Below are 84,439 nucleotides of genomic sequence, written 5' to 3'. Positions count from 1 at the left end.
TCTGCATCAGCATGATATCCGAATAGTCTATCTCGTTGAGGAATGTATATGCCTCAACAGGAGGTTCCTCTCCTTCCACTTTATAAAATTTTTTCACTGTCTCCTTATGTTGCAGAAGCCAACCTGAGCTGAAGAGCATCTTCATACTGTTAAGCACCCAAGGTTTTATATCACATGATTTGGAGGCAGCCTCAACCATCGACGACCACAAGGTATTCTGTTGATAATCCACCAAAGCATTCCAACCCGGATATTCTGTACCGGGGACAAGGGGGGTGGTCTGATACATCGGATGATTTGTATATAGAAACGGCTTTCCATCATTGATGTCAACTATATCCTCCTCATCAACTCCCTTATACTCAATAGGAAGCTCAGGATCATTCTTTGGAGACATCTTGAGATTCAAAGGCTTCCCTTGACGCAAGGCCAATCTTGCAGTTAAGAGATAGCCATTCTTGTCCACTACCACAACTCCAAACTTTGAAGTGACATCTGTGCGTATCTTTCCGGCATAAGATCCCGGTTTTCCTTCAACTTTCTTGAGATACTGTACATCATCATCACCAAAGTTGGAAAAAACCTGAGGCAACACTACATAAACAGAGGCATTCGCAAAATCATTCAAATATGCCGAATCTAACTCGACAGTAAGTTCAATCTCTCCTATCTTCACCCTGAGATTTTCAATGCCATAATCATTCATACAGAAGCATGAGACAGAGAACAGCATTGATATAACTATAGTTAGGATCAACACAGATAACATATTATTTTTCATGACTGAGAGTGTTAATAATTATTGAATGTACTGCCTGATTTTTTCTATTTTAATAGAGTTTTAAATAATTCAAATACGATGTAAGAATGTTAGCGGTTAGCTTTGTGCCGATGAAATTTGCTTCAGAAGAGCTTCGTAACGCTCAGCTCCGGGAAAGCCTACCATCTTATCTACAATTTTGTGGTCACTGTTGAAAAAGATGTAGAAGGGAACTCCTGTCTTTTCGTATTGGTCGTACAAATCTGCCCCTGTGGTCTTCCTGTCTATCTTCAGATGCTCTCCATGAATCATAGGGATATATTTCCTTAGAGCACGTTCTTCTGAGCTTGTTGAACACACATAGAGGAACACCACATCAGGATATTTCTCATGCAGCTTGCGCTCGCGCAATTCTAATATCGCTCTTAGGCATGGACCGCACCACGACTCCCAACAATCAACCACAACAGGTTTGCCAGAATACCTTTCGGCAATGTATTCCTCCAAGTTTATTCTTTCCCCACTTTTATTGTCATACAGATTCTGCATATCCGTCTTACGCATGGCACTGTCAGCTTCAAGTACAAGTTTGCCTATGTCGTCCTTATAGTATGATGCGATATTTCCACGTTGGACATCTGTCAGAGGTTTCCCGTCAATTTCTATTTGGCGGAAGTAAGAAATCGCTGCCATGAGATCGAGCATGAGCGGCGTAGGATTATCAATCACCTTTTTAAGCTGAGTCTGAGCCTTGTCCCTCCATTCCTCAATATCTGTATCACCAATCGCCGGGATACCAAACGATTCAAGGGCAAGGAAGCGGTTAAGGAATGAGCGGAGCATGTTGTAACTCGGCATCTGCATCAGCATGATATCCGAATAGTCTATCTCGTTGAGGAATGTATATGCCTCAACCGGAGGTTCCTCTCCTTCCTCGTTATAAAAATTTTTAACATTTTCCTTGTGTTTCAGAAGATTGGCAGAAGAAAACAGCATCTTCATGTCATTAAGCACCCAAGGTTTTATCTTACAGGATTGAGAGGATTTTTCAAGTACCTCTGGCCACAACGTATTTTGTTGATAGTCTAACAATTGTTTCCAACCTGGATATCCAGAACTGTATTCATTCCAAAAGTCTTGATAATCCACCAGATATGTATTAAGCAAAGGTATGCAGTCATGAAGATCGAAAGTGTCATTCTCATCGGTTCCTTTAAACTCAAATGGAATTTCTTTATCATCCTTGGGGGTAATCTTGATATTGAGGGGCTTTCCTTGTCTCAGAACAACACCACCCACAAAGCCTTTACCCTTATTCTCCACAACTGCTACTCCAAATTTTAAAGTAACGTCAGTACGTATTTTCCCCTTAAAAAATCCCGGTTTACCATCGATTTTCTTAAGATAATACACATTATCTTCGGCAAATATGGAAAAAATAGCGGGGATTTCCACTCGTACTGAAGCGTCCGCATAATCATTCCAATATGCGGAATCCAACTCAATGGTCAGGTCAACTTCTCCTATCTTTATTTTGAGGTCTTCCTTAGGGTACTCCTCCTTGGTCTTACACGAAGCGACGAATGAAATGACTATCAAAAGCACAAACGACAACAACTGTTTTTTCATGACTATAGGTTTTACAAATAAGACAATTTATATTTGTGCTAAATTTATACATATTTTCTTAGTTTCCAAAGAAAAATCCAAAATAATTTCAAGATATATTTCGGATTTATTAACTTTACATTGCAAAACCTGTCAGGCAATCTCCGGATCCGGATCGGAACCACCCCGAAGTTATGCCCTATCTGTCGGGATGCCGGACAGACAGGAATAATTTATAATTCACTACCTATGAAGAAAACAGAAACCATCGCCCTGTATCTCGATGACTATTTCAACGGAAAAAGCGACGAGGAGAAGCAATCTTTCTACGAGAAATCCATTGAGAAACAGTATTCTGCCATCATGGCTTGGAAAAGACGACGCGACATGTCGGGCGCAGCCTCCAACCCCTCATCAGTAGCAACGATACTTGAGGCTTTGAAAAAAGTGAAACGCGCCATACCTGCCCTCGACACCCTATCCCCCAAGGATGCCGACAAGATACGCACTGCCCTCAACGAGATCTACAACGACGTCGACAACTTCGACAAGATCAAAAAAGGTCAGCTACTGCGCGAACTGGAATCCGAAAAAGAGAAAATCGAACGCCAGACCGAAAATCTTCAGCGCAAGATAGAAGCTCTAAGACAAGAACTTAACTAAAAATCTCACTTTAACAAATGTTAAACTTTATCTTCCCTTAAACAAAACACCCAGCTCAATGGTTATAATTTGTGAAAAGAAAGAAGATAGATTTTTGTTCATTAAGTTTAAGTTATAACAGAAGAGAAATCTTCTGTTAACAAAAGGAGCCACTCGTGAGAGCGGCTCCTTTTATTTCCCGACCATATCCAGCCTATTTCTGCAGGATCTCCAGGATCTGACCCGAAACCTCCGCTACGCGCTGGAGCTCTTTCTTAAGGTTGCGCTGAGCGTTGATGCCGAGGAGATAGATGGGAAGCCCGATCGGGAAGAGGCACATGAAGATGCGTCCTACCCATTTGCTACGTGCCGGCTGGTAGAGCCAGAGCTTGCGTATCACGGGATAATCCATCAGTTTGTTGACTGCAAGCGGTTCGCGGCAGTCAGTCATATAGTCTACCGTCTCCTCAAGTTTGACGCTTATCACGTCAAGACGCTTCACGTCGAAACCTTTCATCCAGTATTGGCTATAATTCTCGACTCCGGGATATGACTCGCAATAGAGTCGGCACTCCTCCTGAAGTCCGGACAGACGGGCGACCGCCTCCGCTATCGAGATATCATTGATGATCACCTCCTTGTTGGTCACAGTGCGCTCCTGCTTCCTGCCTATCAGTCGGCGGAAGAATGCCTTATAACGGTCGCCGTCAAACACGGCGGAATCGTTCATAGCCTTATACGTCACGTAGATGCCCAACGGTGCGAGTATGAAAGTAGATAGCCAGATACCTTCCCATACCTCCCAACGTCCGTCGCGTGCCATCTTGTAGCCGGTATTGTCGATTATATAATATACAAGGAATAGGAGCACAGATATTACAAGCGGCGTGCCCAAGCCACCCTTACGGATAATCGCCCCCAAAGGCGCGCCAATGAAGAAGAAGATGAGGCATGCCACTGACAACGTGAATTTCTTCAGCAACTCTATCTTATGTCGGCGGATGGTGTATTTGTCATCATGCACAACCATCGATTTAAACTGATAGTCTGTCACCTGACGCTGCGATATGTTGAGGGCAGCATCAAACACCGACCCTCTCATCGACGGATTCAGCGAGAGCAGCAATGAGTCGACATCTACGGGCTGCACCAATGCCGTGTCAGCCTTCTCCTCCACCTTCTCCCTCTCTCCGGTTTCACGCATGACATTGCGGGAGAGCAACAGCGGGAATGCCGTATTCTGGAGTTCGCGTCCATACAGTTGACCTGTGGAATCAAGACGCAGACCTACGGAATCAATTGTGTGGCGAAGTTCCTTCATATCCTTACCGACATACTGGTTGCGCATACCCCCCTCATCCAGTCGGTTGAAATTGGCATCGAAGGGTATCAGCACCTCCTTATCGGCGAAATTCTCCCGACGGAACGGAACGTTCTTATCCAGACTCTTCTGCTCACGCAGATTCTCAAACTGCTCACCATGGAAAAGATGCAGATAAAGATAGCGCATATCGGCTGTGAATGCCAGGCGTCCCGAATCGGCAAGAAGTATGGTGGAGTTGTCGCCGCCGTGGCTAACGTCATAGATCATCATATTATAGAGCATACCGGTCTCCCGGTCCTTATGCTGCACGAAAAGGTTGTAGCCTGGGATCTGGTCATAAAATACCCCCTCCGGAATCTCCACCTCCGGAGATTTCTGACGCATGGAGAAGAGCAGCGTCCACATCTTCACCTGTGCCGTGGGCAATACGTTGTTCTGGAAAAAGAACGCCCCTATCGACACAAACGTGATAAGCACTATCAGCGGACGCATCGCATGAAGCAACGATACCCCCGACGCCTTCATCGCCGTCAGCTCAAACTTCTCACCGAAGTTGCCAAAAGTCATAAGACTCGCAAGCAATATGGCAAGTGGCAATGCCATCGGCACCATCGTAACCGCAGCATAGAAAAACAATTCGGCTATGACCGACATCTCAAGACCCTTTCCCACCAGATCATCGATATATCTCCAGAGAAACTGCATAAGCACTATGAAGAGCACTATGAAGAAGGTCATCGCGAAAAGCGGGAGGAAACTTTTCAATATAAAACCGTAGAGTCGCTTTATAATTCTCATTTTAGTCGTCGATTCGGCTGCATTACAGTGCCGCCGGATATGGTTGTTTCTGTTGTGGTCGCTGTCGTGCGACAAACGAATTGTAAAATTACAAAAAAAAGACGTTTCTCATCATATTATTTCCCGAAAAAAAATACCATGCTATTTTTTAACGTCGGAAAACCATATATTTTGAAAATGTTTTTATAACTTTGCAATGTATGTCACGATGTCACTTTGCAAGCGCATCATGACCATATCGACCCATTCTAAGGTAATATTACGGAATCATAATTATAAACTACATATCAGTCATGTCATTATTTGAAAGACTTACTAAAAAGGCGCAACTTCATCCCCAGCGTCTTGTGCTCCCTGAGTCAAAGGAACCACGCACTCTACAGGCAGCCGAAAGAATACTCGCTGACAAAATCGCGGAAATAATATTCCTCGGCAAGAAGGAGGAGGTCCTCGCCGAAGCTGAGAAACTCGGTCTGAAACATATAGCGGAAGCCCGGTTCCATAACCCGGACGACACTTCCTTCACTGAGAAGTATGCTGAGCTATTCTGCGAATTGAGAAAAAAGAAGGGCGTCACTCTCGAAGACGCACGCTACACCGTGAAGAATCCCCTTTATCTCGGATGCCTCCTAATCAAGGCAGGTGATGCCGATGCAATGGTGGCAGGCGCACTAAGCCCCACATCAAGCGTGCTGCGTGCTGCATTCCAGGTGCTCAAGACAAAACCTGGCATCTCCGTGGTGAGCGGTGCGTTCATCATGCTTCTACCGGAGGGTTGCCAGTATGGCGACAACGGTATGCTCGTATTCGCAGACTGCGCCGTAGTGCCTGACCCCACAAAAGAGGAACTCGCTGAAATCGCAATTGCCACAGCAAAGACCACAAAGGATATTGCAGGTCTTGATCCCGTCGTGGCTATGCTCAGCTTCTCCACACGCGGCTCCGCAAGCCATGAGCGCGTAGACAAGGTGCGTGAGGCAACTGAGATCGCACGCGTCAAGGATCCTTCTCTCGTGATTGACGGCGAGATGCAGAGCGACGCTGCAATCGTGCCCTCCGTAGGCGCACTGAAGGCTCCCGACAGCAAAGTGGCAGGTAGGGCAAACACCCTCATCTTCCCCTCGCTCGAGACAGGCAACATCGCGTACAAGCTCGTGCAGCGTCTTTCCGGTGCAGGCGCCGTAGGTCCTATCCTCCAAGGTCTTGCAGCTCCCGTCAACGACCTCTCCCGCGGTGCTACAGTAGACGATATCGTAAATACTATAATCGTAACCTGCAACCAGGCAATCGGCGACAAAAATCTTTAATCAACACTTAACTTCATTCTGAAATGAAAATACTTGTGCTCAACTGCGGCAGCAGCAGCGTGAAATACAAACTTATCGAATCAGACTCCAAGAAAGTTCTCGCCGAGGGTGGCGTGGAGAAAATCGGACTCCCCGACTCTTTCCTGAAGTTCAAACGTCCTGACGGCTCGAAGGAGATCATCACCGTCGATATGCCCACTGCAAAGGAGGCTGTCAAGAACGTGCTCAATATACTGACCGACCCGAAAGAGGGTGTGATCAAGAGCTTTGACGAAATCGAGGCAGTAGGTCATCGTGTGGTGCATGGCATGGAGTATTTCAATAAGTCAGTGCTCATCACTCCCGAAGTTATCGAGAGGGTGAAAGAGTGCTATCCTGTGGCTCCCCTCCACAACCCTGCAAACGTCACAGGCATCGAGGCTGTATCATCCCTTATGCCAAACGTGCCGCAGGTGGCAGTATTCGACACTGCATTCCATCAGACCATGCCGGCAGAGGCATACATGTATGCCCTTCCCTACGAGGCATACGAGAAATATGGAGTGCGCCGATATGGTTTCCACGGTACAAGCCACCGCTACGTGTCACGTCGCGCATGTGAGTTCCTGGGTCTCCCCTACGAGAAGCAGCGCATTATCACATGCCACATCGGCAACGGCGCAAGCATCACTGCAATACAGGATGGAAAGAGCGTTGACACCTCTATGGGTCTGACCCCGACAGAGGGTCTGATGATGGGCACCCGCGTAGGCGACGTCGATCCGGGCGCAATCGTCTACATGATGGAGTGTGAGGGTCTGGATGCCGCAGGCGTCAGCAAGCTCATCAACAAGCGTAGCGGCGTAGCCGGCGTGACAGAGATTTCAAGCGATATGCGCGACATTGAGGCTGCCGTGGAGAACGGCAATGAGAGAGCCAAACTCGCACTCGACATGTATGAATACCGTATCCTGAAATATATCGGCGCATACACAGCCGTGCTCGGTGGTGTCGACGTGATTGTATTCACAGGTGGTGTTGGCGAGAACCAGACAGGCACACGCGAACGTATCTGCAAGAAACTTGAATATATGGGCGTCACTTTCAATGCTGAGGCAAACAAGACCCGTGGCGAGGAGATCGAAATCTCCGGTGCGGATTCCAAGGTGCACGTAGTGGTCATCCCTACCGATGAGGAGATGATGATTGCGGAAGACACTGCCGCCATCGTGAAATAATGAAGTTTTGACAACTTCAATCCATCCACTACAATAAAGAGCCGCGTCCGGACGTTTATTCTCCGACGCGGCTTTTCATTTTTAATGCGTCTTTTCCATTATATGCTCGACTTTATTACTTGGAACGCTGATCCTATCCTGTTCAGTCTCGGACCGATATCCGTCAGATGGTATGGTCTCGCTTTTGCCGTTGGATTCATTCTCGGCTACAACATAATGGCAAAAATGTTTAGGCATGAGGGTGCTCCGGAGAAATGGCTGGGGATATTGCTCGCCTATATCGTGGTTGCCACTATCGTAGGCTCTCGTCTCGGACACGTATTCTTCTACGAATGGGGATACTATTCCCAACACCCTGCCGAAATCTTCAAGATCTGGAATGGAGGTCTTGCTTCTCACGGCGGCACTATCGCCAACATCATTGCCGTATTCCTGTTCTCTTTCTTCGTCTCGAAGAAACCGGCATCATGGACCTTTGACAAGCTTGTGATTCCGGTGGCATTGGTGGCGTCTCTGATTCGCTTCGGCAATCTGATGAACAGCGAGATATATGGCGGACCGACCGACTTGCCTTGGGGATTCATCTTCCTTCGCGACGGTGAGACCGTGCCTAAGCATCCCACTCAGATATATGAGGCTCTATGCTATCTGCTTCTGTTCTGCCTGCTCATGTGGATGTATTGGAAGAAGAATGCAGAGGAAAGACCATATCTCATCACGGGAATCTTCTTCATCGGAATCTTCCTTCCCCGCTTCCTTATCGAATATATAAAGAACGTGCAGGTGGCTTCCGAATATGAGATGATTGCCACCTACGGCATAAACATGGGACAATTGCTCAGCATCCCGTTCATACTGCTTGGCATCGGACTGGTCATCTGGGCGATGTCTCATCCACGCCAGCACTGGACCTTCCCCAACAAATTTGCCGAGGAAATCGAGGCAGAACGCCCTGCCTACGGAAGATACCGCAAGCAATAACCGACCTTAAACGAAAATGACGATAATGTAAGTACTTACATTATCGTCATTTTCGTTATTATTGTCATTACTGTCAATATTGTCAATAAAGTCATTATTGACAGTATTGACAGTATCGTCAAAATCGTTATTCCTGCCGGGTGCTCAGCCGAGGATTGCCGCCGCCCGTCTCAATGCCTTTAGGAAGGCATCCGCATCCTCTTTCGTGTTGTAGATGGCAAATGAGGCGCGTACCGTTCCCGGTATTCCGAGCCGATCCATAAGCGGCATAGCGCAATGGTGCCCGGTGCGCACCTCCACGCCCTGCTTGTCGAGAAGAAGTCCGAGGTCATACGGATGATCCGTGCCGATAAGGAACGATATCACCGCACTCTTATGCTCCGCCGTGCCGAATATCCTTATACCCGGAATCTTTGTCATCTCCTGCTGGGTATATTCCATAAGCTCATGCTCATGCGCGGCAATACGCTCCATGCCTATCTCCTCAATAAAGTCAATTGCCTTGGAGAATGCAGCTATACCCACAAAATCGGGAGTGCCTGCCTCAAATTTAAACGGAAGGTCAGCGTATGTGGTGTGGGCAAAAGTCACCTTACCTATCATCTCGCCGCCACCCTGATACGGAGGCATCTCCTCAAGCCATTTGCGCTTGCCATAAAGGACTCCCACACCTGTCGGTCCATACATCTTATGCGATGAGAACACGTAGAAATCGCAGTCGAGATCCGCCACATCAATGCGGAGATGAGGCGAAGCCTGCGCACCGTCGACAAGCACTGGCACACTCTTCGAATGAGCGAACGCAATCATATCCTTGACCGGATTGACAGTGCCGAGCACATTGCTCACATGACAGAACGACGCCATGACCGTACGCTCGTTGAAAAGACTACGATATTGTTCAAGGTCAAGTTCTCCCCTCTCATTTATATCTACCACGCGTATCACCACTCCAGTGCGGTCAGAAAGCAGCTGCCACGGGACGATATTCGCATGATGCTCCATGACGGTCAGGATGATCTCATCCCCCTTATGGAAACGGCTACCGAAAGATGACGCCACAAGATTTATCCCTTCCGTAGTGCCTCGGGTGAATATCACCTCCTCTATCGAATCAGCATTGATATACCTGCGTATCCTCTCGCGGGCAGACTCCTGAAGATCAGTCATCTCCTGCGACAACGTGTGGACGCCGCGATGCACGTTTGCCTTAGTCCTGGTGTAGATACGTGTTATCTCATCCACCACGCGCATCGGTGTCTGCGACGTGGCGGTATTGTCAAGATAGACCATCGGCTTCCCCGCCACCTCTCGCGAAAGTATCGGAAATTCCTCCCTTATCTTATTTACGTCGATATTCTCCATGATTCATTCTGTAGTTGTGCCACAGGCGGAATTGCAAGCCGCGCAACTCGAGGCGACTCCAGAGAAACGTCTCTCCACTAAAAGATGAAGACGTTCCTTTAGTCCGGGGAGGCTAACCCCTTCGATTATGTCTGACATAAATGCCTGTTTAAGCAGGAATTTGGCAGTCTGTTCCGACAAACCGCGTGTGCGCATATAGAACACCTGCATCTCGTCAAGCTGACCGATAGCCGTACCGTGGCTGCATTTCACGTCGTCGTCATAAATCTCCAGCTGAGGCTTGGAATACATCCTCGCGGTGTCGCTACCCACTATGTTGCGGTTGTTCTGGTAAGCCTCCGTCTTGTCAGCCCCCTGCTCCACCTTTATCAGACCCGTAAATGCTCCGACGGCATTATCGTCAAGCACATATTTGAAAAGCTCATCTGTTTTGCAATGACCCTTCTTGTGCTCCACACGCGAATACGTGTCGAGATGACGGTCGCGATCCTCAATGCCCATGCCGTAAAGACGCAGAGAGCAATGCTCACCCTCAAACGCACAATGGTATTCGTTGCGGGTGCTGCCGTTGTAAAGGGTCAATCCGTCGATCATCACCTCGCTCCCCTCCTCCTGACGGAGATAGAGCGACGACAGACGAGACGTGCGCTCTGTGCTCTCCTCAAGGTCATAATAATCTACCTTTGCACACTTTTCGGCAAATATCTCTATCGTCTGCAACGCGAGAAAATCCATATCCGGATTCTGGGTGTGGTCGCACGTCAGCACCTTCACCTCTGCATCCTCCTCGGCAATTATAAGCACCCTTCTCACAGCCATGAGCGGAGCACCGTTCTGCAGGATATTCACAATCTGTATAGGCTTCTCAACCTTCACTCCCTGCTTCACCCAGATCACAATGCCATCCTGGGCAAGAAGTGTGTCAAGAGCCACGATGGGATTCGACAGATCGGCACATTTGCCATAATAGCGTGCGGAAATCTCCGGATGCTCTATGGCAAAACGACGCAGGCTCCCGATATATGCACCCTCAGGCAGACCGTTTCTCGCACGCTCCGCCTCTCCATAAATATCGTTGACCATAAAGAACAACGACGTCGACAGATTGGGCACCCCGCAATGAAACGTCGCTCCGGGATTGACGTCTATACTTACGCGGGCTATATTCACGCCGTAGTCAGGCGCGAGAATCGTCTCCAGATCCGTGGTCTCGTAATTCTCACTCCCCTTTTTCGGCAACTGCATGTTTTCAAGTGATGCGAGTGCAGGATTACGCATCGCGTTCATCACGTGCGCACTGCCGGAATCCACCAGATCCCTGTGCTCCCGGAAAAGATCTATATATTGTTGAAGCGCACTCATAGTCTTAACCTTTCACCTCCTCATTGTCTACCTGCTGCTTAATCCAATCATATCCACGCTCCTCAAGCTCCAGGGCAAGTTCCGGACCGCCGGTCATGACGATACGCCCCTTATAGAGGATATGGATGAATTCCGGCTTTATATAGTCAAGGAGTCGCTGATAGTGGGTGATCACGATCGTGGCATTATTGTCGGATTTAAGTTTGTTGACGCCCTCTGCCACCACTCTGAGCGCATCTATGTCAAGACCGGAGTCTGTCTCATCGAGTATCGAGAGTTTAGGCTCAAGCACAGCCATCTGAAAAATCTCATTCCTTTTCTTCTCACCACCGGAAAAACCCTCGTTGACCGAGCGGGAGGCGAGTTTGTTGTCAAGTTCGACAATGGCACGTTTCTCGCGCATCATCTTCAGGAAGTCGGTCGCACTCATGGGCGGCTCTCCGAAATATTCCCTCTTAGCATTGACTGCCGCACGCATGAAGTTGACCATCGACACACCGGGAATCTCCACCGGATACTGGAATCCGAGAAACAGACCCTCATGACTCCTCACTTCAGGCGGCATAGCCAGAAGATCCTTGCCATAGAACTCTGCCGTGCCCCCAGTCACCTCATACGCCGGATTGCCGGCAAGCACCATTGAGAGCGTGGATTTACCCGACCCATTGGGTCCCATTATCGCGTGCACCTCTCCGGGACGCACCTCCAGGTTGATACCCTTCAATATTTCTTTGCCGTTGATTTCGGCTCGCAGATTGTTTACTTTAAGCATCGTCTTTATATATTTCGGCTTCGGAAACGTAAGTGCAATGACTCTTGAAGCCCTTATCTTCTATAACATCCGAAGCATTGTTTATGTTGCAGCTTATTTTCTTAGCTTCTCTCAGCTGGATGAGATGAGAGAGATCCTCATAGCTATGGCAGCCGAGGAGCCCCGGTGCCAACATCATGACCACTTCCACGATGTTGCCATCCCGGGCAGTGGCATATTTCATAAGGCGCGACGTCGGATCCACACATAGTATGAGGTTATAGACAATCGACAACCCAAGCATATACTTCATCAGGCAGAAACCCGCGCCAAGAAGTTTATCGAGCATTCCCACATAGAAAACCTGCATCGCGCTCCTCAACACTCTCGTAAAGCTGCGGAACAACGTGAAGACCACAGAGTATATGATTGCAGATGAAACCACGCTGTAGATAAATGCCCCGCCAACACTCCGGCGCAACCATGGCAACAACATACGCAGGATCTCTTCCACCTGTGAATCAAACACGTGTGCGCAGACGGTGCCGAATGCAAAACCCAGCACGCCTGAAACCTGTCTTGTAAACCCGCTGCTAAAGCCCTTTATTATGGCTACTGCGGCGACGGTTATCGCTATGATATGAAAGCTCGCATCACTCATCTAATCTTCTGCAAAATTATACCAATTCGCCGACAATTCAAAATCTTGAAGTTGTCTAAACCTCATTATTTTTTATCATCTATCATTTTATAGAGGCTTATTCAGTTTTAGTGGCTTATTACGACGATATTTTATGGTTTAAAAATGTTAACGAGGATTTCACCATTATTATTTTCTCTACTTCTTGTCATTTCTATCGACTTTTTTACTTAAATTTGTGTTATGAAAATGCCTTTTAGAAATCGTCCATGGAAAGATCGTTTGGTTGCCGCCGGCTTCCTGATGGTTTGCATGTTGCTCGTATTCGCTGCGATATGGGCATATCGGCAGTTCATGACATCCCCTCCATACGTCGATCCCGAGAGGTATCCCGTGAGAGGTATCGACGTGTCTGCCCATAACGGAGTGATCGATATGAACAAGGTGGCTAAGGAGGGTTTTGAATTCGTATTCATCAAGGCTACGGAGGGGGGCGACTTCAAGGACAAGAAATTCCGCGTGAATTATGACAAGGCTAAGAAAGCCGGATTGAAGACCGGAATATACCATTTCTTCCGTTTTGATAAGGATGGTGTGGAACAGGCGTTGAACCTCATGAGGACGGTTGGGAAAAGACAACCTGAACTCGGACTGGTCATCGACGTGGAGAAAGCGGGTAATCCGGACTCCATACCCACCGCCACTGTCGTGAGACGGCTTTCGGAGATGGTGGACTATCTGAATCTTCTCGGACATAGGGTAATGTTCTATACCAACCGAGACGGATATTACGAATATCTTGCCGAGACATTCCCGGGATACCCACTATGGATATGCGGATTCTCCGAAACACCGATCAACGCAGAATGGAGCTTCTGGCAATTCAACCATCGCGGAAGAGTAAACGGAATATCCGGAGATGTTGACCTAAACACTTTCTGCGGCAACAACGACGAATGGGAAAGATTCCTTCAGGGCGATCTTTGGCCCTACTCTCCTCCTAACAAGCAATCCTCTCATAAGCAATAACAGAGGCTAATTGACGTTATGAAGTTGTCTATGCTTCTCATGAAGTGATAAAACCGCATCATATCCTCAACTTTTATTATTTTGAAACGTTCAATTTTTTCCTATAATAATAATATTTTTTCCGTCGTCAGAATCCTGTCAGGGATTTACGCCGTCGTAGTCCTATTTATAGTCCTACTTATAATGACGGCTGAGAACGCCTATCCTCTCTCTCCCGACCATTATGCCGAAAACTCACGGCTGGCTTCCGGGAAGTGGGCTAAGATTGAGGTGAAGCAGACGGGGGTGCAACTCATCACTAATTCCACGCTCAGAAATCTCGGTTTTGCCAATCCGGAAAAGGTAAACGTATATGGCTACGGCGGACGGATGCTGCCGGAATATCTTGACGAAGACATGATCGACGACCTCCCACCGGTGCCGGCAATAAGGACTGCACAAGGGATAGTGTTCTTCGGTCATTCCACCATATCATGGAATTATGACCCCTCAAATTATACCCACACCCTCAACCCATATTCCGACCGTGCATTCTATTTCATCAGTGATTCCGACAATGAGACATTTGCTCCGGGCGATATGCCCGCTGTAGAGGCTACTGCCGATGCCGAGCCATATTTCACCGAACGCCTGGTGCATGAACGCGATATCCTCGCTCCCTACAACTCCGGAAGGCTCATGCTCGGTGAGGATTTCAAGGCGCAGAGAAACCAGAATTTCCAATTCTCCCTGCCCGGAATAAGCGGAGAAGCAATGATGACCGTGAGATTCGGGGCAAAAGTGACCAACGGATCATCATCCCTTATCTTCTCCGCCAACGGCAACACTCTCCCATCAACCACCGCCGACAAGATTTCGGGGGTAAATTCATCAGGGACTTTCCTTGCACTCGGCAACTCTACAAAACGGATTGAGGATTGCGGCGAAAAACTTAACCTTCAGATAAAATATTCAAATACGGGAGCTCTTTTCACTGCGGCACTCGACTATATCCGCATAACCTATCAACGAGAACTTAAACTTCATGAGAATGAGCTTTATTTCTATCTTGCGCCTGATAATAATGCTGTGGTCAACGTTGACGGGTGCGACAGCAATACCGTAATCTGGAACGTCACCGACCCCGCGAATCCCCTGAAGATTGCCTATACCCTCAATGGCTCTAAAGCCACATTCGCAATACCTGCCGGATATGGGGAGTACGTGGCTTTCAATCCGACGAAAGTGACACGTCAGGCCACGGCTGCCGGAAAAGTGAACAACCAGAATCTACATGCCCTCCCGGCTCCCGGACTCCTTATAATCACCCCCTCCGAATATCGTGCCGCCGCCGACAAGATAGCCGCAATTCATGAGAAATCAGACGGGTTGACCTCGCTTGTAGTCACTCCCGAGACAATATACAATGAGTTCTCATCCGGCACTCCCGACGTGACCGCCTTCAGAAAATTGCTGAAGATGTGGTTTGACAGAGCTGCGGTATCCGGTGAGAAGGCTACACGTTATTGTCTGATAATGAGTCGTCCGACATACGACAACAAGATGAACTCACCTGCCGTGAAGAATGCAGGCTACCCACGCGTGCCGATATGGCAGTCTCCAACAGGTGAGACAGAATCATCATCCTATTCCACTGATGACTATGTGGGGATGATGGAAGATTACTACCCCGGTCTTTCCATGATAAATGCAAAAATAGATGTGGCTGTTGGGAGAATGCCGGTGAAGAGTGCAACAGAAGCATTGTCGGCAGCCAACAAGCTGGAACGATACGTGCTTCAGCCCACTCTCGGAGCATGGCGCAACAACGTCATGGTGATTGCCGACGATCAGGACAAAGGCGTGCATCTCGACCAAGCAGAGATGGTATGCGATGCGATGCAGAGCAACGGCAACGGAAAGGATTATCTGTATGAACGTCTGTATCTCGATGCTTATAAACTCTCGTACTCCGCCACCGGTCCTGTCTATCCGGAAGCTAAACAACGGATGTTTGACAAACTCGCCGAGGGGGTAATGCTATGGAACTATATCGGTCATGCCAACCCCAAAAGCTGGGGACACGAGAACCTGCTGACATGGTCCGACATAACCGGGCTTAACCATACGAAACTGCCCTTCCTATATGCCGCCACATGCGAATTTATGAGATGGGATGCCGACGAGACGAGCGGTGGAGAAATGATGTGGCTCAATCCCGACTCCGGTGTAATCGGCATGATATGTCCGAGCCGAACCGTGCTCATATCCCGTAATGGTCCGCTTGACATCGCGACATCCGAGTTCGTATTCCAACGCGATGCCGACGGTATGCCTCTTAGAATAGGCGACATGATGATTAAAGGGAAAAATGCCATCCAGAATGAGGATAACAAACTTAAATATGGTTTAATGGGTGATCCTGCCATGCGTCTACCCTCACCCTCCTACAGAGTGGTGGTTGACCGTATAAATGACAACGACCTTTCCGACTCCGATAACCTTCCGACAATAGCGGCGCGTTCATCCGTCAGTCTGGCGGGACGCATAACCGACTTCGAGGGGAACACTATCGAGGATTTCAACGGACAGGTGCAGTTTATGGTGTATGACGCTGAGAAGGCTATTACCACCAACGGCAACGGGAAGGACGGCAAACCCATAACCTATAACGACCGCAAGACCCGCCTTATCACAAGTAAGGCAAAGGCTACGGGGGGAGTATGGGAAACGGTAATAAATATGCCGGCTGAAATTGAGAATAACTATAGCCCCGCCCTACTGTCGCTATATGCTCATGATGCCGCAGGGAGGGAGGCAAACGGCTCTACCGACAGATTCTTCATCTACGGTATGGATCCGAATGCTCCGGAAGACAACGACGGACCGCTTATCACCTCCCTATTCCTTAACTCCGAATCATTCTCCGACGGTATGACAACAGGACCGTCGCCGATAGTAAGGGCGTTCGTGTCTGACCCTTCAGGCATAAACGTATCGGACGCAGGTATCGGACATAAAATCACGATTGACATTGACAAGAAAACTTATCTCAACGACGTGTCGCTCTATTTCTCTCCCGATGAGTCTGATCCGACAGCCGGAGAGATTAGCTATCCTCTGAATGCCCTTGATCCGGGCGAACATACACTGACACTTACGGTGTGGGACAATGCCAACAACTCCTCATCCGCCTCCATATCTTTTAAAGTGGCGGCTGCATGGCTCCCCTCGATCACCGCACTATACACTGATGCTAATCCGGCATCCACGAATGTCAACTTCTTCGTAAAGACAGATGCCGCCGACGGCATCACGGAATGTCGGGTGGAGGTGTTTAATCTTGCCGGGAAACTGATATGGAGCGGGAAAGCCGGCTCTATGTCGGCGTCACAGTCCATCATCGGATGGAATCTATGCGACAGCAACGGCGTAAGGGTGGAACGTGGCATATATCCCTACCGGGCGATTATTACCACCAATAACGGTGCGGAGATCTCAAAATCCGGTAAACTGGCGGTAACAGCTAAATAATCTTGAATCGAATTTTTAAGAATATGGTGATCAACAATCTCATACTTCCGGAACCTACTCTCCGACGCCTTCCCTGGTATCTTGCATACGTCGAGATATTGAAGGCGCAGGACATCGAATACGTATCTTCCACTCAGATTTCAAGAGCTCTTAACGTGGATGCCTCACAGATTGCGAAAGATCTCTCCTTTCTTTCGCTCAAGGGTAAGACTCGCATCGGATATGAGGTGAACGCCCTCGTCTCGTCTCTTGCCGACTTCCTCGGATTCAGGATCTCTCACAAAGCCTACATTTTCGGTGCGGGAAGTCTTGGCAAAGCACTCATGCTTGATTCCGGACTTGCGAACTATGGTCTTGACATCGTGGCAGGGTTTGACATCGACAATAAAAAGGTGGGGAACATGGTCGGCGACGTGCCGATATACCATATTGATTCCCTTGCCACTGTGATGGAGAGCAATCCCGCCACAATAGGTATTCTCACCGTTCCGGCTGATTGCGCTCAAGACACTGCCGACATCGCTATCGGCGAAGGGATACGCGCAATATGGAATTTCACGCCATATAGAGTGAAGGTAGCCGAAGGGATCGTAATGTCAAACACTTCCATCTACGCCCACCTCGCCCTTATCTACAATCGTCTTAATGCCGAAATCTGATGAAAACTTTTGTAATTGAAAATAATCTTATCGCAGATGCATCCGACAATGCGCCTGACAATGCCAACAATGATGCCAATTGGTATTTCTTGGCTGACTCCGCCATCTGTAATGCCGGGAAACCATTCTTTATACCCGAATTGGAGGATTTTGCCGATGCCCGGCTCGTGATTGCATTGAAAGTGAACCGGCTCGGTAAATCCATATCCCCGCGTTTTGCAAAAAGATATTACTCTGAGGCGGCTCCCGCAATACATTTCCGGCTTCCGGCTCTCAGGGAGGAACTGATCCGCAGGAATCTTTCCACCGACAGGGCATATTCATTCGACAGGTCGCTGATAATCGGCGATTTCATGCCGGTGGAGAATTTCACCGACGACTCAGCGATAAATCTCCTAAAAAATGGAGAGTCCGCTGCATCCTGGTCGGTTGAGAAGCTGCGCATGCCTATCGATGAGATTGTGGCTGCCGTATCTGTGACCAACTCCCTGAAGATGGGCGACATCATAATACCCTCTCTCTCTGAAAGCGTCGAGGTGCGCATCGGAGATATGCTGGAAATCAAATCGGGAGAAACATCTCTTCTCTCTGTACCCGTAAAATGATCCTCTGATATGAACGCAAATAATAGACTCAGCTTCATTATCCTGTCGTTGGCTGCCATCTCTTCGATATCGGCATACGCTAAGAACGATATTAAGGATAATGACTTCAATCCGGTCAATACCGGAGTAACCACTCTGAGCATCACTCCTGATGCACGCGGATCCGGTATGGGTAATTTAGGAGCAGCCACTGATCCTGACATCAACTCCCAGTTCTGGAATCCGGCAAAATACGCATTCGCCTACAGCAACGGAGGTGCGGCTATATCCTACACCCCGTGGTTGCGCAAGATTGTCAATGATATATTCCTCGCCGACCTCACCGGCTATTGGAAACTCGGCAGTGGCGACAACCAGGCGTTGAGCGCATCTTTCAGATATTTCTCTTTGGGCGAGGTGACAGTCGGAGAAAGCACCACCGGAGCAACCGTACAGACCATAAATCCATACGAGTTCGCGCTCGACTTGGGATACTCGAGGAAGCTTTCGGAGAAATTCTCCATGGGCGTGGTGCTGCGCTACATCCTTTCCGACCTTGCTTACGACGACTCCTATTCCGGCGAGAGCAACACGGCGGCAAACGCCTTCTCCGTTGACCTTTCCGGATACTACGTCACATATCCCATGGTCGGCAGGAACGAATGTCAATTCTCTTGGGGCTTCGACATCTCCAATATCGGTACGAAGGTCAGCTATGACCACGGCACAAACTATGCGTTCCTGCCTACAAACCTACGACTCGGAACCCAGTTCATGTTCCCTCTCGCCGACTACAACACTCTCTCAATAGGTCTTGACCTCAACAAGCTCCTCGTGCCGACACGTCCGCGCGAACGTGACTACGACATGGATTCAATCGAAGGACAGACCGAATATGAGGAGGCTCTTGAGAAATGGGAAACCATGTCGCCCATCACCGGCATCTTCAAGAGTTTCTCCGATGCTCCCGGTGGCTTCAGTGAGGAATTGAAGGAGATAAACGTATCCTTCGGTGGAGAGTATGCCTACAACCAGCAATTCTTCGCCCGTATGGGTTACAACTACGAGAACCAATCGAAAGGTGGACGCAGCTACTTCACGTTCGGAGCCGGCTTCGCCCTCAACGTGGTGCGTCTTGACGCCTCATATATGCTCGCCACCGCCCAAAGTTCACCCCTCGACCAGACCCTGCGCTTCACCCTCTCCTTCGACATGGACGGCATTCAGGATCTCTTCGGGAAAAGAAAAAGATAAATAATTTAAGTTTCGCAAGTTTGCCAACTTGCTTCACTTAAATGGTTTAAGGTTTAAAGTTTATGGTTTATTATCATTACATTTTGTATAATGAAAAGATTCGTAGATTTCCGTGAATCTTAAACCTTAAACTATAAACTATCAACCACTGAAGTGTAGCTTGCGAAACTTCAGTAAATCAAATCATCATGTTTAGAATAGGACAAGGCTACGACGTACATAAATTAGTGGAAGACAGAGAACTCTGGATATGCGGCATAAAACTGCCCCATACCCACGGTCTGCTCGGACACAGCGATGCCGACGTGGCGATACACGCACTTTGCGATGCCCTTCTCGGGGCACTCGCTCTTAGAGATATAGGTTATCATTTCCCCGACACCGATCCCAAGTATAAGGGTGCGGACAGCAAACTGCTTCTGAAAGAGGTGTGCCGCATGATACGCGAACGCGGTTGGGAGATCGGGAATGTCGACGTGACAATCATGGCGGAGGCTCCAAAATTCAAGCCGCACATCGACGAGATGAGGCAATGCCTCGCCGACGTGATGAACGTGGCTGTCGATGCCGTGTCGGTGAAGGCTACGACAACAGAAAAACTTGGTTTCACCGGTAGGAAAGAGGGTATCGCCTCCACTGCCGTGGCTTTGATATATGAACCTTAACACGCGACAACAACAGGCCGTGGAGGCTACTGAAGGACGGGTGCGCGTCATTGCCGGAGCCGGCTCGGGCAAGACACGCGTACTTGCACATCGGTATGCCTTCCTTGCAAATGAGGTAGGCATCAGTCCGGGGAATATCCTTTGCCTGACGTTTACCAACAAGGCTGCGCAGGAGATGAAACGAAGGATATCCACGATGGTAGACCGTGGCAGCGTCAACGATTTCATCTGCACAATACATAGCTTCTGCGCAAAGTTCCTTCGTAAGGAGATCTACCGCATAGGCTATCCCCGCAACTTCACGATAATCGATGAGGAGGACGGGAAGGCTCTTGCAAGACAGGCGATGCAGGAATTTGGCATTGACCGACGCAAGACCACTGCCGAGAGATTTCTGAAAAGCGTGGCTGCCTACAAGGGTTATGAGCCGATGCAGTACATACAGAAGCATCTGCTCCCCTGCTCCTCATCCGAGGCTCCGGATGCCACGGTGAGATACCTACGCCTACAACTGAAGCAATTCGCCCTCGATTATGACGACCTGCTGTATTTCACTCTATACATCCTCCAGCATTTCGATGATGCTCGGAAATATTGGACGGAGAAGATAAACTATGTGATGGTCGATGAGGTGCAGGACTGCACCGGCGATGACTGGAAACTGCTGCACGCCATAACGGAGAATCACGGCAACCTCTTCGTGGTCGGTGACCCGGACCAGGCGATCTACGAATGGAGAGGCGCGAATCCAAAGATTTTCGTCGACTTCAAGGCTCACACAGACATCATCCTTAATGAGAACTACCGGTCAACACCGGATATCCTTGAAGTGGCTAACCATATAATAGAGCATAACCACAACCGCGTGAAGAAGGAGCTTTTCACTGTGAAGCTCAATGAGCGGCAGGTGGTGCATCTCCATGCCAAATCGGATAAGGAGGAGGCTGCGTTCATAGCCTCGCGCATTGACGATGCCGTGAAGGAGGGTATGGGATATGGTGATTTCGCCATTCTCTACCGCAGTTCGTTCCTCTCGCGACAGATTGAGCAATCTCTTCTGAAGCTGCATATCCCCTATTCCGTATGGGGTGGAGTCCGTTTCTTCGAACGTAAGGAGATAAAGGATGTGCTGTCATACCTCCGTATTGTCGCCACTGACAACGACGACCTCTCATTCCGCCGCATAATCAATCTTCCGGCAAGGAAATTCGGTGATGCCTCACTGAAGGCTCTCTCTGCAATCGCGGAGGAGGAGGACACTTCGCTTATGACTGCCCTACGTAATCATATCGACGACAAACGGTTTTCAAAACCAACCTTGCGGAACTTCCTGAAGCTGATTGATGATGCACGCGCAAGGGTTGGGATAATGCCGGTGTCTGAACTTACGGATTGGATTCTAAAGGAGAGCGGATTGGGCGACCTCTACCGCACGGATGAGGAGGAGGAACGGCTTGAGAATCTCACCGAACTCATCAATTCTATGAAGGAGTTTGAGGAGGGACGTATCGATGAGGGGGATGCCGACCTCACGTCATATCTTCAGGAGATTGCCCTATACACTAATGCCGACCGATCGAATGATTCCGAGCGTGTCAGGATGATGACGATACACCAGTCGAAAGGTCTGGAGTTTCCGGAAGTGTTTGTAATCGGACTGACGGAGGGTATCTTCCCCAATCACCGTGCGATACGCGAACGCCGTCAGGATGGTGAGGAGGAGGAACGTAGGCTGATGTACGTGGCAGTTACGCGTGCGGAGCGGATGCTGTGGCTCTGCGAATCGGAGGGCTACATGAATGAGAATGGTGCGCTGAAATTCCCATCACGCTTTCTGTCGGAAGTGCCGGAAGGCATGCTGAGAGTGGAGGGTAAACTTGACCCTGTATTGAAAGCCGGCACAGCCGGACTGGTCAGTATGCTGAATCAGGAGTTGTGTGAAGACGGGGAGAAACCATGGGATAACGGCACACGTGTGAGTCACAAGATTTTTGGGGAAGGTGTAATCGAAGGCTACGATGCCTCCGCCAAATCCTACAAAGTACGGTTCAACGCCTCCACCCGTAACCTGCTGCCGCACGTCCTCACGCGCCTATGACTACTAATTACTACCGTCCTTGTTTCTCAAGCACAAACTCATCAGCCAAATATTTCTCGCTGAAAAGATACAGACCGGTTGCCTTGTCATGTAGCTGTCGGCATGTCTTGCTCTCGTAAAACAACATCAGTGCAAAGATTGGATCCACATCCAATCTTTTTGATAATTCGTAGGCAATACAACCTATCTGATTCCCCAAGATAAGGTCTTGTACTTCCGGCAATTTCACAGGATCATCCATACTAATCTATTCCTTCAAATTTAAGATATTTCAAAAGTAGAATTTGATTTTTCAAACATATCTGATGATTCGGCTTATGATAAGACAATCTCCTCAAAGCTGTTTCCAAATCCATCAAACCTAACGCATACAAACGTACTGTATCAATGACATTATCATTGGCAACTCCACCATCGATATAATCATATTTATTCGCAATCGGATCTAAATTGCGACATCTTACAACAAAGTCAAGCCACTCTGTGTCGTAACATGGGAACGATTTATATTTTGCCTCTGATAAATAACCATCTTTATCAAATTCATAAATATTCACAACTGGATCCGCGTTTCTTTTTCTTGACACAGATTGTGCCCAAGACCTTGCTTGATCCAACAGTGGAGTAACATAAAATCCTTTTCCAAAATCCAGATTGTCTCTTCCGACATGACATAATGGAGAGGCTACCACCAATGATGTACCATGATATACTTTCATATACTTATATTTCTATTGTGGATAAATTCAAGGATTGAATCATCCACATATTCACGACTTTGTGTATGGAGTGGTTCATAGCAATCTACCATATATTGAAGTGCACCGGATTCCTTCATGGCAGCATACACCTCAATATATGGACGGTTGAGCCTACGGGATAATGTCTCTATACTCGTAGCCACAAAACCGAGGATACGTTCCTCTCTTGTCAATTCGACTAAATATGGCAACATATTTCTACATTTTCAAAACTTACATCTGCAAAAATAACGAAACATATCAGATTTCCCAACTTTTAGAACACAATTTTTTATCTCCCTCATCGTTAATAGTTTAATTTATTGTAGATAATCTTCCGCAATCTGCAATAAACCCGGTCTTTGGAAGAGTTATTTCCGCTGAAATGGCTTTACAAAGTCAAATACTGATATTGAATCTGCTGTATCGGTCTGTATCGGTTGTATCAGACCGATACAGGCGATACAGACCGATAAAGCTGAAACGTCTGAAACAGCTGAAACGTCTGAAACGACCGAAACAGCAATCATTCCGCTTGATGCTGCTTGATATAGATTGTTCCCAAATAATTTCCCCCCAAATAATTTTCCCTAATAATTTTCCCTATGAACGACTCCGACTTGATTAAAATGATTTCCAATGGCTTCGAATCCGCTAAGGCGGGGAATGCTGTCAAGGTGTATGAGCATGTGGCTCCTTTTCATGACAACGGCTCAATGCCCATCAAAAGCCATTACCCCTTCGGCTGGATAATATATTATGCCTTGCATCAATCGCATGACGGAAATATCGATACTCGGAAAAGGATGCTCGCCCGCTATCTGAAGTTGCAGATTAAGGTGCCTCACAAACTACACTCCATGATTCTGACAGAGGCGATACACCTCTACAAAGATTCAAAGGATGCCGTCTACAACAATAAGTCGGATAAATCCGTCAGATTCTCTATCGTCAATTTCTTCAAGCTATGGAATCAGGATAACCTGCGTCCCGGCGACTGGAACAGAAAATCGCTTGATGACAAACCGCTCAGTTCCACCGTGGAGAAACTGCTCACCCTCTGCGTTGATGAGTTGGAGGAGACCCGCACCCTACCCTCTCCCAATTTCATTGCCCTAATCGACAAGGCGGTAGACACGTATCCCGACAGCTTCAATCTTCTAAGCCAACGCGCTGCCCTGCATATCCTCGCCAATGAGACGGCAAAGGCTGCCGAACTGCTGCGCAAGGCTCTGCTACTCGCCCCGGGCAAGTTCTACCTCTGGAGCAAACTTGCCGCAACCGTATCACCTGCCGAGAACCCTCATCTGCACGTCGCAATCCTATACCGCGCACTCAACGCCCCAGGTCCGGAGCAATTCAAAGGGAAGATACGGTTATCCATTGCCGAGACTCTCGCGTCGAGAGGTGCTTTCCCTCAGTCACTATGGGAGCTTCAACAGGTGAAATCCATATATGAATCAAACGGCTGGCATCTACCGGCAAAATATAATGCCGTAATGCAGAGAATCCCGAATGATACGATTGCCGATAATCCGGAACACATATACCGGAAGGTGGCTCATCTTGCCGATGAGGAGGTCTACAGCGGTCTGCCGACAGTGGTGATGACCAAAACCTATCATAAAAAACCGGACCCGACAAAGACCGGATCCGGTTTCAATAAACCTGTAACCGCATGGAGACTAACCGACTCCAACGGTAATAATCTATGGATTCAACCTCATAGATTCAGAATAAATCCGGATCTCCCCACCGGCACACGCGTAAACGTAAGTATATTCAGCGGCAAGGTGGTAAAGGCTGAGATTTCCGATTAGTTATATGGCATCATTTCCTACGGCAATTCACTGTCTTCAGATTCTTCATATCCGACGATGAACCATAGAGGATACGGCAATCACCCTTTAGCGGCTGCATATCGCCGGTTGAGGGATTATACCAGTTGAACTGCTCCGGAGTAAGCGAGAATTTCACATCCGCAGATTCCCCCGGTTTAAGGGTGATGCGACGGAAATCCCTCAACTGCATCTTCGGACCCTCTGCGTCTGCCGGATTCGCAATATACACCTGCACCACCTCATCGCCAGCCATATCTCCGGTATTCTTTACCGGCACGGTCAGCTCATAGTTATCACCACGTTTTTTCACGCTACCCTTACCGTAGTCAAACGTGGTGTAGCTCAATCCGTGTCCGAACGCATACAACGGCTCACCCTTGAAATAGCGGTAAGTGCGGTTGGTCATGTTGTAATCCTCAAAATCGGGAAGGTCGGATGTTGACTTATAGAACGTCAAAGGAAGTTTTCCACCGGGGTTATACTCTCCCAACAGCACGTCTGCCACTGCCTCGCCACCTGCCTGACCGGGATACCATGCCTGAAGTACGGCTTCTGCCGGAACTGCCTCATCGGTAAGAGCCACTGCCGATCCGGAATAATTGACGTAGACCACCCTCTTTCCTGCCTTTGCAAGCGCATCAAGCACACGCTGCTGCGACTCAGGCAACTCTATGATCTCCCTGTCGCCACCACGGAAACCCTTAACCGCCACCTGCATCTCCTCGCCTTCAAGCATTGGGGAGAGACCTCCGGCAAAGATAACCACGTCGCAATCCTTTAGCTGCTCCGTCACCGATGCGAGATCGAGCGGCTTCTGACTGCCGAAATCGAAATTAAGCGATGCGCAGTCGCCCTCAGTGGCGTTGAACGTCACCTCTATGTCGTAGCTACGACCCTTCTCTGCCTTCAGCACGTAAGCACGTTTGCTCTTCATATTACCACCTCTAAAGACGCATTTCCCATCTATGCGCAATGTCATGTAGCCCTGTGTCTGCATCGAGAAGGCGATCTCCTCCGTGGCGGGTGCCGTGAACGTTGTCTTGAACAGACCGGAGAATCCTCCGAGGTTAACACCCGGTGCCCATACTATCGCGCCTGACGTGGTGAGATTTATCGGGGTGGTCTGACTGTATGTCACCTCCGGATTCTCCTTCAGATTGATATCGTTTGAATCTATCCAGCGGTTCCAGTAATAGGCATCGAAACCGGGTTTGCCATTTGAGGCGCAGGTATTGGCAAAATGGCTCTGAACGCTTATGTCGGCGGTATGATCGATACCGTCAACAAACACCAGATTCCCCTCCGGCAACTTATCACGCAATGCCGAGTAGAGGGTGGACGTGGATGTTGGGAATCCATTGTAGTTGCCCCATTGCATTATTGAATCGTTGGCGTTCGGTCCGACAAGACCTACCTTGATACCCTTCCTCAACGGGAGTATGCCGTCATTTTTCAGAAGCACTATTGATTCCCTTGCCACTTTCTCTGCCAGCTTACCATGCTCTGCCGAACCTACGACCGAATATGGTATTTTCGTCCATTCCACCAATGAATCATCATCCATCTCCCCAAGCTCATAGCGTGCCTCCATCAACCGGATTACAGATCGGTCAATCGTCTCCTCGCTTATCAATCCCTTCTCGACAGCCTCCACAAGGTTGCCGTAGGTCTGTCCGCATTCAAGATCCGTGCCCGTGCGCACTGCCGTCGCCACCGCATGAGCGGCATCCGGCTCCGTGCCGTGGCGTCCCGGTTCATAGAAATCATTTATCGCCCAGCAGTCAGAAAGGACGATACCCTTATATCCCCATTCATCGCGTAATATACCGTTGAGCAGACGGTTGCTTCCGCAGCATGGCTCACCCTCATAACGATTGTAGGCACACATCACCTCCTTCACGTCGGCATCCTCAACAAGAGCCTTGAAGGCGGGAAGATACGTCTCATAAAGGTCGCGGAGCGAGATATTCTCGGCATTATAGGAGTGACGGTTCCATTCCGGACCGCTATGCACCGCGAAATGCTTTGCACACGCATGAAGCTTATGATATTTAGGCGAATCACTGCCGGAATATCTTCCCCCCTCATAGCTGTCGCCCTGAAGTCCGCGCACCACGCTCGTACCCATCCTTGATGTGAGATATGGGTCCTCGCCGTAGGTCTCATGTCCGCGTCCCCAACGTGGGTCGCGGTAGATGTTGACGTTGGGAGTCCAGAACGTAAGACCCTGATAGATCTGCAACGGACCATTCTGCTTGGCAACCTGATTTTTGGCTCTCGCCTCATCCGATGTAGCAGTGAACACATCATATACCATACGGTCATCAAACGTGGCAGCCATACCGATGGGCTGAGGGAAGACGGTGGCAAGACCGGCACGTGCCACTCCATGAAGAGCCTCGTTCCACCAATTATATTGTTTTATTCCGAGACGGGGCACTGCCGCCGATTCATGTTTCATCAACGACACTTTCTCCGGAAGCGTCATCTCCTTGACTATGCTCACCGCCCGCTCATGGGGAGAAGCAGTGTGATCCTTATATATCTGTGCCGACATCGGCAATGTCGCTGCCAATGCACATAGTATTACGGAAATCTTTTTCATACGTAAATGGGTGTTAGGGGTTATAATTTTGAGGATGAAGGATTTAAAGGATTTAAGGGTTTTAAGGTCATTATTGTCATTATTGACTTTAAGGACTTTATTGACTTGGGGCCTTATATCCTTAATTTGAGATGAGTATTTATAGCGTGTATCCGCCGGATGAAATTGTCAAAGCGATTTGATAAAAAAATCCTGACGGATATGACACCTTATATATATCATAACCGCCAGGATATTTCTTTATTGCCTTATATAGCCGTCAGTTTGTTTATTCGCCGCGACTTTCTTTATTAAAGATGTGACGCAGACGCGAGAATATACGTTTTGCCGTTGATTCGGTCGGCACTACGTTGGGAGTGTTCTTCAGGCTCTCTATCGCAGCCTTCTCGGCATCCGTCAGCGATTCCGGCACGTAGACCATGACATTGACCAGAAGGTCGCCACGGTTGCTCGTGTTCATCTGAGGCAATCCCTTACCTCTCAGGCGTAGCACCTTACCGGGCTGTGTACCGGGGGCAATCTTCAGACGTGCACGCCCGCCGATGGTCGGAATCTCGGCAGTACCGCCGAGCGCCGCTGTCGGGAAGTCAAGCATAAGATTATATATCAAATCATTGCCATCCCTTATCAGATCAGGATCCTTCTCCTCCTGTATGACTATGAGCAGATCTCCATTGACTCCGCCGTGGCGTGGCGCGTTGCCTTGTCCGCGAAGTGTTAGAGTCATGCCGTCTTCCACTCCGGCAGGGATATGGAAGCTGACAACCTCCTCTTTCTTCTCAACTCCGGTGCCTCCGCAATATGAGCATGTCTCTGAGATGATCTTTCCCTCGCCATTGCAATCCGGACAAACTGCCTCGCTCTGCATGGCTCCGAACATTGTCTGCTGCACACGAGAGATATATCCCGTGCCATGGCAACGCTGGCAGGTATGGAACGCTGTGCCATCTTTAGCACCCGTGCCCTTACAATGCGAACATGCCACCATACGGGGTATCTTCAGCTTCTTGTCTACACCATCCATGACGTCTTTCAGGGTGACTTTCACTGTGATGCGCAGATCGGTGCCTTTGTTCACGTGCTTACGGGTGCGACCGCCGCCGGTAGCTCCTCCGAATCCACCACTGAATCCGCCGCCGAAACCATCACCGAATATGTCGCCGAAATGAGCAAAAATATCCTCCATCGACATGCCGCCACCACTGTAGAAACCGCCGCCACCGCCGGCACCGCCGAATCCTTGCGGACCCATCGAATGACCGAACTTGTCGTAACGGGCGCGTTTATCGGCATCACTCAACACATCGTATGCCTCGGCTGCCTCCTTGAATTTCTCCTCAGCCTCCTTGTCGCCCGGATTCTTGTCAGGGTGGTATTTAATCGCCATCTTGCGATATGCCTTCTTTATCTCATCGGCACTTGCCCCTTTCGAGACGCCAAGCACCTCATAATAATCTCTTTTCTCTGCCATGGCTTACCTCTCATTTTATGGTTTCATCATTCACAATCCTACCGGATCACTGTGCCACAACAACCTTGGCGTGGCGTAAAACCTTGTCATTGATCATGTAGCCTTTCTCCACAGTATCGAGAATCTTACCTTTCTTCGACTCATCAGGAACAGGCACTACCGATATCGCCTCATGACGGTCTGCATCAAACACATCGTCAGAGGGATCAAACTCCTTGACGCCATTTTGGGAAAGATATTTCTTCAATTTATTATATATCAATTTCATACCCTCCTTGATGGCATCACTGTCATCGCTGTTTTCCGAAGCCTTAATCCCGCGCTCGAAGTCATCCATGATCGGCAACAAACCTTTGAGAACGTTCTCGCCGGCATTCTTCATTATCTCGCTCTTCTCCTTCAGGGTGCGCTTACGGAAATTGTCGAACTCAGCCATGAGAAACAGATATTCCTTCTTCTCCTTCTCCACCTGTGTACGAAGAGATTCAACCTCCTTACGAAGTGAAGATTCCTCTGTCTCCTCTGCCGGGGCGGCATCTTTATCGCCGGAAGGATTCTCCTCTGCTATGGGAGACTCTTTCTCCATATTCTCATCCTTGACCGCTTCCTCCTGAGAGAAACGGGCATCTTTATCTTCTGTGTGTTTATTATTTCCCATAATGGATAGTTGTTTTTTAATTCTTGTTTACTCAAATATTGCGCCAATAAATGTTAAAATCCGCATCAGCCTACATAAATCGCATCATATCGATGGCATTCTTTATGAGCCTTAGCGATTTTATCCTCTTATCCTTGATAAGTATTTTTTACAAGCCTATAATTCAAACAACCAAACTCCACTATAAGTTGAGATAAATTTATCACGTGCCGCCTTAGCCGCCTCTCCGTCAGTATAGATTCCATAGATAGCGGAGCCGGATCCCGACATGGAGGCATACGTTGCCCCGCTTTCATAGAATGTATCCTTCAACTCTGCCAACTTAGGATAAAGTGGGAAAAGGGATGCCTCAAAATCGTTGACCACCATATCTTTCCAGCGTTCCAACGGCAGATCGGGCAGGAACCGCAGATCAAATTTCGGCTCCTTGGGCGAGATGCCGCTGAATGCCTCTTTGGTCGACACATGGATTGCCGGCTTGACTATCAACAGCCATCTGCCGCTGAGGTCAATCTCCACCGGAGTCAATATCTCGCCTATACCCTCTGCAAAGCAGGGGGTGTTGTAGATGAAGAACGGGCAATCTGCCCCAAGCTTCACCGCCATGTTACACAATTCGTTACGTCCGAATTTCTCACCCGTAATCTCGTTGAGCGTCATGAGCGTGAATGAGGCATCCGCACTTCCGCCGCCAAGTCCGGCTCCATCCGGCAGATGCTTGTCGAGTATGATGTTGAACATTCCCATATCCGACAGGTCGTCATACTTTTTCACATACGTCTGGATAAAAAGAGTGGCTGCCTTGACCACAAGATTCTTCTCAGGAGCACAATCTATGCGCCGCCCCATCAGCTGAAACCGGCAACCGCTGAGCTGGTTGCTGTCGGTGTTGACCTCAAGTATATCGTCGAATGCTTCCGGCTGCTGAGGCATGCCGCTTTCTATTCCGACCGGAAAAAATACTGTCTCAAGATCATGATAGCCGTCTTCCCTCTTACGCACTATATTCAATCCGAGATTTATCTTGGCGTTTACAAATTTTATCATAGTCTATTTCCTTGTTATTTCTACTGTTCGCTTCCATTCTGCTGCAAGTATGGCTCCACGGAGCATCAGATAACTCAGAAATGCACTCCAAAGATACCCGTTGCCCCTGACACCGATGCAGAAACCATCCACCCCATAATCTACAAACGCAATTATATAGAAAACAATTGTAGAAAAAAACGTGGCATACATCATTTTCTTTGTCGATGTTATGCCCACATAGAAGCCATCGTAGATAAATGCCCATGACGACAAGAGCGGTATCAATCCTATCCACACCCTTAGATCCACCACGCCTTCCAACACTCTACCACTATCAGTAAGCAATCCGGATATAAGTCCGCACCCTCCGGCATAGACCGCACTGAAGAGGAGCGACATCAGCAGAGTCCAACCCAGGAGAGCCTTTACCGTGGAGCGGAGTGTGGTCATGTCGTGCGAACCGAAGTAACGCCCGACGAGAGCCTCCGCACTGAATGCAAATCCATCCATGAAGAAGGAGAAGAATTGGAAGAGCTGCATGATTATAACGTTGACTGCAAGCGTCAACGCGCCGAGGCGCGCACCGGCTGACGTGACACCCAGACTGACGCATATTATACATGCCGACCGAAAGAAGAGATGGACGTTGACAGAAAAGAATTTGCCCACTCCCCCTCTCACAATATCCCTTACGCCACACCATAGGGGCTTACCTCTTCTGAATCGCACCGCACAGGCGTAGGCTATCGCAAGACCTATCCAATTGGCACACAAAGTGCCCCACGCAACCCCCTCGAATCCAAGCCCAAGTCCGAACACGAAGAGGAAACTGAATGCGATGTTGATCACATTCACCGATATAGATATTGCCATGGGATATGCCGTGGTCTGCATACCGACAAACCAGCCGCTTATCGACATGACCCCCAATAAGGCGGGTGCCCCGAATATACATATCCGGAAATATCGCCTCACGTAGTCCATCACTTCCTCCTCCGCTTGAATCACACGGAGGAGCAATTCCATTATCGGAAGCTGCAACAGGATTATGCACACTCCAGCCGTAAAAGCTATACCTAATGATCGGGAAAACACCTTCCTGATGCTGAGGTCGTCCCCTTTTCCGAATGCTGTGGCTGTGAGTCCCGTGGTGCCGGCACGCAAAAATCCGAAAAGCCAGAACACCACGTTGAGCATCACCGACCCCACGGCTATCGCCGCAAGATACAGTTCCGAGCCAAGATGCCCGGATATGGCTGTGTCGCAGAGACTGAGCAGAGGCACCGTGACGTTGCTGACAATCGCGGGCACACTAAGCCGTAATATTTCCTTATTGATATCTCTCATATATAGTTACTAAAAAATTCCGGTCGCCTTCGACAACCGGAATCTTAATCTCGCTTTGTGATATGTCTCGTTCAGTCCACCTTATGAAGGTCATGACCCATGCGTTCCTTCTTGGTATGCATGTAGAAGCGGTTGTATCTGTTGGGCTCCACCTCTATCGGCACGTTTTCAACCACCTCAAGTCCGTATCCCTCCAGACCGATTCTCTTCACCGGATTATTGCTCATCAGCCGCATCTTCCTGATTCCTAAGGCATGAAGTATATTGGCACCCACGCCATAGTCGCGCTCGTCTGCCTTATGACCGAGATGCAGGTTTGCATCAACCGTGTCGAGACCGTTCTCCTGTAGTTTATAAGCCTTTATCTTATCCATGAGCCCGATGCCTCTACCCTCCTGATTCAGATAGATCACCGCGCCTCGCCCCTCCTCCTCTATGCGTTGCAGGGCAAGGTGGAGCTGTTCGCCACATTCGCATCTCATCGAACCGAAGATATCGCCCGTAGCACATGACGAATGCACTCTCACGAGCACAGGCTCACCGTTGCTGATATCACCCTTGATAAGGGCAATATGCTCCAGACCGTTGTCTTTCTGGCGGAAAGGTATCAGTCGGAAATGCCCGTAGGCAGTGGGCATATCCACCTCTTCACCCTCCTCCACTATTGAATCATTCTTCAGCCGATAGGCTATCAGGTCGCGGATGCTGACCAGCTTCAAGCCCCATTCATCGGCACGCTTACGCAATTCGGGAAGACGGGCCATCGACCCGTCGTCGCTCATTATCTCCATGAGTGCAGCCGCAGGGTTCAGTCCGGCAAGACGGGCGAAATCCACAGCCGCCTCCGTGTGGCCGCATCTCTGGATCACGCCACGGTCCTGTGCGTAGAGTGGGTTGATATGCCCGGGGCGTCCGAACGTCGCCGGGGTTGATGCCGGATCTGCCAACGCACGTATGGTGGCGGCACGGTCTTCTGCCGAAACGCCCGTGCTGCATCCCTCAAGCTTGTCGACCGTCACGGTAAACGGTGTGCCGAGAACTGACGTATTGTCCTCAACCTGATGAGGCAGGTCAAGTTCCTTACAGCGTGCATTGGTGATTGGCGCACAAAGCACTCCGCGGGCATTCTTCAGCATGAAATTCACATCATCAGCCGTGATTTTCTCTGCCGCGATTATAAGGTCGCCCTCATTCTCCCGGTCCTCATCATCCACAACTATGATGAATTTCCCCTGACGGAAATCATCTATCGCCTCCTCTATCGAATCAAGTTTTATTTTATTATCCATTGGATTATACAGATTTTTCAATGTGCAGCCTACGGAAGACGGCACATCACGTTTGTCTGATTTTTGTTTTTATTCAACTACGAATATGGAAAAGTTGACACTGCCATACACCCTATGCTGCGAGAATCCCGGAAGCCTGGAAAAATCCCGCGTCTTTGAATGCTCTATTATCACTACAGTGCCGTGCTTGACCATGCCGGATGAGAGTATCATCTCCGGCACCTCCTCAAATCGCGGATGATCGTAGGGAGGGTCGGCGAAGATGAAGTCAAACTGCCGGTGGCACGTGGCTATAAACTTGAATACATCCCCCTTTATCACCCGCAATGACTCATCGCCAAGTTTCTCCTTCACGCTTCTTATAAACCCGGACTGTATGGGCGACAACTCCACGGCAGTCACTTCCGAACATCCACGCGAAAGAAACTCAAAACTGATCGCTCCCGTGCCGGCAAAAAGATCGAGAGCAGTCTTCCCCTCGAAATCATCAAGATTTTCAAGCACATTAAACAGATTCTCACGTGCGAAATCCGTTGTCGGACGTGCCGTAATGTTCTTAGGCACCTCGAAACGCCGACGTCCATATTTTCCTCTTATGATTCTCATGACTCTATTCTTTGTTTCCACAAAACTTACCCAAGGCTTCGGCAGTCTCTTCCGGCAGATGATCCCCCGTAAGCCTGCATGCCACCTCTGAATAGGCAACGCCGTAGACCTCCATTATGTTGAGTGCATGATACACAATATCATCTCCGGAAGTCCATCCGTGGGTAGATGCGGAGATCAGATCCCTTCCATTCAGGAATACGAAATCCGCCTCGCCTTCCCTCACTTCCACATACATCCGATAGCCCTCACCATCATTGCGGCATCGCTTCAGCATATCCATAAGGTTACATTCCACCCTGGCTCCGGGGAACGTGCGGCGTAGGAATCCCTTCAATCCGCGAGCGGGAGCATACGCCACCGTCACGTCGGCATCGCTGCCTGTGATGACGTCAGAGGGATCCGCCTCATATAATGCTGTATAATACGTCTCCTCCCCACCTTCAGATTCCTCAGCAAGCTCCGTAGGCAAGAAGACTGTGCGCGGGTCATAAATTATTATCTTTGCGGAGAAATCGTCAAGCACCCGGGGATGATCATACACTGCATTCTCTATATTGCGCAACAGATTGACCCCGTCTGCCTCCCATTGGGTGGAAAATAGCATTTGGGGTTCAAGATCCGTGTGAATCGTGTTTTCCAAATAGGCGACTATCCCTGTATTAAATATCTTCAGTATCAGCCGCCATTGACCTGTATCGGCAAAATCTGCCACGGTAAGTCCGTTCATATTTTACTCTTTATGGAGCGAAATTACAAAAATAATCCCACTTTTGCAATTTCTGTACAAGTCAAGCCTGCTCATACAGTCAAATTATATCCCAAATTCCCCATGTCTGGCAGCCTATCTCCCTGTCAGCACGACATCTCGCCCCTGAGACTACATTCCATAAAGACTTTCACCTCAGATGCACTCATCCCCCTACCAAGCAGATACATCAGTTTGGTGATCGCCGCCTCCGAAGTCATGTCATGCCCGGAGATAACCCCGGCATTCGCAAGATCAAGACCCGTGACGTAACGGTATGGCTCAACGCTTCCGTTGTAGCACTGCGTGATGTTGAGCACCACGATCCCTCGGTCAACCGTCTCCTTTATTGCATCGATAAACCATTGGCTGTTAGGTCCGTTACCTGCACCGAACGTCTTTAGCACGATACCCTTGATATCCGGCGTGGCAAGCATGTGGCGCACCACCTTCTCCTCTATGCCCGGAAACAGGTCGATAAACATTACGTTGCAATCCATGTCGTAATGCACCTTCAGCGGCTGGTCTGACCGTCCGCCGCGCCATAATGACTCGCGGTTGAACGTGATGCCAAGACCGATCTTCGCTAATTCCGGATAGTTGTTGCTCTTGAAGGCATTGAAGTTATCTGCACTACGCTTGGTGCTGCGATTCCCTCGCCAGAGATAGTTCTCAAACAATATAGCCACCTCTCTGACAGTATGTTCGCCGTTGGCATCGCGGGCTGCAGCTATCTGGAGCGAAGTGATCAGGTTCTCCTCTCCGTCGGTACGCACCTCCCCTATCGGCAATTGCGAACCTGTGATAATCACCGGCTTGTTGAGATTCTCAAACATGAAGCTGAGGGCAGATGCCGTGTAAGCCATTGTGTCGGTGCCGTGAAGCACAACAAAACCATCATATTTCTCATAATTATCCTCGATCACTTTCGCGATCTCACCCCAATGGCTCGGGGTCATGGCGGAAGAATCGATAGGCTGCTCAAATTGATGATGGGCTATCTCAAAATCAAGCATCTTCAGTTTTGGGACACTATCTATGAGATGGTCAAAATCAAACGGTTCAAGTGCCTTAGTGACCGGATTTTCTCGCATGCCGATAGTGCCTCCGGTGTATATCATCATGATTTTAGGATGAGAGTGGTTGTTGTGCATAGGCGGGAAAGTCTTTTTATTTGTCGCAAATTTAGCATTTTGTCAGTAATATTCCAAGAAATTTCATAAAAATCGGCATTCCGGATGTCGGATTGCTCCGAATCTCCCATTTTCTCCATTTCATTATGCAACTAATTACCCTTATTCTCCGCTCATATTTCAACAAAAAAGGATGTCTGTTTCCCATTAGGAAACAAACATCCACTGTATTGTAGGATAATATCTATTTCTATAAATATATCTCAGACAACGGTCACTCCGCCGGACGCAACCATCTGTAGCCGTAGAAATGCTGACCATCGATCTTGAACAACCTTGACAATGGATATGGATCTGCCGTCACGTTGCCGTTTTCATGAGAGATATGGATAAGATGCGGCTCACCGTCAACCATCTCTATGAATCCCACATCATAGATGTCGAAATCAATCTCCTGCGAGAGCATCATTATTATGTCGCCGTCCTTCATTATCTCATGAAGAGGTTTGTTGGCGGCACTCTGTTTCTTAAGATGTGGTATTCGGTGGCTACGGTAGCCCATCTCCATCATGCGCACCTTGTCATATACCTTAGGATCTTTAAGCGCAGGATACTCATCCTTGTGGCGGGTGATATAGTCAAGGGTCTTTGTCTTGAATCCGCCCCCGGTGACGTATTCGGTCATCTCCTTCAGATGTCCCCTGTAGACGTTATCCACAATCCAGTCCGCCCCATAGATAAGCTGTGCGCTGAAGCCATCATCTATACCCTTACGGCGACTGATGGATTCAAGCGATTTCTCAAATTCCTTTATCGTCGGCAATTTCCGCATGCTTGCGTCAGCAAGGGCATAGACTATGTTGACGAAGCCCATGCGGTCAAAGCTGTGAAGGTTGACCATGATGGTGCCGATGGAATCATTGTCGTGAGGTTCTGACCACGGCGTGCCTTCCAATTGTTTCGCCACAAAGACACAACGTTCGCCAATGGAGCCGCCATTCTGTGCTGCCATTGACAATATCTTATTGATTTTCACCGTATCCTCCTCGCAATGCAGACGGAAGGCTGATGCCGATAGGCTGACGAAAGCGAGCATCATCCCGAAAAGCATACCTCTGAAAACCCTCTCTTTTCGCATTCTTATAAATAGCTTCATTTAAATAGTGTCATTTAAATAGTGTCGTTGTTGATTTACCAAATTTTATGCAAAGGTAACAAAATTATTCCGATTACTTCCCCTTAATCCCTCTTTTTAACGAACTGTTTTTTATACTCCATATAAAGTCTGGGTTGGAACAATTGGTCTCCGCACACTTGAAACCTTACACCTCCAACACCGCATCCGGACGAAACGTATAATTTTCACCACGGGAAATATTACTATATCCTGAGGTCGCATACCGTTATGATTTTTAGCCATATCCAAAATAAATTTGCAATTCGCGAATTGCAAATTTATATATATTGTATCAAATTTGCAAATATTATTATGATTAACTGATGTTGTCTAAATGTTATACCAAACTTCATCATGCTTTTTGTGATTTTGATAAAAAATTATAAATTTGCAGAATCATGAATATTATCAGACTTCAATCGTTATCCGAGCCGGATGTGCAGGTCTATTCTTCGCTTACCGAAGCCCAGCTCAGAAACCGGCTCGATCCGGATAAGGGGATTTTCATCGCGGAAAGTCCGAAGGTGATAAAGGTCGCTCTCCAAGCCGGTTACGAACCGATCTCCTTGCTCTGCGAGGAGAAGCATATAAATGGTGACGCCAAGGAGATTATCGACGCCTGCCCTGACACGCCCGTATTCACCGGAAGCAGGGAGATGCTCGCCCAACTCACCGGATACACCCTCACCCGTGGGGTGCTATGCGCCATGCGCAGAAAGAGTACTGCCGATTTCCGCGATCTATGCCGCGACGCACGAAGAATCGCCGTAATCGACGGAGTGACCGACACCACCAATATCGGCGCAATCTTCCGTTCAGCCGCTGCCTTGGGTATCGACTGCGTGCTACTCACCCCCACATCGTGCGACCCGCTCAACAGGCGTGCCGTGCGCGTGTCGATGGGCACGATATTCCTTGTGCCGTGGACGTGGATTGACGCGCCGATCTCAGCTCTCAAAGAGATGGGATTCAAGACAGTCGCCTTAGCTCTCACCGATAAATCGGTAAGTATCGACGATGCCGCCCTTGCTGCGGAGCCTCGTCTCGCACTGATACTCGGCACGGAAGGGGACGGACTCGCTCTCAACGTGATTGAAAATGCCGACTACACCGCGAAGATACCGATGGCGTATGGAGTCGATTCCCTCAACGTGGCGGCTGCCTCTGCCGTGGCATTCTGGGAACTGCGCATACGAAATAAATAACTGAAGTTTCGCAAGCTGCACTTCAGTGGTTTATAGTTTATAGTTTAAGGTTTAAGATTCACGGAAATCCACGAATCTTTTCATTATACAAAATTTAATGATCATAAACCATAAACTTTAAACCTTAAACCATTTAAGTGAAGCAAGTTGAAAAACTTGCGAAACTTAAATAATACCGCCTATAATTATGACTGATACCAACAATCATCCTGACGTTGCAGACCACGGCAAGGGGATAATACTCGCCGGCGGTGGCGGACATGCCCTATCCGTGGCGGAAGCTGTAACCAACCCTAACTTCTTTGCCGGATACACCGCACTTTCCCCCTCCCCATTGATGGAGCTGGAATGGCGTGGCGACGACTCCGCCGTGGCGGCTCTCGCCGATGAAGACTATAAATTCCATGTCGCTTTCGTATATGCCGGTCTGCCGGTGATGGATAAGCGAAAGAGGCTTATACAGAAATATCGTGATGCCGGAGCTGAATTTGTAAGCGTCATTGCCCCCACAGCTATCGTCACCCGCCACTCCTCGGTAGGCAACGGATGTGCCATCCTCAACCGTGCAGTCGTCAACCGTGCCCGTCTCGGCGAGAACGTAATCGTCAACACAGGCGCAATCGTGGAACATGACTGCGTGATCGGCGACAACACTTTTATCGGTCCCGGCGCAACCATAGGCGGTGGAGTCACCATCGGAGAGGATTGCTTCATCGGATTGGGTGCAAACGTGATGAACGGGGTGACAATCGCATCCGGAGTGACCGTAGCAATGGGCGCGACCGTCAACAGAGACCTTACGGAACCGGGGATATACCACGGCTCCCCTCTAAAATTACATAGACTGAAAAAGCGTTGAAACCTCAGTCACTGAAGTTTCGCAAGCTACACTTCAGTGGTTTATGGTTTATAGTTTAAGGTTTAAGGTTTAAGATTCACGAAAATACACGAATCTTTTCATTATACAAAATTTAATGATCATAAACCATAAACTTTAAACCTTAAACCATTTAAACTTATCAATCAGAATCTTTTTATGAGACCGATAATCATAGCCGAAGCCGGCGTAAACCATAACGGATCGCTTGAAATGGCTCTTCAACTCGTGGATGCCGCCGCGGATGCCGGTGCCGACTTCGTGAAATTCCAGACTTTCTCCTCCGATAAACTTGTGACCTGTTCGGCTGATACCGCCGACTACCAGCGCAAGAACTGCAATGCCGACAACCAGAGGGAGATGCTCCGTCAGCTTGAGCTGTCGCACGATGATTTCAGGAAAATCGCGGCTCATGCCCGCGAGAAAGGGATAGGGTTCCTATCCACGCCCTTCGATATCGAGAGCATCGACTTCCTCGCATCGCTCGACATGAAGTATATGAAGATACCGTCAGGCGAAATCACCAACCTACCCTATCTGAGAGCTATTGCCGAAAAGCATATACCGGTGATAATGTCAACGGGGATGAGCACACTCGCCGACGTGGAGAACGCTTTGAAAGCACTTTACGACGGCGGATTATGCCGCAACGACATCACCCTGCTCCATTGCAACACCCAATACCCCACCCCTTATATTGACGTCAATCTGAAGGCTATGCTCACTCTGCATGAGGCTTTCGGGGTGAGCGTGGGATATTCCGACCATACGAAAGGTATCGAGGTGCCGATTGCCGCCACGGCTATGGGGGCAACCGTGATAGAGAAGCACTTCACCCTCGACAAGAATCTCCCCGGACCGGATCATACCGCATCCCTCGATCCCACCGAACTGCACGACATGGTGGAGACGATAAAGCATATCGCCATGGCTCTCGGCTCCCCGATAAAGAGTGTATCCCCGTCTGAAAGGAGAAACATGTCGGTGGCTCGCAAGAGCATCGTGGCAGCGAAGGAGATACGCGAGGGCGACACCTTCTCTCCGGAGAATCTCACGACGAAACGTCCGGGCACGGGAATATCCCCGATGATGTGGGACGACATAATCGGCAGGACCGCCACCCGCCATTACCATCCCGACGACTTGATTGAACTATGACCCACTATCACCACCTATAATGAGAAAGATCTGTTTCATCACCGGCACACGTGCCGACTACGGCATAATGGTGCCTCTTATGAGAGCCGTGAAGGAGTCTGACGACGCACAGCTGCAAGTGATAGCCACCAACATGCACCTCTCTCAGGAGTATGGCATGACGGTAAATGAGATTATCGCCGACGGGTTTGACGTGGATGCGAGGATAGACTCCCTTCTCTCCGGCGATTCCCCAGCTGCCACGGTCAAGTCGATGGGACTGACCCAGATCGGTATGGCAGATGCCTTTGAGCGACTGCGTCCCGACCTTGCCGTGATTCTCGGCGACAGGTATGAGATGCTTGCTGCCGCCTCAGCAGCCCTTATTTTCCGCATACCTGTGGCTCACCTATACGGTGGGGAGACTACGGAAGGGGCTTACGATGATTGCATACGCCATGCCATCACCAAACTCTCATCACTGCATTTCACCTCAACCGAACTATACGCCCGACGTATAATCCAGATGGGTGAGGAGCCTGACCGCGTGTTTCATGTAGGCTCTCTCGGTGCGCAATCCATACGCGAGGAGAAGGGTCTGCCGCTACAGGAATTGGAGAAAGCAATCGATTTCAGACTCGGTGAAAAGTATGTCGTGGCTACGTTCCATCCCGTGACCACCCAGCCCGGCGAGGAAGAACGTCAGACCTCCGCACTTCTTTCCTCTCTCGACAAGATCATAGCCAAGGGATGGAGAGTGCTCTTCACCATGCCGAATTCCGACACGGGGGGACGCACCGTGGCGACAATGATACGCCAATGGGCGCAATCAAGACCGGAAAGCGTGAAGGCGGTGGCATCTTTGGGAAGGCTGAAATATTACTCGGCATTACGTCATGCCGCTGCAGCTGTAGGCAATTCTTCAAGTGGACTTATCGAGGCTCCTTCATTCGGCATACCAACCCTCAACATCGGCGACCGCCAGAAAGGGCGTGCACAAGGGGATTCCGTGATAAACTGTGGGGTGACGGAGGAAGAGATCACCGCAGGACTTGAAAGAGTGCTCTCCGACACTTTCCGAGAGCAGGCACGCCACTGCGGCAATCCCTACGAGAAACCCGACACCCTCCAATCCATCCTCCAACCCCTTCTCCACTACCCCATCCCCCCCACAAAGCCACCCTTCCGCGACATCCCAGGATAGTCCTCACTCTTTATATCAGGCTGCGTGAAGAGACTGAGTGCAGGGTAGAGGTGACGCGGACCGAAGTCGAGGTGACCCAGACCGTGCATCGTCAGCAGCTCCTTCCCACCGTACTTGAGAGTCAGAAAGGGGATGACAAGATTGAAACGAAGTTTTTTTAGCTGTCATCGCGTGATAGGCTTTGGATGAATTGCTTGGGGGGCATGTTCATCCGCTTCTTGAATGCCTCACGAAAGGTCTTTATATCGCGGAAACCACACATCTCACCCACTGTCTGGACATTCGTCATACCCTGTCGGAATAATGCCACCGCCTTACAGATCTTATACTCGTTGATGAACTCTATGATCGAAACCCCAGTCAAACCCTTAATCTTCTTGTATAGGGAGGAATGACTCATCGCAAGCTTCCGGGCAAGCGTCTCTATGCCGAAATCCTCCTCCATAAGGCTCTCATTGATGATCGTGCGGCAACGCAACAGAAACTTACGTTCCTCCTGATTAAAATTCCTTGCCTGCGTGGAGGGTGATACGAGCATCAATGAGATATCTTGCTCCGAGTGAAGGTGAGAAACATGGTGACGAAGCATCTTGAGCGATATCGGTTTACTCAGATACATGTCGGCTCCCTCCTGATAAGCCCGCAGCATCTCGTCGTCTGAACTTAATGACGACAGCACTATGACTTTCACGTCTGCATTGCGTCCTTCCCCTTTCACAGCACGGATAACGTCATGACCATCCTTTCCGGGAAGCATTATGTCGGTAAGTATGATATCATAATGTCCACCCGATCCCAGCTCTATGCCCTCCTCGCCTGTGGCAACCGCCTTAACCTTATAATCCGAACCAAACGATCTTGAAAGCATTCTTCTCAGCTCCTCATCATCCTCCACTATCAGAATGGAATGCGTGGCGGTCGGATCCTGAATATCTACCGACTCTCCCTCCCCTTGCACGCTAATGCCGGAGACCGTCTCTCCTGCATCATCCGGAGTCTCTTCCGGCAGCACTACCCCCCCCCGATTTCAATTTTCTGATATTCAGTTTGTTATCTAATGGAATTTTTACAATAAATGTCGTACCCACATTCACTTCACTCTCTACCGAGATCTCCCCGTCATGAAGTTCAACCAATTTCCTGACAAACGACAGACCGATGCCGTCACCAACACTCTCCTTTCTCCCCCGCTCCGTGCGGAAGAATGGGTTAAAGATAGCCTCCTGCATATCCTTCACTATGCCTATGCCGGTATCATTGACCTTTATCACGAAACAGCTGTCGTCTTTAGTGAGGCTCACCGTCACGCCCCCCTTTCCCGACGGCGTGTACTTATAGGCATTCGTTATCAGATTGGTCATTATGAACTCTATCTTATCCGGATCAATCCGAGCAAGAAGCGGCTCATTGGGGAGGTCAAACTTGAGATACAGTCCTTTCTGCCGACATAACCCCTCATAATCAGGCATCAGGCTCCGCAAGAGGGCGGTGACGTCGGTATCCCTTGCCAGAAGATTCAGATTGCCAGTCTCCATCTTTCGGATATCCATCACGTTACCTATAAGTTTGTTAAGTTTCAACGAATTGCGATAGATGCCCTTCAATGCCCCGACACTTACAGTGCCGCTGCCGGAATTGACGATCTCTTCTATTTGTGCAGAGATAAGGAAGCAGGGGGTGCGCAACTCATGAGATATGCCGGCGAAGAAATCGAGCTTAGCCTCTGTGAGTCTCCGCTCATTCTCTTTTTCACGCTGTGCCTCCGCAGCCTTCTCCCGCTGCACCACGTAGTGCTTACGCAGACGCCACACCGTTATGATTATTCCCGACGCAAGAAGCCCCCACAACACAAGAGCCCATACGGAAAGATACCACGGATACCTTACAACTATCGTCATTCTCTCCTCGTCGCGCCACTCTCCATCAGCCTCAGCATGACGCACTTTCAGCACGTATTCTCCGGGAGGCACATTCGTATAGGTGGCGCGGCGCGTGTCAGTGACGTTGCGCCATCTCTGGTCAAACCCCTCAAGAAAACATTCTATCTGTATGTTGTCAGGATGAGTCATCTCAGGCACAGAGAATGATACCGTAAAAAAATCCTCATCCGATGCCAGATCCACTCGCCCGTGTCCCGTGCCATAGAGAGGGATGCGTCGCTCACCTGCCCCTAAAATATCTATACGGGAAATCAACGTGGGGAGCATCGGCATCCTTCTCTCCATGTATGAATAAGGAAGGGAGACAAGTCCGGAGATAGTCCCCATAAAGATCTCCCCGTCAATAAGCGCAGCAGCGTTTGATGTATATTCTCCCGGGATACGTGCTCCCTGCACTTTTACAAACCTATCCTGGCTGCGTATGTAGCGAAACAGACCGTTGACTGTGCCAAGCCATAGATTCCCGTCCGGATCCTCCACGATACTTCTCACCCTTGTCTCCGAAAGTCCGTCGGAAGAGCCGTAAAACCGCACTTCCCCCTTCGGATCCCCGCTACTCATGCTGCATAGCCCGGCATTCCCGAGAGAGAGCCATATCCTCCCTTTGCTGTCAGGATAAATACATTCCACACAATGTGAAGGCACCTTAGTCCCAGACTCCGAAAAATCCGACCAGCGACCCACCACCCGGCAATCGCCCGGCGAAAACAGGAATGCCCCTTTCAGACGGCTCCCGACCCAGATCCCCTCTTCGCGCCTGACTATGCTCATCACATCAATTTCCTCGCCGGGAAGCAACTCTCGGAAGCTGCCGGAAGCCTTATCGAAGCTATGAAGGTATCTACCCCCGACAATGATATGCCCGTAGCCGTCGTCCGCCAGGGTCCAGACAAGATTTCCCGGCTCCACCCTCTCATCGAGTCTATGGCATACAAACGAATCACCCGCTATGTCATATTCCACAAGCCCGTGGGAATATACCGTCATCCACAGGCGGTCGCCATCTCTGACAAGCGACGTGACATTATTCCCCGGTATCTCTGAATTACCGCTGTTCCTGTTTATCCTTTCCCCCGTATTGACATCATATATGTCAAGTCCACCGCCGTCAAGGGTCAGATACATCTTTGAACCTATCTTTACCATTCCAGTGACTATATTGAACGACGATATCGCCGAACGGATGTCATACACCCTACAGCGGTTAAGTTCCGATGACATTAGAAATAACCCACGACGATAGCTGCCACACCAGAGATTCCCTCTACGGTCGCAATAAAGAGAATAGATCACGTCTGCCAAAAGTGTGGAATTTCCCGGAGTGAAACTATCCATATCCCCATCTGTGCGCTTGACTACGACTCCACCGCCATCTGTGGCAAACACCACGTTGCCATCATTATCAAGAATGGTTGCCATAAGATCCGAGGGAATGTATGATTCCGAATTCTCCCTAAGACTGCCACGCTTGTCATCCATGACAAATGACACCGATCTCTCCCCTATGCCCCCACCCACATAGACTTCATTGCGGAGCGTGTCGCAGAAGATATTGAGATTATGGCTGAACTTGAACGGCATCCGGTTCATCGTTATCTCTATCTCTCCCGTGCGGTCAAACACGGTGATCCCGTCGTTTGACAATGCGAGAAGCCTACCACTCCCCCCTCGACACATATCGGCATATCTTCTTCCCGTGTCACGAGGTAGCCGCTTGAATGTATAGGCGCCACTGACATGCGTGGTGGGGTCATATCTGAGGATATCACCATCTGACGTAACTGCGAAAAGATACCCTCCGCTTTCACAAAGTCGACTGATGCGTACAGTCAGCGGACGCGATGAGGATTCCGTGCCATCCGACACGCCACAACGCATAAATCTGCCGTCTCCGAAGGAATAGAAATCCAGACCATAATCACTTCCAACAAATATGCCCCCCTTATATGGATAAAGTGCCCTCACCATATTATTATGGAGAGAAGTGGTGTCTGATTCTGAATGACGGAATACCTCCACATCCCTACCATCAAAACGGGCAAGACCATTCCAGGTCCCCACCCATATACTCCCATAGTGATCCTCTGTCACGACATTGACAGAATTATCGGGAAGTCCATCGGCAGACGACACTTCCTTGAAATATGTGGGAAAAGATGCCTGTGAAGATCCTTGGGCTGAAAAGGAGAGAAAACTAAGTAAGAGAACAATGATTTTTAGCATTCTCATGGTCTGTCTTTTTTTATCATACAAAATTAGAGACTCTTCGGGAGACTACAAACCGGACTACAACCTGTTTTTGATACATAAAAGGTAGTAATCTGTATTTCTTAACATCCACCTGCCATTTATCCACAAAACCACCCCCTTTTCAGAAAATAGTCCCATTTTTTCTGAAAATCACCCCGACAATTCACCATTACGCTTAATAACTTTGCAGCCGAATCGGAGCCACACAGCAGTCCGACATAACAACCGACCCACTTAAACTTCGACTTTATTATCAAAAACCGATAAACTCATGAAACAATCCTACCTAACAAATCTAAAACGGATCACGGCAATGCTGCTAATCGCAGTGACCGCGTTCCTCTCCGGCAAGGCGTATGCCGCTCCCGGAGATGCCGGCATCGTGTCAGGCACTGTCTACGACGCGATGGGTGAAGTGGCAATCGGAGCCACTGTTCGACCTACCGACAAAAATGTAAAAGCTGTCGTCACTGATGTTGATGGTGTATTCACTATCAATTCATCAAAACCTCTTGAACTTGAGATCACCTATATCGGGTGTGAGCCTCAGAAACTCACCGTAAAACCGGGGGAACCTGTGGAAATACACCTTAAAGATAGCGCAAGCACGCTCAACGATGTGGTGGTCGTAGGTTTCGCGACCCAGAAGAAAGTCAACCTGACCGGCGCCGTAGGCGTAGCAACGGCAAAGGACATTGCCGGCAGACCGGTGCAGAATGCAGCCGCTGCCTTACAGGGTGTAATCCCGGGTCTCAACATCTCCAACTCGTCAAGCGGCGGTGAGCTGAACGCAAGCAAGTCGGTCAACGTGCGTGGTATGGCTACAATCGGCGACGGCTCCAACGGCTCGCCTCTTATCCTTATCGATGGAATGGAGGGTGACATGAACACACTGAACCCCGCCGATATCGAGAGCATTTCTGTGCTAAAGGATGCTGCCGCATCATCTATCTACGGTTCGCGCGCACCTTTCGGCGTAATCCTTATCACTACAAAGAGTGGTTCTTCAGGAAAAACTGCAATACATTACAGCAACTCCTTCCGCTTCAACCAGCCCCTCACCCCGATGAGCATGATGGACTCATGGGAATACATCAACTATCTCAACGATGTGCAACGCTACACCTCCAATAAACTGGAGTTTGAGGAGGATTTCGTGAATCAGGCGTATGACTATTACACCGGAAAGAGCGACAATTATATCTATGAGAACAAATGGGACGGCTCAAGCCGTCGCTGGGGTACAGGCGAGTGCAGCGGCACGTTTGCCAACGTCAACTGGATCGACGAGCTTTACAAGAAGACTGCCTTCGCTCAGGAGCATAACGTGACTCTCAACGGTGGCAACGACAAGGTGACTTACTATTTCTCCGGCAACTTCCTCGATCAGGGCGGTTTCCTTAAATATGGTAACGACAAGTATGACCGCTACTCTATTATGGGTAAAGTGAACGCAAAACTATATCCCTGGTTGACCGCACAGTACACGAGCCGCTGGATACGCACCGAGTATGACCGCCCGACAATCATGACAGGCGGATTCTATGAGAAGGTGATACGCCGTCTGCCGCCGACAAACCCCAAGTATGACCCCAACGGATACATCGCTGCCGACTACAACTATATCGAGCACCTTGAAAACGGTGGCGAGCACACAGAACAGAATGATGCCTTCACCAACCAGTTCAAACTTATCATCAATCCGATTTCAGGGTGGAACATCACAGGTGAGTTTAACGCCCGCGTAAACAACGACTGGACTCACCAAGATTCAAAGCCGGTATATGCACATGATGCCGATGACCTTGAGGGGCTTAGTCATGAGAGCGTTCACCTCGCTTTTGACTCAGGAAAGGATTCCAACGTATCGGAATACTCATATCGTTCCACTTACCTAAACTACAACCTCTTCTCCGACTATAACTTCAGCATAAAGGATATGCACAATTTCAAAGTGCTCGTAGGTTTCCAGGCTGAAGACTTCAAATACCGCAATCTCAGTGCTAACCGCAACGATATGCTGGTGGAGGATCTCCCCGTGCTTGACCTGACTTCAAGCCAAGAGAGCTACGGCATCGGAGGTGCTTATCAGAAATGGCGCACTACCGGCTTCTTCGGGCGTATCAACTACGACTATGACGGGAAATATCTGTTTGAAGGGAATATACGATATGACGGGTCATCTCGTTTCCGCGCTGAACACCGTTGGGTATGGTCTCCGTCATTCTCTGTGGGTTGGAATGTTGACCGCGAGAAATTCTGGGAGCAGATCTCCGAATGGGTACCCGCCTTCAAAATACGTGGATCATACGGTCAGCTCGCCAACCAGAATACCAACAGCTGGTATCCTACATATCGTGTCATGGGAGTTGAAAATCAAGGCAACACTTGGCTTGTAAATGGAAGCAAACCTAACACGTCATGGTTCCCCGCCCTGATTGACCCCAACCTGACATGGGAGAAAATCCGTAACACCAACCTCGGTGTGGACGTATCGGCTTTCAATTACCGACTGACTGCATCTTTCGACTATTTCTGGCGTAACAACAAGGATATGGTAGGTCCTCCGGTGACTTATCCCGCTGTGCTCGGTGCGGCAGTGCCTAAAGAGAACTCTCTCGCAATGCGCACTTACGGCTGGGAACTTCAGATCGGCTGGCGTGACCATGTAGGGGATTTCAACTACTCTGCAAAACTGAATCTTTCTGACGACCAGACAAAGATCACCAAATATCCAAATGCCGAGAATTATATCAGCAAATATATCGAGAATATGGTCGTAGGGAATATCTACGGTCTCACTACTATCGGCGTGGCTCGTGATGATGCACAGATGGCAGACCATCTGTCGAAAGTCAATCAGGATGCAATCGGCTCAAACTGGCAAGGTGGCGACATGATGTATGCCGATATTGACGGCGACGGAAAAATCACAAAGGGCACAACCAAGGATGACCTCGGCGACCTTAAGATTATCGGCAACAGTCAGCCCAGATACCGTTTTGGCCTTAATCTCTACGGCGAATGGAAAGGTATCGACCTCACACTGTTCTTCCAAGGAGTGCTTAAACGCGACTATTACTTTGATCCGAACGGTGGTCAAGGCACAGGCGGAAAGAGTGCCGTATTCTGGGGCGCGACAAGTGGCGGACGTTGGGAATCAATATTCCTGAAAGAGCATCTTGACTACTGGCGTGATGAGAACAGCCTCCTTGGTGAAAATCAAGACGCATATTATGCTCGTCCTTTATACTACACCAATAAGAACCGTGAGATTCAGACGCGCTATCTCCAGAACGCTTCATACATGCGTCTGAAGAATCTTCAGATCGGATATACCCTCCCGCAGAACCTCACACGCAAGTTCTATTGCGAGAAACTGCGCCTATTCTTCTCTGCGGAAAACCTCTTCACTTGGACGAAGATGTCGAAGGTGATGGACCCGGAGTCGCTTGAAGTGTCTACAATGAAATCCGGATCTTCCTATCCTATCGCAAAGACCTTCTCTTTCGGTCTTAGCCTTGATTTCTAAATATCTTCTTAAAATAAAAGAAATAAATGAATACCATATATAATAAACTTTCTCGTCTGGGTGTCATAGCCCTATTTGGATTGGCTACTGTGGGATGTAATGACTATCTCGACATAACACCTCCATCAGACGTGACCCCGGAGACTTATTTCACGACCGCCGACCAACTCGGTGCATACGCCATCAAGTATTATAACTATTATACCAAAGATGATAATACAGGAAATGTCTCAGGTTCTCGTTGGGATAATGCCTTTCCTCATCATGGCGTCGGTGGTTCTTCCTATAAGTCATTCTTTGATGATGACCAAGGCACTGACAACGAGAGCGGCACCAACGACCGTTTCTTTGATGGCTCATCTAAAGTGAAAGTCGGCAATTCCGGTGGAAGCTGGGGGTTCGGACGCATCAACGACCTGAACTATTTCCTTGAGACTGTGGTCCCGAAATATGAGGCAGGACAGATCAGCGGAGCTGAAGACCTGACAAAGCACTATATCGGTGAGGTATATATGCTGCGTGCGATTGAATATTTCGGCAAATTGCGCTCTCTCGGTGATTTCCCGATTATCCGCACTACCCTGCCGCTCGACAAAGAGGTGCTTGTAGACAGTTCTGCCCGCAAGCCTCGCAATCTCGTGGCTCGCTTCATCCTTGAGGATCTTGATAAGGCTATCAGTCTCCTTTCCGACGGAAGTGCCACAGGAGGACGCACCAGAATCACCCGTGATGCCGCTATCCTATTCAAGGCACGCGTGGCTCTCTATGAGGCTACTTTCGAGAAGTATTTCGCAGGCACACCCTTTGTGCCCGACAAATCTGCCGGTTGGCCCGGTGCCCGTATGGCCTATAACTCATCTTTCAGCTATGACAATGATTCGGAAGTAAACTTCTTCCTTGACCAAGCTCTTGCTGCATCAGGTGATATCGCAAAACGTCATCCCAACCTGACTGTCAACAATAAGAAGATGATCGGTGCGGAGATGACCGGCTTGCCCACAAATCCTTACTATGACCTTTTCGCCACACAGGATCCTTCCGGTCAGGATGAGGCTCTGATGTATAGGGTATATAATCTTGATATCGGCGGCGGTCACTGCCTGAATCAGTATATAAAAGGCGGAAGAGGATATACTCAGGAGTTTGCCAACACATTCCTTATGGACAACGGTCTGCCTATCTATGCTGAGGGCAGTGGCTATGCCGGTGATGATTTCGTGGCTGACACTAAAGAGAATCGCGACTGGAGATGGCGTCTATTCATGAAGGCTCCCGGTGAATACGTATATGAGGGCGACAAGCAGCGTATCGGCGAGGGTAAAAAGAATAAGAATGACAAGGAGTTGAAATTCCCGGCTCTTATTTCCGGTGGTGTAGACTTCACCACTTCTACCGGCTACACGAAAGGTAAAGGTTGGGCTAAGAACTCCACTTGGAGCAAGGGTGGTTTCGATCTGACTTCCGCAATAATTTTCCGCACGGCTGAGGCCTACCTCATTTATATGGAGGCTGCATGGGAGAAATATGGTGATGGTCTTGACGCTGATGCCTGGAACTATTGGGGCAAGCTCCGCACGCGTGCCGGTCTTCCCTCTGACGTACAGGTGACTATCGCTGCAACCGACCTTGACAAGGAGGAGCAGACAAGCCACGACTTCGCACTCTATTCCGGCGGCAAGCGTATCACTTCAAAGGTGCTGTATAACATTCGCCGTGAACGCCGCTGCGAGCTTATGGGTGAAGGCCTGCGTTGGGATGACCTCATCCGCTGGCGTGCTCTTGAACAGCTGAAGACCAACCGCTACTACAAACATGGATGCAAGGTGTTTGGTCCGATGCTCGACTGGGCAAAGAAGTCAAAATTGAAATACGATCAGGGAGACCCTGATAAAAACAATGTATCCTCTCCAAGTGATGTGGATGGTGGCTTCAATGGCAATCCGGAGTATCTATCTCTTCTCCGCGTGTCGAGCAAAAACGACTGGTATAACAGCGGCTACACCTGGAGAATGGCTCATTACCTTGACCCGATAGCTGAAGATCACTTCCTTCAGACTGCACAGGGGGGCGACTATTCCACTTCCCCAATCTACCAGAATCCTTATTGGGGCACTACTCACGACACTCCTGCAACTGAGTGATAACATCTTCTGAAAAAATATAAGACAGCACCGGGAATCGGGTCCCGGTTCCCGGTGCCGATAAAAACAATATCCAAACAAATTTTTAACCTAAATCAATTATGAAGAAATCTTTACTTCTCGCAGCTTTCGCAGCTGCGGTGCTCCCGATGAGCGCACAGAATCCTCTTGATGAGGTGAACAATCTCGTTGCCAACGGTAACTTCGAAGACACCAACTACGTGCAGGCTGTACCCGGCGGCTACACTTGGGATCCCGCAAACACTTGGTACAACCTCGAAACCCTTCCCGGTTGGAATACAAACACGGGTGGTGAGTGGAACGGTACAATCTGGATTCTCTCTGGAGACGAGTATGCCGGTGATGGCGATCTCCGTCCCGAAGAAGACATGCAGTATCTTCATTTCCATGGATACCATGAAAACGGTTGGACCACCATCAATGCCAGTCAGATTGTCAAGAACCTCGTTCCGGGTCGTCAGTACACCCTTGATTTTCTAATCGCTCAGAACCAGGGTGAAGGCAAAAATTGGACTCCGGATCCGAACTATGGTTTCACTCTCAGTGAAGTAGATGGAGACAAAGCCGGAAAAATGATAACAGAAGCAAGCAACATGGCTGAAGGTCAGGATATGGTATATTGTGCCTACACTTTCACGGCTCCTTCTGACCAGGTATTCCTTAATTTCTATCTTGGCAACTATTATGGAGATAAAAACGATAAGGGGGTTCCTAATACGAAAGACCTCTGGATGGATCTCGACAACGTTCGCATCTACTCTGCCGAGGGTGATGAGGAGACTCCTTCTGCTGTAAATGAAGTGGAGATCGACGAGAATGCTCCTGTAGAATACTACAACCTTCAGGGTGTACGCGTGAATGCTGCTTCAGATATGAAGGGCATCTACATCCGCAAGCAGGGCAACAAGTCTACTAAGGTGGTTCTCTGATCCCAACTGATAAGGAACTTATAACCTTTAACAATCAACCTAACCGCCATATTCCTCCGACAGCATGGCCGAAGGGACATGGCGGTTTCTAAATAATTTTAGATTTCCAGATTATGAAAGCAAGACTCTTCGCAATAGCTCTCGCTGCTGCCGCTCCAATTGCATGCTGCCTGGCAGCGGGTGTTACCACTCCGGAAGCCGGGAAATATTACCGCATACGCCACGTCAGCGGACTATATCTCACAGATGCACGTTTCAACAGCCGTATTGCCGACAAGGTGGATGATAACTCCCAGATCGTGCAGTTTGTGCCCGTTGAAGGTCAGGAGGGGGTATATGGCATCAAAAGAATGAGTTCCGGTATGTTCTGCGGCTCCGACAACAAATGGACAAGCACTGCCATCTCAAGAAGCATACCCCTATCCCAACACCGCATCGCTGTGGCTGAGGCTAATCCGGAATATGTGGTGATACAGAACGTCGGCATGAACGAATCAAAGAACTGTATGGGCGTGGACGATACCAAATCCGGATCTGCCGTATATACCGACAAAAACGGTAAGGACACGGAGAAGCATCTATGGGTGATTGAAGAGGCGGATCTGTATAAGACCGACACCGAGACCCCGACCGACTTCTATGCCGACAAGACTCTTCCCGCTGATGACCCACGTGCCAACGCCTACGAAGGCTATAAGCTCGTTTTCGCTCAGGAGTTCAGCAAGGATGGCAAGCCCGACAGCGAAATATGGAACTTTGAGGAGGGTTTCAAGCGTAATCAGGAGGATCAGTATTACAACGGTGACAAGAACACCTACATTCAGGACGGCGTGCTCGTAATCGAGGGGCGCAACGTGCTTGACGAGAAGATCAAGAATCCGACATACGACCGCTACAACAAGTCGTGGCCTTCAAATATCGGCAAGTATCTGACGTGGACCTCCGGCTCAATGCAGACAAAAGGTGCATGGGATGGCGGATACACATGGCAATACGGCATATATGAGGTGCGTGCAAAAGTGCCGCAGTATGTCGGGAGCTGGCCTGCTATATGGTCTACCGGTATGCAGCATGAATGGCCCTACGGCGGCGAGATCGACATAATGGAGTATTACGGCAACCGCATACATGCCAACGTATGCTGGGGCGACGGAAAACGTTGGGCAGGCCACTGGAACAGTGCGACTGTGCACGACAACGAACTCGGTGCCGGCTGGGGGGATGAGTATCATATCTGGCGCATGGTGTGGGATTATGACCACATGGAGCTATGGTGTGACGATATCCTCGTGAACAATATCGATCTCGACACCACCGATAACGACATCCCGACAGGCGATCTCGCAGGAATTGACCACGGCAACGGTTGCAACCCCTTCCGCGACGTGCGCCACATGCTATGGCTGAACCTCGCCCTCGGCGGCATCAACGGCGGATCGCTGGAGAATACTCCCCGCCCGCTCCGCTATCTCGTGGACTATGCTCGCGTCTACCAGAAGATCGGAACCGATGGAAAAGCCAAGTATAAAGTTGACGAGGTGATTTCCGAACCGACCTTCACCGTGGCTGACGGCGAGGAAAACGCCTCTTCAGGCATCGAATCAATAACGACATCCGCTCCATCTGAAAATCAAAGGATTTATAATCTGCAAGGCATTCAAGTAGGTAATGACTCGGAAGAGTTTCGTGGCTCCGGTGATGTGTATATACTCGTAGAGGGCAATTCCTCCCGAAAAGTCATTTTATAAAGTAGTTTTCCCTTCTATTATGGTTCTAATGTAGAAAAATTAGGTAAAAATTTTGTTTTTATGGTCAGCGGCATACAATGCCGTAAGTTAAAGCCATCCCAATTGTTTGATCATACGGGATGGCTTTCAATATTCTTATCCGAGGGATATGCCTGTGGTATACCGAAAAAATACTTGCTTATTAATGAAGTTTATACCACTACAATAATAAACCTATTGCCTCTCACAGTTGTTTTGTTATTGATGACGGACAGCACCGTCGTAATTTGACATGATTATATAAATCTCACTATAGCTATGAAACACATCAAATCTATTGTGGCAGGCGCTGCCATTGCTGCCGCCGCTCTTGCTATTCCTGAAAATTCGGGTGCCTGCACTCGTGTGGTGTATCACGGTGCTGACTCAATATTCGTGGTCGGTCGTTCGCTCGACTGGAAAACACCTATCCCCACCAATCTTTATGTCTATCCCGCCGGTATGGCAAAGGTGGGTTCAGATGCCCCGGGGGCAGTGTCATGGACCTCTAAATATGGTGCCGTCTATGCCGTGGGGTATGACGGAGGCATCACTGAAGGCATGAATGAGAAGGGACTTGTCATCAACGGTCTGTTCTGCAAGGGGACTGTATATGACAATGAGGATACACGCAACCGTCCGCCGATGTCCCTTTCCATGTTCGTGGGCTGGCTTCTTGATATGAATGCCACTACGGATGAGGTGGTGGAGGTGCTTGAGAAGCATGATTTCACCTTGAGCGGCGCCACTTTCGACGGGGGCACCGTCTCGGCTCTACATTGGGGCATCACGGATGCTTCGGGGAAGAGTGCCATTCTGGAATTTGACCATGGAGTAGTGAAGGTCTATGATATGGATGACGTATGGGCAATGACAAACGACCCTCAATGGTCTGACATGAAGGCCATCATAAATTATTGGGATAAGATAGGCGGAAAGAATATGCTTCCCGGCACAGTCAGCAGTCCTGACAGATGCGTGCGCGCCAATTATTTCGCTCATCATGTGGATGCGGTTAGCGACCCCGCCCTTGCCGTGAGTATATGCCGGAGTGTGCTTGTGCCGTCATGTGTGCCCTACACTTATCTGATCGAGGGTGAGCCAAACGTATCATCCACTCAGTGGCGTTCGTATGCCGATGTCAAGAACAAGCGTTATTATTTTGACATAGTGACCAATCCCGGATATTACTATGTCGACCTCTCGAAATGCGATCTGCGGAAGGGCGCCCCCGTATTAAAACTCGACACGTCGAAAGAGAAGAACCTCGTAGGGGAGGCAAACCATGCCCTCAATAAATCCACACCATTCAATCCCATATACTAAATCCAATCTCCTAATATATCCCAGTCTTATCAGACAATTGTCCGTATCGTCTTCCGTCGGTACGGACATTCTTTTTACCGGTAAGACTCCAACTATGGCCGCATGATTATCACCGGCTTGCCGTTCAGTCCGGGATAAACCTGCCCCCTCTCCTTTCTCTGAAACAGTGTATCAAATGCGGCAGCCTCCTCCAGCGTTGGGAACGAGCCGGCTATGACGTAGTAAACCCTATCGGCGTTCATTACCCCAAACGCGGAATAGCCCTTACTGCACAAATCCTCCACCTGTGCCACACAATTCGTATTCATCTTATAGCTGCCTACAACCACGTTATACTGTTGCAGCTTGCCCGACGACGATTCCAACATACGGATACGATCCATCTTAACATACACTGAGTCGCCATGAACCACATGCAACATGGGACCGTCAGTATTAATCAGCCCTCCCGAGGGGATGCCGAGCTCGGCATCAAGCGCATCCGATGCCTGGCGTTTCTTCTTCGCCACGTCGTAGGCAGCCTGATAATTCTTCTCCGTGGGCTTACAACCCACCATTCCTGTCATGGCAATCGCCACACTCAATAGTATCAATGATTTCTTCATCTTCATCTCCATTTCCAATAAAAAATATTGCGACAAAATTAAGCAATTTTACCGAAATTCATAAGACTCTAATTCAGAAAAAAACGGAGACGAGATCTGCAGATCCCGTCTCCGAACCCTATATGTAAGATTTATTTTAGTCTATCTGTATCACGAGGAATGTGGTCATACTCCAAAATTCCTGCGGATTTGTTATCTGAATTGTCTTGGTTTTGTCGGCGTTCTCCACAATTTTGTAGGAATCCTGCGGCATATTTGTCCAGATCTTAACCTTCTTCGAACCGGTAGGTATCACTGAAAGCGAACGCTTGTCTGCCTTCGTGAAATAAGATTCGTTGAAGTCGCCCTTCAGCACTTTTGTCTGACCAAGGAATTTCTTCTCAAGAAGTCCATTCTTCTTCAGCTCCTTATTCGTGCCGATGGCGTAATATACTGTGTTGGCTGCATTCTCCACTGCCTGAGCCTGAGCCTGGGCCTCTTCTTTAGCCGCCGTCTCCGTCTTGACCTGCTCCTGGCTCTCTGTCACCTGATTGGTGAGATCCTGGATCTGGGTCTTAGCGTTAGCAAGTTCGCCTTCAAGCTGAGCAATCTTCTGATCCTGCTGTGCGATGCGGTCTTTCAGCTGAGTGATTGTCTTTGAAAGCACGCTGTTGTCCTTACCACTGGCTTTAAGCTTTGCCTCCATGTCTTCGAGAAGAGCCTTGTTGGTGGCGAGACGTGCCTTAATGTTGGCGAGATTCTGACGAATCTCCGCACGACGGTCAACGCTCTCGCCGCTGCCCATGTTGTAGAGCAGCCCCTCCTGCATGTTGATGGAGTCAAGTCCCGTATAGATATCCCCCATAAGGAGCATCAGGGAATCATTAAAACTGGCTGCTTCCGTATAGTCTGCCTGCAGTTCAGCTATTCTTACTGAATCTTCTGCTAATTTCTTGTCATTGCCTGCACATGAGGAGAGCAGAAGGGCTCCAATTCCTAAGAGGATAAAACTTTTTTTCATCTTTTTATCTATGGTTTAGTTTGTTTATAGTTTTAAACAATCATCGCTGTCGTTTTTCCTTTTATCCCGACCGCTTATTATGATAACAATTTCCCCCTTAGGATTGTTCTGTTCAAAATAATTTGATAATTCTCCAAGACTGCCACGATGATACGTCTCGTGCATCTTGGAGATCTCTCGGCATACACACGCCTCCCTGTCGGCACCGAAGCTTTCCGCCAACTGACGCAACGTGCGGGGCAACCGTTTGGGCGATTCATATATCACGATGCTACGGTCGTCATCAGCCAGAAGAGCGAGACGCGTTGACCTACCCTTCTTGGGCGGAAGGAAACCCTCAAACACGAATCTGTCGCACGGCAGACCCGATGCCACCAACGCCGGCACAAAGGCTGTCGCTCCCGGAAGGCATTCCACCTCCACACCAAGTCTGCGACATTCCCGGCTAAGCATAAAGCCGGGATCGGAGATGCCCGGAGTGCCGGCATCTGAGATCAACGCGATGTTCTCGCCGCCGAGTATACGGTCGGCAATCTTGGGTGCCTCCTCATGCTCATTAAACTTGTGATGACTGCGCATGGGCGCGGATATCCCGAAATGCTTCATAAGCACCCCCGAGGTGCGAGTGTCTTCCGCAAGTATCAGATCCGCATTTTTCAAGACCTCCACTCCGCGAAAGGTCATGTCGTCAAGATTCCCCACCGGCGTAGGCACTATATATAATTTCCCGCTCATTTTTTGATTTCAATAAGGATTTGATTTCAATAAGGATTATTTAAAATAATTCTTGAGTATCTCAAGAAAATCCGCCACATCCTGACGCTCCAGATCCCATTGGAGTTCATCCACGAAATAATCCTCCGCCTCCTCATATCCCTCCATTGATGCCACTCGGGCAAGCGTCTCATTGAAGTTTATGTCGGAATTATTGAATAATTCGCGTTTGAAACGGAAACGGTCATTGATGGTAAACACCAGGCGTCCGCGTGGCACTCTCACAGCTCCCTTTGACGGCACTTCCGGCATCGCTTGTACCGCCGGTACTGCCGGTGACTCCGGTGTCGCCACAACGGAATCCTCCTTCTCCGGCTCTATCGCTGCCGGCTCATCATCAGTAGCAGCGGCTACAGGGTCATCTTCAAAATCATCTGTGACTGCCAGGCATTCCGACATGGACAGACATTCCGGCATATCCTCCTCATCATCAACCGCATTTCCATCAACCGCATTGTCATCAACCATCTCAACCGGATCCTGATACTCCGGCTCATCCGCAATAATCCCTACCGTCACAGTCTCCTGCATCGGTTGATTATCGCGTCTTCCGATGATTGATGCCGCCAACTTAGGCAAGGATTCAGCCTTACGCAATATTAGACCGGGCACCACCTCCGGACAATCCTCACGTGCCAAGGCAAGGTGGATCAGTCCCTCAAGCTCATATACGCTGTCAAGCAGCCTGTTCAGTTCATCTTTATTCATTTTCCTTGATATTTGATTCGTTACAAAATATTTCAAGAAGCATTGTCTCCGCAGCCTTCTTCGCCTTCGACCGGCTTCCCGTTATGTCGTTCATGATAATCACAACGGAATGCGTCGGCATATAGTTTTCATCTACCTTATATCCGGCATAACACTGCACCCCCTTCATGCTCCCCGTCTTCATCGCAATATAACTGTCAAGCGGAGTCTCCGCAAGGAAGCTCTTCAACGTGCCCTCCTGTCCTGCAAGCGGAAAGAAGGAGGCGTATGTGGCATTGTCGCCCATGACGCCGAGCATCCCGGTCATGAAGTCAGCCGTGACACGATTACTTCTCGAAAGACCTGAGCCATCTATTATCTCCACCCCCTCCATCGGCATATCCCTATCGGTCCAATAGGCAAGTTCTCTCGTAGCAGCTGTCTCTGTCGAGCCATCCTTCCCCTCAAGTTTGCCATACGTGCGGAGCATTGCCTCCGCAAACATATTGTCGCTGCGCATCATGCATGACCTCATAATCTCATCCACCGGAGGAGAGACGTGATCAAAAAGCAGCGTGCGCTTACCCTCGCCGAGATCCTTGCCGTCAATTGTGATCATCTCAGCAGAAAGAGCCCTCTTCAACCGCGACATAAACACTCTCGACGGATTCTCCACCGACTTCCTGCCGTTGGCATTGTTCTCGAAATTAAACGTATGTATCCCTGTGCCATACGCCTCCTTGAAATCCGATGGATGCCACGATGCCGGACGGGGTGTGCCTCCGTAGGCTGTCTCGTCTATCAACACATTACCCTCTATCTTCGTGATGCCGGCAAGACGCAGGGCATCCGTAATCTCCTCTATTATATCCTGACCGAATGGCTCCACAGCGGAATTGACCGACGGATCGCACGCACCCTCCACGATGAGATTCCCTCTCAGTATACCCATGTCGAGCGGACCGTCGATATATATAGGAGTATGATAACGATAGTCGGCACTTGCCTTCTCAAGCAGCGTGGCTGTAGTGACTGCCTTCATGATGGAGGCTGGAAGCAGCGGCATGGAGGTGTTATGTTGACCCAAGGTGTCGCCATCGGCAAGATTCACTATCATGACCGCCACTGATTCCGGGCGTATTCCACACGTATTCACAAATTTTCTGACGGCTTCTTCTGACGTGACCGCCATAAGCAGCGTTGCCTTCACGAGCAGCAACGCCATCAGCATTATGATTCTATTCATATTGCATTTCCCTATCTTCTGAAGTTATGAAATTTCACTCCTCGCTCGCGCCGTCTTTCCTGTAAATTCCGACCGGTGCAGGCGTCAGGACTCTTCTATCGCCACAAAGTTACAAAAGTTTTTCTGAATTTCATCCAAGTTTTTTGTCACATGAGAAATAGTTACTAATTTTACTCTCTGAATTTTCACTTCAATGGCATCCGGTGGCATTCTCTCGGGCGTTGCCCCGCCATCGTATCATTATCTATTTATCATTATCTTTCAGATGGACATTCAACAAAACACCGTCAGACGCCCTTACACTTTCGACCGCGTTGTGAGAATCTCCTTCACCGTGATTCTCGTCATAGCCATCCTATATCTGCTGGAGATATTGAAAGGGGTGCTACTCCCGTTCCTCGTCGCTTGCCTGATTGCGTATATGCTTGAGCCTGTGGTCAGGTGGAACATGAAGATCATACGGACCCAATCCCGGTTCCTCCCCGTAGTGCTGACTCTATTGGAAGCTGCATTAGTACTCACTCTATTCTTCGTGACATTCACCCCCTATCTCGTGTCGGAGACTTCAGAGATGACCGATATGCTGAAGCATTACACTTCCACCAAAACCAAGATACCCTATATCTCCGACAACATCCATGCATTCATACGCGACAACATCGACATTAATTCCATCTCGATGCTTCTATCAAAGGAGGAATGGAAGGAAGTGATTAAGACTACTGTATCCTCATCATGGACCTTTCTAAGCTCCGGTCTCGCATTCATCCTGGGGCTGCTTAGCTGGCTGATCGTGGTGCTATACACGATATTCATCATGCTTGACTACGAACGGATAATGCTCGGATTCAAGCAGCTCGTGCCGGTCGCTCACAGAAAATGGGCATACCGCACCGGGAATGACATAAAGGATGCAATGAACCGGTATTTCCGCGGACAATTCCTCATAGCGTCTATTGTCGGGATATTGTTCTCCATCGGATTTCTCATAATCGGACTACCGATGGGGGTAATCCTCGGGCTGTTTATCGGAATGCTCAACATGGTCCCGTATCTTCAGCTGATATCCCTCCCCATCACTGCAATCCTATGCATCGTATGCACAGCGAGCACGGGAGTGAATTTCTGGGTTATCTTCTGGGAGAGTATGGCGGTCTACGTCATTGTGCAGTGCATACAGGATCTTATCCTCACTCCCAAGATAATGGGTAAGGCAATGGGCATGAACCCTGCCATAATCCTGCTGTCGCTATCTATCTGGGGCACGCTTCTCGGCTTCATGGGACTTATTATCGCTCTCCCCATGACGAGCCTGCTCCTCTCCTATTATAATACGTATATCGTGCAGCGATATGACCGACATAATTAAACCATAAACCATCCCCCATAACCCTTAACCCTTAACCCATAAACCATACCCCCCCACATGATCAATCTCCCTATCTCAACCAACCTTGACATTTCGTCGCAAGAGACCGTCGACCAACTCGAGACGGCAGTATATACCGAAATCAACGACGATCACAATGCCACCAAATCTTCCGATGTGGAGGATCATACCAACGGGCTCATCGGCGACCTCGCTTGGATTCTGCTCCTTGCCGCCATCGTGACCCTCCTTTTCAAGAAACTGAAGCAGCCTGTAGTGCTCGGCTACATTCTTGCCGGGTTCCTCGCAAGCCCTAAGTTTGAGTATCTGCCCTCAATCTCCAATCTTGACAACATCGAGTTCTGGGCGGACCTCGGCATCGTCGTGCTGATGTTCACCCTCGGTCTGGAGTTCAGTTTCAAGAAACTGATGAACGCCGGATCATCGGCGATAATCACCGCACTGATCATCATCACCGGCATGACATTTGCCGGATTCGGTGTCGGCAAGATTCTACAGTTGAACTATATCAACTGCATATTCCTCGGAGGCATGATATCCATGTCGAGCACGACGATAATCCTGAAGACGCTCACCGACCTCGGCATGAGGCAGAAGAAATTCGCGTCGCTCGTCCTTGCCGTCCTGATAATCGAAGACTTATTCGCCGTTCTCATGCTCGTGCTTCTGTCGTCGCTCGCCATGGGCAACATCGAAGGGACCGAGCTGCTGTTCTCTATCGGCAAACTGATCTTCTTCCTCATCATCTGGTGTGTGGTCGGCATATATGTTCTTCCCTCCTTCCTATCCAAGATAAAGAATTTCCTCAACGATGAGACTCTGCTCGTAGTGGCGATGGGACTATGCTTCTCCATGGCGATATTCTCGGTGGTATGCGGATTCTCCCTTGAGCTGGGTGCATTCGTGATGGGCTCCATACTTGCCGGCACGATGGTGGCGGAGAGGATGGAGAGAGTGGTGCTCCCGGTGAAAGACCTCTTCGGTGCAGTCTTCTTCATATCGGTGGGAATGATGGTGGATCCCTCGGTGCTCGTGTCCTATTGGAGTGAGATTCTTATCCTGGCAGTGGTGGTGATCTGCGGCATGATATTCTTCGGCACCCTCGGTATGCTCGTCACGGGGCAATCGCTCAGAGTGGCGATAGAGAGCGGCTTCACTCTGACGCAGGTAGGCGAGTTCTCCTTCATCATAGCATCGCTCGGCATGAGCCTCGGTGTGCTGGAGCCTTCCCTCTACCCCATCATCGTGGCGGTGTCGGTCATCACCATCTTCACCACCCCCTATTTCGTGAAGCTCTCGCAGCCTGCCTACGGATTCGTGGAGAAGCACCTTCCCGAGAAACTCAGTTTCCTCATCGACAGATATTCAAAGCAAGTGACCGACTCGAGCGAGACAAAACGGCTCTGGAAGGAGATACTGAGCCGCTACGTATGGCGCATACTCCTCTACTCCGTGGTGCTTCTCGCCATAATCCTCGTGTCGAGGCAATTCCTCTTCCCGCTCACCCATCAGTACATGGGGGCATGGTGGCGGATTATAGCCACTGCCATCACGTTCGCCTGTATGCTTCCATTCCTGTTTGCCCTATCGTTCAGTTCCACAAAACCGGATGAGAAGATGCAGCTCCATGCCTCGGCAAGTTTCTACGACGTGCCTCTCGTCGCCATGAAGATCATACGCTATCTGATCACTCTCTTCTTCATAGTCTATATGATATCAATCGCCTACAACTCAATGATAGCATGGATTGTCGGGGTGGTATGCTTCGCCTTGATATTGATCTTCGCATCGTCGAAGCTAATGGTGAGATATGGCAACATCGAGAAGAAATTCATCGACAACCTCAACATACGGGAGAACACCCGACTTGGCATCAACAATAATCTTGTGAGCGACCTGCATCAGGCATACATACAGGTGGGTGCATATTGCCCCTTTGTCGGCGACAGGCTGAAGGATTCCGGTCTGCGTGATGACTACGGCATCAGCGTCTCAAGCATACAGCGCGGCGACCGCATGATGCCCCTACCCTCCATCGACGCCAGGATATTCCCCGGCGACATACTCGGAGTGATCGGCACCGACGAACAGATAAAAAAGCTTAACGACGATATCGAACGTGATCAGGCGGCATTCATGGCAGTGGAGACCACTCAGCCGGAAATTGCCCTGCGCAGCATACTCCTCTCAGCCTCCTCGCCGATCATCAACATACCTCTCGGACAGACCAACCTACGCACCGACTACTACAGCATGATCGTGAAAGTGCAACGCGGTGAAGATGAATTTGAGCAACCCGGTCCCTCCACCGTGCTGCGCGAAGGCGATATCGTCTGGGTAGTTGGCGATGCCTCCCGCATCGACGCAATGAAATAGCGCGGAAAGCCCCTTGAATAGCCCTAAGCTAAAACCGAGGAGGCAGAAAGAAATCAAATTCTTCCTGCCTCCTTGCTTTTTTAATAAGATGGAGCGTTGCTCTCTGCGGATCAGAACGGCAATCCGGTGCCGATGAAGCCCACAGTAACGCTGTCGTCGAAATCCGCCGGAGTCGGAGCCTGTATTGGCTGGTAAAGCCGACGGCTCAGATTCTCGGATATCGTCTCCTGCGAAGGAGCGAACCACAACCCCTCCCATTTCCAATACCACGTGCCCGAATTGTCATAGCCCGACCATTCTGTCTCGACCCCCGGCAACTGAAGCACATTACTGAACTTATCCCCTATGCCGAACATGCCGCGCGGTGCCTTCACCTGCGCCACTGTGTCGATAAGGTTGATGACATCGATCTTCCCTTCGCCGAAATCGTATGCGATGAAACGCTCTCCCTCTGCCCCCTTGAAGACGATTGTCACCGCATCAGGCGATGCTCCGTTCTCCTTCGCCGTGTAGAGACCCTCTATGGCGTCAGGCACGTCGTTGACCGACTCTCCTATAAATATCCCGCCGATACTGTCTTTCGTCAGGACCGGACGAGGCTCAGCCGGAATCGAATCGACAAGCGATGCCGTCTCCTCTATGCTGTCGCTATCTGCGCTACCCTTCCCTTGACTGCCTGAACATGACACAAGCAAGAAGGCTCCGAATGCATAAAATAATCCTGTTTTCATTTCTATTGAATATTTTCATTAAACGACTATTCCTCATCTGTGGGCTACATTCTCACTCTCCAAACTGTGCGGGATAGACAAGCACTATGTTATGCTGAGAGAAATTGCGTCCCAAGAACGACGGCAGGCTCTCCATATCTCCGGAATAGGAGATCGACCCTTTCCTCGCCCCGACTATCATAAACAGGTCTTCCACCTCAATATCGGCGGAAAACACGATGAAATCGTCCCAACTCTGAAGCTCCCGGTATTCATGACGGATCTCGAAATGCTCCTCCTCAAGCACGTTGCGGATGAAGGAGGCTGTCACCGGATATGCCATGAATATAACCTTGCAAGCCATCTGCCCCGCAAGATTACCGATACGCTCAACCCACGTCTGAAACCCTGTCTCATATTCCGCCTTATCGGGCACGAGCACCATGATGCGGTTGAGCGTCATCACCGGCGCGTAGCACCGGCTTATGAAGATCATGCGGTGCATCGACTGGAGCAGCTGCTCGATCATGCTTCCGAAGAAACTGTCTACCACGTTCGATTTCCTGTGGAGTCCGATCATCACGTCGCTCGCTCGGTTCTGCTTCGCCTCATTGGTGACGCCTGCCACCACATTGACATCATAACGCTCTATATCCTTCACCTCGATATCCACCGACTGCGCCGCCGCCACTGCCGAACGCAACGCGCTGCGCCCCATCTCAAGGGTGCGCGTATCGTCGGAGTTCCTCACGAACAACGCCGTCACCGGATTCTGATTCGCAGGATTACGCATCAGCAGAGCCATCCTCATGAGACCCTCCGCAGTCACCGGATTCGCCACAGCCACAAGCTGACGGGCATATTCCCCCGGCACGCGTTCACCCTCGGCATTTAGCTCCGCCTCCGTGCGCTCTATCCTGAGACGCTTGGAAGCATTCTGCGTGGTGACGGTCGACACAAGGCAACACACAAGAATCATGAGCACCGCGCCGTTCATCATGTCTTCCGTAAGCAGACCGTGCTGGAAACCTATCATGGTTGCGGCTATCGTAGCCGCTGCCTTGCCGGATGTGAGTCCGAACATTATCTTGCGGTCAGTACGTCCAAGCCTGAATATCTTCGCGCCAACGTATGCGGAGAGCCATTTAGACGCCATCGCCACGACTACCATGTTCAACGCCACCCATCCCACGTAAAGGCTCTGGAAGATGACGTGGACGTTGATAAGCATTCCCACTCCTATCAGGAAATAGGGGATGAATATGGCATTACCCACAAATTTTATACGCCCCATAAGTCCGGATCGTGCCGGAATGAAACGGTTGAGCACAAGTCCGGCATAGAACGCTCCGAGAATTGCCTCCAGCCCGATAAGCTGTGCCACACCCGACGCTATGAACACCATCGCCAGGACATAGATGTATTGGCTAACCTCATCACTGAATTTCCGGAAGAACCATTTAGTGATAATCTTGGAGATCATCCCTACCCCTGTCGCATAGACAATCATCAGCACGAAAAGCACCATAAACCGGCGTATGCTGAAGCCGTCTGACGCACTGTCGACAACTCCGGCAAGCGTCACGAGCGACAGAAGCACCGCTACAATCGTGGCACACACCGCTATCACTGCCGGACGGGCATTCTGAAGCCCGAACTTGCTTACGATCGGATAAGAGATCAGAGTGTGTGAAGCATACATCGACGAGATCAGCACGCACGTAGCCCACGATGCCCCGAATGCCACGCGAGAGCCCACGATGCCTATACCCATAGGGATGGCAAACGTCAGAATACCGAAAATAATGCCATGTTTCAGATTCTTCTTAAGATGAAACATATCGATCTCCACCGCCGCCAGAAACATAAGGTAGAGTATGCCCACTTGTCCGAATATCTCGAAACTCGAATCCCTCATGAGCAGATCCAGCCCGTAGGGACCCACCACCACCCCCGACAATATCAGTCCGACTATCTGAGGGATTCCAAGACGACGGAACACTATCGGACACAGCAGTATGATGAGCAGCACCAGAAGGAATATAGGCACCGGCTGCGTGAGCGGAAACGAGAACATGGAGAGCAACGTGGTCATAGGCGGAATGTTTGTATGGCATTATGGTCTGTAGCCCGCTCCACCTCCTCACTCGTCAATCCGAGCGTATCCGCCACCCTACAGCATATATAAGGGAGATACGCGCTCTCATTTCGCTTGCCACGGTTGGGCACCGGAGCAAGATAAGGGGAATCCGTCTCAAGCAGCAGCCTGTCGAGACCGATCTCTTGAAGCGATGTGCGCAGAGGCTCGGCATTCTTGAAGGTGACTACCCCGTTTATGCCGAACATCGGGTCGCACACCTCACGGATACGCTCCACGTCTTCCGGTGCACCTGTGAAACTATGAAACACCAACCGCACTTTCGGAGCCCCCTCCGCTATCACCTCCAGAGTCTCCGGAAGTGCCTCCCGGCAATGGATGATCACCGGAAGATCCAGACGGTCGGCTATCCTCAAATGCTCACGGAATGCCTCTTTCTGAAGATGGGCGTAGGTCTTGTCCCAATAAAGGTCGATACCCACCTCCCCCACAGCCACAAAGCCGCCGGCATCAAGCATCGTCTCCATTTCGCCGACGTGCTGACGCCAGTCGTCCCTGACCTCCGTGGGATGCAATCCCATAGCCACGGAGGTCACGTCGGGAAGAGCATGATGCAGACGCATCATGCTCCCGATTGTGGTGGTGTCTACATTCGGCATAATCAGATGCGACACTCCGGCTTCAACCGCACGCGAAACCACATTCTCTCCACCCTCAGGAAATGAGTCAAGATATAGATGTGTGTGCGTGTCGATCATTTCTTTCGTCCTATCAGTTTCTCCGCAAGTTTTCTGAATGCCTCCTTCTTCTCCTCGTCAAGCGACGTGGCGTTGAGAGCCTTCAGTGCCTTCGAGGAATAATGCCCCACTGCCTTCTTGCATTTCTCGTCGATGCCCAACTTCTCGTAAAGGCGTGTCACAGCCTTTATCCTCATCTCTCCGGCGGGGATGTTGAAAGCGGCACGTAGCGCATCCGCCGTCTGTCCACCCTCGGCAAGAGCCGCCACGTAGAGATACGTCTTCTTGCCGTTGAGGATATCGCCGCCGATGGGCTTGCCGAACGTGGCGGAATCGCCAAACGTGTCGAGCCAGTCATCCTGTATCTGGAACGCCACGCCCATCATCTTGCCATATTCATACATCAGGTCAGCATCCTTATCACTCGCATCGCCGATTATTGCCCCTATCTTCACCGACGCGCCGAGAAGAGAACTCGTCTTCCCCTCGATCATCTCCAGGTAGTCATTCACTGCTATACTCTCAGCCGTCTCGAAATCCATATCCATGCGCTGACCCTCATATACGCGGAGCGCCATATCGTTGAACGTGTCGAGCACACGGCGAAGCTTGGCATCATCCACCGTTGCCACATATTTCGTGGCAAGAGTCAGCATCGTGTCGCCTGAAAGGATAGCCGTGTTCTCATCATATTTCTTATGCACCGTCGGGCGCCCGCGACGCAGGTCGGAATTATCCATCACGTCATCATGGAGAAGCGTGAAATTATGAAACGTCTCTATGCCGACTGCCGGAGTCATTGCCGACAAAGCGTTGCCGCCGAATGCATCCGCGCCCATAAGCACAAGCACCGGGCGGATGCGCTTACCCCCTGCCGACAGTCCATATTCTATAGGTTCGTAAAGAGAAGAAAGTTTACCCCCCGGCAAGCCGAGGGAACGTATCGCCAGCTCAACGTCTGACGAATATTCTGCAATCGTTTTCATTATTTAATACTTTATGAATGTATTGTACACTTCTTCGGGTAGATCCTTCCCCTTGTCAAGCTCAAGCACCGTATGGAATCCCTTTATGAAACGGCGATACGTGGCGGAATCATCCGCACACGCATTCCTGAACTCCGCTATCTCCTCCCTGATCTGACTCACCGACATACTGTCTTCCCGGATATGCGCCACATACTCCAGCCCCAACTGATAGCCCATGCGCTGCGGATCCGACTTCCCTGCCATGAAATATATCCTCATCTTGTCGGGTAAGGGGAGATTTGAGGAATAGCTGTCGATCTCCTCACTGAAGATACGCATGCACGAGTCGTTGTAATGCTCGTAGGCATACGCGGCAGCTATCGCGAAAGTGTCGAGCCTCACATCCGGCAACTTCCCCAAAGAGGCGTCGCATATAAAACGCGCCACCGAATCTGGCGAACTCACCTTCATGACATACGCCACCTTCGAGGCATCGTCAAGCTTATTGAAACCATCCGGCAGCTCCCCGGACACACTCTCCTTCTTACCCCCGCACGCGCTCAACATGAGAAACAACGCCGAGGCTACTGTAGCAAGTGGAATAATCTCGTTTTTCATCTGTTTGGCATCATTTAATGTCGGCAGGACATCATCCACTGTTTATCAGGCAGAAAGCTCTATTCAGGCATTCTTCGGAAGATAATGTCGGTCGAAAATTTTCACAAAATTACAAAAAAAACGCCGAAAGTTATTGCTATTTGAAATAAAAGCATTAACTTCGCAGTGTGAAAAGCAAATTTTCATGATCATTGTTTGTTTTGGAGTGATGCTCGAGTGGCTGAAGAGGCACGCCTGGAAAGCGTGTATACGCCAAAAGCGTATCCCGAGTTCGAATCTCGGTCACTCCGCAAAGGGAGCAGAAATCTGCTCCCTTTTTCTATACCCATACTCAAACTGAATTGCCTACGCAGTCAATACATCACCGCCCGTTCAAGACACTGACGAACGTAAGAATTAAGCGACAAGCCATATTTTGCTGCATTCATTGCTATACGCTGGTGCATTTCCGGAGAAACGCGTACATTGAAAGTTCCGCTGTAGCCTTTACTGGGCTTAATCCCCTCAGATTCGCAATAGGCAAGATAGCTGTCTATCCCGGCTTCAAAATCCGCTTTCAATTCTTCAAGCGTAAAGCCTTCGTACAATATGGTTTCCTTTGTCAATCCGAGAACCTTACCCACCAGGCAATCATCCTCCTTACTATATTCCACGCTACCTTTGTAGCCTTTATATTCAAGATAGTCCATATTTTTTGAAAATTTAGAGATTATCGTGTTCTTTTAAATGCGACATTATACTCCTCATTGTCCCCATTTTCATTATACTACCGGGATGCGGCTTATGAAAATCAAGGAATATGCCTTGACCACGTACAAAACGCACACGTGATCCTGAAGTCGCCCCCTTATTATATTCGGTATATCCAAATATCTTAAGCAGCCGCACCACCTCCTCATAAGTAAAATCTTTAGGAAGTCGTTTGAATCTTTCAATGAGTTTATCTTTTGTGCCCATAATCTTATGGGCATTTGTAACTATTTTTAGTTACATTTAATTATGCAAATCTAATACATTTTATCAAAACTACATAATTTCCAAATACAAATTTCTCAAAAATCACTTCTTTACCCCATACGCATTAACATGAAAGCCCCTCCGTCATTTTCGTGACGGAGGGGCTTCCTTTTAGATTATCGATGATATTTGATTATAACCGATCTTTCGGATCTTACGACATGACCGCACTATCACTTGAGCTGCGACCTGTCGATACCGGGATTCGCATCATAAATTATTTATGACTCCCATCATAATGATAGTGCCTGTGGTGGAATTTTCGATCGCATACATAAAAGGTCGGTCAAAACGCAACACCACTTTTTCCAAAAACTCACCTCCGGTAGATGTGGCAAATCCGGTTGTTGTGACTGCCGCCGCTTTCGCACCCTCTTCATCTATGGAGGTATAAGTCTGTTGATTGATCGCTAATGGCATGTCGCCATAAAGTCCAAGTTTATCCAAACCACATGTCGTCGGCAAACCAAGTTTATGGAAAATATCAGACACTTCAAAAGAGTTATCCGCCCTAAATTTCGGCAACGCCAGCTCCACATTAGCTTTTTCCCAACTCAAATTATCAATCTTTGCATACGAAAGCCTTGACACGAGATCCGACACCTTAACCCCCTCTTCGGGCAAATAGAGACGCATCCTGTTATTTCCCATCGGCAGTTCCACTGCTGTGAAGTCATCATCTTTGCTGACTGCAAGAGTCCCGGTCATGTGCATCATACTGACCTTCGTTTCCCGATCCCTACCATAAAAAGGCTGGACATCAGTCAGATCCTTATTGAATTTCTTATCCCATTTACCATTGAAATACAACGCATTGATTAAAGAAATCACTGTATTCTCAGGAAATACGAAATCTACTTCCGGTATTAATCCATTAGTCTTCTCGTCACACCATTTATTTATGCGTTCGATCTCCTGCTCCTTTGAAAAATCAATTGAATATACATCTGCATAATAAGTCTTTTTCATACTCTCTTTCCATGCCGCCAACGGGTCATAACCCTCAGCCACCCAACAGGAATTTGCAAGAAGCAGCTCTCCTCCATTCACGTCAGACGGAAGATAGCGCATCAACTGATTGCATGTCGTGTTGAGAACTGAAAGAGATGGTTTCCCTAATACTCTCATTATAGCATCCTCCATCTCCTGATCTGCACTATTGGCAAGCATTGCTACACACAGGGAGGCACTCAACGGTGAGACTACCACGTTATCACTCTCTGAAAACTCTGAGACAGCAGCGTCAAAAAAAGACACACCGAACTCATTCAGCGAGTGATTTGCTACACCTTCTGTCTCCGAAAACGAAATCTTCTCCACAATGGGAATACCATTAACCTCTTTAACAGCAACGTCATTATCACAAGCTCCAAATAACAAGAGCACGGCAAAACCGATCAAATAACTTTTCCTTTTCATAATTAATATACTCCATTTAAAATAATTTAATTCAAACTAAATATTGAATAACAGGATCTTATGATATGGCAAAAATAATATAAAGCTATCTGATAATCAGATAGCTTTAAACGGATTCCGACTGCATGGATATTCAAAAATATACATGCAGCCGGAATCTAAATATTATTCATAAGGAATGAAATAGCTGGGATTCTCATACGACACGCAACTTTTTTCATTTACCATCCAGGCTATACGGAAGAATGCCGAACCATCTTCATAGAGACCGTTCTCATATCCCGTAACGTCTGTCACGAAACTTGCATTCCCTTGCCAGTACCCGATATCCTGAACCCACAAATCGGGAGTGGTTCCATTTTGCAACTTAACCTTCCATGGAGTATGAGTAGCAGGAATGCGGAAAAGTGTGTACACGCCATCCTCATCTTGACCTTGCTTGTTGAGAAGCTGCATCTTCATGCTGTAGCCCTCGCCAAAAGCATCCTTGATTCGGTAAAGAGACGGATCCGTTGTGCAAACCTCAAGAGCTGCTTCAGTGGATTTTGTCCCTATAAACGCCTGCTGAATATAGAACGTGCCGAGCTTCTTCTGCTCCCAGTCAAGACCAAGGAAGGTGGCGCTTCCGAGCGTCTTGCCACCATTGCCGACCGCTACTGCACAGATAGTGTTGGCACCATGAATGTCGATCAGGTTGATCTCAACATTCTCCGCTCCATTCACACTAATTTTCTGACCCGTGGATATCACCTTGTCGATGAATGCCGCCTCATTTTTCTCAACCTCCGCATCTACCTCTGTAGTCAGCTGATACATGTAGTAGACATCGGTAGTGGCACTGTTGGTTGCAAACCTTACAGTCACGTCATTATCCGGATTCAACGCCGGATCTGTCGGAGCGTAAGTATATACTGTCACCACCGGCTCCTTGTCCGTTCCGGGCATAGTGCCCTCATCCGCACTACATGCCCAGAGACCGAGCATCGGAAGGAAGGCTATGGCATAAATATATTTTTTCATTAGATTCTTAATGTTTAGATGTTAATATTACCAGATATGCACAGGTGAGTCTGCTGTCGGTGCGATAGGCGTCGGGTTGTTGATGATGCCGCCGTTGTAGTTAGACTCGGTCTGGATGATACAGAATGTCATCCAATCCGCAGGCTTGTTGGTATTCCAGCGGTAGCCCTCCACGTGGTTTGTGCCTTCGTAATTTCTGATGATACCCTTCTGCAGACGCTTGATATCGAATGTAGCGAAACCCTCGCCCCAGAACTCGACACGGCGCTGCCACCAGATCTCGTTGCGGAACGCAGGTGTAGAGGTATTGTTGTATGCCTCATTGTGTGTGCCATAGACATATTCCGGGTCGCGAGTCTTGGCAAAATCAGTAAGGATCTGAATGCCGCGTCCCTCACTCTGCATCCCGGCAGCCTCAGCCTCGATGAGCACCATCTCCTCTACGCGCATCATAGGAAGATCCACGCAATAACCCACCTGGTTGTTCTCATGGTTGCCGTTGGCAGAACGGAACTTCAACGGCATTCCCCCAAACTGATTCTGACACAGACCGGTGCCATAGACGTTTTCCGGCACATCTGAATATGCCGACAATGCCTCGATTATGGCATCCTTATCAGCCTCCGGATCAAGCTCATCAAGAGCAAAATCCACATAGCATTTCTTTCTTGCATCTGTCGCCGGGATAGTCTCATAGAGATGACGGTCAATCAGGTTGGCACCGCCATAACTATTGTAATAACCCAGTCCTGTAGAACCTGACGGGAACTCACATATCATCCAGGTTCCCCAAGAGGAGTCGCCGTCGTTATAAGTGATACACGGGTCATCACTCTTGAAGCCACAAGTCAACATCCATGAATTTGTGAAATTGGCGTCGTTGAAGCCATGCACGCGGTCAGTATACTGCTCTGCCGTCATAATCGAATAACCCTGCTGCGCGAGCTTGGCATATTTCTCAGCATTAGCCCAATCCTCCATCAGAAGATAGGTGCGCGCTTTCAGACCATACACCACCGACACGTCGGGAGTGGTCTTGTCAGGACGCGTATAGTTGGCGAGCTGAGTCTCGGCAATGTCAAGATTCTCCAGAATATATTTAAACATCACCTCGTTTGTCACGCGGGGATTGTTGGTAGCTTCCGAAAGGGGAAGGTTCTCCGGAATGATAGGCACTGTCAATGCCTCCTTGTTGGCTGCATACGTCTCCTGGGCATACATCTGCGCGAGCTCAAGATAGAACATTCCTCTCAAGCAATGGGCAATACCTGCACCGGCGATTTTCTGCTCATCGGGATTTTCACCCGCAAGTTTCAAGACAGTGTTGCAGGAATAGATCTCCGAGTAGTAGAACGTCCAGGGTTGCTGGCAATTGAGGTAGATAGGAGCCAGACCTACACCACACTGATACCAGTTGTTGAACCAGTTATTGTTGACAGCCACGATATCCTGACCCATGACATCGCGGATCAGATAGAATCCTGTATAGCCGAAGTCATTAGGCTGCTGATAACTGGAACCGGTGAACGTGAATTTGCCGGATATTGCCGAAGTGATGGAAGCCACAAAGTTTTCGTATGCTCCCGGGGCCTCGGCTGCCTGATTTGATGTGACGGATCCTCCTTGAGGCTCAAACTCCTGCATACAAGAGGTAGGAAGCACAAGAAGCGACAACCCCGTCATATATAATGCTATTTTTTTCATTGTAATTTGTTTCTAATTATAAAACCGTTTATTAGAAAGTAACCTCAACACCACCCGAGATGGAACGCATCGGGGAGTATGTGCCGATAGATGTGTTGCCCGAGAAGGAATAACGCGGATCAAGACCCTTGCGAGCCGACCAGAAACAGAGGTTCTCACCGGCGCAGTAGATGCGCAGCTTCTCTATCTCATTCCAGAATTTCGGGAAAGTGAATCCTACAGTGAATGATTGGAAGTTGAGATAACCGGCATTGGTGAGATATCTGTCGCATGCCTGGTTGCCGTTGGTATCGCCCACCTGCCAGCGCGGTATGTTGGAGGAGGTGTTGTTCGGGCTCCACGACTTGATATAATCCTTGTGGATATTGCCGCCGGCGCCTGTGCCGTCAAGGCTCGTGTTCGGGCCCATAAGAGAAGCGTAGCGGGAATCATATACCTTGCCACCGATCTGATAATCGAATGTAGCGGTGATGTCAAACCATTTTACGCGTACTGTTGTGCTGAAACCACCATATACCGTAGGCAGAGTCGATCCGCAAAGATAACGTGAAGCCTCACCGGAATTAGTGGTCACATAATCCATAGATTTCACAGTGCCCGGTTTTGACGTTGTCATCTGTCCGCCCTCCTGGATAAGGTTCGGATCATAGTAATAGAGGGATTCGCCCTGCTCGTTAAGTCCGGCAAATGCAAGAGTCATATACTCATACATGTTGCCACCCTCGGTATACCAGTAAGGCGACTCATAGAAACCGCCGTTGACTTTCGTCTTATCAGCCGGGAGACTTACGATCTTGGATTTGTTGTGAGAAAGGTTGGCAGAGAGCAACCATTCGTAATCCGCAGTCTTGATCGGGGAGCCTGACAGCGTCAGTTCCACGCCGGTGTTGCGTATCGTGCCCATGTTGCCGTAATAGCCGCGTGCGCCCGTAGATTCCGGCACTGAGAGCCAGAAGAGAAGGTTGCTCGTGCTCTTGTTGTAGAAGTCGATTGATCCGTTCAAACGGTTATCAAAGAGTCCGAACTCAAGACCCACGTTGAGGTTGGTCGTTGTCTCCCAGGTCAGATCAGGATTTCCGAATCCTTTGTTGAACACCGGCGACATCTGTGTCGGGCTCGCGATCTGGAGATTATACATATCGATCCAGGCATAGCTGCTGCTGATGTTGTCGTTACCCTGCTGTCCGATAGAGAATTTGAGCTTCAGATAATCAAGCCAGCTCTTGGTGGAGTCCATGAAGCTCTCCTTGTTGATCACCCAGGCTGCGCCGACGCTCCAGAAGTTACCCCAACGATGTGCTTTCGCGAAACGTGAGGAGGCATCGCGACGATATGATGCCGATGCATAATACTTCTCAAGGTAATTATACTGCAGGCTACCAAACCATCCCTCCACGTTGTAGCGGCTCTTGTTGGAGGTGGTGTTGATCTGACGGTTGGCAAAAGCGGCAAGCTCAAGGATCGTCGGAGAGAAACCGCCCTCGGCGTAACCGTAGAGATACTGCTGGTCAGAACGGTAATACTCATGACCTGCAAGCACGTTGAGATAATGGTCGCCCATCTGCTTGTAGAATGTGAGGGTCTGGGTGTTGTTCGTGCGGATAGTATTGGTATTATCTTTGGCAAGTTTGCCCTTCACGTTGGAGTTCAGAGGGTTGTTCATGTTGCCGTAATACGTATACTGGGTCAAGCCCCATGTCACATTGCTGACCACGTCGAGTTTCAGGTAATCCGTAAACTGGAATGTGGCGTTAAACGTAGCGTTCAGCTGATTACCTACGGTACGCGCCTGATCGAGTGCCTGCGCTCCGACTGCATTACCCGGGGCACTGAACGGACGGGATTTAGCATAATAGTTTGACACACCGAAATCGTAAGTGTTGTTGCCAAACTCATCCTTTATGATGTAAGGATTGCCGGCGTCGTCATAAGAACGCACGTAAAGAGGATATATCGGGGCAATGCTCGAAGTGAAATACAGGACGTTGCCTGCGCCAAGGTTTGAAGAGCTCAAATCAGAGTTGCCTACGGTGGCACTATGTGTATAGCCGATGTTGGCACCGACCTTCAACCACTTCTTCGCCTGATAATCCGCACGGATACGTCCGGAAAAGCGGTCGAAGCTTGAAGGCTTCAGGATACCCTCATCACCCAGATAGTTGAGGCTCGCATAGAAGCTGGCGCGCTCTGTGCCGCCGTTGATGCTGAGGTTGTATTCCTGACGGAAACCTGTGCGGTAAGCCTCGTCGTTATAATTATCGGGAGTAAGGAAACGACGCTGACCGTTGAACTCATACATACGGCCCAAGGTTGCCTTGGGATTCATCTTGCCGTCCATGCCGATAAGGTTTTCCCCCTCGGGAACGGTAAACACGTTATATACAAGATGGTTGAGCAACTGAGCGTTTGAAGCGGCATTTGCTTGAGCGGCGCTCATGCCCTGACGATAGAAGTTGTAGTTATACAACTCTGCGAAATATGCCTCATAATATTCTCCCGGATCCGTGATATAGTCGTAATCCTGGACTGCACGCGTATTGCCACCCCATTTAGCATTGACATTGATCTCTGCTTCTCGGTTCGCGCCCTTCTTTGTTGTGATGATTATCACGCCTGATGCACCACGTGCTCCATAAAGAGCGGCAGATGCTGCATCCTTAAGCACAGATATGGATGCTATATCATTCTGTGATATGTTGCTGAGGTTGGCGCTGTAAGGAGCACCGTCGACAATCACGAGCGGCTCAGTTCCGGAATAGAGTGAGTTGATACCGCGGATCGACATGCTTCCCTGTGAGGAACCCGGAGCGCCAGTGGTGGAACGCATCTGCAGGCCGGGGACACTTCCGACAAGCGCATCAGCCACGTTGGTAGTGGTATGCTTCTGAATATCTGACGCATTGACCACTGCTGCAGATCCTGTAAACGCCTCCTTGGTAGTTGTGCCGAATGCCACTACCATCAAATCATTAAGCGTGGATGCCGAAGTATTCAGCTTTACAGTCATATTGTCGGTAAGAGGAACTGTGACAGCCTGATATCCGACGTATGATATGGTCACGTCATGCACTTTCAATGGAACCGTGATGTTAAACCTTCCATCAATGTCTGTAGCTGTGCCCTGACCTCCGCCAACAGGCATGACAGTGGCACCAATCAGAGGCTCGTTTGTCTCCGCATCAAGCACGGTGCCATGATACGTGCGAGTCTGTGCAGAAAGCCCTAAGCCCGCAAATATCACTGTCATCAAGATTAAAAACAATTTTCTCATACGTAATAATTTTGAGATGAAGTTTATATGTTGTTTTGATGTATTCAATAGGTGAAATATTCTTACCGTGTCTCTGCTCTTATTTTGTCGACAGGTAGATGGTAGGTAATCAGCATGAATGTTTAATCCTGTTCGATTACAATTTCTCTCTTGAAAGTGGTGTATCGGGAATGAGATTTACATTCATTTTGCAAATTTAGACAAAATTTTTAATTATACATTAAAAATGTTTAAAAAAATTGCAATAATCGCATTTTTTTCAGATTAATGATTTAGTGTCATAATTACACTAATTGCTTGCAATAACCTTTGAGGTGTCCACGCAGACGTCAAGTTTATTTCATTTTGATATCTATATGTCGATGATTTGTATAAAAACATAGGGACGACCAATCACTTTGTAAAATAAGCTATACTTGGGATTGATGATTACTCCATCTTCGGGCTTCCGTATTTCATTCAAAATCTTAGACATTTTATAGTATAGTTTTAATATGGTCGGTTACTTGTCAGATAAGAATTATTCTCAATATGGTGAGAATTTGACGCTTGTATTGCGTTAATCATTGCAATCCCGTAGTTTTTTTGACCTGTCGCTGTCACGAAGTACTCTTTAAGTACATTTCAGTTGTAGATGGTAAATAATCTAAAAAAATTTCAATTATCTATGACAGTATTACAGCGAAGAACAAAACAAAATCCCAAGCTCTGTCTTTTACAATTGAAAGATGGCAGGGCAAGTCTATATCTGGAATATTACCTCGGACGTTCCGAGACGGCAGTCCTTGATGAAGACGGAAGGCAGGTGGTATATGCCACCGGGGTCATGAAAGGGAAACCGAAATTCCATATAAAGCATATAAGAAGAAAGGAGAGGCTCAACCTGTACATACGCACTCATCCGCGCAGCTCTCAGGATAGGATGCATAATAAGGATACGCTTGCACTTGCCGAAAAGATACGCTTTGAACGCGAGCAGCAATTCCTGGAAGATAGGGAGGGATACCGGCTGAAAAGGGATAAGGAAACTAATTTCATATCTTATTTCAAGGGTAAATGTGAGTCGGAACGATTCTCTTATAATGTACGCAAGTCTGTGACCCAGACCTATAACCGTTTCATCCGTTTTCTCAAAGAGTCTCCGCGCTACAATATGTATGATGAATATTTGCCAATGGAGACACTGACTTCTCACCTTGTACTCGGATTCTCAGAGTTTCTGCGTGCCAACGGTAAAGGGGGCGGTCCCAACAAGATGTATCATCATTTCAAGCGTATTGTGCTTGATGCGATGGAGGATAATCTATTGCGTTCAAATCCTTGCAGGGGTATAGCCATCAGATACGACAGCAGGCAACTCATGAAGGAGATACTGTCTCCCGAAGAGATAAGGTGCCTCATTGCCACCCGATATGAGGGGGAGCATCGTGAGGTGCAACGCGCATTTGTGTTCAGTCTGTTCACGGGAGTCAGATGGTGTGACGTCAAACTCATGTCATACGGTAATGTTGACTTTACGACGCGCACATTACGCTTCAATCAGAAGAAAGTGGAGGGACGAAGCGCACATAGCGCAGTGGTTTTCCCTCTCAGTGATGACCTCATCTCGCTTATCGGCACTCCGTCACTACCTGACAATCCGGATGAATTGATTTTCAATCTGCCAAACTATTCCACTTGCAACAAGCATCTCAAACGATGGATTAGCAAAGCCGGCATCCACAAATTAATCTCATGGCATTGTGCCCGACATTCTTTTGCCGTCAACGTGCTCGACAAAGGCGCGAATATCAAGACGGTCTCTACCCTTATGGGACATTGCAGCATCTCCACAACCGAGAAGTATCTTCATGTGCTCGATAAGCAGAAAATAGAGGCTGTCGGCAGTCTTGGGCCAATCGGTTTTGCGATGTAGACTTGACCGTCTCGTGTAATTGCCATACCGCTTTCCATGCATACATCGTACTCATTTAGTACACATCTCGCTTATCTGGCGCATACTATATGTTTGATTATAAGATAAATCTGAAGAATACATCAAAACAACATATAACTTCATCTCAAAATTATTACGTATGAGAAAATTGTTTTTAATCCTGATGACAGTGATATCATGCAGCCTGAGCCTTCTGGCGCAGACCCGCACGTATCACGGAACAGTGCTTGACGCGGCCAATAACGAACCGCTGATCGGAGCAACAATCTCACCAATCGGCGGAGGACAAGGCACTGCCGCAGACATTGATGGGAAATTTGTCCTGACCGTACCTTCAAAAGTGACCCAAGCAAAAATCACTTATGTCGGCTACAAGCATCAAGTTGTCACCCTTCAAAACAACATGACGATTTACCTTACATCCTCATCGGCGGATCTCGATGACCTTGTGGTGGTGGCATACGGCACTGCCAACAAGGAATCTCTGACCGGATCTGTTGCCGTTGTCGGCTCAAAAGAGATTGAAGATCGCCCCGTCACTTCTGTCACCTCTGCCCTTGAAGGAAATGCTCCCGGCGTACAGGTGACAAGTGCGACAACCCAACCCGGTCAGGCACCGTCTATCCGCGTGCGTGGATTCTCTTCTGTAAACGGCAACAATGATGCCCTAATTGTTGTTGATGGGTCTGAATATGTAGGTGATATCGCGGCTATCAATCCTCAGGACATTGAATCAATGTCTGTCCTTAAAGACGCCGCCTCCTGTGCCCTGTACGGCAACCGTGGAGCAAACGGCGTGGTCCTTATAACCACCAAGAAAGCAAAGAATTTAGGAAAAGTCGATGTGACTCTTCAAGTGCGTCAGGGCATGTATGAGAGGGCTCTCCCGATGTATGACCGAATGGATGCTAACGAATGGATGGAAACCACATTCAATGCTCAGGTGAATGGAAAAATCACAAATGAGAAAGTGAGCCGACAGGATGCAATCAACTTCTGGAGAGACAACTTCATCCCGACGTATGCAAAGCTCAATATTTATGATGCCGACGAGAAGAGCGTGTTTGACGCCAACGGAAAACTCGCGGCCTCCATCCTACCAGGATATACCGGCGAGGATATGGATTGGTGGAAAGGGGTGTCGCGCACCGGCTACCGTCAGGAATATTCCGTAAGCATGGCGGGCGCAACAGAGAAATTCAACGCTTTCGCATCTGCCGGATACCTGAAAGAGAACGGCTATGTGCTCCTCACTGACTACGAACGCTTCAGTGGTCGTGTAAACCTCAACGCCAACCCGGTAAAATTCCTCAAACTCGGTCTTAACCTGAGCGCAGCACAGCAGGAGATGCAGAGAAGTCCGGTGGATCCCGATGGACTCGGCTACACCAACAACCCCTTCTCCATGACTCAGAACAAGGCTCCGATTTATCCTTATTATCTGCATGATGAAAAAGGCAATGTGATGTATGACCCCGAGACCGGACTCCCAATCTGGAACCAGGAAAATTACAACACTGACGGCAACATTGTATGGAATATACGCGAAGACCGCAGAAACTACAGCGTCACCCAGCTTGACGCGTCAATGTTCGGCACAATCGTGCTCCCTTACGGATTTGACATAACCGTAAAGGGGACAATGTTCCGCGACAAGACAAATGAGATGCAATACAACAACAACAAGATCGGTTCGCAAGCCAACATCGGCTCCCTAAGCCATGGATTCTACCGCACGAAGACACACATGTTCCAGCAGATGCTGAACTGGTCGCACGATTACGGCGCACACCATGTTGACGTGCTCCTTGACCATGAGAACTATGCTTATTCCTACGAGGAGAACTATATCCGCAAAAGCGGTCAGCAGCTTGATGGACTTATCCACATGGGTAACTTTGCCGAAATGAAGGATATGACGGCCTACTACACCGAATATAAACTTGAGTCTTATCTCGGTCGCGCCCGCTACAACTACGAACAGAAATACTTCATCGAGGCCTCCATCAGACGAGACGGAACTTCTCGCTTTGATAAGGATAACCGTTGGGGCACTTTCTGGAGCACAGGCGCAAGCTGGGCAATCTCCAAAGAGAAGTTTATGCAAGACATAAATTGGATCAATTTCTTGAAACTACGCGCTGCATACGGCTCGGTAGGCAACGACGCCTCTGCCGGTCATTACGCTTCATGGGGTATCTATAACTTCGGTTGGGCGATCGGCGGCTCAATCAACAACCTTGTGCCCGCACAGCTCCCACCATCAAACCTCAGATGGGAATCCACAAAGACGTTTGACCTTGCCCTTGAAGGCTCTCTCTTCGACGACCGTTTCAACTTCTCTATCGGCTACTACAACAAACGCAATACCGACCTTCTCTTCTGGCGTTCTTCCGCTCCATCTTCAGGCAATCTGGGCAACACCGCCACAGCACCGATGACTCTCCAGAATATCGGCACCATGCAGAACATCGGCTGGGAGCTTGCTTTTGGCGTGGACATAATACGCAATCAGAATATCAAATGGACATTCAACGTCGATGCCTCATTCCTGAAAAACAAAATCATCAAGCTTCCCGACAATCAGGATATACCGGGCGACGCCCTATTCATTGGGAAGAGCCTGTATGAACAGTACACATACGAATGGGCCGGCATCGACCGCACAAACGGACGTTCGCTATACGTGATTGACCCTGAATCTCCCGATTTCTACTCCTATAATGACCAGAACCAGAAAATATACAATGGCAGTGAATACGCATCTCGTGTTCAGAACGCGGCTGCAAATGGAGCACTTGTGGAAATCGACGGGAAATATTATACGTACAACACCGCATACGCATCACGCAAGATCATCGGCACGTCTCTTCCGACCGTATATGGCTCATTCGGCACAAATGTGGCATGGAAAGGCATCAGCCTCGGAATGCTCTTCTCCTACAGCCTTGGCGGAAAGACTTACGACGGCAACTATGCGGGATTGACAGGCGTGGGATCCTCCGGAGCATCTGCCCTGCATAAGGATCTTCTGAATGCATGGAGCCAAAAACCCGATGGCATAGCCGACCACACTGTCGGAAGTTCCAACCTGACATACATCGGTGCCGACGGTCAGCCTGTTTCCACATCTGTTGAAAAGGTATTCATCGGAGCCGGCAATATAATTGACCCGAACGGCATACCGCAACTCAACACATCCTACAACTCTTACAGCAATAGTGCCAGCAGCAGATACATCGTCAACAATAACTACCTGATATTCAAAAATCTCAACCTCTCATACGATCTTCCCGACTCATGGGTAAGGACAATGAAGCTTCAGAATCTGAATATCGGAGTCTCTGTCGACAACGTATTTATCGCCACAAAACGAAAAGGTATAAATCCCCAGTATAACTTCTCCGGAGGTCAGGGACAATACTTCGTGCCTTCAAGAGTATATTCATTCCAGCTCACAGCTAAATTCTAAAAACGACAAAACATTACTGTTATGAACAGCAAATTTTATAAAGGGTTGGCGGCAGTTGCCATTGCAGCGGGATTCGCATCCTGTTCTGACGACTATCTGCAGACAGAACCCATCACAAGCATCTCCGACGCAACAGCCGTAGCCACAACGGAAGCTGCACAGATGACTGTATATGGCATCTCCCGTATCATGAACACCCAAAACGATCAGGGACGTTCGCACACCGGCGAGAACTCTTGCCTGCAATGGATCGGCGAAGGATTGGGTCCGGATAATGTATCCTTCATGAACATGAATGAGATGGGACGCTCGTGGAGCCGCTGGGAATCCCTAAATCTTCCGAGTTCATCCCTTTGCAAGACTATGTGGGGATACTGCTACATGATAATATCACGCGCAAACACGGTTCTTGCCACAATAGACGCCGCCGACGGCACTCAGGCGGAAAAAGACTGGATCAAGGCACAATGTCTCACGTTCAGGGCCCACGGCTATCTGCATGCGCTGCAGTGGTTCGGACCGCGTTGGGTCGACAGCAACAACGGCAATGCATACGCGGTGGTGCTCCGCACAGAGCCGGGTACAGGTCCCGCTCCCACCGGCACTATGAATGAAGTGCTGGACCTGATTTATTCCGACCTCGACGAGGCCCTGAAGCTATTCCAAAGCTCCGGAAAATCGCGCAAATACTGGTTTGAACCGGATATGGACATCGCTTACGGCACGTATGCCCGGGCTGCCCTCCTGAAAAACGACTGGAACAAGGCAAAAGAGATGGCTCACAATGCTCGTAAGGATTACCCTGTCATGACGAATGACGAGTATATGTCAGGACTGATCAATCCGACAAGCGACTATATGTGGACAAATCCCGACAACGATATCTATTATAGTGCTTTCGGATGCTGGTTCTCCTGCAACGGGTCATATCCGGCAAACTGGTCGCAGGGTCTTGCCATCAATATGGACCTGTATCGTCTCCTTGATGAGAGAGACATCCGCAGAAAATGTTTCTTCACGCCTGACAAAGCTGCCGAAATTGCCAAAATGGATGGATACGGGGATGTGGCTTCCCTTACTGAAGCCGATTTCTGGAATCCCAACAATGTGGTTGCCGGCACAATGGACTGTGCGGCAGGAGGTCTTGGCAACCTGGCGAAGGGATTCGTATGGTATGCCATGGCAAACAATCCGGTGAGCAACATCGTCACCAGCTATCCTTTCTGCCGTGTCATTGAAGGCGTAGCACAGACCACTCCCTCCGTGATGCAGCTCGGTGCTGCCGTCAAGATGTGGAGCATCGGTGTGAACGGCACTTACGGTGACTCTTATTTCCCTTGGATGCGTGCCACCGAGATGCTTCTCACCGAAGCCGAGGCAGCATATATGGCAGGTGATGAACCCACTGCAAAATCTGTAATCGAAGAATTGAACTCAATCCGTATACCCGGATATGAGGCTCCATCGGGTGATGCCCTTCTTGAAGATATCCGTCTGTCTCGACGTATAGAACTCTGGGGCGAGGGCCATTGCTGGACTGATTTCAAACGTTGGAATCTTCCGATGGAACGCCGGGTTTGGAAAGAGAACGACGTGACATCAGGAAACACGCCTGCCAACTTTGCAATCCGCCAGGAAACATCCGCATACAACGGATGGCGCCTCATGATCCCGCGTTCAGAATCCGATTTCAATCCTGCATTTGACAGGAGCCTCCTGAACTACAAGGATTAATCAATTAAGCGACAACAAATTAACCATTACGTCACTTTATACGGAAAAACATAACTTCACCGTATAACCGTATGAGGCTGTCTAACAAGTTTAGGCAGTCTCTTTTCGTATGTGATTGCAAAAAGACA

The 84,439-nt window shown here is 49.1% G+C and carries 64 protein-coding genes and 1 tRNA gene; 27 read left to right on the top strand and 38 right to left on the bottom strand.

Going from position 1 to position 84,439, the window contains the following annotated elements; translation table 11 throughout:
- Window positions 1-733 (bottom strand): hypothetical protein (locus E5331_RS14165; protein WP_136013275.1); only part of this gene is annotated, 733 nt, incomplete at its 3' end.
- A 144-nt stretch (window positions 734-877) separates the two neighbouring features.
- Entirely contained in the window at window positions 878-2,389 is a 1,512-nt protein-coding gene (locus E5331_RS14160; RefSeq protein ID WP_123483198.1) for a TlpA family protein disulfide reductase, read from the bottom strand.
- Window positions 2,390-2,617: 228 nt separating this feature from the next.
- On the opposite strand from E5331_RS14160, the gene E5331_RS14155 reads away from it, so the two are divergent.
- A complete protein-coding gene (locus E5331_RS14155; RefSeq protein WP_123483199.1) occupies window positions 2,618-3,031 on the top strand; it encodes a hypothetical protein in 414 nt (137 codons plus the stop codon).
- Window positions 3,032-3,224: 193 nt separating this feature from the next.
- Here E5331_RS14155 and E5331_RS14150 read toward each other — a convergent pair whose 3' ends face one another.
- Window positions 3,225-5,132, bottom strand: coding sequence for an LptF/LptG family permease (locus tag E5331_RS14150; protein WP_169477636.1), 1,908 nt, complete (start codon window positions 5,130-5,132; stop codon window positions 3,225-3,227).
- A gap of 293 nt (window positions 5,133-5,425) precedes the next feature.
- Between E5331_RS14150 and pta the strand changes: the two genes are divergently transcribed.
- The 3 genes from pta to lgt all read left to right on the top strand — a co-directional run bounded on the left by pta (window position 5,426) and on the right by lgt (window position 8,637).
- On the top strand, window positions 5,426-6,439 hold the full coding sequence (gene pta / locus E5331_RS14145) for a phosphate acetyltransferase (RefSeq protein ID WP_123483200.1): 1,014 nt from the start codon (window positions 5,426-5,428) through the stop codon (window positions 6,437-6,439).
- A gap of 23 nt (window positions 6,440-6,462) precedes the next feature.
- Window positions 6,463-7,656, top strand: a complete 1,194-nt coding sequence (locus E5331_RS14140; protein WP_123483201.1) for an acetate/propionate family kinase — start codon at window positions 6,463-6,465, stop codon at window positions 7,654-7,656.
- A gap of 102 nt (window positions 7,657-7,758) precedes the next feature.
- A complete protein-coding gene (lgt, locus tag E5331_RS14135; RefSeq protein WP_123483252.1) occupies window positions 7,759-8,637 on the top strand; it encodes a prolipoprotein diacylglyceryl transferase in 879 nt (292 codons plus the stop codon).
- 144 nt (window positions 8,638-8,781) lie between these two features.
- Here lgt and E5331_RS14130 read toward each other — a convergent pair whose 3' ends face one another.
- Genes E5331_RS14130 through E5331_RS14115 form a run of 4 tightly spaced genes read right to left on the bottom strand, consistent with a single transcriptional unit; the run spans window position 8,782 to window position 12,776 of the window.
- A complete protein-coding gene (locus E5331_RS14130; protein WP_123483202.1) occupies window positions 8,782-10,002 on the bottom strand; it encodes an aminotransferase class V-fold PLP-dependent enzyme in 1,221 nt (406 codons plus the stop codon).
- A gap of 3 nt (window positions 10,003-10,005) precedes the next feature.
- The gene (gene sufD, locus E5331_RS14125; protein ID WP_123483203.1) at window positions 10,006-11,364 is read right to left on the bottom strand and encodes a Fe-S cluster assembly protein SufD; all 1,359 of its coding nucleotides are present in this window, start codon (window positions 11,362-11,364) and stop codon (window positions 10,006-10,008) included.
- Window positions 11,365-11,368: 4 nt separating this feature from the next.
- Entirely contained in the window at window positions 11,369-12,136 is a 768-nt protein-coding gene (gene sufC, locus E5331_RS14120; RefSeq protein ID WP_123483204.1) for a Fe-S cluster assembly ATPase SufC, read from the bottom strand.
- Window positions 12,129-12,776 carry a CvpA family protein gene (locus tag E5331_RS14115; protein ID WP_123483205.1) on the bottom strand — a complete coding sequence of 216 codons (648 nt, stop codon included), beginning with the start codon at window positions 12,774-12,776 and terminating at the stop codon, window positions 12,129-12,131. Before E5331_RS14115 ends, sufC begins: the two co-directional genes overlap by 8 nt.
- Before the next feature lie 228 nt (window positions 12,777-13,004).
- On the opposite strand from E5331_RS14115, the gene E5331_RS14110 reads away from it, so the two are divergent.
- The 7 genes from E5331_RS14110 to E5331_RS14080 all read left to right on the top strand — a co-directional run bounded on the left by E5331_RS14110 (window position 13,005) and on the right by E5331_RS14080 (window position 22,557).
- Window positions 13,005-13,784: a glycoside hydrolase family 25 protein gene (locus E5331_RS14110; RefSeq protein WP_168355244.1), complete on the top strand. Its 780-nt coding sequence runs from the start codon at window positions 13,005-13,007 to the stop codon at window positions 13,782-13,784.
- Between the two features lie 183 nt (window positions 13,785-13,967).
- A complete protein-coding gene (gene porU, locus E5331_RS14105; RefSeq protein WP_123483207.1) occupies window positions 13,968-17,297 on the top strand; it encodes a type IX secretion system sortase PorU in 3,330 nt (1,109 codons plus the stop codon).
- A gap of 23 nt (window positions 17,298-17,320) precedes the next feature.
- Complete coding sequence (locus E5331_RS14100) at window positions 17,321-17,956, top strand: redox-sensing transcriptional repressor Rex (RefSeq protein WP_123483208.1); 636 nt, start codon at window positions 17,321-17,323, stop codon at window positions 17,954-17,956.
- Window positions 17,956-18,561: a fumarylacetoacetate hydrolase family protein gene (locus tag E5331_RS14095; protein ID WP_123483209.1), complete on the top strand. Its 606-nt coding sequence runs from the start codon at window positions 17,956-17,958 to the stop codon at window positions 18,559-18,561. The genes E5331_RS14100 and E5331_RS14095 overlap by 1 nt, the downstream gene beginning before the upstream one ends.
- A gap of 9 nt (window positions 18,562-18,570) precedes the next feature.
- Window positions 18,571-19,794, top strand: a complete 1,224-nt coding sequence (porV, locus tag E5331_RS14090) for a type IX secretion system outer membrane channel protein PorV (protein WP_123483210.1) — start codon at window positions 18,571-18,573, stop codon at window positions 19,792-19,794.
- 185 nt (window positions 19,795-19,979) lie between these two features.
- Window positions 19,980-20,459 (top strand): 2-C-methyl-D-erythritol 2,4-cyclodiphosphate synthase, encoded by a 480-nt coding sequence (gene ispF, locus E5331_RS14085; protein WP_275441227.1) that lies wholly within the window; start codon window positions 19,980-19,982, stop codon window positions 20,457-20,459.
- A complete protein-coding gene (locus E5331_RS14080; protein WP_123483212.1) occupies window positions 20,449-22,557 on the top strand; it encodes an ATP-dependent helicase in 2,109 nt (702 codons plus the stop codon). Before ispF ends, E5331_RS14080 begins: the two co-directional genes overlap by 11 nt.
- Before the next feature lie 10 nt (window positions 22,558-22,567).
- Here E5331_RS14080 and E5331_RS14075 read toward each other — a convergent pair whose 3' ends face one another.
- Genes E5331_RS14075 through E5331_RS14065 form a run of 3 tightly spaced genes read right to left on the bottom strand, consistent with a single transcriptional unit; the run spans window position 22,568 to window position 23,512 of the window.
- Complete coding sequence (locus E5331_RS14075) at window positions 22,568-22,798, bottom strand: hypothetical protein (protein ID WP_123483213.1); 231 nt, start codon at window positions 22,796-22,798, stop codon at window positions 22,568-22,570.
- Window position 22,799: 1 nt separating this feature from the next.
- Entirely contained in the window at window positions 22,800-23,276 is a 477-nt protein-coding gene (locus E5331_RS14070; RefSeq protein WP_123483214.1) for a DUF3990 domain-containing protein, read from the bottom strand.
- Window positions 23,273-23,512, bottom strand: coding sequence for a DUF3791 domain-containing protein (locus tag E5331_RS14065; protein WP_123483215.1), 240 nt, complete (start codon window positions 23,510-23,512; stop codon window positions 23,273-23,275). Before E5331_RS14065 ends, E5331_RS14070 begins: the two co-directional genes overlap by 4 nt.
- 390 nt (window positions 23,513-23,902) lie before the next feature.
- Between E5331_RS14065 and E5331_RS14060 the strand changes: the two genes are divergently transcribed.
- Window positions 23,903-25,117, top strand: coding sequence for a tetratricopeptide repeat protein (locus E5331_RS14060; protein WP_123483216.1), 1,215 nt, complete (start codon window positions 23,903-23,905; stop codon window positions 25,115-25,117).
- A 10-nt stretch (window positions 25,118-25,127) separates the two neighbouring features.
- Here the strand turns inward: E5331_RS14060 and E5331_RS14055 are convergent, their stop codons facing one another.
- The 10 genes from E5331_RS14055 to E5331_RS14010 all read right to left on the bottom strand — a co-directional run bounded on the left by E5331_RS14055 (window position 25,128) and on the right by E5331_RS14010 (window position 37,180).
- Complete coding sequence (locus E5331_RS14055) at window positions 25,128-27,743, bottom strand: glycoside hydrolase family 3 protein (protein ID WP_123483217.1); 2,616 nt, start codon at window positions 27,741-27,743, stop codon at window positions 25,128-25,130.
- Between the two features lie 268 nt (window positions 27,744-28,011).
- The gene (gene dnaJ / locus E5331_RS14050; protein WP_123483218.1) at window positions 28,012-29,214 is read right to left on the bottom strand and encodes a molecular chaperone DnaJ; all 1,203 of its coding nucleotides are present in this window, start codon (window positions 29,212-29,214) and stop codon (window positions 28,012-28,014) included.
- A gap of 46 nt (window positions 29,215-29,260) precedes the next feature.
- Window positions 29,261-29,872 (bottom strand): nucleotide exchange factor GrpE, encoded by a 612-nt coding sequence (locus tag E5331_RS14045; RefSeq protein WP_123483219.1) that lies wholly within the window; start codon window positions 29,870-29,872, stop codon window positions 29,261-29,263.
- A 156-nt stretch (window positions 29,873-30,028) separates the two neighbouring features.
- Entirely contained in the window at window positions 30,029-30,919 is an 891-nt protein-coding gene (gene ispE / locus E5331_RS14040) for a 4-(cytidine 5'-diphospho)-2-C-methyl-D-erythritol kinase (protein WP_123483220.1), read from the bottom strand.
- 3 nt (window positions 30,920-30,922) lie between these two features.
- Window positions 30,923-32,248 carry an MATE family efflux transporter gene (locus tag E5331_RS14035; RefSeq protein ID WP_123483221.1) on the bottom strand — a complete coding sequence of 442 codons (1,326 nt, stop codon included), beginning with the start codon at window positions 32,246-32,248 and terminating at the stop codon, window positions 30,923-30,925.
- Between the two features lie 71 nt (window positions 32,249-32,319).
- Complete coding sequence (locus E5331_RS14030) at window positions 32,320-33,537, bottom strand: bifunctional 3,4-dihydroxy-2-butanone-4-phosphate synthase/GTP cyclohydrolase II (RefSeq protein WP_123483222.1); 1,218 nt, start codon at window positions 33,535-33,537, stop codon at window positions 32,320-32,322.
- Between the two features lie 69 nt (window positions 33,538-33,606).
- Window positions 33,607-34,143, bottom strand: a complete 537-nt coding sequence (locus E5331_RS14025; RefSeq protein WP_123483223.1) for an RsmD family RNA methyltransferase — start codon at window positions 34,141-34,143, stop codon at window positions 33,607-33,609.
- Window positions 34,144-34,147: 4 nt separating this feature from the next.
- Window positions 34,148-34,873 (bottom strand): DUF3822 family protein, encoded by a 726-nt coding sequence (locus E5331_RS14020; RefSeq protein ID WP_123483224.1) that lies wholly within the window; start codon window positions 34,871-34,873, stop codon window positions 34,148-34,150.
- Window positions 34,874-34,998: 125 nt separating this feature from the next.
- Window positions 34,999-36,015, bottom strand: a complete 1,017-nt coding sequence (locus tag E5331_RS14015) for an asparaginase (protein ID WP_275441226.1) — start codon at window positions 36,013-36,015, stop codon at window positions 34,999-35,001.
- Between the two features lie 283 nt (window positions 36,016-36,298).
- Complete coding sequence (locus E5331_RS14010; RefSeq protein ID WP_123483226.1) at window positions 36,299-37,180, bottom strand: N-acetylmuramoyl-L-alanine amidase-like domain-containing protein; 882 nt, start codon at window positions 37,178-37,180, stop codon at window positions 36,299-36,301.
- A 419-nt stretch (window positions 37,181-37,599) separates the two neighbouring features.
- On the opposite strand from E5331_RS14010, the gene E5331_RS14005 reads away from it, so the two are divergent.
- The 4 genes from E5331_RS14005 (at window position 37,600) to neuC (ending at window position 41,624) form a co-directional block, all read left to right on the top strand.
- Entirely contained in the window at window positions 37,600-38,406 is an 807-nt protein-coding gene (locus tag E5331_RS14005; RefSeq protein WP_123483227.1) for a TrmH family RNA methyltransferase, read from the top strand.
- A 187-nt stretch (window positions 38,407-38,593) separates the two neighbouring features.
- Window positions 38,594-39,265, top strand: a complete 672-nt coding sequence (locus tag E5331_RS14000) for a NeuD/PglB/VioB family sugar acetyltransferase (protein WP_123483228.1) — start codon at window positions 38,594-38,596, stop codon at window positions 39,263-39,265.
- A 177-nt stretch (window positions 39,266-39,442) separates the two neighbouring features.
- On the top strand, window positions 39,443-40,441 hold the full coding sequence (gene neuB / locus E5331_RS13995; protein ID WP_123483229.1) for an N-acetylneuraminate synthase: 999 nt from the start codon (window positions 39,443-39,445) through the stop codon (window positions 40,439-40,441).
- Between the two features lie 19 nt (window positions 40,442-40,460).
- Window positions 40,461-41,624, top strand: a complete 1,164-nt coding sequence (neuC, locus tag E5331_RS13990) for a UDP-N-acetylglucosamine 2-epimerase (RefSeq protein WP_135985519.1) — start codon at window positions 40,461-40,463, stop codon at window positions 41,622-41,624.
- A gap of 157 nt (window positions 41,625-41,781) precedes the next feature.
- Here neuC and E5331_RS13985 read toward each other — a convergent pair whose 3' ends face one another.
- Window positions 41,782-42,636 (bottom strand): response regulator, encoded by an 855-nt coding sequence (locus tag E5331_RS13985; protein ID WP_136013274.1) that lies wholly within the window; start codon window positions 42,634-42,636, stop codon window positions 41,782-41,784.
- A complete protein-coding gene (locus E5331_RS13980; RefSeq protein ID WP_136013273.1) occupies window positions 42,611-45,793 on the bottom strand; it encodes a ligand-binding sensor domain-containing protein in 3,183 nt (1,060 codons plus the stop codon). Before E5331_RS13980 ends, E5331_RS13985 begins: the two co-directional genes overlap by 26 nt.
- Before the next feature lie 292 nt (window positions 45,794-46,085).
- On the opposite strand from E5331_RS13980, the gene E5331_RS13975 reads away from it, so the two are divergent.
- From E5331_RS13975 to E5331_RS13955, 5 genes are all read left to right on the top strand, one after another.
- Window positions 46,086-49,346, top strand: a complete 3,261-nt coding sequence (locus tag E5331_RS13975) for a SusC/RagA family TonB-linked outer membrane protein (protein WP_135985515.1) — start codon at window positions 46,086-46,088, stop codon at window positions 49,344-49,346.
- Window positions 49,347-49,372: 26 nt separating this feature from the next.
- A complete protein-coding gene (locus E5331_RS13970) occupies window positions 49,373-51,487 on the top strand; it encodes a RagB/SusD family nutrient uptake outer membrane protein (protein ID WP_135985513.1) in 2,115 nt (704 codons plus the stop codon).
- Window positions 51,488-51,588: 101 nt separating this feature from the next.
- The gene (locus E5331_RS13965) at window positions 51,589-52,437 is read left to right on the top strand and encodes a hypothetical protein (protein ID WP_135985511.1); all 849 of its coding nucleotides are present in this window, start codon (window positions 51,589-51,591) and stop codon (window positions 52,435-52,437) included.
- A gap of 113 nt (window positions 52,438-52,550) precedes the next feature.
- On the top strand, window positions 52,551-54,185 hold the full coding sequence (locus tag E5331_RS13960) for a glycoside hydrolase family 16 protein (RefSeq protein WP_136013272.1): 1,635 nt from the start codon (window positions 52,551-52,553) through the stop codon (window positions 54,183-54,185).
- 297 nt (window positions 54,186-54,482) lie between these two features.
- Window positions 54,483-55,529: a linear amide C-N hydrolase gene (locus E5331_RS13955; RefSeq protein ID WP_123483231.1), complete on the top strand. Its 1,047-nt coding sequence runs from the start codon at window positions 54,483-54,485 to the stop codon at window positions 55,527-55,529.
- A gap of 92 nt (window positions 55,530-55,621) precedes the next feature.
- Here the strand turns inward: E5331_RS13955 and E5331_RS13950 are convergent, their stop codons facing one another.
- The 5 genes from E5331_RS13950 to E5331_RS13930 form a co-directional block, all read right to left on the bottom strand.
- On the bottom strand, window positions 55,622-56,134 hold the full coding sequence (locus E5331_RS13950; protein WP_135985505.1) for an SPOR domain-containing protein: 513 nt from the start codon (window positions 56,132-56,134) through the stop codon (window positions 55,622-55,624).
- A 136-nt stretch (window positions 56,135-56,270) separates the two neighbouring features.
- Window positions 56,271-57,134, bottom strand: coding sequence for a Cbp1 family collagen-binding glycoprotein adhesin (locus E5331_RS13945; RefSeq protein ID WP_123483233.1), 864 nt, complete (start codon window positions 57,132-57,134; stop codon window positions 56,271-56,273).
- Window positions 57,135-57,158: 24 nt separating this feature from the next.
- Entirely contained in the window at window positions 57,159-57,869 is a 711-nt protein-coding gene (gene rsmI / locus E5331_RS13940) for a 16S rRNA (cytidine(1402)-2'-O)-methyltransferase (protein WP_123483234.1), read from the bottom strand.
- Window positions 57,870-57,905: 36 nt separating this feature from the next.
- Window positions 57,906-58,616 (bottom strand): hypothetical protein, encoded by a 711-nt coding sequence (locus tag E5331_RS13935; RefSeq protein ID WP_135985501.1) that lies wholly within the window; start codon window positions 58,614-58,616, stop codon window positions 57,906-57,908.
- Window positions 58,609-59,841 (bottom strand): D-alanyl-D-alanine carboxypeptidase/D-alanyl-D-alanine-endopeptidase, encoded by a 1,233-nt coding sequence (locus E5331_RS13930; RefSeq protein ID WP_123483236.1) that lies wholly within the window; start codon window positions 59,839-59,841, stop codon window positions 58,609-58,611. Before E5331_RS13930 ends, E5331_RS13935 begins: the two co-directional genes overlap by 8 nt.
- A 265-nt stretch (window positions 59,842-60,106) precedes the next feature.
- Here E5331_RS13930 and E5331_RS13925 point away from each other — a divergent pair, with 265 nt between their 5' ends.
- Together E5331_RS13925 and E5331_RS13920 are read left to right on the top strand one after the other, a co-directional pair.
- The gene (locus E5331_RS13925; RefSeq protein WP_168355243.1) at window positions 60,107-61,210 is read left to right on the top strand and encodes an AI-2E family transporter; all 1,104 of its coding nucleotides are present in this window, start codon (window positions 60,107-60,109) and stop codon (window positions 61,208-61,210) included.
- Between the two features lie 57 nt (window positions 61,211-61,267).
- Window positions 61,268-63,607 (top strand): monovalent cation:proton antiporter family protein, encoded by a 2,340-nt coding sequence (locus E5331_RS13920; protein ID WP_123483238.1) that lies wholly within the window; start codon window positions 61,268-61,270, stop codon window positions 63,605-63,607.
- Window positions 63,608-63,717: 110 nt separating this feature from the next.
- Here E5331_RS13920 and E5331_RS13915 read toward each other — a convergent pair whose 3' ends face one another.
- Genes E5331_RS13915 through E5331_RS13895 form a run of 5 tightly spaced genes read right to left on the bottom strand, consistent with a single transcriptional unit; the run spans window position 63,718 to window position 68,738 of the window.
- Window positions 63,718-64,338, bottom strand: coding sequence for a hypothetical protein (locus E5331_RS13915; RefSeq protein WP_123483239.1), 621 nt, complete (start codon window positions 64,336-64,338; stop codon window positions 63,718-63,720).
- Between the two features lie 52 nt (window positions 64,339-64,390).
- Window positions 64,391-66,412, bottom strand: coding sequence for a cation:proton antiporter (locus E5331_RS13910; protein ID WP_123483240.1), 2,022 nt, complete (start codon window positions 66,410-66,412; stop codon window positions 64,391-64,393).
- The gene (locus E5331_RS13905) at window positions 66,409-67,173 is read right to left on the bottom strand and encodes a TatD family hydrolase (RefSeq protein ID WP_135985499.1); all 765 of its coding nucleotides are present in this window, start codon (window positions 67,171-67,173) and stop codon (window positions 66,409-66,411) included. The genes E5331_RS13910 and E5331_RS13905 overlap by 4 nt, the downstream gene beginning before the upstream one ends.
- The gene (locus E5331_RS13900; RefSeq protein ID WP_136013271.1) at window positions 67,170-68,138 is read right to left on the bottom strand and encodes a polyprenyl synthetase family protein; all 969 of its coding nucleotides are present in this window, start codon (window positions 68,136-68,138) and stop codon (window positions 67,170-67,172) included. The genes E5331_RS13905 and E5331_RS13900 overlap by 4 nt, the downstream gene beginning before the upstream one ends.
- 3 nt (window positions 68,139-68,141) lie before the next feature.
- Window positions 68,142-68,738, bottom strand: a complete 597-nt coding sequence (locus E5331_RS13895; protein ID WP_135985497.1) for a hypothetical protein — start codon at window positions 68,736-68,738, stop codon at window positions 68,142-68,144.
- A 202-nt stretch (window positions 68,739-68,940) separates the two neighbouring features.
- Between E5331_RS13895 and E5331_RS13890 the strand changes: the two genes are divergently transcribed.
- Window positions 68,941-69,028 (top strand) — tRNA-Ser (locus E5331_RS13890).
- 63 nt (window positions 69,029-69,091) lie between these two features.
- Here the strand turns inward: E5331_RS13890 and E5331_RS13885 are convergent.
- From E5331_RS13885 to E5331_RS13860, 6 genes are all read right to left on the bottom strand, one after another.
- Complete coding sequence (locus tag E5331_RS13885) at window positions 69,092-69,427, bottom strand: type II toxin-antitoxin system HicB family antitoxin (RefSeq protein WP_136013270.1); 336 nt, start codon at window positions 69,425-69,427, stop codon at window positions 69,092-69,094.
- A gap of 13 nt (window positions 69,428-69,440) precedes the next feature.
- The gene (locus E5331_RS13880) at window positions 69,441-69,695 is read right to left on the bottom strand and encodes a type II toxin-antitoxin system HicA family toxin (RefSeq protein ID WP_123483245.1); all 255 of its coding nucleotides are present in this window, start codon (window positions 69,693-69,695) and stop codon (window positions 69,441-69,443) included.
- A gap of 270 nt (window positions 69,696-69,965) precedes the next feature.
- The gene (locus E5331_RS13875) at window positions 69,966-71,174 is read right to left on the bottom strand and encodes a serpin family protein (RefSeq protein WP_135985495.1); all 1,209 of its coding nucleotides are present in this window, start codon (window positions 71,172-71,174) and stop codon (window positions 69,966-69,968) included.
- 165 nt (window positions 71,175-71,339) lie between these two features.
- Window positions 71,340-72,194, bottom strand: a complete 855-nt coding sequence (locus E5331_RS13870; RefSeq protein WP_135985493.1) for a hypothetical protein — start codon at window positions 72,192-72,194, stop codon at window positions 71,340-71,342.
- Between the two features lie 27 nt (window positions 72,195-72,221).
- On the bottom strand, window positions 72,222-73,898 hold the full coding sequence (locus E5331_RS13865; protein ID WP_136013269.1) for a RagB/SusD family nutrient uptake outer membrane protein: 1,677 nt from the start codon (window positions 73,896-73,898) through the stop codon (window positions 72,222-72,224).
- A 31-nt stretch (window positions 73,899-73,929) separates the two neighbouring features.
- A complete protein-coding gene (locus E5331_RS13860) occupies window positions 73,930-77,145 on the bottom strand; it encodes a SusC/RagA family TonB-linked outer membrane protein (protein WP_275441225.1) in 3,216 nt (1,071 codons plus the stop codon).
- A gap of 691 nt (window positions 77,146-77,836) precedes the next feature.
- Here E5331_RS13860 and E5331_RS13855 point away from each other — a divergent pair.
- From E5331_RS13855 to E5331_RS13845, 3 genes are all read left to right on the top strand, one after another.
- Window positions 77,837-79,084, top strand: coding sequence for a site-specific integrase (locus E5331_RS13855; RefSeq protein ID WP_123482346.1), 1,248 nt, complete (start codon window positions 77,837-77,839; stop codon window positions 79,082-79,084).
- Between the two features lie 160 nt (window positions 79,085-79,244).
- Complete coding sequence (locus E5331_RS13850) at window positions 79,245-82,577, top strand: SusC/RagA family TonB-linked outer membrane protein (RefSeq protein ID WP_136013267.1); 3,333 nt, start codon at window positions 79,245-79,247, stop codon at window positions 82,575-82,577.
- A gap of 21 nt (window positions 82,578-82,598) precedes the next feature.
- Window positions 82,599-84,311, top strand: a complete 1,713-nt coding sequence (locus E5331_RS13845; protein WP_123482348.1) for a RagB/SusD family nutrient uptake outer membrane protein — start codon at window positions 82,599-82,601, stop codon at window positions 84,309-84,311.
- Window positions 84,312-84,439: the final 128 nt, after the last annotated feature.

This window comes from Lepagella muris, assembly GCF_004793975.1.
GTDB lineage: Bacteria > Bacteroidota > Bacteroidia > Bacteroidales > Muribaculaceae > Lepagella > Lepagella muris.
The sequence above is the reverse complement of the archived record's forward strand: the minus strand, read 5'-3'. Positions and strand labels throughout refer to the sequence as shown.

Excerpts from the sequence above, each read along its gene's own strand:
- E5331_RS14160 (WP_123483198.1), bottom strand. The coding sequence starts at position 2,389 with ATGAAAAAACAGTTGTTGTCGTTTGTGCTTTTGATAGTCATTTCATTC.
- E5331_RS14155 (WP_123483199.1), top strand. The coding sequence starts at position 2,618 with ATGAAGAAAACAGAAACCATCGCCCTGTATCTCGATGACTATTTCAAC.
- E5331_RS14150 (WP_169477636.1), bottom strand. The coding sequence starts at position 5,132 with ATGAGAATTATAAAGCGACTCTACGGTTTTATATTGAAAAGTTTCCTC.
- pta (WP_123483200.1), top strand. The coding sequence starts at position 5,426 with ATGTCATTATTTGAAAGACTTACTAAAAAGGCGCAACTTCATCCCCAG.
- E5331_RS14140 (WP_123483201.1), top strand. The coding sequence starts at position 6,463 with ATGAAAATACTTGTGCTCAACTGCGGCAGCAGCAGCGTGAAATACAAA.
- lgt (WP_123483252.1), top strand. The coding sequence starts at position 7,759 with ATGCTCGACTTTATTACTTGGAACGCTGATCCTATCCTGTTCAGTCTC.
- E5331_RS14130 (WP_123483202.1), bottom strand. The coding sequence starts at position 10,002 with ATGGAGAATATCGACGTAAATAAGATAAGGGAGGAATTTCCGATACTT.
- sufD (WP_123483203.1), bottom strand. The coding sequence starts at position 11,364 with ATGAGTGCGCTTCAACAATATATAGATCTTTTCCGGGAGCACAGGGAT.
- sufC (WP_123483204.1), bottom strand. The coding sequence starts at position 12,136 with ATGCTTAAAGTAAACAATCTGCGAGCCGAAATCAACGGCAAAGAAATA.
- E5331_RS14115 (WP_123483205.1), bottom strand. The coding sequence starts at position 12,776 with ATGAGTGATGCGAGCTTTCATATCATAGCGATAACCGTCGCCGCAGTA.
- E5331_RS14110 (WP_168355244.1), top strand. The coding sequence starts at position 13,005 with ATGCCTTTTAGAAATCGTCCATGGAAAGATCGTTTGGTTGCCGCCGGC.
- porU (WP_123483207.1), top strand. The coding sequence starts at position 13,968 with ATGACGGCTGAGAACGCCTATCCTCTCTCTCCCGACCATTATGCCGAA.
- E5331_RS14100 (WP_123483208.1), top strand. The coding sequence starts at position 17,321 with ATGGTGATCAACAATCTCATACTTCCGGAACCTACTCTCCGACGCCTT.
- E5331_RS14095 (WP_123483209.1), top strand. The coding sequence starts at position 17,956 with ATGAAAACTTTTGTAATTGAAAATAATCTTATCGCAGATGCATCCGAC.
- porV (WP_123483210.1), top strand. The coding sequence starts at position 18,571 with ATGAACGCAAATAATAGACTCAGCTTCATTATCCTGTCGTTGGCTGCC.
- E5331_RS14080 (WP_123483212.1), top strand. The coding sequence starts at position 20,449 with ATGAACCTTAACACGCGACAACAACAGGCCGTGGAGGCTACTGAAGGA.
- E5331_RS14075 (WP_123483213.1), bottom strand. The coding sequence starts at position 22,798 with ATGGATGATCCTGTGAAATTGCCGGAAGTACAAGACCTTATCTTGGGG.
- E5331_RS14070 (WP_123483214.1), bottom strand. The coding sequence starts at position 23,276 with ATGAAAGTATATCATGGTACATCATTGGTGGTAGCCTCTCCATTATGT.
- E5331_RS14065 (WP_123483215.1), bottom strand. The coding sequence starts at position 23,512 with ATGTTGCCATATTTAGTCGAATTGACAAGAGAGGAACGTATCCTCGGT.
- E5331_RS14060 (WP_123483216.1), top strand. The coding sequence starts at position 23,903 with ATGAACGACTCCGACTTGATTAAAATGATTTCCAATGGCTTCGAATCC.
- E5331_RS14055 (WP_123483217.1), bottom strand. The coding sequence starts at position 27,743 with ATGAAAAAGATTTCCGTAATACTATGTGCATTGGCAGCGACATTGCCG.
- dnaJ (WP_123483218.1), bottom strand. The coding sequence starts at position 29,214 with ATGGCAGAGAAAAGAGATTATTATGAGGTGCTTGGCGTCTCGAAAGGG.
- E5331_RS14045 (WP_123483219.1), bottom strand. The coding sequence starts at position 29,872 with ATGGGAAATAATAAACACACAGAAGATAAAGATGCCCGTTTCTCTCAG.
- ispE (WP_123483220.1), bottom strand. The coding sequence starts at position 30,919 with ATGATAAAATTTGTAAACGCCAAGATAAATCTCGGATTGAATATAGTG.
- E5331_RS14035 (WP_123483221.1), bottom strand. The coding sequence starts at position 32,248 with ATGAGAGATATCAATAAGGAAATATTACGGCTTAGTGTGCCCGCGATT.
- E5331_RS14030 (WP_123483222.1), bottom strand. The coding sequence starts at position 33,537 with ATGGATAATAAAATAAAACTTGATTCGATAGAGGAGGCGATAGATGAT.
- E5331_RS14025 (WP_123483223.1), bottom strand. The coding sequence starts at position 34,143 with ATGAGAATCATAAGAGGAAAATATGGACGTCGGCGTTTCGAGGTGCCT.
- E5331_RS14020 (WP_123483224.1), bottom strand. The coding sequence starts at position 34,873 with ATGAACGGACTTACCGTGGCAGATTTTGCCGATACAGGTCAATGGCGG.
- E5331_RS14015 (WP_275441226.1), bottom strand. The coding sequence starts at position 36,015 with ATGATGATATACACCGGAGGCACTATCGGCATGCGAGAAAATCCGGTC.
- E5331_RS14010 (WP_123483226.1), bottom strand. The coding sequence starts at position 37,180 with ATGAAGCTATTTATAAGAATGCGAAAAGAGAGGGTTTTCAGAGGTATG.
- E5331_RS14005 (WP_123483227.1), top strand. The coding sequence starts at position 37,600 with ATGAATATTATCAGACTTCAATCGTTATCCGAGCCGGATGTGCAGGTC.
- E5331_RS14000 (WP_123483228.1), top strand. The coding sequence starts at position 38,594 with ATGACTGATACCAACAATCATCCTGACGTTGCAGACCACGGCAAGGGG.
- neuB (WP_123483229.1), top strand. The coding sequence starts at position 39,443 with ATGAGACCGATAATCATAGCCGAAGCCGGCGTAAACCATAACGGATCG.
- neuC (WP_135985519.1), top strand. The coding sequence starts at position 40,461 with ATGAGAAAGATCTGTTTCATCACCGGCACACGTGCCGACTACGGCATA.
- E5331_RS13980 (WP_136013273.1), bottom strand. The coding sequence starts at position 45,793 with ATGAGAATGCTAAAAATCATTGTTCTCTTACTTAGTTTTCTCTCCTTT.
- E5331_RS13975 (WP_135985515.1), top strand. The coding sequence starts at position 46,086 with ATGAAACAATCCTACCTAACAAATCTAAAACGGATCACGGCAATGCTG.
- E5331_RS13970 (WP_135985513.1), top strand. The coding sequence starts at position 49,373 with ATGAATACCATATATAATAAACTTTCTCGTCTGGGTGTCATAGCCCTA.
- E5331_RS13965 (WP_135985511.1), top strand. The coding sequence starts at position 51,589 with ATGAAGAAATCTTTACTTCTCGCAGCTTTCGCAGCTGCGGTGCTCCCG.
- E5331_RS13960 (WP_136013272.1), top strand. The coding sequence starts at position 52,551 with ATGAAAGCAAGACTCTTCGCAATAGCTCTCGCTGCTGCCGCTCCAATT.
- E5331_RS13955 (WP_123483231.1), top strand. The coding sequence starts at position 54,483 with ATGAAACACATCAAATCTATTGTGGCAGGCGCTGCCATTGCTGCCGCC.
- E5331_RS13950 (WP_135985505.1), bottom strand. The coding sequence starts at position 56,134 with ATGAAGAAATCATTGATACTATTGAGTGTGGCGATTGCCATGACAGGA.
- E5331_RS13945 (WP_123483233.1), bottom strand. The coding sequence starts at position 57,134 with ATGAAAAAAAGTTTTATCCTCTTAGGAATTGGAGCCCTTCTGCTCTCC.
- rsmI (WP_123483234.1), bottom strand. The coding sequence starts at position 57,869 with ATGAGCGGGAAATTATATATAGTGCCTACGCCGGTGGGGAATCTTGAC.
- E5331_RS13935 (WP_135985501.1), bottom strand. The coding sequence starts at position 58,616 with ATGAATAAAGATGAACTGAACAGGCTGCTTGACAGCGTATATGAGCTT.
- E5331_RS13930 (WP_123483236.1), bottom strand. The coding sequence starts at position 59,841 with ATGAATAGAATCATAATGCTGATGGCGTTGCTGCTCGTGAAGGCAACG.
- E5331_RS13925 (WP_168355243.1), top strand. The coding sequence starts at position 60,107 with ATGGACATTCAACAAAACACCGTCAGACGCCCTTACACTTTCGACCGC.
- E5331_RS13920 (WP_123483238.1), top strand. The coding sequence starts at position 61,268 with ATGATCAATCTCCCTATCTCAACCAACCTTGACATTTCGTCGCAAGAG.
- E5331_RS13915 (WP_123483239.1), bottom strand. The coding sequence starts at position 64,338 with ATGAAAACAGGATTATTTTATGCATTCGGAGCCTTCTTGCTTGTGTCA.
- E5331_RS13910 (WP_123483240.1), bottom strand. The coding sequence starts at position 66,412 with ATGACCACGTTGCTCTCCATGTTCTCGTTTCCGCTCACGCAGCCGGTG.
- E5331_RS13905 (WP_135985499.1), bottom strand. The coding sequence starts at position 67,173 with ATGATCGACACGCACACACATCTATATCTTGACTCATTTCCTGAGGGT.
- E5331_RS13900 (WP_136013271.1), bottom strand. The coding sequence starts at position 68,138 with ATGAAAACGATTGCAGAATATTCGTCAGACGTTGAGCTGGCGATACGT.
- E5331_RS13895 (WP_135985497.1), bottom strand. The coding sequence starts at position 68,738 with ATGAAAAACGAGATTATTCCACTTGCTACAGTAGCCTCGGCGTTGTTT.
- E5331_RS13885 (WP_136013270.1), bottom strand. The coding sequence starts at position 69,427 with ATGGACTATCTTGAATATAAAGGCTACAAAGGTAGCGTGGAATATAGT.
- E5331_RS13880 (WP_123483245.1), bottom strand. The coding sequence starts at position 69,695 with ATGGGCACAAAAGATAAACTCATTGAAAGATTCAAACGACTTCCTAAA.
- E5331_RS13875 (WP_135985495.1), bottom strand. The coding sequence starts at position 71,174 with ATGAAAAGGAAAAGTTATTTGATCGGTTTTGCCGTGCTCTTGTTATTT.
- E5331_RS13870 (WP_135985493.1), bottom strand. The coding sequence starts at position 72,194 with ATGAAAAAATATATTTATGCCATAGCCTTCCTTCCGATGCTCGGTCTC.
- E5331_RS13865 (WP_136013269.1), bottom strand. The coding sequence starts at position 73,898 with ATGAAAAAAATAGCATTATATATGACGGGGTTGTCGCTTCTTGTGCTT.
- E5331_RS13860 (WP_275441225.1), bottom strand. The coding sequence starts at position 77,145 with ATGACAGTGATATTTGCGGGCTTAGGGCTTTCTGCACAGACTCGCACG.
- E5331_RS13855 (WP_123482346.1), top strand. The coding sequence starts at position 77,837 with ATGACAGTATTACAGCGAAGAACAAAACAAAATCCCAAGCTCTGTCTT.
- E5331_RS13850 (WP_136013267.1), top strand. The coding sequence starts at position 79,245 with ATGAGAAAATTGTTTTTAATCCTGATGACAGTGATATCATGCAGCCTG.
- E5331_RS13845 (WP_123482348.1), top strand. The coding sequence starts at position 82,599 with ATGAACAGCAAATTTTATAAAGGGTTGGCGGCAGTTGCCATTGCAGCG.